Consider the following 110,188-nt stretch of genomic DNA (forward strand, 5'->3'; position numbering starts at 1 on the left):
CGCTGCTTCATCCCGCCCGAAAGCTGCTTCGGATAATGCTGCGCGAATTGCGACAGCCCCACTTCGTTGAGGTAGTAGGCGACCGTCTCCTGCCGCTCACGCACCGGAATCTTGCGGCGCTTGAGTCCGAATTCGACATTCTCGGCGACCGTGAGCCAGGGGAACAGCGTATAGGCCTGGAAGACCATGCCGCGGTCCCGGCCCGGGCCCGTCACCTCGTCCCCCGCCACCACGATCTCGCCGCCCGTGCTGTCCAGCAGCCCGGCCGCGAGATACAGCAGGCTCGACTTGCCGCAGCCCGAGGGCCCGACGATGACGGCGAACTCCTTCTCCCGCACGTCGAGCGAGACATGGTCGAGGGCGAGGACGGAATTGCCGCCGCTGCTGTAGCGCAGCTCGACCGAGCGGGCTTCGAGAAGGGTGTCCCCCATGATCGACGCGCTCATGCCGCCCACCCTGCGAAACGCGCGCGGATGAAGCGGAAGCAGCTGTCGGTGATGAGGCCGAGGATGCCGATGATGCCGATTGCCATGAAGATCTTGTCCACCTGGAAGCCGCGCATCGCCTGCATGCTGATGTAGCCGAGGCCGCTGTCGGCGGCGACGAGTTCGGCGACGACGAGATAGGTCCAGGCCCAGCCCATGGTGATGCGCAGAGTGTCGATGATGCCGGGCTTGGCGGCGGGCAGGATGACGTGGGTCAGCACGTCCCGCCGCGAGGCGCCGAGGGTGTAGGAGGCGTTGAGCATATCCTCCGGCACGCCGCGCACCACATCCATGATCATCACCAGCTGCTGGAAGAAGGTGCCGAAGATGATGATGGAGACGCGCTGCGACAGGCCGAGGCCGATCCACAGGATGAAGAGCGGCACGAAGGCGGTGACGGGCAGGTAGCGGATGAAATTCACCAGCGGCTCCAGCGCCGCCTGCACGATGCGGAAGGTGCCCATGAGCAGGCCGAGCGGCACGGCGACGACGGAGGAGATGATGAAGCCGAGCAGGATGACCTGGATGGAGGCCCACATATTGGGCCACAGCGTGCCGTCCCCGATCATGCTGACGGTGCGGGCGATCACCGCGGATGGCGAGGGCAGGAAGATGTCCGGCATCACGCCGCCATAGGTGAGACCCGACCAGACGGCGAGGACGACGATCCAGACGCTGATGCCGGCCGTGATGCTCGCCCGGCGCGAGATGGCCGCACGCGGCGTCAAGGCGCGCTCCCAGAAGCCGCGTGGCTTGCGGGCGGGGCGCAGCTTCGGAGGGGCCTCCACCTTGGTCATGGGAAGGGCGCCTGCCGCGCCATCGCTTGGGGAAAATGTCTGATTGGGTCGCATGGCGAAGTCTCACGCAAAAAACGTTCCAACCTGAGCATGCGCTCCCGACATGGCGCGCGAAAGGGTCTTTCTGCCCTTGGCCTGCCGCCGCGCCATGGTAAAGCGCCCGCATGAGCAGCACCCTCGATACCTTGGACCGCCTCGTCTCTTTCCCCACCCTCGCGGGGGCGCCCAATCTCGATCTCATGGATTGGCTGCGGCAGAGGCTCACGGGTCTCGGCGCGCGGGTCCGCGTGATGCCCGGAACGGATGCGCAGCGGGTCAACCTTTGGGCAGTTCTGGGGCCGGAGGGGCCGGATGGGGTGGTGCTCTCGGCGCATGCGGATGTCGTGCCCGTCGCGGGCCAGGCCTGGACCAGCGATCCCTTCCACCTCACCGAGCGGGACGGCCGGCTCCACGGACGCGGCGCGGTGGACATGAAGGGCTTCCTCGCCACCATGGTGACGGCCGCGGAGCATGCGAGCCGGCAGCCCCTCACCCGCCCGCTGCATCTCCTCGTCTCGCATGACGAGGAGATCGGCTGCGTCGGCGTGCGGCCGATGCTGGACGCTTTGAAGCGGGAGAGTTTCCGGGCCGCTGCCTGCATCGTCGGCGAGCCGACCGGTCTCGTCATCGCGACCGGCCACAAGGGCAAGCTCGCGGCCCGCGTCACGCTCGCCGGGCGGGCGGCGCATTCGGCCAATCCGGGCCTCGGGGTGAACGCCATCGGCATGGCGGCCGCCATGGTCGCCGAGGTCGATGCGCTCGCCGCCTGGCTCACGGCGCACGGGCTGCGGGACGAAGCCTATGCCGTGCCCCACGCCACCGCCCAGGTCGGCACCATCCAGGGCGGCACCGCGCTCAACATCGTACCGGCTGCGGCGGAGTTCGCTTTCGAAATCCGCTTTCCCGCCGGGGAGGATCATGCGGCGCTGCTGGACCGGCTGCGCGCGCGGGCGCAGGCCATTGCGGAGCAGCGTGGCGGCGCCATCACGATTGCCGTCACCAACCTCTATCCGGGTCTCGCCGAACCCGAAACCTCACCGGCCGTCGCCCTCGCCGCCCAGGCGGGCGCCGCCCCCACCTTCCCGAAGCTCGATTTCGGCACCGAAGCCGGGCTGTTCCGCGAGATCCTCGGCCTGCCTTCGGTGGTCTGCGGCCCCGGCTCGATCACCCGCGCCCATAAGCCGGACGAGTTCATCACGCGCGACGAACTCGCCGCCGGAGACGCCTTCCTCGCGCGTGTGGTGGAGAGCTTGGTTTAGGAAGACGTTTCGGTTGCGGGTGGGGTGGATTAGGGAGCTGTCGCTGAGAACTGCAACTAAGATCACTTCTCAAAAGCGGACACATAATTGAAGAGAGCCATTCGGATTTGTGAGCGAAGGTGGCGACGACTAGCGATAGCTCGCCTTTGTGCACGCGCGTGTCCGGAGCGTCAGACGTCACCCGACACGTCGATAGCAACCACGCTCAATCGCTTGCGCATGTCCTCGGGCAGAAGCGATTGCAGCATAGCTTCCATCTCGGCAGGTTTCGTCGGTCTATGCATTCCATTCGGTGGCGCAGGTATCTGTTTTGCACGTTGTGTCCCGAACCAAAACACAACATACACGCCAAATCCTTTGGCTTCGGGATCGTGCGCGTAGAAACGCTCGAGCTGTCCCTCAATCGCCGTCCATACTTCAGCGTGATAGGCACGTTTTAATTCGCAAAGGATCTTACGGTTTGGCATCGCGACCGAAATATCGGCGCGCTTATCGGCTACCATGTGCCCTTCCGGTTCTATAGTCAGTCCCAGCGGGCTCAAAACCGGCCTCAATAAAGTGATCAGGTCATCCCGGCACGTTTCCTCCGGCCGTGGGTCCGTCGGCCTCGCGTGAGAATCGACATTCCAAAATCGTTTGAAAATGTCTGTATTGGCTCTGGCAATGCGATGAGATTGATCACGCAAATGATCGACGAGCAACGCATGGAGATCGGCCACTGTTGCCGGCGCACGGTTGGCGAGGGTAGAGATAGTTTGCTGCCAGTTGGGCCGATAGTAGTCGACCTCTCTACGGCGCTGGAGCTGATTAGCGAGCGCATAAAGCAAATGAGGTTTATAGGAAGCAAGGCGCGGGTCTGATTTGAGCCGCTGGAGGGCGTCGGTGGCCGCAGAACTGGACATAGCCGAGATCATGTTGACCAGCGCACGAAAATACTCCGATGCGTCCCAAGGATTGGTGTCGCCCCAGGCGCCCCCGTTTGGAAAGGGCGCATCGGGAAACAGCCTCCCCGTCAGCCGCGCCATAAATTCGAGCATCGGCAGGGGTAGGCCATGCGCGGACTGACCCCGGCGCGCGAACCCAGTTGCATTGCGCAGATCAAAGACAAGGGGCGGATGTGCAGTCGCTCGCTGCTCCACATTTTGTTCAAATTGCCAAGGCGCGGCCACATAGGCAGTCACCAGCCAAAGGTCACGCTGCCGCTGATCGATTGGCACTTCGCCAGATATGACTGGGCCGGCCAATTGCAGAAAACTACGATGCGCCTCAGGCATCGCGACAACCGCATTCAATAGATCGGCAAGCCTCGGCGGAACTGCATTCGGGAATTGCTGAAGCAGATCGACGACGATCGCCTGCCGATAAGGCTCGAAAGCGGCTTCATTCAGAATCTCACGCAAGCCGTCGACGAAGTGTCCGTTGTGCGATAAGCGTAATTGAGCAACCGCCAGATAGGCGTCCCGAACGAGTTCGGGACGTCGTTCCATCAATGCCTCACGCCACGGATGAATCATCAGGCGCTCTGTATTTCCCTCCGATACAAAGATCGGATTGGTGATATCGAAGACCAGAATCCCTTTGAAAAAGTCGTCCAACAAAATAGGCAGCCCTTGACCTGCAGCCCAGCGTTCGTTTAAGGCCGCCACGAGTGCATACCACCAATCAAAATGCTTGCTCTCAGCTGTAAGCCTCATGACGCCTTCGAAGCTTGGCAGATCGTTGCGCGCTAGCGCTGCGACTAGCGCTTCCACAGCGTCGTTAACGCGGTGCTCACCTAGCCAAGCCGAAAGCCGGTCGCGCGGAGACACACGGTGATCCGTATCAGGGTAAAGCCCGAAGTAGATTCCGGCTAAATGTGCGAGCCAGCCGAGATGGCGACCACGGCGGATTAGATCAATGTCCTGGTCGAACTCCTCACGCTGCCGCGCGCGGCCACCACCTCGTTCCTCAACTCGCGGCGAACGATGTGAAAAAAAGTTGGGCGGGAGTATCGCAACCGTAGTCGCATCCCGCACCGCACCCAGCCCGAGCTCGTCTTCGGCGCGCTGGTAGAGATCGTCGAAGAGCAGATCACCTTGCGGAGACGACATTTGGTAGGACAACGACATTGCCACTTCATAGAGAAACAGCCGCCGATCGCTTCCTTTGTCCGCAGCCTCAAACGCTTGCATCGCTACTTCGGCCAATGCCCCGGCCTTCAGCGCAAACAAAGTCGCTTCGCGAAACCTATGAAAGGCATACCTGTGATCGCGATCTATCGGGACAGAGCAAAAAAACTCGAGTGCAACGGCGCGCAAGAGGTCTGGATTTGCGTCCATCGCCGCTCGCAAATTACCGTCCTGACTTCCACGATATCCACGTTGGAATGCGAGACGCTTGTGTAACCACGCTAGAACGCGCGAGGCGTTGACCGCTCCCAGATTTGTCCAAGCGCGCTCAAGTATACGTGCATAAAACGGTGCGGCATGCCAACGACCATTACCGGCCTTCTCTTCTATATCGATCACTTCGATGCCATCAAGGATCGTGGGAAGATCCTCCTCCGGAAGCACTTCCGCCAAAACATGAAGAGACGCGTGAAGGTGCGTAGCTTCGATGTCATTCGAAGATGCGACGAGCTTGATTACATCGTCCGATCCATAGGGGTCGCCGTACAACGTTCGAATGATTGTCGTCCGAAGCCTGAGAGCGTCGACAGAATCGCCGAGTTGAGCCGCGAAGACGCGCTGGATGGCAGCCTTCCCGTCGGCGCCGAGACCGAACAGCGCGCTCAGGGCACCTGTCCGTTCGGCAAACGGCGAGGCCTCTCGCGCGAGGATTGTTTCGAGATCGGGCAGCATCGCCGGCAACGCCGGACCAAGCGCGAGCGCGTCAACAACGACTGACCGTACTCCGAAGCCTGAATTGGGATTGCTGAGGATGGCCCTGAATTCACTGACCATGTCAGCTCGGGCGAGCGCCCCAATTGGTAGCGCTTGCCAATTGCCTGCCCGAAACCAAGGGTTCTCTCGTGACAACCGATCCAGCGCCCGGACAAGAACACGGCAGGACGAAGCCGAAAGCGAGGCAGCGTCGCCGTAGGTCACAACACCATAAGGATCGGCTTCGATGAGCTCGTCGGCGTGCTCAGGCAAATGCACCGCGAGCCATGCGTGAAGTCCCCTCAATTCCGGTGCGGGGTGGCCATCCACCCCCATTAAAGCCGATATGCGACCAAGCGGCAGGCCCTCGCGCACACGCGACGCAAGAAACTCGGCCGCCAAAAACTCCGCTGTCATGCGATGCGCATAATCAACAGTTTCCGCTTCGGAGGCGGCATCGAAGATGCGGCGGCCCAGAACGGCTTGAACCTTTTCCGCCGGAAATAAATCGAGGGAGCGATAGGTCGGAAGGTCAAGTGTGTTATCCTGATCAGTCAGCTTGATTGCCTCAACGTCGCTTATCAGCCTGGCCGCACAGACCGCACCTGCAACGCGTCGCAATTCCGCGGCCCGAAAAACCCCGCAACCGGAACGCGCCCGTTCCTCGTTGGTCTCCTGGAGCATCAGCTCCGTCGCGCGGCTGAATAAGTCCCTACGGGTCGCTGGCCATGAGCCTGCCTGCACCGCACGCCGCAGCATGATGAGGTTTTGCGGGTTGCCCAGAAAATCGCCGAGGCCGCGTTCCGCTGCTTCGTCGAGAAAGCGTTCAGCCTCATCCTGGCCACCCCCCTGTCCCGCCAACACGGCGACCTGTTCGGCGCGAGACAGATTCTCAAGATACAAAACGCAAACACTGCCCTGCTGGTCAAAGAATGGCGCGAACGCCGCAAGATCGCTCTCCCCCAACCAGTCCGCGGCCCTGCACGAGATTCGGACCTTTGGCGGCGCGACATCGAATAATTTCACGACCAGCGCGTCTACGGTGTCCCGGTCGCCCCGCCCAGCACGCCTTTCGTCCAGCCCGTCGATAAAGAGCGCTTGCCCTTGCAGCTGATCGGCAGGCCTATTCAAAAAGGCACGTGCTTTAACGTACAAAGCTTTTTGGGCGGCAGCCGTCTCCTGGAAGAGATGCGTCTTCCCCGCGCCCGGATCGCCCAATAGGACGATGTTCGCACGGTCAGCATACTCCGAGAACAGCCGCGGCGAGGTGTCCTCGGGCTGCTGGGGCGTGATCTGCTGCTGGCGGACAATTCGCGTCATTATGTTCGATCAGAAGCCTTAAAAGGAACTTTGCCAAGGTCTCCTGGCACCTTTGCGCAGTGAGGCTCCTCCGATCGCAGCCCTGCACCCAAGCTCAGGATGCCAGGACGCGCCGGTCGGCTGTATTGGGTCAAACCATGGGGACGCCTAAGCGGTTACGAAGATCCACTCCTACTCCGTCACCGAGCAAAGCCGACGGTCTGCAGGCGGCCCATGGAAGTCTTAAACAACACATCCAAGCGCCCCCCCCCCCCGCCTAGCACAGCCACCCCCGGCCACCACCCGGGCATGGGGCAACCCATGGTCGGCACAGCCCCCCTCACCCGCTCTGCCGTCTCCGGCCGCGCGGTGCTGGCAGTGACGGTCGGCCGGGCCGCTATCGACCGGGGGCTACGGCTGGTCGATATCGGCGGGGTCACACCGCCACTGGCGCCTGTCGCGGCCTCTGCTTACGCCTTCAGAACGTAGCGGCGGATGGCATCCGCCCAGCCGCTTTCGTCATTCGTGCCGGTCACGTAGCGGGCGGCGGCCTTAACGCTCTCCGCCGCATTGCCCATGGCGATGGAGACGCCGGCCACCTTCAGCATCGGCACGTCGACGTTCATGTCCCCGAGGCAGGCCATCTCCTCGGGCGTCACACCCACGATCTTGGCGAGGGCGAGCGCCGCATGGCCCTTGTTCGCGTCCACATGGGTGACGTCGCAATAATAGTTGGAGGAGCGGTTGACCGAGGCGCGGTCTCCGAGGGAGTGCTGCAGTTCCCCCTCCACCCTGCCGACGAGATCGAAATCCTTCGAGGAGGACATGATTTTGATCGTGGTGGCGAGATAGGGCGCGAAGTCCTCGACCACGGTATAGGTATTCCGCGTCACCTCGGCCTCATGCGCCACATAGGGGCCGATCGGCGCCTTCACATACCATCCCGACTCCGCAAAGACCCACACGTCGAGGCCGGCCTCCGTCATATGCGCCACCGCCGCGCGCGCCGCAGCCTCCGGGATGAACAGCTCCTCCAGGACGGTCGCATTGTCCCCGGCCACGATCTGCCCGCCATTGAAGCCGGCATGCGGGGCGGTCACGCCCAGCGGCTCCAGGAACATCTCGACGCCGCGGGGCGGCCGGCTGGACACGAGGCACAGGGTGACGCCCGCGGCCTTCAGCTCCTGCGCCGCCTTGATCGTCTCGGGATGCAGGCTCTTGTCATGGCGCACCAGCGTGCCGTCCACGTCTGTCACCACCAATCGAATGGGCTTGGACCCGCTGCTGCCGCTCATGCTGACCTTCCTCTGCAATGCGGCAGAAGAAGAGGGTGCTTGCGCGACGGCGGTCAAGGCGACAGGTATGACATATGACCTTCTCCATCGCCGCGCGCTGCGCATCCACCGGCCGCTTCGGCCTCGCCGTCGCCTCCTCCTCCCCCGCCGTCGCGGCGCGCTGTGCCCATGGGCGCGCCGGCATCGGCGCCGTCACGAGCCAGAACGTGACCGACCCGCGGCTCGGGCCGCAGGCGCTCGATCTGCTGGCGCGCGGCGCGAGCGCGCCCCAGGCGCGGGACATCATCGCCGCCACCGCCCCGCATGCGGCGCATCGCCAGCTGACGGTGATCGACGCGCAAGGGCGCACCGCCGCCTACTCCGGCGCCCATACGCTGGGCGTGCACGCCGAGGCCGAGGGGCGGAACGTCGTCTCCGCCGGCAATCTGCTCGCCAATACCGCCGTGCCGGGCGCGATCGTCGCGGCCTTCCAGGCGACCGAGGGTCAGCCGCTCGGCCCCCGCATCCTCGCCGCCATGGCGGCGGGGCTCGCGGCGGGCGGCGAAGCCGGGCCCATCCGCTCCGCCGGCCTGCTGCTCTTCGGCGACGTGCCCTGGGCCATCGCCGATCTGCGGGTGGATTGGCACGACGCACCGATCGCGGAACTCGGCCGCCTGTGGGAGGTCTGGGCGCCACAGATGGAGGCCTATGTCACCCGCGCGCTGAACCCAGGCGAAGCCCCCTCCTACGGCGTGCCGGGGGACGAATAGCAGCAGGGCGCCAGCCCCGCGCGGCCGGCGCTTCCCTTCCGCGCAATCTTCCCCAGATTGGATCGGCCCGCAGCGAGGAGAGAGCCGCCTTGTCCGACACAGATGCCAGCCCGGCCCGCCAGCCCTGGATCGAGGAATACGGCCTGATCGGTGACTGCCGCACCGCCGCCCTCGTCAGCCGGGATGGCGCGATCGACTGGCTGTGCCTGCCGCGCTTCGACAGCCCCGCCTGCCTCGCCGCCCTTCTGGGCAGCACAGAGAACGGGCGCTGGCGCCTCGGCGCCGCCGAGCCGGAGACCGCCCGCATCAGCCGTTCCTATCGGGACGGCAGCGTCACCATCGATACCCTCATCGAAACCGAGACGGGCCGGGCACGCATCACCGATTTCATGCCGATCGGCGCGGTCAACAGCACCATCATCCGCCTGGCCGAAGGGCTGGAAGGCCAGGTCGATCTCACGCTCGATCTCACGCTGCGGTTCGACTACGGCAGCGCCATCCCCTGGGTGATCGGCCTCGAGAACCAGAGCGGCCTGCAGGCCATCTGCGGGCCGGACCGGGTGACGCTCTTCTCCTCCATCCCGCTGGTCAGCGAGCATATGGCGACCGAGGCGCGCTTCACGCTCCGCGCCGGCGAGCGGCAGAGCTTCATCCTGGTCCACAACCCCTCGCATTTCGACCTGCCGGACCGGCCGGACCCCGACCTCGCGCTGAAGGAAACCCTGGCCTTCTGGGAAGATTGGGCAAAGACCTCCACCTATGTCGGCGCCTGGACCGAACAGGTGCGCCGCTCCCTCATCACGCTCAAGGCGCTGACCTACGTGCCCACGGGCGGCATCGTCGCCGCCGCCACCACCTCGCTGCCCGAAGAACTCGGCTCCAGCCGCAACTGGGACTATCGCTATTGCTGGCTGCGCGATGCCTCCCTCACCCTCGGCGCCCTGCTGCGCGCCGGCTATCTCGGGGAGGCGAAGGACTGGCGGGACTGGCTGATGCGGGCGGCCGCCGGCATGCCGGACCAGATCCAGATCATGTACGGCCTCGCCGGCGAACGGCGCCTGGACGAGTGGGAAGTGCCCTGGCTTCCAGGTTATGAGGCCTCCGCCCCGGTCCGCGTCGGCAATGCGGCGGCCGGGCAGTTGCAGCTCGACATCTATGGCGAGGTCATGATGGTGCTGTCGGAAGGGCGCCGCCTCGGTCTCGCCGACCAGCCGAACGGCTGGGGGCTGCAGCGGGCCTTGACCGATCATCTCTGCGCCATCTGGCGGGAGAATGACGACGGCATCTGGGAAGTGCGCAGCGGCCGCCAGCCTTTCGTCTTTTCCAAGATCGGCTGCTGGGCGGCGCTGGATCGCTCCATCCGCGATGCGGAGGAGCATGGCTTCGCCGCCCCCGTGGCCGTATGGCGGGAAAACCGGGAGGCGCTGCGGGCCGAAATCCTGGCGCGCGGCTTCAACCCCGCGCTCGGCGCCTTCACCCAGGTCTATGACGGGGACGAGCTGGATGCGAGCCTGCTGCTCATTCCCCGTACCGGCTTCATCGCCGCCGACGACCCGCGCATGAAGGGCACCGTCGCCGCCATCGAGAAGACGCTGATGCGCGATGGCCTGGTGCAGCGCTACGACACGCGGCGCAGCGCCGATGGGCTGCCGCCGGGCGAAGGCGTGTTCCTGGCCTGCAGCTTCTGGCTGGCCGACAACTACGCCTATCAGGGCCGCATCGAGGAGGCCTCAGCGCTGTTCGAGCGGCTGCTGGGGCTGGCCAATGATCTCGGGCTGCTGGCCGAGGAATATGCGCCGGACCTCCACCGCCAGCTCGGCAATTTCCCGCAGGCCTTCACCCACGTGGCCGTGGTCAACACCGCCTTCGCCATCGCCGCCGGCCGCGCGGGCGCGGCGAATGCGCCGAAGGCCGACTGTTAGCGACGGAGGCGGGCGCCGAGCGCGATGACGATAAGGCCGCCGAGCAGCGCCGCCAGGGCCGCGACCAGGAAGATCGCCGGGTAGCCGGACGCGGCGGAGAGCCAGCCCGCGACAGGCCCCGTGAGCCCCAAAGCCACGTCGAGGAAGACGGTGAACACGCCGAGGGCGGCGCCCCGGCTGTGCGCCGGCACGCGCGCGAAGGCTTCGACCCCGAGGGCCGGGAAGACCAGCGCGAAGCCGAAGCCGGTCAGCGCCGCCCCCGCCCCGGCGATCAGGGGCGTCGGCGCCAAGGCTAAGATCAAGAGGCCGAGCGTCTCGACGGCGAAGGAGGCGCAGGCGACCCGCAAGCCCCCTTCCCGCGCGATGCTGTTCACGAAGATCAGTCGCGCCAGAATGAAGAAGAGGCCGAAGGCGCTGACGGCGAGCGCGGCGCCGCCCCAGGCGCGGCTCGCGAAGAAGAGGGTGACGAAGGAGGCGATGGTGCCGAAGCCCAGCGAGCCGAGGGCGAGCGCGACGCCATGCGGCAGCACCCGGCGGAACACGCGCCGCATGGGCATGGGCTCCGTGCGGGCCCGGTAGACCGATGGGCCGCGGCGGGCGATGGGCAGAGCGGCGAGAGCAGCCAGCGCCATCATCGCCCCGATGCCCCAGAAACCCGTCTGGGACTCGATGAAGATCCCGAGCGGCGCGCCGAGCGCGAGGCCGCCATAGGTCGCGATGCCGTTCCAGGAGATGACCCGCGCGCTCTGGTTCGGCGCCGTGCGGCCGATGGCCCAGGCGATGGCGCCGGTGGAGACGCCGCTTTCCCCGGCGCCGAGGCACAGTCGGCCGACCAGCAGCAGCGTCAAAGCCAGCGCCGGATGCGCCGCGCCCACGAGACCGCCCGCGATGGTGAAGAGGCCGCTCGCGATGCAGGCGCCGAGACCGAAGAGGACGATCTGCTTGGGGCCTGCCGTATCCGTCAGCCGGCCGACCGGTGCCCGCGTGAGAAAGGTCGCGAGATACTGGACGCTGACGGAGAGGCCGGCGAGCGCCGCGTTGAAGCCGAGCGCGCCATGCACGAAGGGCGGCAGGGCGGCGAGCGGCAGGCCGACGATGAGATAGGCGACCAGGGTGAAGACGACGGTGCCGAGGATCGGCCGCAGCCCTCCGCGCGGCGGCGGCCGGTCACCGGCGGCAGCGGTCGTCATGGTCGGCGGCGCAGGAGAAGTTGATACATCATTCCGTCACCCGGAGGGCGGCCGCGAAAAAGGGGAAGCGTCGCCGCTTCCCCTTGATCCGTCACCAAGGCTGCGGCAGGCCTCAGGGCTGCTGCTGCAGGCTCGGCATCTGCTGCATCTCCGGCATCATGCGCTCGGTCATGTTGTGGATGATCCACAGCGAACCGACGATGACGATGAAGACCACGAGAACCGCGAAGGCGAAGGCCGTCACGTTCCAGCGCTGCTCCGAAGAGAAGTTGAGGTGCAGGAAGCAGACGAGGTGAACCCCGATCTGCACCACCGCCAGGATGAAGATGGTGGTGACGGTCGCGGAGGGCGACATCACGTGATCCATCACCACCCAGAAGGCCGCCGCCGTCAGGATGACGGAGAGGACGAAGCCCACGGCATAGGAGCCGAAGCTGCCGTGCGAAGCGCCGGCCGCATCGACATGGGCCTGACCCGCATGAATATTGGCCATCAGGTCATGCTCCCCAGCAGATAGACCACGGTGAAGACGCCGATCCAGACGATGTCCAGGAAGTGCCAGAACAGGCTGAGCATGGTCAGCCGGCCCATATAGACCGTGTTCAGCGGCTTCTTCATCACGCCGAGCTGGAACATCAGCGTGCTCATCCACAGCAGACCCGCGGTGACGTGGCAGCCGTGGGTCGCGACGAGGAGGAAGAAGGAGGACAGGAAGGCGCTGCGCTCCGGCCCGTTCCCCTCGGCCACGAGATGGACGAACTCCTTCACCTCGAGCCCAATGAACCCGAGGCCGAAGAGCGCGGTGATCGCAAGCCAGGTCAGCAGGCCCGACTTGTTGTGCTTGTGCGCCGCCAGCATGGCGAAGCCGTAGGTCACCGAGCTGATGAGAAGGCAGGCGGTTTCGAGAATGACGCCGTTCAGCTCGAAGACGTCCTTGCCCGTCGGGCCGCCAGCATAGGAGTGCCCGTTCACCGCGACGCCCGCGAAGGCGGTGGCGAAGAGCACGCAGTCCGTCATCAGGTAGAGCCAGAAGCCGAAGACCTTATTGTCCATCTGCTCCTGGGCGTGGTCGTGGTGATGGTCGTGGCCGCCGTGGGCGACCGCGGCGTCAGTCGGCATGCTGCTTCTCCGTCTCGAGGGAGGCGACCTTCAGGAAATGCGCCTTCTCGATGCGCTTCACTTCTTCGCCAGGCACGTAATAGTCGATGTCATCGTTGCAGGTGCGGATGATCAGCGTCACCACGATGCCGACGGCGCTCAGGATCGCGAGCCACCAGATGTACCAGATCATCGCGAAGCCGAAGACGCCGGCGAACATGGCGATGATGAAGCCGGCGCCGGTGTTCTTGGGCATGTGGATGTCTTCGTAGTGGTCGCGCGCCTGGCGTTCGATCAGGCCGCGCTGCTTCGCATCCCACAGCGGCTCGGCATGGTTGACGACCGGCGTGGTGGCGAAGTTGTAGAAGGGCGGCGGAGACGCGATCGCCCATTCCAGCGTGCGCCCACCCCAGACGTCGCCCGTCACATCCACCAGCTGCTTGCGGTCACGGATGGAGACCACGATCTGCAGAATATTGCAGATGATGCCGCAGAGGATGAGGCAGGCGCCGAAGAAGGCGACCCACATGTAGGGCACCCATTCGGGGTTGTTGTAGTGCTCCATGCGGCGGGTCGCGCCCATGAAGCCCAGGCAGTAGAGCGGCACGAAGGCGAAGTAGAAGCCGACGATCCAGAACCAGAAGGCGCGCGTGCCCCACTTCGCTTCGAGGCGGAAGCCGAACATCTTCGGGAACCAGTAGTTCAGGCCGGCGAAGCAGCCGAAGACCACGCCGCCGATGATCACGTTGTGGAAGTGCGCGATCAGGAACAGGCTGTTGTGGACCACGAAGTCGATGCCCGGCACGGCCATCATCACGCCGGTCATACCGCCGATGGTGAAGGTGACCATGAAGCCGATGGTCCACAGCATGGCGGGCTCATAGCGCACCCGGCCGCCATACATGGTGAAGAGCCAGTTGAAGATCTTCACGCCCGTCGGAATGGCGATGATCATGGTCGAGATGCCGAAGAAGGCATTCACGTCCGCACCCGACCCCATGGTGAAGAAGTGGTGCAGCCAGACGACGAAGGACAGGAAGGTGATCGCGACCGTCGCCCAGACCATCGAGGTATAAGCGAAGAGGCGCTTGCCGCTATAGGTCGAGACGACTTCGGAGAAGACGCCAAAGACCGGCAAGACGAGGATGTAAACCTCCGGATGCCCCCAGGCCCAGATGAGGTTCACATACATCATCTGGTTGCCGCCACCGTCATTGGTGAAGAAGTGGAAGCCGAGGTAGCGGTCCAGCGTCAGCATGCCGATGGTGGCCGTCAGCACCGGGAAGGCGGCCATGATGAGGATGGCGGTGCAGAGGATGGTCCAGACGAAGACCGGCATGCGCATGAAGGTCATGCCCGGCGCCCGCATCTTCACGATGGTGACGAAGAAGTTCACGCCGGTCAGCAGCGTGCCGATACCGGAAATCTGGAGCGACCAGATCCAGTAATCGATGCCGGAGCCCGGGCTATAGGCCAGTTCCGACAGCGGCGGATAGGCGAGCCAGCCGGCCTTGCCGAACTCACCGATCGCGAGCGACAGGTTCACCAGCGCCATGCCGACGAAGGTCAGCCAGAAGCTGATCGAGTTCAGGAACGGGAAGGCCACGTCGCGGGCGCCGATCTGCAGCGGCACGGCCACGTTCATGAAGCCGATGACGAAGGGCATCGCCACGAAGAAGATCATGATGACGCCGTGCGCGGAGAAGATCTGGTCGTAGTGCTCCGGCGGCAGGTAGCCATGGCTCGCGCCGTGGCTGAAGGCGAGCTGCGAGCGCATCATGATGGCGTCGACGAAGCCGCGCAGCAGCATCACCAGCGCCATCAGGATGTACATGATCCCGATCTTCTTGTGGTCGATCGTGGTGATCCACTCTTTCCAGAGGTACATCCACAGGTTGTACCGAGCCACGAAACCGAGCACGATGAGCACGACGATGCCCATGAAGCCCACGGCGCCGAGTTCGATCGGATTGTCGAACGGGATCGCCGCCCAGGTTAGTTTACCGAGCATTTGACTGCACCTTCATGTCTGGCCCTCACATTCCGCTCATGCCGCTGGCGGGACTGGCGGAGGCCTGCTCACCGCCCATCTTCATGCCCTTCATCGGCTTGTCACCGACGAAGGAGGCGATCTGGTCGGCGAAGATATTGCCGTTCACCGAGCCGTAGAACGTCGGAGGCACGTTTTCCGACGGCTTGGAAAGTTGCGCGTAGCTCTGCTTGTCCAGCGTCTGGTTCGACTGGCGGACCTTGGACACCCAGCTGTCGAAACCGGCCTTGTCCAGCGCGATCGCGTTGAAGGTCATGCCGGAGAAGCCGTCGCCGCTGAAGTTAGCAGAAAGTCCGCGGTACGTACCCGGCTGATCTGCCGCCAGATGCACTTCCGTCTGCATGCCACCCATCGCGTAGATCTGCGTCCCGAGGCGCGGGATGAAGAAGGCATTCATCACCGTCCCGGAGGTGATGCGGAAGTCGACCGGCGTGCCCACCGGCATCGCCATCTCATTCACGCTCGCGATGTGCAGATCCGGGTAGATGAAGAGCCACTTCCAGTCGAGCGCGATGACGTCGACCTTGACCGGCTTCTCGTTGTTCTGGGCGACCAGCGGCTTGTAGGGATCGAGCGCATGGGTCGTTTTCCAGGTGAGGATGCCGAGCGCCAGAATGATCAGGCAGGGCACCACCCAGACGATGATTTCGATCGTCGTCGAATGATGGAAATCAGGCCGGTAGATCGCCTTCTTGTTGCCGGCGCGGAAGTGCCAGGCGAAGACGAGCGTCAGCACGATCACCGGCACGACGACCAGCAGCATGAGAAGCACCGCGGTGATGATCAGGCTCTTCTCCGCCTGACCCACCGGGCCCTGAGGGTCCATCAGCGCCCATTTGCAGCCCGATAGAAGGAACAGGGGCAGGAGGAGCAGCGGCTTCGCCCGCGCCGCCCGCCTGAAGAACTCTTTCATCGCGTATCTCTTGCCATTTCAATCATTTTTGAAATCTAGGAACGTATTTCAAAAGCGCGCTCAGGCCGGAAGGTCAAGCAGAGAGCGGGGTGCATCCGCCTGCACACGGCATAGGTGGAATGCATCCAGAGCCCTCATCCGCCGCCCCGCCTCAGGGGCCTGGCGGACATCCCGCATGAACAAAGCTCAATCTCTCGGATAACCCGACGCTAGGTGTCCGTTTGCGCCAAGCCTGTCAACAATCATGATCGCAGCGCGGGCCGCTGCACGGGCGGGCCGTCGCGCCAGCCCCTGCCCTCCGTCGATCCCGCCCGACTCCGGCCGATGCCGGTCTCCTACGCGGGCGCGAGGCAGCAGCCGCGGCCGCCTGCCTGCTCCGCGCCATGCGCTCGCATTCGCGCGAAGTTCGGGTTGTTTTCCTCGCGGTCCCGCCGCTTTTTCCTCCGCCTCGTCCTTCCGGCATGGTACCATTCCCCGCAGCGCGCGCCGGGCGGAAAGGCGAAGGACCATGCAGATACAAACCTATCTTTTCTTCGAAGGCCGCTGCGAGGACGCGCTGGACTTCTACCGCAGGACGCTCGGTGCCACGATCGGCCCCATCACCCGCTTCCGTGACAATCCGGATGACCCGGAGGGTCGCAACTTCCCGCCGGGCGCGGCCGAGATGGTCATGCACGCCTCCTTCACGCTGGGAGAGACGACGATCCTCGCCTCCGACGGGCGCTGCAGCGGCCAGGCGGCCGGGTTCGGCGGCATGTCCCTCACCCTCCATGCGCCGGATGAGGCCGAGGCCGAACGCCTGTTCCGGGCGCTGGCCGCCGAGGGCCAGATCCGGATGCCCTTGCAGAAGACCTTCTTCTCGCCCGCCTTCGGCATGGTGACGGACCCCTTCGGCGTTGGCTGGATGATCCTGGTTCCGGCCTGACGGCGAGACCAGAGCGCCTATGAGCCACCGACTGCCGCAGCCCCCGAAACGGCCGCGCTTCCTGTTGCCAGGCTGGGGCATGCGCCTGCTCGCCTCGCCTCTGCGCAACCTCGTCGTCGGGGGCGCCTTCGTGCTCACCGTCTGCGTGCTCGCGACCTGCGGCTATCTCGCCGCGGGCTGGCACCTGAGCGACGCGCTCTACATGGTGGTGCTGACCATCTACACCGTGGGCTATGACGAGGTGCGGGCGATCAATTCGCCCTTCCTGCGCGCCAATACGATGATGCTGATCATCCTGGGCTGCACGGGCATGATCTTTCTCACCGGCGCCCTCGTCCAGTTCATCACCATCACCCAGTTCCAGCAGCTCTTCGGCACGAGGCGCATGAAGCACGACATCGAAAGCTTGACCGGCCACGTCATCGTCTGCGGCTTCGGCCGCATCGGCTCCATGCTGGCGCAGGAGCTCGCCGCCGGGCAGAGCCCCTTCGTCGTCCTGGAACGCAGCGAGCGGCGCTTTGCCGAGGCGCGCGACGCGGGCTACCTCGCGATCCAGGCGGATGCGACGGAGGAGACGACGCTGCAGCATGCCGGGGTCACCCGCGCCCGGGTCTTGGCGACGGTCCTGCCCGACGATGCCGCCAACGTCTTCATCACGCTCAGCGCCCGCAGCCTCAATCCGCAGCTCGACATCATCGCCCGTGGCGAGGTCGCCTCGACCGAGCGCAAGCTCATCCAGGCCGGGGCCAGCCGCGTGGTGATGCCGACGCATATCGGCGCCGAGCGCATCGCTCAGATGATCCTGTTTCCGGAGCGGGACCGCCTGTTGGAGGATAGCGAGCGCATGCGCGGCTTCCAGCGCCAGTTGCAGACCCTCGGGCTCAAGATCTTCACCCATCCCGTGGCGCCGGACAGCCCGAGCATCGGCCGCAGCATCGGCGCGATCGAGGCGGAGGCGCCCGGCAGCTTCTTCATCGTGGGGCTGGAGCGGAGTGGCGAAAGCCTGACGCACCCGCCGGCAGAGACGGTGCTCGCCGCCCGCGACGGCGTCGTGCTGCTGGTGCGCGACGGCCACTCCCAGTTGGTCGCGCGCCTCTTCGGCGGCGCCTTCAGCACGATCTGAGCCGCGGCGGGCTCAGTCGGCGGCGGTGGCCCGAGTTTGGTCGCCGCGGCGATAGGCCGTCACCGCCTCCGCGAAGGAAAGGAAGATTCGGCGGGAGACCGGATCGGTCTCCATGTCGTATTCCGGATGCCACTGCACCGCCACCGCGAAGCCCGGCGCCTGCGCCACGCGGAAGGCCTCGATCGTGCCATCGGGCGCAAAGCCCTCGGCGATCAGCCCGGGGGCTAGGTGGTCCACGCCCTGGTTGTGCAGGGAGTTAACGGCGATCTCCCGCGCCTGGGCCACGCGATGCAGCCAGCTGCCCGGCACCACGCGCAGGCTATGCGCCTTGCCATGGCGGATGCCGCACAGCGCCTGCATCGGCGTCGAATGGTCGAGCCGCCCCGGCAAGTCCTGCAGCCGCTGATGCAGCGTGCCGCCCAGCGCCACGTTCATCTCCTGAAAGCCGCGGCAAATCCCGAGCAGCGGGATGCCCTGCTGCACCGCCCGTTGGATGAGAGGAATGGTCACCCCATCCCGGCAGCGATCCTCGGGAGTCTCCTCGGGATGCGGCGGTCCTCCATAGCGGGCCGGCTCCACGTTGGAGGGGCTTCCGGTCAGCAGGACCCCGTCCAGCCGCTCCAACAGGCATTCCAGATCGGCGCAGGGCCCATTGGCGGGAATGAGAACCGGCACGGCACCCATGATCTCGCCGACCGCGCGGACATAGGTGTCGGACACCGCGTGGTTCAGCATCGAGAAGCGGCCGAAGGTCTTTTGGCAGCAGGAGATACCGATCAGGGATTTCATTTGCAGCAGAATGAGACAGCCGTGCAGTCTATGGAAGCGATTCTCGCGAATAGCGGCTCAGAAATACAGCCATGGCGTGCAGCCATGCCATAAATCAAGGCGTGCCTCCCCTTCCCCTGCTTGACTGATTGAAGCCCGAGGCGGGCTCTCCATCTGCACATGAGAGCATGGCGGGCAAGGGTTTCGGGCCGGCCCGTTCCAGGATGGAGACAAGAATGAGCAACCCCCTCAAATTCGACCCGGAGCGCGACGAGCGCATCCGCGTCCGCGCCTATCATCTCTGGGAGAATGAGGGGCGACCCCATGGTCGGGCGGCGGAGTTCTGGGAGCGCGCCTCGGAACTGGTCCTGATGGAAGAGAGCGGCAATCCAGGCCAGCTCCCCAACCCCATCGCCGAAGGGCGGGACCCGCGCGCCCCGGAAGGGGTGGAAGAAGCCTTCCTCCAGGAGAATCTCGGGGAATTCCCGGGCCAGATGACCGACCAGGGCGAGGATCAGCAGGTGCCGATGACGCGCCGTCCCGAGGCGGGCGCAGCGCCAGAAGCGCCACCCGCCGCGCCGAAGGGCGGCAAAGCCGCAGCCAAGGCGGCTGCCAAGCCGGCCGCGAAAACCGAGGCGAAGCCGGTCAAAGCCGCGGCGCAGGCGGCGAAAGCCGACGAGAAGGCACCTAAGGCGAAGCCCGCGCCCAAGACCGCCGGGAAAGTCAGCACCAAGCCGTCCAAAGGCTGAGGGGCCGGAGCCCCGCGCGCTCCATCAGGAGGCGCGCCAGCCGAAGCGGTGCAGCAGCGTCGCGCGCAGCGCGGCGATGCCTGCGTTCGTGTCGACCTGCCGCATCAGGGCCGCCGCACAATCACCCGTCTGCAGCCGCACATCCTGCTGCGTCGCGACCGCTGCGAGCGATAGGCTATCGGCGGCAAGCTGCGCGCCCCTCCGCCAGGCGGCGACCGTTTCCGGCCGGACGAGATCCGGCAGGACGGCCGCGAAGCAGGTCGAGGCCGCGACCGTCGCCGCCTCATAGGCATCGCGCCGCGCATCCTCCGGCAGCGGCCGCTGCAGCGCCTCGGCCGCTTCGAGGAAGGTCGGAACGTCCGGTAACAGTGCATCCCGCGTCATCGGCTCACCGCAAGCGGCGGCAGAGGACAGGATGAACAGTGGCGAAGCCCCAGCCGCGGCCACTGCGGCGAGCTGCTCGCGAATCTTGGGTCCTGAGAGCAAGGCGACGTCCATCCGGCCGTGCCGCAGCCCATCCACCAGGCTCTTCGTATCGCCCTGGCCGAAGACCGGAGCCACCGGCACGCCCAGGATGTCGAGCGCGAGCATGGCCGAAAGCTCAGGACCGAACGGATTCATCGCGCCCAGGCGAAGCGCGCGTTTGCGGCTGAGGCTTTCCGCCAGCGGCCGGGTGCCCACCAGCACCAGGCGCGTCGTGCCGACCAGCGCCGGGATCCAATGGCCGGGATCGTATTTGACCCGGCTGTCCCCTTCGAGCCAGGCCAGGAAGGCGGCGCCGGGCGCCACCATCAGCGTGCTGCCGTCGGGGTCCATCCGCGCGCCAAAGGCATTGCACACGGTGACGCCGTCCGGCCCGCCCATGGCGTCGAATTCGGCCGTTACGTCCTTCGGCAGGCCATCCAGGAAATGCGGCGTGAGCAGCTTGGCCCAGCCGGCGATATAGCCATAGGCGGGTCCGCTGCTGAGCACCGTCACGCCATTGGCGAAGACCGCTTCCGCCGCTTGGGCTCGGGACACGCCGCCGATGCCCCATCCTGGCGCAGCCAGGGCAGATCCGGAACGGATCAGAAAGGCGCGGCGGGAAGATCGGGTTGTCGACATGCGGCCGCTCCGCGCGGCCTAGCTCTCGTATTGCAGCAGCGACTGGAACGGCACGTCCAGCAGCTTGCGGCCATCGAGGAAGGTGAGTTCGATCAGCGTCACGGCGGCCGGCACCTCGGCCTTGAGCTCGCGCAGCAACCGGATACCGGCCGACAGCGTGCCCCCGGTCGCGAGAAGATCGTCCACCACCACCACGCGGGCGCCGGGCGGCACCGCATCGGCCTGAACCTCGATCCGGTCGGAGCGGTATTCCAGCGTATAATCGAGACCCACGACCTCGCCGGGCAGCTTCCCGGGCTTGCGCAGCATCAGGAAGCCGCAGCCGAGCTTGAGGGCGAGCGGCGCGGCGAAGAGGAAGCCGCGGCTCTCGAGCCCCGCCAGGTAATCCGGCTTATACTCGGCGATGAGATCGGCCATCCGCGTCATCGCCACCTGCCAGGCTTCGGCATGCCGCAGAAGGGTGGAGATGTCGTAGAAGAGGATGCCCGGCTTGGGGAAATCCGGGATGGAGCGGATGTGATCTTTGAGGTTCATGCGCGCTGTATAGCCGAGCCTTCCCAAGGGGCAAAGCGTCGGCTGCGCAATGCCGCGCCCGCCCATGCACGGGCGGACGCGGCAGGACCGCTCATCCGGGGAAATTCATGTCGAAGGTATAGCCCGCGGCATGGGTCGTGGCGTTGTTGACGGCCGGCATGTAGGGAAGATTGGCCAGCCGCTGCGCGGTTGCCTGCGGGCCGAGCGTGAAGAAGGGCTGGGATAAGATGCTTTGCACCTGCGCCTGGTTCTGCGCGCGATAGGCGGCGGCAAGGCCGACCATGGCGTCCACCACCTGCTGGGAGGGTACGTCCTCGCCGATACCGAGCTGGGCACGAACTTCGTTGCGGGCGGAGAGCATGTTCATGCGGAAGATCGCCGGCATCTGCACCCAGCGCGGCGAGGTGTTCAGCTGGCCGCCCATATAGTCGAGGGCCGCAATGGTCTCGGCCGCAAGGGCGGGGTTGCCCACCATTTCCCGCCAGTGGGAGAAGCCATAGGCCGCGACGTTCAGCGCGCGTACGTCGACGTCGCCATTGGTCTGCAGCGCAGACGGTTGCAGCACGGCGGTGCTGGGCAGCCGGTACGCGCTCTGAGCACAGGCGCCGAGCGCCAGGGCCGCAGTGAAGCTGGTCATCAGAATGAAGCGGTTCACGGGATCACGCCTTCTGTTCGAGTGACAACAGCGTTACGCGCAGATCCTGGCTCCGGATGCATGCGAAACCAATTTCTTCAACCGCGATGCCGCGCCGAGAGCTCGATATAGTGCGCAGTTGTCGCAGAAAAACGTCCCTGCTCTTCGTCCCCGATCACACGGACGAAACGCGCGGGCGACCCGGCCCAGAGTTCCCGGCGGCCGAGCCGCTTGCCCGGGGTGAGCAAGGCGCCAGCCGCCAGCACGCCGCCCTCCTCCACCACCGCACCATCCAGGATCGTTGCGCCCATGCCGATGAAGGCGCCGTTCTCTACCGTGCAGGCGTGGATGATGGCGCCGTGCCCCACCGTCACGTCGTCCCCCAGGATGCAGGGAAAGGTCTCGCGATTGACATGCAGAATCGACCCGTCCTGCACGTTGGTACGCGCGCCGATGCGAATGAAGTTGGTATCGCCGCGCAGCACGCAGTGAAACCAGACGGAGGACTGCGCACCGATGGTGACGTCGCCGATAATGGCGGCGGTCGGCGCGATCCAGGCCGAGGAGTCGATTACGGGGCGCTTGCCCTCGAAATCGAGGATCGTCGGCCCCGCTCCGCTCATGCTGGCAAGCCGAGCATGAGCTTGAGGTTCTGCACCGCAGCCCCGGAGGCGCCTTTGCCGAGATTGTCGAGCCGAGCGACGAGCAGGGCCTGGCCGTGCTCCTCCTGCCCGAAGACGTGCAGGGACATGGCATTGGTGCCGTTCAGCCCCTCCGGTTCCAGCCGGGCCAGCGGCTCGGCGGAGACGGTGATCTCTGCGGCATCGGCATAATGCGCGGTCAGCGCCGCCGTCAGGTCGCGGAGCGTGGGCCGGCCCGGAAGGCGCGCGAGGTGCAGCGGCAGCGAAACCAGCATGCCGCGGGCGAAATGACCGACGGAGGGCACGAAGAGCGGCCGGCAGGTCAGACCCGACTGCGTCTGGATTTCCGGCACATGCTTGTGCTCCAGCCCCAGGGCATAGAGTTCGAAGGGCGGGCCGCCAGCGGCTTCATGCGCCTCGATCATCTGGCGGCCGCCGCCGGAATAGCCGCTGACTGCATTGATGGTGAGCGGGAAATCGGCCGGGATCAGCCCGGCATCGACCAGCGGGCGAAGCAGTGCGATGGCGCCGGTGGCATAGCAGCCGGGATTGGAGACGCGCGGCGCACGGCGAATCGCGTCCGCTCGGCCGGGCGCGAGTTCAGGAAAGCCGTAGGTCCAGCCCGGCGCCGTCCGAAAGGCGCTGCTGGCGTCGAGCAGTCGGGGCGCGGCATCGCCAAGCTCGGCGGCGAGCGCCGCCGCCTCGCGCGACGCGGCATCGGGCAGGCAGAGGATGACGAGATCGGCGTCCCGCATCAGCGCTTGGCGGGCAGCCGGATCCTTCCGGTCGTCGGGCGCGATGCTGAGCAGCGAGACGCCCGCGAAATCCGCGAGCCGCTCGCGAATGAGGAGGCCGGTGGTGCCGGCCTCCCCATCGATGAAGATCGTCGGCACCGTTCCCCCCTTGATGGTGACCATCTCGGCGAGGGTGGATGCCGACATGGTCGTCAACGCTTGCTGAACTGGAAGCTGCGGCGGGCCTTGGCCTTGCCGTACTTCTTACGTTCAACCGTGCGGCTGTCACGGGTCAAGAAGCCCGCGACCTTCAGGATGCCACGCAGTTCCGGCTCGTAATAGGTCAGCGCGCGGCTGATGCCGTGGCGCACCGCGCCCGCCTGGCCAGACAGGCCGCCGCCCGTCACGGTGCAGACGACGTCGAACTGGTTGTAGCGATCGGCCACCAGGAAGGGCTGGGTGATCAGCATGCGCAGCACCGGGCGCGCAAAATACTGGGCCGCCTTCTTGCCGTTGATCGAAATCTCGCCCTTGCCGGGCTTGATCCACACGCGGGCGACCGCGTCCTTACGACGGCCGGTCGCATAGGAACGGCCGAAGGCATCGCGCTTCGGCTCGGCGCGAACCGGGGCCGCATCGGCGCTGGTCGCGATCGGCGCCGTCGCGAGATCGGCGAGGGTGCGGGTCTGGGTCTCGGACATGATCAGGCCCTCCGATTCTTGGCGTTGAGCGCGCCGACATCAAGCACCGTCGGCTGCTGGCCGTCATGCGGATGGGTCTCATCGGCGTACACGTAGAGGTGGCGCATCTGCTGGCGCTGCAGCGGGCCGCGCGTGATCATGCGCTCGACCGCCTTCTGGATCACCCGCTCCGGGTGATTGGAAGCGAGGCGCTGGCCGACGGTGCGGCCCTTGATGCCACCCGGATAGCCGGTGTGGTAGTAGAAGACCGACTGTTCGGCCTTCTTGCCCGTCACCCGCACCTTGCGAGCGTTGACGACGATGACGTTGTCACCACAGTCGACATGCGGGGTGAACTGGGGCTTGTGCTTGCCGCGCAGACGGTTGGCGATCACGACCGCAAGGCGGCCCAACACCAGCCCTTCCGCGTCGATGAGCACCCAGTTCTTCTGAGCCTCGGCGGGCTTCAGCGAGAGGGTTGTCTTCATCCTGGTCACTCAGTTCCTTTCAGAGTGCGCGGCTTATGAAGGCTCGGCCTGTCACGGTCAAGCTTTGGGGTATGTGGTAAGGGGATACCACATGCGCGAAAGGGCCCAAGAGCCTTGGCTCCGTCGCCTCCGTGCTGCCGCAAAACTGCCCGTTTGCGGTGGCCTGCTCGGCCCCAAGGAGAGGCATCTTCGCGCCCCTCCCCTTGTTCAGACGGCTCCTCTTGCGCATGTGCGAGGTATCATGACCCTGCAGTCTTCGACGCCCGATCCTCTTGCCATCAGCGACGAGACCATCCGGTCCGTCCTCACCGGCTATCGGCGCATCGCCCTCGTCGGCGCCTCCGCCAAGCCGGAACGCCCCTCGCACGGCGTCATGGGCTTCCTGCTCCGCCACGGCTTCGCGGTGACGCCGATCAATCCCGGCTTGGCCGGGCAGACGATCCACGGCCAGATTGTGGTGGGCTCGCTCGCCGAAGCCGGGCCGCTCGAGATCGTCGACATCTTCCGCGCCTCCGATCAGGTCGGGCCGGTGGTGGATGACGCGATCGCCCTCGGCGCCCAGGTCATCTGGATGCAGCTCGGCGTCGTCAACCGCGAGGCTGCGGCGCGGGCGAAGGCCGCGGGGCTGACGGTGATCATGGACCGCTGCCCGGCGATCGAATGGCCCCGCCTCGGGCTCACGCGTGCCTGAACGGCAGGGGCCGCCTACGTGGTTAACCCCCACCTCTCTTTTCGGTAAGGTGACGAGCGCGCGATAGACAAGGGCGCCCGCCAGCGCCAGATCTTTAGGCCAGTCTCATCCCGAACAGGACATAGTCATGAGCCCCGAGGAACGCGACATCATCTCCCGCTTCGTGCAGAGGGTCGCCGGAGGGCCCGCTACGGGCTCGGTGCCCGCGACCACGGCCCAGCCGCTGCCTCCCGTGGACTACGAGGCGGACCAGCATCTGAGCACGCTGTTCCAGCAGTATCCTGAGGCGCGCTACCGCATGACGCAGTTCGCCTTCGGCCAGGAGCAGGCACTGCAAGGCGCCGCCCAGCAGATCCAGGCGCTGCAGCAGGAGAACGCGGCGCTGCGCGAGCAGCTTCAGGCCGGCGCCCAGGGTCAGCCGGGCCAGGGCCAGCAAGGCGGGTTCTTCAGCCGGCTCTTCGGCGGCAACCAGCAAAATCAGGGTGGTTACGGCCGCCCGCCCTACGGCCAGGCGCCCTATGGCCAGTCCCCCTATGCGCAGCCCTATGGCCAGCCGGGCTATGCCCAGCAGCAGCCCGGCTTCGGTGCGGCCCCTCCCGGCTATGCCCCGGGTTACGGCTATGGGCCGCAGGGCATGGCGATGCGCGGCGGCAGCGGTTTCCTCGGCTCCGCGCTCACCACGGCGGCCGGCGTCGCCGGTGGCATGCTCGCCTTCAATGCGATCGAGGGGCTGTTCAGCAACCGCGGCGCCGAACAGATCGCGGCCGGCAGCTATGGCGCGGACCAGATGGCCGGCGGCTTCGACCAGAGCGGGTGGGCGACGGTGCCGGATGCCGGCGCTGGTGATGCCTCCGGCTGGGGCGCCGGCGCTGCCGACAACAGCGGCTGGCAGACCATGCCCGACCAGAGCACGGATAGCGGCTGGCAGGATGACGGCGGCATGGATACCGGCGGCGGCTGGGACAGCGGCGGCGGCAACGACGACTGGGTCTGACCGACCGGCCAGGGGCGGCACCGCAGGGTGCCGCCCTTTCTCGTTCAGAGGCTGAGGGACGAGGCGGGCAGCAGGGTGATGAGGGAGACCAGGGCGCCAAATCCCACATCCGCCGCCACCACCATCGCGGCGGCCACCGGGGTCACCTGCAGCGTCAGGCGCGCGACCGTCCATTCCAGCCAGAGCGCCCAGCAATAGCCGACCAGAACCACCACCTGCCCCAGCATCAGCGGAACGTGCAGCACCAGCGGCAGCGAGGTCGCGAGCAACAGCAGGTATTGTGCGAGGTTGCACCAGTTCCAGGCCATGATGAAGCGCAGCCAGCGGGTCTCCGCCCCCAGGCTGCGCAGCAGCGGCACGGCGAGCAGCGCGAAGCCGGCCCAGGAAATGGGGAAGGTCAGGCAGTCCAGCGCCAGGGCATGTGCGCCCTCCCGCGGCGCAGTGCCGGAGAGCCAGTCGAGATAGTGAAAGACGAGGAAGAGCGGAAAGGCGAAGAGGGCGGCAACGAAGCTGCGCCGGGTCGCATCGCGCTCGCCGGTGAAGGCGCGGGCGCCGTCCTCGTAGCCGAAGGCGAGAAGCGCGATGCCCCGCGCACTGCCGAGAATTTCGCGGCCGAAACTCCTGCAGGCGGAGGCGAATCCGCCGCTCATCCCGCCGTCGCCGTGGTGGTGGAAGGGTGCGTGAGCATTTGCGCGACCTGCGGGCCGCCGACCAGTGCCAGGGTCCCGAGATTGACGAGCAGGATGAAGAGGAGCGCTCGCCCGCGCCCGAAGCCCAAGGCATGGCGCGCCAGGAACCAGTGCAGCCAGAAGGCATAGGCCAGCAGAACGCTGCCCAGCAGGATGATCGCGGCCTTCAGCGGCAGCCCGGCCTGCACCAGCGCCCCCGCCACCAGCACAAGGATGGCGCCCAGCACCGGCAGCACCCACTGGCACCAGTTGAAGGCGGTGGCGAAGCGGTACCAGCCGGCGACGTGGCCATAGCGGGTCGCAAGCGCGTGGGACAGGACCGGCGGCGCGAGGATCGCGACGAGAGAGGCGAGGAAGTCCGTCGCCCCATCCACCAGACGCCCTTGGGATGCCATCAGCCCGCAGCCGACCAAAGGAAAGGCGACCATCGGCGCCAGGCTCGACAGGAAGGCATCCGGACCGCTGCCGATCTCTGCGAGACCCGCCGCCTTGCCCCGGCACAGCAGCAGGACACCGCGCAGGATATTGGTGCGGCCGGGCCGCGCATTCATGGCAGGCCTCATCATCCGGGAAACTCGGCAAGAATGGCGGCATAGGCGGCGGCGAGTTGCCGCAGGTCGGCGACCGTCGTGTGCTCGTCCACCTTGTGCATGCTCTGCCCCACCAGCCCGAATTCGGCAACCGGGCAAAGATGGGTAATGAAGCGCGCGTCGGAGGTGCCGCCCCCGGTCTCGAGCTTGGGCTCGGTGCGGAAGATGCGGGCAATGGCGGCCTGAAGGCCTTGGACGCGGGGTCCGAGCTCGGTCAGGAAGCTATCGCCCGAGGCCTGGAAGCTGATCTTGGCACCCGGCGCGTGGCGCGCCGCCTCCGCCTCGATCCAGTCTTGCAGACTGCCGGCGGTGTGACCGTCATTGTAGCGAATGTTGAGCTTCGCGGTCGCACGCGGCGGAATGACGTTGGTCGCCGGGTTGCCGACGTCGACGCTCGTCACCTGCAGCGAGGAGGGCTCGAACCAGCGGTTCCCCTCGTCCAGCCGGTGCAAAACCAGGGCGTTCAGCAAAGCGATCAGCTTGTGCACCGGATTGTCGGCGAGATGCGGATAGGCGGCATGGCCTTGCACGCCCGGCACGCTGATGAAGGCGGAGAGGCTCCCGCGCCGGCCGATCTTGATCGTCTCGCCGAGGACGCGCGGGTTGGTCGGCTCGCCCACCAGGCAGAAATCCGGCACCTCGCCATGGTCGCGCATCCAGTCGACGACGCGCACCGTGCCATCCGTTGCCGCCCCCTCCTCGTCCCCGGTGATGAGGAGCGAGACGGAACCAGGCAGCCGGCCCGCCTCCTTGCCCTGGGCGACGGCCGCGACGAAGGCCGCGATCGCCGCTTTCATGTCGCAGGCCCCGCGTCCGTAGAGGATACCATCCTCCACCACGCCGCCGAAGGGATCGTGCCGCCAGCCGTCCCCCGGGGGCACGACGTCGGTATGCCCCGCGAAGCAGAAATGCGGGCTGCCGGTGCCGAGACGGGCGTAGAGGTTCGGCGTATCGCCGAAGGTCAGGCGATGAAGGGTGAAACCGAGCGACTCCAGGGCTTCGCCCAGCACGTCCATGGCCCCGCCATCCGCCGGCGTCACGCTGGCGCAGCGCAACAGCGCCTGGGCCAGCGGCAGCGGATCGGTCAGGGCGGCTGCGGTGCTCACGCGCGCAGCAATTCGTTGACGGAGGTCTTCTCCCGCGTGCGCTGGTCCACGCGCTTGACGATGACGGCGCAGGCGAGCGAGGGGCCCGGCGTGCCGTCAGGCAGCGGCTTGCCCGGCAGCGTGCCCGGCACAACGACGGAATAGGCCGGCACGCGGCCCTGGAAGATCTCGCCGGTCGCGCGGTCGATCACCTTGGTGGAGGCACCGAGGAAGACGCCCATGGAGACGACGGAGCCGCGCTCCACCACGAAGCCTTCGGCGACTTCCGACCGCGCGCCGATGAAGCAATCATCCTCGATGATCACCGGGCCGGCCTGCAGCGGCTCCAGCACGCCGCCCAGGCCCACGCCGCCGGAGATGTGGCAGTTCTTTCCCACCTGGGCGCAGGAGCCGACGGTGGACCAGGTGTCGATCATCGTGCCCTCGCCGACATAGGCGCCGACGTTCACGAAAGAGGGCATCAGCACGACGTTGCGGGCGATGAAGGCGGAGCGACGGACGACCGCGCCCGGCACGGCGCGGAAGCCGGCCTCGGCGAAGCGGTTCTCGCCCCAGCCCTCGAACTTCATCGGCACCTTGTCATAGACGGGCGCGCCGCCCGCACCCGGCATGGGCACGCTGTCCTGCAGACGGAAGGACAGCAGCACCGCCTTCTTCAGCCACTGATTGACCTGCCAGCCACTCTCCTTCGACTCGGCGACGCGTGCCTCCCCCGATTCGAGCAGAGCGAGCGCGGCCTCGACGGCATCCCGCTCGGCGCCCATGGTTTTGGAGGAGATCTCGGTGCGGCGCTCCCACAGGGCATCGATCGTCTGGGCCAAGTCGGCGGCGGCGGCACGCGTCATGTCAGTCTCCCTACGGCAAGCCGGGGACGTTTAAGCCGCCCGCCGCGTCTGTCAACGCGGCGCCTGAGGAAGCGCCGGGGCGGGATGGCGGCAAGGCCGTCCCGTTTCGCTAACCCATTGTTTGCGAGGGGGAAGGAGCCCTCGTGTCATGGACAGGCGGGGCCGCCCTCGGTCATAGAGCATCCTCCGTGATCGTCAGGCCGCCATGCGCATCCCTCCGCACTCCGCCGCTTTCGTCATCCTGCTCGGCGCCATGTCCGCGATGCCGCCGCTCGCGACCGACATGGCCTTGCCGGCGCTCGGGCACATGGCCGAAACCCTGCGGACGACGCCGGGTATGAGCGGGCTGACGGTCAGCCTCTTCATGGCCGGCTTCGCGGTGACGCCGCTGCTCTACGGCCCCCTCTCCGACCGCTACGGCCGCAAGCCGGTGCTCGTCGTCGGCCTCGCGCTCTTCTGCCTCGCCTCCCTCCTCTGCGCCGTCTCGCCCACCATCGGCGTGCTTCTGCTGGGCCGCCTGCTGGAAGGCGCAGGCGCGGGCGCAGGCATCACCATCGCGCTCGCCATCGTGCGCGATCTGTTTTCCGGCGCGGCCGCGCGCACCCGCCTTTCCCTGGTGACGATGGTGCTCAACATGGCCCCGGTCATCGCGCCGACCCTCGGTGCCCTCATCCTGGCGGTCACGGGCTGGCGCATGATCTTCACTGCTCTGGCAGTGATCGCCTTCCTTGTCGTGCTCACCAGCGTCTTCGGCTACGCCGAATCACGGCGGAGCGACGCCCCCATGCCGAAGGGCGGGGTCCTCGCCGGCTACCGGCGGCTGCTGCGCAACCGCGGCTCGGTCGGCCATTGCCTGATCTTCGGCTTCGGCTTCGGCAGTGCCTTCGCCTATATCTCGGGCTCCTCGCTGGTCTTGATCGGCCTCTACCATCTCAGCCCAACCGCCTACGGCCTGCTCTTTGCCGGCACCGCGCTCGGCATCGTCGGCGGCGCCGCAATCAACGGCTGGGTGAGTGCCCGCGGCGCGCATCACCTGCCGCTGATGCCGGCCAGCCTCATCTGCATGATCGCGGCAGCCGTCCTCCTCACCCTCCTCACCGTCTCCGGCCCGGTGCCGCTGCCGCTGCCGCTGCTCATGGGGCTCTTCTTCCTGGTGACCTTCTGCTTCGGCATCGTCGCCCCCAATGCGAGCCACGGTGCGCTCGACCCTGTGCCCGAGATCGCGGGTGTCGCCGGCGGCGTGCTCGCCTCCTTCCAGATGGTCTGCGCGACGATCTCGAGCGCGCTGGTTTCGCTGCTTTTTTCTGCCTGGGGGCTGGCGGCGGTCGCGGCCGTCATGCTGCTCTTCGCCCTCGCGGCCGGCGCGGCCTTCCTGATCCTGCCAGGCCGCAGCCGCTTGCAGCGCGCCTCGGCCTCAGCCTGACGCGGCGCCGTAGGTCGTCAGACCCACGCCGGCCGCCTGCAGGGCGGCACGCACCTCCGGGCTGACGAGGGCCGCAAGCTCCGCCTCGTGCTCATAATCGGGCATGAAGCGGTCGAGCAGCGCATCCCGGCCGGCGGCCGGATGGAAATAGATTTCCGACAGACCCGCCGGCAGGCGGGGAATAAGGCGCCGCAGCTTCTCTTCCGTCATCTGGCCGCTCCAGGCGAGGCCGAAGGCATGATCGTTGGCGAGGAGCCCGGCACGGCGCGCCCGGAGGCGGAGCTGCCGGGTCCAGGCGAGGAGGGCGCGCGCGCCCAGCCCCTGCGGCACGCCAAGCGCGGTCATGACGCCGGCGGGTTCGGCCGGAATGCGCATCGCCTGCAGGCCATGCACCCTGCCCTCCGCCACCATGCGGGCCGCAACGAAGGGATGCATGTGCATATGTTTATGTGCGTTCGCATGGTCGAGGGGCAGACCCGTCGCCGCGAAGGCCCGGAACTGCGCCGCGATCTCACGGGTGAGCGCGGCCCGGGTGCGGCGGCTGAAGGCATAGCGGAGGCCGAGGCCCAGCGGGTCCGATGGGATGCGGCCTTCGCCGTCCAGCAGCGCCGCGATCTCGGCGGGCGGCAGCATCGCCGGCCCTTCGATCGCGACGAGATGCAGCCCGACCTTCAGATCGGGCATCCCTCGTGCACGGCGCACCGCATCCTCGGCCGCGTCTCCCGCCACCATCAGGCTGGCGGTGGAGAGCAGCCCCTCGCGGTGGGCTCGTTCGATCCCTTCGTTGACGGCGAGCGAGAGGCCGAAATCATCGGCGGAAATGATGGCGCGGCGGTTCATGCTCGTCACCCGCGGGCTTGTCCCGCGGGTCTACCCGGCAGGGCGCCCAAGCGGGTGAATCCCCGGCACAAGGCCGGGGATGACGGTGGTTCGACTCAAGCCGCGATCTTGTGGCGCTCGCGCAGGAACTGGAAGAATTCCACGCCTTCGCGCAGGCGGCGCACCAGCATCTGCCGGCTGCCCAGCATCTCCCAGACGATCGAGCCGATCTTCGAGCGGCGGAAGTAGAAGCGCTTGTAGAAGACCTCGACGTTGTCGAAGATTTCCTGGTGCGTCAGATGTTCGTAGCTCAGCGGCGCGATCTGGATGCCGCTTTCGTCGATCAGCTCGGCATGCTTCGCGTCCAGCCAGCCATTCTCCAGCGCCTGCTTGTAGAGCGCGGTGCCGGGATAGGGCGCCGCCAGCGAGACCTGGATGGTGTGCGGATTGATCCGGGTCGCGAACTGGATCGTCTCCTCGATCGTCTCCTTCGTCTCGCCCGGCAGGCCGAGGATGAAGGTGCCGTGGATCTTGATACCTAGCTCGTGGCAGTCCTTCGTGAACTGCTCGGCCACCTCGACCCGCATGCCCTTCTTGATGTTGTGCAGGATCTGCTGGTTGCCGCTCTCGTAGCCGACCAGCAGGAGGCGCAGGCCATTGGCCTTCAGCACTTCGAGCGTCTTGCGCGGCACGTTCGCCTTGGCGTTGCAGGACCAGGTGACGCCGAGCTTGCCGAGTTCGCGCGCGATTTCCTCGGCGCGCGGCAGGTTGTCGGTGAAGGTGTCGTCGTCGAAGAAGAATTCCTTGACCTGCGGGAAGTCCTTCATCGCCTGCTTGATTTCGGCGGCGACATGTTCCGGGCTGCGCACGCGGTAGCGGTGGCCGCCGACCGTCTGCGGCCACAGGCAGAAGGTGCAGCGGGACTTACAGCCGCGGCCCGTATAGATCGAGATATACGGGTGCATCAGATAGCCGATGAAATAGTCCTCGATCTTCAGGTCGCGCTTATAGACGTCGGTGACGAAGGGCAGCTGATCCATGTCCTCCAGGATCGCGCGGTCCTTGTTATGGACGATCTGGCCCGAAGCATCGCGGTAGGAGATGCCGTCCACCTCCGCCCAATCACGACCCTCGGCGATTTCCTTGATCGTGAAGTCGAACTCGTTGCGGGCGACGAAATCGACCGCGGTGGACGCGGCCAGGCTCTCCGCTGGCTGCACCGCCACCTTGGCGCCGACGAAGCCGATCTTCACCGCCGGGTTGGCGGCCTTCAGCTGCTCGGCCACCTTCACGTCGTTCTGGAAGGAGGGCGTCGAGGTGTGGATGATGACGAGGTCGCGGTTTTTCACGTCCTCCAGGATCGGCGCCATGCCCATGCGCGCAGGCGGCGCGTCGATCAGGCGGCTGCCGGGAACCAGGGCGGCGGGCTGGGCGAGCCAGGTGGGGTACCAGAAGGATTTGATTTCCCGGCGGGCCTGATAGCGAGATCCGGCTCCCCCGTCGAAACCGTCGAAGGAGGGGGGCTGCAGGAAAAGTGTCTTCATCATAACTGATTGATACCCCGAGTGAGCCGGCTTGACTTGCCGAACCGTAACTTGCCGAAGCTGAGCTTGCCAGAGCCGGCTTTCAACCGCCGCCGGTCTGCGGTGGCGGCCATGCTGCTGCCGCGCCAGACGACCCGATTGCCGAAATAACTGGTGCACAGCACCGCGAGAGAGAAGACCTCGCGGGCCGGCAGCAGCCAACCCGAGAATCCGCCGCGCCCGAGCTGCCCGGCAACGGCGCGGATGGTCCAGGCCCGCAGGCCCCAGACCACCGCGACCAAGGCGATCGGCCAGAGGGCGAAGCCCGAAAGCGGCCAGCTGAGCAGCGCCCAGAGCACCGGAAACTGCAAGACCGTCGTCGCATAGGTCACCGGCTCCAGCGCGCGGATGGTGCGTGCCCAGCGCAATTCGTGATGGAACAGAGCGCCCATCGTGTCTTCGGACACGGTGGTGACGACAAGGCCGGAGGCAAGGGCCACGCGCAGGCCGAGGCCGCGCACCAGCCGTCCGAGCACCGCATCATCGGCGAGATGCGGCAGCAGGGCCGGCAGGCCGCCGATGCGCATGAGCGTGCTGCGCCGGAGCGCGACCGCCGCGCCGAGACAATCCTGCCGCCCCAGCATGCGGCCGATGAGCACGCCGCCGAGGAAGAAGTGGTTGATCTGTGCGGCACCGAAGGCGCTGGCCGCCGTGAGACCCGTGGGCACGCCGGCATAGAGCGTCGTCGCCACGCCGACGCCCGGCGTCTCGACCGCCGCCACCATCCGTTCGAGGAAGTGGGGCCGCACATGGACGTCCGAATCGGCCATGACGATGATATCGTGCTTGGCCGCGGGCCACATGTTGATCAGGTTGGCGATCTTGCGGTTGCCGCCATGCTGCGTCTCGTCCACCACCAGCGTGATGTCGCGTTCGGGGAAGAGCCGGCGCACCCGCTCCACCACGGCGATCGCAGGATCCGCGCGGTCCTGCACGCCGAAGACGATCTGATAGGTCGGGTAGGACTGCGTGCAGAAGGAGACGAGCGCCGCCTCGAGCAGCGGCTCGTCCCCCTTCAGGGGCTTGAGGATGCTCACCGGCAAACGCTGCTCGGAGTCCGGCCGCGGCTGACGGCTGAAGCGCTTGAGCGCAGCCACCCCCGCCCCCGCCTGGACGAGCCCGGCGGCAGCCAGAACTGCGGTTGCGTCGGCGATCAGGGTCAAAACGGCGAAAGCTCCCGGAACGGCGTGGCGGACGGCGCGACCACTCGCGCCCAGGCGGTTACGAACTGATGGCCCCGGAAGACAAGGTCGAGACCTTCTGCTGCAGGCTGGCGATGAGCCGGCTCGCATTGCCGTCGGAGAGAAGCGATGCGAAGTCGGATCTTTGCACAGCTACTCTGCTTATCGTGCCATCGAGAAGGATGTCTTGTATTTTCCACGCACCACCGGCCTGACCCATGACGTAATCGATGCGCAGATTGTCGCCGGAGGGTTTGGCGAGCGCACTGGTGACGACCTGCTGCGCCCCCACTGCCCGCGTCGTCGGGGAAACGGAAGATACTTCGCCGTTATAGGAGTGAAAATTCGCGACGTAGGTCGCGACGATGAAGCTGCGGAAGACCTGCAGCAGCTTCTGCTGCTGCTCCGGCGGCAAGGTGCTCCAATAGGCGCCCACCGAGATGCGCAGGATTCGCGGCAGGTCGAAGACACGGTCCACGATCGGGGCCAGCGTCTGGAACCGCTGGAGGAAGGAGGCCTGATCGCCGGCCTTCATCACCGCGATCAAACCCTGGTTGAGCGCTTCCACCGGCGCGGTTACGGCGGTGGAGCCGGTATCGGCCCAGCCGACAGCCGGGGAAAGCGCCGTTGCACCGAACGCCGCCAGAAACACGCGCCTTGACGCCACCATCGCTTATCCTTGCGGCGCGGCCGCCGCCTCCAGAGTTAATGTGTCCGTCCCAGGCGGGCCATCCGCCCGCCCCCGATTTCGGGGCTCAGTCCCCGATTGTCATCGGCAGCTGCGGCAAATTTGCAGCACGGATCGCATCTCCGCCCGGGTTGTAAACAAGGGTCGTCCGAAAACAAGCCTCTCCGCCGCGGCACAGCTGCGTGAGGCTTGCCCTGCATCGCAGCAAAACCTTGCCGCCGTCCGATGAATTGCTTATCCCGTGAGGTGAATGGCTTGCGAGCCGAAGATTGCGGCGCCCCGCCCCGAAACGGGATGCGGCGCCGACCATTGGAGAAGACCTGACATCATGCGTGTCCTCCTGGCCCAGCCGCGTGGATTTTGCGCCGGCGTCGTCCGCGCGATCGACATCGTGGAGCGGGCACTGAAGAAATACGGCCCACCGATCTACGTCCGCCACGAAATCGTCCACAACCGCCACGTCGTCGAGGATCTGCGCCAGCGCGGCGCGGTCTTCGTGGACGAGCTGGACGAGGTGCCCGAGGGCGCGATCACCGTCTTCTCGGCCCATGGCGTCGCCAAGAAGGTGCAGGACGAGGCGGTGAGCCTCGGCCTACCCGTGATCGACGCCACCTGCCCGCTCGTCGCCAAGGTGCATGCCGAAGGCCGGCGCTACGCCGCCCAGGAGCGGGAGATCGTCCTCATCGGCCATGCCGGCCATGCTGAGGTCGAGGGTACGATCGGCCAGATTCCGGCGAAGGTCCATCTCGTCCAGACGGTCGATGACGTCGCGACCCTCGCGGTGAAGGACGAGGACAAGCTCGCCTACGTCACCCAGACCACGCTCTCGGTGGACGACACGCGCGGCATCATCCAGGCGCTGCAAGAGCGCTTTCCGACCATCATGGGCCCGGACGTCCGTGATATCTGTTATGCGACGCAGAACAGACAGCAGGCCGTCCGCGATCTCGCTACACAAGTCGACGTCATCCTCGTGGTGGGTTCGCGCAACAGCTCGAACTCCAACCGGCTGCGGGAACTGGGCGAGGAGCTCGGCTGCCCGTCTTACCTCATCGATGATGAAAACGGCCTGAAGGCCGAGTGGTTCGAGGGCGTCAGCCGCGTCGGCGTCACCGCCGGCGCCTCGGCGCCCGAAGTTCTCGTCCAGAACGTGCTCGACGGACTGCGCCGCTTCGGCGACGTCGAGGTCGGTCTGCTTGACGGCGTGCCCGAGGACGTGCGTTTCCGCCTGCCGCCTGAAGTCGCCGACGTCGCGTAACAACTAGGGGCTGACCACTTATGGGTGTTCCACTCAATCAAGCGATCCGCGTTGGCGCCTATGTCGTCAAGCAGCATCTCATCGGGCGCAAACGCTACCCGCTGGTGCTGATGCTGGAGCCGCTCTTCCGCTGCAACCTTGCCTGCAACGGCTGCGGCAAGATCGACTATCCGGCGCCGATCCTCAATCAGCGTCTCTCCTTCGAGGAGTGCATGGAGGCCGCCGATGAATGCGGCGCCCCGGTGGTCGCCATCGCCGGCGGCGAGCCGCTGCTGCACAAGGAAATGCCGCAGATCGTCGAAGGCCTGCTGAAGCGCGGCAAGTTCGTTTATCTCTGCACGAACGCCCTGCTGCTCGAGAAGAAGATCGACCTCTACAAGCCACACAAGAACTTCGCCTGGGACATCCATCTCGACGGCGACCGCGAGATGCACGACCACGCGGTGAGCCAGGAAGGCACCTTCGACGTCGCCGTTCGCGCCATCCAGGACGCGAAGAAGCGCGGCTTCCGCCTGTGCATCAACACGACGCTCTTCGACGGCGCACAGCCCGAGCGGGTCGGCAAGTTCATCGACCAGGCGATGGAACTGGGGATCGACGGGGTGATGATCTCTCCCGGCTATGCCTATGAGCGCGCGCCCGACAAGGAGCACTTCCTCAACCGCCAGAAGACCAAGGAACTGTTCCGCGGCATCTTCCGCTACGGGAAGGGTCGCAAGTGGAAGTTCAACCAGTCTGCCCTCTTCCTGGACTTCCTGGCCGGCAATCAGAGCTTCCACTGCACGCCCTGGGGCAAGCCGACGCGCAACGTCTTCGGCTGGCAGCGCCCCTGCTACCTGCTGGGCGAAGGCTATGCGAAGAGCTTCACCGAGCTGATGGCGACGACGGACTGGGATCAGTACGGCACCGGCAATTACGAGAAGTGCGCCGACTGCATGGTCCATTCCGGCTATGAGGCGACCGCCGTGATGGAAGCGATCAAGCATCCCATCCGTATGGCTGCCGCGGCCATCCGCGGGCCCAAGACCGAAGGCGCCATGGCGAAGGAGATCCCGCTCGATCGCCAGCGTCCCGCCGACTACACGGTCTTCAGCCGCCATGTGGAAGAGAAGATGAAGGAGCTAGAGGCGAAGGCTCCGCCCAAGGTCCGCGTGACGCGCAGCAAATCGTCCGAGGCCTTCGGCGCCGCGGATTAACGCCCGGCGCGCCCGGGCGGCATCTCGCCCGAGCGCGATCAGGCCGAGAATGTCGATGGGATGGCGGGCCAGCATGCCCGCCATTTTCATGGGCCGCACCCGTCCGGTTTCGTCCAGCGCTTCCACGGCCGCGGGTGGCAAGTTGCGGGTGGCCGGGTCACAGACCGCGCGCATCACGGCGAAGGGCACGCCACGCTCGGCCGCCACTTCCGCCACCACGCCGCTTTCGAGGTCGATCGCCGCCGCCCGGTAGCGCTGCCAGAGGCGCGCCTTTTCCTCGGCGCGCGCAACGACGGCCGTGCCGGCCAACAGCGAGTCGCAGGCATCCGCTTCCCCCTGCATCTGCTGGCGAAGTGTCTCATCGCAGGCGTAGCTGCGGTCCTCGCTGATGACGAGACGGGGTGCAAGCAGAACTCCGGCCTCGAGCGCAGGGTCGAGCCCACCGGCGAGACCGAAGCTGATCAGCGCCGTGGCGCCGTCCGCCACCAGGCGCTCCGCCATCCGCCGCGCGCCCAAGGGCAGGCCGCCGCCGATCGCGACGGCGCAGCCGCTGCGCTGGGCGATGCGGGCCTCGGACAGCATGCCGACGATGATTCCGATCTTTGTCATGAGGAAAGTTTTCGGTGCCTCATCGTCGAGCAGGTTAAAAGTTTCATATTTGAAACGGTTCATGATTGACGATATCAACCGACCATTCAAGGACTTCCTTGGTCAATATAGAAAAAAGGGGGAAACGCAAGGCGCCGTGGAGCCCGCACTTCGAATGTCCTGAAACGTCCGGAGGTTCTAGATGGCTCGGTTTTTTTTATGCATGAGCCACAGGCCCGCGCTCGCGGCGGCAAGGCCGGCCGCCGCCCCCACCAGCAGGGCGGCTCTTGGGCCCGCCGCATCCGCAATCCAGCCGGTCAGCGGCGCACCCAGTGGCGCGCCACCCAGCGCCACGGCGACGCGCAGGGCCATCATCCGCCCCCGCATGTCAGGCGCCGCCTCCAGTTGCATGAGGCTGTTGGTGCCGGTCGTGAAGATCAGCGCCGCGCAGCCGATCAGGGCCAGGCACACGGCGAAGACGGAGAAGCGCGGGATCAGCGCTGCCGGCAGGAAGCCGAGGCCGAACAGCGCCGCGGCAAGCACCAGGAGCCGCAGGCTCGGCTTCGGGCGAGTCGCGGCGAAGAACGCACCCGCGATGGTGCCGAGCGCCATCAGGGCGTTGAGCAACCCGTAGCCGGCAGGCCCCTGATGCAGCACCCGCGTCGCCATGGTGGCGACGAAGATCGGAAAATTCAGCCCGAAGGTGCCGATGAGGGCGAGCATGATCAGGCAACCCCGCAGCCGTGGCGCAGCCCAGGCGTAGCGCAGCCCCTCCAGGAAGCCTCCTCTGCCGCGCGCGGCCCGGGGTGCCGCGCGTAGCGCCGAACGGCGCAGCCGTAACAGGGCCAGGATCACGGCGAGGAAAGAGAGGCCGTTGATGAGAAAGGCGAGGCCGGCGCCGAAGCGCGCGATGACGAAGCCCGCAACCGCCGGACCCAGCATCCGCCCGGCATTGAAGGACATGGCGTTGAGTGCCACGGCATTGGGCAGATCCGCCCCGCCCACCAGCTCCGATACGAAGCTCTGCCGCGCCGGCGCATCGAAGGCGGCGGCGCATCCGCTGAGAAAGGCGAAGCCGTAGGCCTGCCACAACCGCACGGCGCCGCTCAGGATCAGAAGACCAAAGACAAAGGAGAGCAGCCCCATCGCCGCCTGGGTCAGGATCAGCAGGTGGCGCCGGTCGAAGCGGTCGGCGGCACTGCCGATCCAGGGCAGAAGCAGCAGCTGCGGCGCGAACTGCAGCGCGGTAACGAGGCCGAGCGCGGCCGCGCTGTGGTGCGTCAGCATCGTCAGCACCAGCCAGTCCTGGGCGATGCGCTGCATCCACGTGCCGATGTTGGAGACGAGGGCACCGGCCGACCAGAGCCGGAAGTTCCGATGCCGCAGCGCCCGGACCGCGGCCCGCATGGCCCCAGTCCCCGCTGGCAGCCCCGGCTCAGCCCATCGGCGGCAGCAGCGCCAGCACCTCCTCGGCCGTCCCGCGTTCACCGAGACGCGGGAAGATCCGCGCGATGCTGTTCTCATGCGCCTCGGGCCGGAGATCGGCCATGGCGTCGGTCACCAGGGTGATGTTGTAGCCGAGCTCCTGCGCGAAGCGGGCCGTGGATTCGACGCCGATCGACGTCGCAACGCCGAGCAGCACGATCTGGGTCACGCCCTTCGCCTGCAGGAAATCGTGCAGGTCCGTGCCGGTGAAGGCGCCCCAGGTCTTCTTCGTCACGCGGTGGTCGCCGGGTTGCGCGCCGAGGGCCGGCACCAGCTCGGCCCAGTCGGCCGGCAGGTCCGCCGTGCTGGTCGGCTGCTCGTTCCGGCCCGGCGCGCCGCCCGTGACGTTGACCCAGACGACCGGCAGGCCGCGGGCGCGGAAGGCATCGGCGAGCCGGCGTGCCTTCTCGATGATCGGCTCCACGGCCTGGGAGACCGGCAGGGCGACGATGCCCTTCTGCAAATCGATGACGACGAGTGCACTACGCGGATCGAGGGTGGTGACGGGCATCGGAAACTCCTCAGATTGTCATTCGACGAGCCGAGCCAGGAGGGGAAGGGCGGCGCCGAGCTGTCTCTGCTCCTCGGGGCTCAACCGTGCGGCGATGGCCCCGGCCAGCATGTCCTGCCGGGCGATCCGCCCCGCCTGCATCCAGGCGACGCAGCGCTCGGTCAAAGACAGCAGCGTGCGTCTGCCGTCGGCCGGGTCCGGCCGCCCCTGAACATGCCCCGCCGCTTCCAGGGCCGCGATGATCGCCCCCATGGATTGCGGCCGCATGCCCTCGGCGCGCGCCAAGTCCGAGACCGTCGCCTGCCCCTCGCTTTCGAGGCGCAGCAGCACGACGATCTGCGAAACCGGCATGTCCCCGACACCCGAGATCTCCCGCAGCCGGCGCTTCAGCCGGCCTGCGATGCGGCGGATCTCGGTGGCCAGCGCCTGAGCCGTGGCGTCCCCCCTCTCCTCCCGTTCGGTCATCCCTACCCTCTATCCGATAAAAAGCTAAACTACAAAGGTAACCTTCGTAATTGGACCCATGTCTGGAGCGTAGAAGCGACGATCCCCGCGGCCGAAGCGCGCGGGGATCGAAGGCACGGCCGGGTGCTCGGCGCAGCGCTCAGCTTTTGACGGCCTTGGGCGGCAGCACGATCTGCAGCGACAATTCGCGCAGCCGTGCCGGCTCCACCTCGGCGGGCGCGCCCATCATCAGGTCTTCGCCGCCCTGGCTCAGCGGGAAGAGAATGACCTCGCGGATATTGGGCTCATCGGCCAGCAGCATGACCATCCGGTCGATGCCGGGGGCCGAGCCACCATGCGGCGGGGCGCCATAGCGGAAGGCCTGCAGCATGCCGCCGAACCGCGCTTCCACCTCCTCCGCGCCGTAGCCCGCGATCTCGAAGGCGCGCAGCATGATGTCCGGCCGATGGTTGCGGATGGCGCCGGAGGACAGCTCGATGCCGTTGCAGACGATGTCGTACTGGAAGGCCTTGATGGTCAGCGGGTCCTGGCTGTTCAGCGCCTCCAGCCCGCCCTGCGGCATGGAGAAGGGGTTGTGGCTGAAATCGATCTGCCCCGTCTCCTCGTTCAGCTCGTACATCGGGAAATCGGTGATCCAGCAGAAGCGGAAGGCGTTCTGCTCGATCAGCCCGAGATCGGTGCCGAGCTTGGTGCGCACCGCGCCCGCGAACTTCGGCGTGACGTCCGGCTTGCCGGCGGCGAAGAAGACGGCATCGCCCGGGCCGACGCCGCAGGCCGCCGCGATGGCCGCCGCCCGGTCGGCTTCCAGGTTCTTGGCGATCGGACCCTTCGGCCCTTCGGCATCGAAGGTGATGTAGCCGAGGCCGCCCGCGCCCTCGGCGCGCGCCCACTCGTTGAGCTTGTCGAAGAACGAGCGCGGGTTGCCGCCTGCGCCCGGCGCCGGAATGGCGCGCACGATGCCGCCCGAGGCCGCGATCTTGGCGAAGAGGCCGAAGCCCGAGCCTGCGAAATGCTCGGTCACGTCGGTGATCTTCAGCGGGTTGCGCAGGTCGGGCTTGTCCGAGCCATAGGTGAGCATCGCTTCGGCATAGGGAATGCGGGGGAAGGCCCCCTCGGTCACCGCGCGGCCCTGGCCGAACTCCTGGAAGACCCCGGCCATCACCGGCTCCAGCGTCGAGAAGACGTCTTCCTGGGTCACGAAGCTCATCTCGAAATCGAGCTGGTAGAACTCACCCGGGGAGCGGTCGGCACGCGCTGCCTCGTCCCGGAAGCAGGGGGCGATCTGGAAATAGCGGTCGAAGCCCGCGACCATGGCGAGCTGCTTGAACTGCTGCGGCGCCTGCGGCAGCGCGTAGAACTTGCCGGGATGGTTGCGCGCCGGCACCAGGAAGTCGCGCGCGCCCTCGGGCGAGGAGGCGGTCAGGATCGGCGTCTGGAACTCGACGAAGCCCTGCTCCACCATGCGCCTGCGCAGCGAGGCGATGACCTGGGCGCGCAGCATGATGTTGCGATGGACCCGCTCACGGCGGAGGTCGATGAACCGGTATTTCAGCCGCAGCTCGTCCGGATAGGTCTGGTCGCCCGCCACCTGCAGCGGCAGCACGTCGGCGGTGGACTGCACCTCGAGCGTCTTGACGCGAATTTCGATGCCGCCGGTCGGCAGCTTCGGGTTGACGGTGGCAGGCTCGCGCAGCACCACCTCGCCCGTGACCGTGATCACGCTTTCGACGCGCAGGCCGTCGGCGATCGCGAAGCTCTCCGAGCCACTCGGCAGGACGATCTGGGTCAATCCGAAATGGTCGCGCAGGTCGATGAAGAGCAGGCCGCCATGATCGCGCTTGCTGTGAATCCAGCCGGAAAGCCGGACGGTGGCACCGGCATCGGTGGTGCGGAGCGCACCGCAGGTGTGAGTGCGGTAGGAATGCATGGGCGAAGGTCCTGGTGATCGACGGAAGGCGCGGGCGGCAACAAGGCGCGCAGGGGCAGGACTGTCAAGACATAGAGGCTTTCCCTCGCTCAAGAGAAAGCCATTTGGTTTGTTCCAAAAAATGGAACATGGTAAACATCACTCAATGCAGGTGATCGCGCTCCGTATGTTTCGTGATTTCTGGGAGAAGCATCCGGGGGCGGAATCGCCGCTACGGGCCTGGCATGCGCTAGTGTCCAAGGCAGACTGGTCCGGTCCCGCCGACATCCGGCGAATGTTCGGCACCGCCGATTTCGGCGGCGACAACCGCGTGATCTTCGACATCGGCGGCAACAACTATCGCCTCGTCGTGCACGTCGCCTATCGGCACCACCGCGTGCTGGTCAAATTTGTCGGCCTGCACAAGGATTATGATCGCATCGACCCGGAGACCGTGTGATGGACGTTCGACCGATCCGCACCGAAGCCGACTATGAGTGGGCCCTCCAAGAGATCAGCCCTTATTTCGACACCGAACCGCAGCCTGGCACGCCCGAGGCGGATCGGTTTGACGTGCTTGCGGCCCTGATCGAAGGCTATGAGCGTCAGCACCATGCCATTTCCGCGCCGGAACCGGTCGCCGTCGTCCGCTTCTACATGGAGCAGAACGGTTTGGGGCAAGCCGATCTGGCCGCGGTCCTCGGCTCCCGGTCACGCGCCAGCGAATTTCTCTCAGGGCGGCGCGGCCTCAGTCTTACCATGATCGGTGCCATCCGCGCGGCCTGGGGAATTCCGGCGGATTTCCTGATTGCTCCGATGGAGGAACTGGCCTGAACGGTGTGGCTGCCACGCTCATTGCGACCTTTCTGCGCCGCGCACCGCCGCTTATCCTCACGCGGTCGAGACGAGAGAGACACCATGGACAACGACTCCGGCTGGGCTGCCACGGAAATCACGCTTGTGACGCATGACCATCCAGGCGGCGACGAGCACCTGAGCCTGCCCTGCCGCTGGGTCGAACTCGTCCAGGCCTGGGATGGCGTGTCGGACGCCTATTTCCTCGTCTCCGGCATTCCGGATGCCGATCTGCCGCCGCATCCTTGGGCCTACCTCACCTTCCAGGACGTGAAGCGCAAGCAGCACCGCTTTCCCATCGGGCCCGTCACGCGGCAGGGCCATGCGCTGCGTCTCATGCGCAAGCCGCACGCGAAAGCCTGATCACCCTCTTTCGTTGCAGAACGCCTCCGCCGCCCCATCTCGCTGACATACAGCACAATCGATGGAGGATTGGGGATGGCTCTCTTCGGCAGCACCATACGGGAGGGCCTGCCCTATCCGCTGGGTGCCACCTGGACCGGCCTCGGCGTCAATTTCGCGATCTTCTCCGCGAACGCGACGAAGGTCGAACTCTGCCTGTTCGACGACACGGGCGAGACCGAACTCGAACGCATTCCGCTTCCGGAATACACGAACGAGATCTATCACGGCTTCATCCCGGATCTGCGGCCCGGCACCTTCTACGCCTATCGCGTGCACGGCCCCTACGCGCCGGAAGCCGGCCACCGCTTCAACCCCAATAAGCTCGTGCTCGACCCCTATGCCAAGGCGGTGGTCGGCGAGCTGACCTGGGACCACGCCCTCTTCGGCTATACGATCGGCCATCCTGACGCCGACCTCTCCTTCGACGAGCGGGACAGCGCCCCCTTCATGCCCCGCTGCCGGGTGATCGACCCCGCCTTTACCTGGGGGCAGGATCGTCCGCCCGCCATCCCGTGGGAGCGGACGGTGGTGTACGAGGCGCATGTCCGGGGTCTCACCAAACTGCATCCGGAGGTGGCGCCCGAAAGCCGCGGCACCTTCCGGGGCCTCGCCTCCCCGCCCATGCTGCGCCACTTCAAGCGCATCGGCGTCACCGCCGTCGAAATCCTGCCCGTCCATCGTTTCGTGGACGATTCCTATCTCGTGGACAAGGGCCTCACCAACTACTGGGGCTACAACACGCTGAGCTTCTTCGCCCCGGCCCGCCGCTACGCCCAGGTCGCGGAGACCGCCTATTCCGAATTCAAGGAAATGGTAGCCCGCCTGCATGATTCAGGCATCGAGCTGATCATGGACGTGGTCTACAACCACACCGCGGAAGGCAACGAACTCGGGCCTACCTTGTCCTTCAAGGGCATCGACAACGCGAGCTACTACCGCCTGCTGCCGGACCAGCCGCGCTACTACATCAACGACACCGGCACGGGGAACACCTTCAACCTCAGCCATCCGGCGGCCATCCGCATGGTGACGGACAGCCTGCGCTACTGGGTGACGGAGATGCATGTCGATGGCTTCCGCTTCGACCTCGGCACCATCCTGGCGCGCGAGCCGCACGGCTTCGACGAGCAGTCGGGCTTTCTCAAGGCGGTGCAGCAGGATCCCGTGCTCGGCGCCGTCAAGCTCATCGCCGAACCCTGGGATTGCGGCCCGGGCGGCTATCAGGTGGGTGGCTTCCCGCCCGGCTGGGCGGAATGGAACGACAAGTTCCGCGATACGGTCCGCGCCTATTGGAAGGGCGACGACGGCCAGATGGCGGAACTCGCCTCCCGCATGATGGGCTCGGCTGATCTCTTCGACCGCCGTGGCCGCAAGCCCTGGGCGTCGGTCAACTTCCTGGCTGCCCATGATGGCTTCACCCTCGCCGATCTCGTCAGCTACAACGACAAGCACAACGAGGCGAATGGCGAGGACAATCGGGACGGCCATTCCCACAATCTGAGCTGGAACTGCGGCGCCGAAGGCCCCACGGACGATCCGGAGATTCTCGGCCTCCGCGATCGCCAGATGCGCAACATGCTGGCGACGCTCTTCCTCTCCAAGGGAACGCCCATGCTGCTCGCGGGTGACGAGATGGGCCGCAGCCAGCAGGGCAACAACAACGCCTATTGCCAGGACAACGAGATCAGCTGGGTGTCGTGGGACAATGGGCCGCGCGGCGAAGCCCTCGCCCGCTTCACCTCCCGCCTGGCCGCACTCCGTCGCCGCTTTCCGATCCTCACCCGCGGCCGGTTCGTCAGCGGCCAGTGGGACGAGACGCTCGGCCTCAAAGACGTCACCTGGCTCGCGCCGGACGCGACCGAGATGGCGGACGATCAGTGGACCGATCCTATCGCGCGCTGCATGGGCGTGCTGCTCGATGGGCGTGCGCAGGAAACCGGCATCTATCAGCGTGGCCGCGACGCGACCCTGCTCCTCGTCGTCAACTCCTACCACGATCTGGTCGAATTCCAGCTGCCGGAGGTGGTCGGTGGACGGGAGTGGCGCCTGCTGATCGACACCAACCTGCAGGACGAGGCAGCCGAGCAGGAGCCGCTCTTCCCCTTCGAGCACGCCTATGGCGTGACCGGGCGGTCTCTGCTGCTGTTCGAACTGGTGCTGGATCCGAGCTACGAGAGCGCGCGGACGAAACGCCGTGCCGTGCATGTCCGGCCGGGCGCACCTGCCTCGCCGGCAGGAGCGGCGGAAGAGGCGCCGGTGTCCGACGCGGCCGCGTCGGAGGCGCCCGCGGAAGCGGAACCGGAACCGATGGAAACGGCGGAACCCACCGCCGGGTGACGAAAAAGCCGGCCGGAGGAACCTCCGGCCGGCTCTTCTTATCGGCATCCGGTCCGGGCGAAGACTGTCGGGGCCGAAACCCCGCCGCCCGTCGGATGGCTCAGTTGGCTTCGGTGAAGCCCGCGGTGTCGGCTTCCATCTTGCAGGCGTAGAAGCCGTGGCCCGCCTTCATGCTGCCTGGCTGCACCACCTTGTAGGTCTTGTGCACGCCGTCCGACCACACGATGGTATCACCCGGGCAATGATCCTGCGCCGCGGCGACGCTGGAGAAACGGTGATGCGCGCCGAGTCCGGTCGTCGCACCGTTGACCAGGCTTTGCTGGGAGGCGGATTGGGCGAAAGCGGCGCCGGAGACAGCAAGGCCGCCCATCAGGGTGGCCGCCGACAGCAGATGGCCGAAGCGCATCGTCTTCATCATGGTGTCTTCTCTCTGTTCTGGCCGCGGCCGGGCTGGCCGCTCACCGTGCGGACTTGGCATGAATCGGCCTTTTTGCAAGACCGCGCGGTGCCGGCCCGTCAGCCCGCGGCGAGAGCGGCCGCCAGGGTCTCGGCCAGCGGCGTGGTTGGCTGGCCGATGAGGCGGGACAACGTACCCGAGGCGTCGAACAAGGTGCCTCCCGCCGCCGCCGCGCTGCTATCGGCGACCAAGGCGGCGAAGGGCGCGGGCAGGCCCGCGCCCGCCAGCGCGGCCTCATACTCCGCCTGCGGCAGGTCCTTGTAGACCACCGGCTTGCCAGAGAGACGCGCGAGCGTCGCCGCAAATTCCGCCATGGTGAAGGCGCCGTCGCCCGCCAGTTCGAAGGCGCCGCTGGCGCCTTCCGCCATCACGGCGGCGGCGGCCGCCGCATAATCCGCGCGCGGTGCCGCCGAAATCCGCCCCTCCCCGGAGCTGCCGAGCACCACGCCATGGGCAAGCGCGGGTGCGATCGCACCGAGGTAGTTCTCGGTGTACCAGCCGTTGCGCAGAAAGGCATGCGGCACGCCGCTTTCGGCAAGCGCCGCTTCGGTATCGCGATGGTCGGCCGCGAGGCCGAGCGGCGAGGTCGGTGCATGCAGCACGCTGGTATAGGCGATGAAGGAAACGCTGGCCGCGACCGCCGCCGCGATGACCGCGCGATGCTGAGCCCGGCGGTGGGCGAGGTCGTTCGAGGAGATCAGCAGGACCCGGTCGATCCCCTGGACGGCGGCGGCGAGGCTGTCCGGCCGCTCGTAATCCCCGAGCCTGACCTCGACGCCCTGGGCGGCGAAAGCCGCTCCCTTGTCCGCGTCGCGTACCAGGGCGACGACCCGCGCGGCACCGACGCGGGCCACCACGCGCTCCACCACCAGGCGGCCGAGCTGGCCGCTCGCGCCCGTTACCAGAAGGCGCGGATGATTGTCAGACATGGAAACGATCCTTTATGGTCTCAGAATGAGACCGACCCTAGCCGAAGCCCGGATGGCCCGGAAGAAGGCAGCTTCCGGTACTCTGGTTACCTGGAAGGAACCGATGATCCGCGATCGTTTCAGCACCTGGAAAGCGCACGGCTTCGACGCCGGCAACTGCCCGGTCCGCCAAGTTCTCGACCGGATGGGCGACAAATGGAGCAGCCTCATCCTCTTCGCCCTGTCCGAAGAACCGCAGCGCTTCGGCATGCTCTACCGGATGCTGCCGGACATCTCGAAACGCATGTTGACGCAGACGCTCCGCAGCCTGGAGCGGGACGGGCTGGTGACGCGCCACGTCTTCCCGACCACGCCACCCGCCGTCGAATACCGCCTGTCGCCGCTCGGCCGCTCCTGCCTCGCGCCCCTCTCCGCCCTCGTCTCCTGGGCGGATGCGCACATGCCTGAGATCCAGGCGGCGCGCGCGCGGTTCGACGCGACGACGGCCGCCGCTGCCTGACCCCGGCTTTGACAGGCCCGGCGCTCCGGATAGAAAGGGATCATGCCGCGTCAGTCCCGTATCGAATTTCCCGCCCCGGTCTTCATCACCGACAGTCAGGTTCTGGCCGATCTCTGCGCCCGCCTGGCTGCCGAGCCTTTCATCACCATCGACACGGAATTCATTCGCGAGCGCACCTACTGGCCGGAACTCTGCGTCGTGCAGCTCGGCGGCGCGGCCGATGTCGCGGTGATCGACGCGCAGGCCGAAGGGCTGGATCTCGCGCCTCTCGGCGCCTTGCTCGCCAACGAGCAGGTCACCAAGGTCTTCCACGCGGCACGGCAGGACGTGGAAATCTTCCTGCTGATGTTCGGACAGACGCCCCGCCCGCTCTTTGATACGCAGATCGCGGCCATGGTGGCCGGTTTCGGCGATCAGGTCGGCTATGACTCGCTCGTCTCGGCCCTCACCGGCGCGCAGATCGACAAGAGCCACCGCTTCAGCGACTGGTCGGCACGGCCGCTCTCGGCGTCTCAGCTCGCCTATGCCGCGGCAGATGTGACGCATCTGCGGCTGGTCTACCAGAAGCTGCTGGCACGGCTTGAGCGCGAAGGCCGCGCCGACTGGGTGCAAGAGGAAATGGCCGCACTGACCGAGCCAAGCCTCTACCGCGCCGATCCCGAGACGATGTGGCAGAAGCTCAAGCTGCGTCCCAGCAACCGCCGGCAGGCCGGGCTGTTGCGCGCCATCGCCGCCTGGCGCGAGCGGGAGGCGCAGCGCGTCAACATCCCGCGCGGCCGCCTGTTGAAGGACGAGGCCATTCCCGAAATCGCCGCCCTCTCCCCGGATTCGCCGGAGGCGCTGCTGCGGGCGCGGGGCATCACCCGTGGCTTCGCCGAAGGCAAGAGCGGCGCCTCGCTTCTCGCCGCCATCGCGGACGCGCGGGCGCTGCCGGACGAGGCGCTGCCCACGCTCCCTGGGCGCGGAGAGCGCGAAGGTTCCCGCGCCTCCCCAGCCCTGGTGGCGCTGCTGCGCGTGCTCCTCGCCGCGAAGAGCGAGGAACATGGCGTAGCGCCAAAGCTGCTGGCCTCATCTGAGGATCTGGACCGGCTGGCGACCGAGACCGAGCCGGCCATTCCGGCAACCCATGGTTGGCGCCGTCGGATTTTCGGGGAGGACGCCGTGGCCCTGAAGGACGGCCGGATCGCCCTCGCGACCCGGGGAAAGCGGATCAGGCTCGTGCCGCTGCCGGGGCCGGACGAAGACGCGGCGCCGCCCACGGCCTGACGGCCGCGCACGCCCTCAGGCGTTGACCGGATCCGCCGTGCGCGACAGGACCTCGTCCACGTCGTGCTCGCTATGGTCAGCATTCGCACCACCCCGCTTGCGCGCAGGTGCGGCGCCCGTGCCGCGCGCGGCACGGCGCTCGAGGGTCTCGAGCTGCATGGTGAGCGCATCGACCTTCTCGGCGGCCTCGACATAGGCCAGGCGCAGGTCCTTGTTCTTCATCCGCAACGTCGAGTTGGCGCGCTCCAGCTTTTCGATTCGCGCGCGCAAGTCTTCCTTGCTCGCCACGGGGGTCGGCTTCACCGCGGCCCGGCGCGGCGCGCTCGCCTTCGCACTCCCCGCCTTGGCAGCGCCGCGGGGCGCGGAAGCAGCGGGCGCCGGCTTCGCACGCGCCGTCTTAGCAGCCTGGGAGCGGGCCAAGGACTTGGCCCTGGGGGTCGTTACGCGAGCCATATTTTCCCTCCATGATCGCGGACTCTGCACGCCTTACGCGTCGGCGGCATATGTGGATGCCTTCCCGCGGGGTCGAGGGTCTCTGTCTCAGATTTTATCGAAATGCGGTTGACCGAGGGCCGCGGCCCTCGGTGGGTCAAACGCCGCGATGCGCCTTGAGGGACGGGAGGAACATTGCGAGCAGCCCGATCGCCGGCAGGAACGAGCATATCTCGTATGTCGAAACGATACCGTAATGATCAGCGACCACGCCGATGGCGGCCGCACCAAGGCCGCCCATGCCGAAAGCCAAGCCGAAGAACAGGCCGGAGATGAGGCCGACGCGCCCCGGCACCAGTTCCTGAGCATAGACGATCATCGCCGGCATGGCCGAGGACAGGACGAAGCCGATGATGAAGGAGAGCACCACCGTCCATCCCAGGCCGACATAGGGCAGCACCAGGGTGAAGGGCAGGATGCCGAGGATGGAGACCCAGATCACCAGCTTGCGGCCGATCCGGTCGCCGATCGGGCCGCCAAAGACGGTTCCGAGGGCGGCCGCGCCGAGGAAGACGAAGAGCAGCAACTGCGCCGTCTGCACCGACACGTGGAACTGATGGATCAGATAGAAGGTGTAATAGCTGGAGATGCTCGCCAAGTAGAAAAACTTGGAAAAGACGAGGGCGATGAGGATGGCGAGGGTGACGACCACCCGTATCCGCGGCAGTGCCTCGTGCGGATGCAGCCCGACCTTGGGGCGCCGGCGGTTCATCGCCATGCGCTGCTGATACCAGCGCCCGACACCCCCGAGCACCACCATGCCGAGCAGCGCAATCCCCGAAAACCAGATGATGCTGCGCTGGCCGTGCGGCACCACGATGAAAGCGGCCAGCACCGGGCCGAGCGCCGTGCCGGCATTGCCGCCCACTTGGAAGACGGATTGCGCGAGCCCATGCCGGCCGCCCGAGGACAGGCGCGCGACGCGCGAGGATTCAGGATGGAAGATGGAAGAGCCGATGCCGATCATGGCGGCGGCCAGCAGCAGCATCTCGAACCGCCCGGCTTCCGACAGCATCACGAGCCCGGCCATGGTGAAGCCCATGCCGATCGACAGCGAATAGGGCTGCGGCTTCTTGTCCGTCACCATGCCGACGATCGGCTGGAGGAGCGAGGCCGTCACCTGAAAGACGAAGGTGAGCAGGCCGATCTGCACGAAATTCAGGTGGAAGGCGGCTTTCAGATTGGGATAGATCGCCGGCAGCAGGGACTGCATGGTGTCATTGAGGAAGTGCGAGAAGCTGATGGCCAGCAGCACGGCCAGCACCACGCTCTCCTGTCCGAAAGCGGGGGGCGCGGCGTTTCCGGCCTTGGCGCTGCTGCTCATCTGACACCTCTTTCCTGGACCCCGAGCGGAACCCTGCCCGTCTGACGCTGAGCACGCATTCCGGATACCCCCTTACCCGTACGTAACCTTAGGCAGTATTGCCCCCGACGCATGGAAACCCCGCTCGTCGTCATCGCCGGACGTCCCAACGTCGGCAAAAGCAGCCTCTTCAACCGCCTCATCGGGCGGCGTCAGGCGCTGGTCGCAGATCAGCCCGGCCTGACCCGCGACCGCTTGGAGGCCGTCACCCGCGTTGGCGGACGCACGATTCGCCTGACGGATACGGCAGGCCTGGAAGAGGCGCCGCCGGAGAGCCTCGCGGGACGCATGCGGGCCGGCGCCGCCTCGGTGCTGGAACAGGCGGACCTCATCCTCTTCGTCGTGGATGCCCGCAGCGGCATTCTGCCGCCCGATCAACATTTCGGCACCTGGCTGCGCCGGCTCGGCCGGCCGGTGCTTCTGGTCGCCAACAAGACGGAAGGCCGCGCCGGCTACAACAACGCGCTGGATGCCTATTCCCTGGGCCTCGGTGAGCCGCTGCTGGTTTCGGCCGAACATGGCGAGGGGCTCAGCGCCCTGATGTCGGCCATCGCCGAAGCCCTGCCGCCGCTGCCGGAGGGTGTGCGTGACCAAGGCGAACCCGAGGAGGATGAGAGGGAAGACGCGGAGGGCGATGCCCCCGACAAGCCGCTCCGCCTCGTCATCCTCGGACGCCCGAATGCCGGCAAATCGACGCTCGTCAACCGGCTGCTGGGCGAGGAGCGCATGCTGACGGGCCCCGAGCCCGGCATCACGCGCGACGCGATCGCCCTGCCCTTCACCGATCGGGACGGCCAGCAGTATCAGCTCGTCGACACGGCCGGCCTCCGCCGCCGCGCGCGGGTGCAGGACGAGATCGAGAAGATGTCGACCGGCGCCAGCATCGGCGCGATGCGCTTCGCCGAGGTCGTGGTACTGGTGGTCGACGCGGTCGACGGCTTGCACGACCAGGATCTGCAACTCGCGCGGCTGGTCGAGCGGGAAGGCCGGGCGATGGTCGTCGTGCTCAACAAGTGGGACGCGGTGGAAGATCGGGATGCCACGCGCAAGGCGGTGTCAGACCGGCTGGAGCGCAGCCTGGCCCAGCTCCAGGGCGTTCCGGTCGTCACCATGAGCGCCATGACGGGTGCGGCCGTCCACAAGCTCTTCCCCGCCGTGCGCCAGGTCTACGCAACCTGGAACAAGCGCATCGGCACGGCAGCCCTCAACCGCTGGTTCGAGGATGCGGTCAGCCGCCACCCGCCGCCGGCGGTGCAGGGCCGCCGACTCAAGCTGCGCTACGTGACTCAGGCACGCACCCGGCCGCCCACTTTCGTGGTCTTCGGCACGCGCGCGGAGGCGACGCCCGAAGATTACCGCCGCTATCTGGTCAACGGCCTGCGCGAGGTCTTCGACCTGCCGGGCGCGCCGATCCGGCTCGAGTTCCGCGGCACGGTGAACCCCTATGAGGATCGCGACTGAACCCTTGGCAGGGTCGCGTCATAAGTGCTTGGCGTTTTTACGCTTCCGCGCCGTTCACCATGCTTGACGCGGCGCGGAGCGACCTCCTAGAAGTGCCTCAAGTTTCTGCTTTGTTCGCCTTCTGCGGCTGATTTGTTCGCGAGGCACGGATCTGTTCCGTTCCGCGACGGGCGGCCTCGGGGGGCGGCGATGCCTTGAACGGCAGGGGGTTCCGCATGTTGACGCGCAAGCAGCACGAATTGCTGATGTTTATCGACCGTCATCTCAAGACCTCGGGCTACTCCCCGAGCTTCGACGAGATGAAGGAGGCGCTGAACCTGCGATCCAAGTCGGGCATTCACCGGCTGATCTCGGCCCTGGAGGAGCGCGGCTTTCTCAGTCGCCGTCATCATCAGGCCCGCGCGCTCGAAGTGCTGAGGCTGCCGGGCGATGGCCAGCCGGCCGTGACCCTGGCTGCGCGCAACGACGAGGCGGGAGCCGAGAGCGTCCGCCGGCCGGAAAGCGCGCCTGGCTTCGCGCCCACCGTCATCCAGGGTGATTTCTCCCAGCGCCTGCCCGGGCTGCGCACGCCATCGGACGCCAGCTCCGTGCAGCTGCCGCTCTATGGGCGCATCGCCGCTGGCCTGCCGATCGAGGCGATGCGCGATACCTCCACCTTCTTCGAAGTTCCCGCCGCCATGCTCGGCGCGGGCGAGCACTACGCCCTCGAAGTGGCGGGGGATTCGATGATCGACGCCGGCATCTGGGACGGTGACACGGTGATCATCCGCCGCGCCGAGACCGCCGAGAACGGCCAGATCGTCGTGGCCCTGGTGGACGATGCCGAGGTGACGCTGAAGCGGCTGCGCCGCCGCGGCAATTCGGTCGCGCTCGAACCCGCCAATCCGCGCCACGAAAGCCGTATCTTTCCGGCCGAACGGGTGCGCGTGCAGGGCCGTCTCGTCGCCCTCATGCGGCAGTATTGAGCGGGGTCACCAGATCGTCTGGACATGCGGATAGGCGTGGATGAGCCGATCCGCCGTCACCAGCGGGACGCCATACATGCGCGCTGTCGCTACGATGATCCGGTCCGCGGGGTCCTTGTGGAAGGTGCCGGGCAGTTGAACGGATTGGATGGCGATGTCGCTGTTCACGGGCACGAACCGGATACTTGGGATGCTTTCCACGGTTGCGAGCCAGTTGGTTATGTCCATTTTGAGCGTCAAACGTCCGCGGTCGACTAGCTGCGCGATTTCCAAGGCGGTTATTGACGAGACGATGATCGACGGATCGGCTGTCTCGGCCGGAGATGGAGGTTGAGAAAGATAGAGGACCGAACGGGCGTCCGCCGAAAGCTTGTCCACCTCATCCGCCAGCCACCAGAGGAGGACATGGGTATCGAGCATGATCACTTCAGCATATCCCAGTCATCTTCGCCCACAGGCTCGAAGGGATCGTCGTAGCGTAGAACCGACCCCCGCAGGACTTCAAAAGGATCGCGCACGGGCTGCTGATAGCGCCGGATCTCCAGTGTCGGCCGCCCGTTGTCGGTGATGACGATCGGCTCGCCGTCGGCCTCCACCTGCCGGAAGAACTCCAATGCCTTTGCCTTGAACTGGGATTTCGATACAGTCACTGTCATTTTATGACCCTGGTCACTGCCTATAGTCACACAGATATTCTGTTCCCCCCCCCACGAGCAAGCGCGCTTGACGCCGCCCCCTGGCTTGGCGGAGAGACCAGCGCAATCGTCACAATCCCCCGCCTTCCGGAGCCTTCACCATGGCCGGCCATAGTCAGTTCAAGAACATCATGCACCGCAAGGGCGCGCAGGACGCCCGGCGCGGCCGCCAGTTCGCCAAGCTCATCCGCGAAATCACCGTCTCGGCCAAGCAGGGCCTGCCCGACCCCGCTGCCAATCCGCGGCTGCGCGCCGCCATCCAGGCCGCGCGCAAGGAAAACATGCCGAAGGATACGGTCGACCGCGCCATCAAGAAGGCCTCCCAAGGCGGCGGCGGTGGCGAGGACTATGTGGAAGTCCGTTACGAGGGCTATGGCCCGAATGGCGTCGCCGTCATCGTCGAGGCGCTGACCGACAACCGCAACCGCACCGCCTCCGAAGTGCGGGCGGCCTTCAACAAATATGGCGGCGCGCTGGGGGAGACCAATTCCGTCAGCTTCATGTTCGACCGCCTCTCCGTCATCCGCTATCCGGCCGCGGCGGCCTCGGCCGACGATATGCTCGACGCCGCGATCGAAGCGGGGGCCGACAACGTGGAAAGCACCGAGGAATGGCACGAGATCACCGGCGCGCCGGAAAGCCTCGCCGCCATGCAGGACGCGCTCGAAGGGCGCTTCGGCGCCTCAGACACCGCGAAGTTCGACTGGCGGCCGCGCACCAGCGTACCGCTGGATGAAGAAGCGGCAACCTCGGTGCTCAAGCTGCTCGACGTGCTGGACGAACTGGACGATGTGCAGAATGTCTATGCCAACTTCGATCTACCCGAATCGGTGCTGCAGAAGCTTTCCGCCTGACCTCTCGCCGCGAAGGACCTCACCCTGGCCTTGATCCGCATCCTTGGCATCGACCCGGGCCTTCGCTTCACCGGCTGGGGCGTGGTGGAGGCGGAGGGCAACCGCCTGCGCCATGTGGCTGACGGCGTGGTGCAGACCGACAGTGCCGAGAGCGTGCCGGAGCGCCTGCGTGTCCTGCATGACGCCTTGCTCGCCCTGATCGAGGCGCATGCGCCCCAGGAAGCGGCGGTCGAGGAGACCTACGTCAACACCAATGCGACGGCGACGCTCAAGCTCGGCTATGCCAGGGGCGTCGCCCTTCTGGCGCCTGCAGTGGCCGGGCTGACGGTCGCCGAATACGGTGCCAAGACGGTGAAGCTCTCGGTGGTCGGCACCGGCGGCGCCGACAAGAACCAAGTCGGGCTCATGGTGCGGCGCCTGCTGCCCGGCGCCACCCTCCGCCGGGCCGATGCGGCGGACGCCCTGGCCGTCGCCATCTGCCACGCCCATCACCGTGCCAGCCGCAACGCCTGGAGCAAAGCCGCGATCCTCGCGAGGCCCGCATGATCGGCAGCCTGCGCGGCACGGTCGAGTCTCAGGACGAGGGCCATTGCGTCATCGAGACCGCCGGCGGCGTCGGCTATCTCGTGCAGGCCTCATCGCGGACGCTCGCCAGCCTGCCGCCTTCCCCCGCCGTGGTGCGCATTCTGGTCGAGACCTTCGTGCGCGAGGACGCGATCACTCTCTATGGCTTCGCCACAGGGGCCGAACGCGCCTGGTTCCGGCTGCTCACCACCGTGCAGGGCGTGGGGCCGAAGGTGGCGCTCGCCATCCTCTCGGCCCTCTCGGCGGATGAACTCTCCTTCGCCATCGCGAGCGGAGACCGGTCGGCGCTCGGCCGCGCTTCCGGCGTCGGGCCGAAGCTTGCGGCGCGCCTCGCCCTCGAACTCAAGGAGAAGGCCGGCACGCTGGCCTTGCCGGTGAGCCTCGCCGAGGGGATCGCCGCACCCGTGGCCGGCGGTCCGGCGGGCCCCTTGGACGACGCGCTCTCGGCCCTGATGAACCTCGGCTACCGGCGCCCCGAGGCCCAGGCCGCCCTGAATCGCGCGGCGGCGCGGCTGGGGGATGAGACGGACGTCGCCGTCCTCATTCCCGCGGCGCTCAGGGAACTCGCCCGATGAGCCAGCGACCGCGCAAGAGCCGCGCCGAAGCCGCCTCCGAAGAGCTGGACGACCGGCCGGTCTCGCCGGTGCGCGCCATGGAAGATGCCGGTGAAGCCAGCCTTCGCCCGCAGACGCTCGGCGATTTCATCGGCCAGGAAGGCAGCCGCCAGAACCTCGCGGTGTTCATCGAAGCGGCGCGGGCGCGCGGCGAAGCGTTGGACCACGTGCTGCTGCACGGGCCGCCCGGCCTCGGCAAGACGACGCTGGCCCAGATCGTGGCGCGGGAACTCGGCGTCGGATTCCGCGCGACCTCGGGTCCGGTGATCCAGAAGGCCGGCGACCTCGCGGCGATTCTGACCAACCTACAGCCGCGCGACGTGCTCTTCATCGACGAGATCCATCGCCTGCAGCCGGCGATCGAGGAAGTGCTGTATCCGGCGATGGAGGATTTCCAGCTCGATCTGGTCATCGGCGAAGGGCCGGCCGCACGCAGCTTGCGGATCGACCTGCCGCCCTTCACCCTGGTCGGCGCCACGACGCGCTCCGGCCTGCTCGCCACCCCTTTGCGGGATCGGTTCGGCATTCCCCTCCGGCTCGTGCTCTACACCCCCGCCGAACTCACCGTCATCGTGGCGCGCGGCGCGCGGTTGCTCGGCTTCGATCTGACGACCGAAGGGGCGGAAGAGATCGCCCGGCGCAGCCGCGGCACGCCGCGCATCGCCGGCCGCCTGCTGCGCCGCGTGCGGGATTTCGCGGCCGTCGAGGGCCGCCCGCAGGTCGACCGCGCGATCGCGGACGCGGCGCTGACGCGGCTCGAAGTCGATCATCGCGGGCTCGACGCAATGGACCGGCGCTATCTACGCCGCATCGCCGAGCATCACGCAGGCGGCCCGGTGGGCGTCGAAACCCTCGCCGCCGCCCTCGCCGAGGCGCGGGATACCTTGGAAGACGTGATCGAGCCCTATCTCATCCAGGAAGGGCTGATCCTGCGCACCAGCCGCGGCCGCATGCTGGGCGAGCCCGGATGGCGGCATCTCGATCTCGCGCCGCCGCCGATGTCACCCGAACAGAAAGCCCTGCTCATGCCCGACCTGTTCACCGGAAGCCCGCGCAGCGAGGGATGATGACCGCAGCCGCGCCGCTCTCCGGCGGCATCCACCGCTACCCCGTCCGCGTCTATTTCGAAGACACGGACGCAGGGGGCATCGTCTACCACGCGAACTACCTGCGCTTCGCCGAGCGGGCGCGTACCGAAGCCCTGCGTGCCATGGGCCTGCCCCATTCCGAGATGATGTTGCGACACGGCATGATCTTCGTGGTGCGACGCGTGGAGTTGGACTATCAGCGCCCTGCCCGGCTCGACGACTCGCTCGAGATCGAGACGAGCACGCTTTCGGTGGGAGGCGCTTCCGCCCGGCTGCAGCAGCGTGTGGTGCGGGGCGGCGAGACGCTCGTGATCGTGGATGTGACGCTCGTCAGCGTCAGGCAGGAGACGGGACGCGCCGAGCGCATCCCGGCGGCTTGGCGCGATGCGCTGACGGCAATGGCTCAAGCCCGGGACGATGCCCGGGTGCAGGACGTTAATTAGAGGGGTTCGGTATTTTGGATCAGGCAGTCAATGCCACGCAGCTGGCGGCGCCCGGGAGCAGCCTGTCGCTCTGGGGTCTGTTTTTGCAAGCGGATATCGTCGTCAAGCTGGTGATCCTGTGCCTGCTGGCCGCCAGCATCTGGGTCTGGGCGATCATTTTCGAGAAGTCGACAAGCCTGCGGCGCGCCAATCGCGAGGCCAATGCCTTCGAGGATCGCTTCTGGTCCGGCGGCAGCCTGGATGAGCTGTACGAGCATGAAGGCCAGAAGCCCGGCAATCCCATGGCCGCCGTCTTCGGCGCGGCAATGGGCGAGTGGCGCCGCACCGCGCGGGTCGCGGGCGCCGATCTCGGCCATACCGCCGTGCGGGAGCGTGTCGACCGCGCCATGAACGTCACCATCCAGCGCGAGATGGAGCGGATGGAGCGCTGGATGATCTTCCTCGCCTCCGTCGGCGCGACGGCCCCCTTCATCGGCCTCTTCGGCACGGTCTGGGGCATCATGCACAGCTTCTCGGCCATCGCCGCCATGCACAACACCAACCTCGCCGTGGTGGCGCCGGGCATCGCCGAAGCGCTCTTCGCGACCGCGATCGGCCTCGTCGCCGCCATCCCCTCCGTGCTCGCCTACAACGCCATCAGCACGGATCTCGCGCGCTTCGCCGCGCGGCTCGAAGGTTTCGGCACCGAGTTCAGCGCCATCCTGTCGCGCCAGACGGAAGAGAGGGCCTAAGCCATGGCCATGGGCACTGTCGGCGGCGGCCGGAACGGCCGCGGACGCTATCGGCCGCTCGCCGAGATCAACGTCACCCCTCTGGTCGACGTCATGCTGGTGCTGCTCATCATCTTCATGGTGACGGCGCCCCTCATGACTTCGGGCGTCACCGTCGACCTGCCCAAGACCAGCGCCCAGCCGGTCAACACCGACAGCACGCCCATCACCATTTCGATCAATGCCGAGGGCAAGGTCTTCGTGCAGAACGACCAGACGGAGATCGGTGATCTTGTCGCCAAGCTGCAGGACGTGACCAAAGGGCAGACCGACCGGCGCATCTTCGTGCGTGGCGACCAGTCCATCTCCTACGGCCAGATCATGCAGGTGATGGGCACGATCGTCGCCGGCGGCTTCTCGAAGGTCGCGCTGCTCGCGCAGCAGCCGAATGGCGGGCCGACCCCGGCCGCGGGCGCCACCACCGGCACCACACCGGCCGGCGGCGCGACGACCGGCTCCTCCTCTTCCGGCTCCAGCGGCCAATAGGCCGCCGGCGCGGGCGCCTTCGGCACATCATGGATCACGCCTTGTCTCCTCTCCTCCCGCTTTACTCCCGGCTTCGGGGGCCCGGTCGATGAACCCGCCGATGCGCCGCGCGGCGACGGTTTCGGCCGCCCTGCATCTGCTGCTGCTGGCCGCACTGATCCTGTCTTTGCCGACGCAACCGCCGAAGGAGGCGCCTGATCTCGCCGCCGTTTCTGTGGATTTCGTGGGCCCGACCGATCAGGTCCGCCAATCCGACCTGACGGGCAAGACGGCGGCACCCGACAAGACGGCAACGACCGTGGATGCGCCGAAGGCAACGCAGCAGCCGACGCCGCAGCCGCTGAGCGACGCGCCGCCGCCCCCGCCGCCGCCCCCGCCGCCGCCGTCCGAAACCCCGACGACGCAGCCGCCGGTGCCGACCCCGCCGCCGCCGGCCCCGGCACCGCCTGCACCGCCGACGCCCGAGACGCCGACGCCTGCGCCCGCGCGGACCCCCACGACTCCGTCCCCGCCGCCGCCTGAACCGCAGACGGCGCCCTCGCCGGATGCGGAACCGCTGCCCCCGCCCCCGCCGCCGCAGCCGACGCCGCCGAAGGAGCAGACGCCGCCGAAGCCGGAGACCAAGCCGACGCCGGCCAAGCCCACGCCGCCCAAGGCGCAGCCGACGCCGCAGACCCAGGCGACGCCGACGCCGCCGAGCAAGACGCAGACCGAGGTGAAGCCCGCACCGCAGACCCAGGCGGACGCGACCCCGGCGCTGCCCATGCCGCCACCCCCGGCCCCGCCTGCGCCGCCCGCGCCGGTGAGCCCGACGACGCAGCCGCATCCGACGCAGAACCCGACGGCGATGAGCCAGACCGTGCTCAACACCTTGGACAAGCTGCGCTCGATGAACCTGAACCAGAAGTCGCCGACGTCACGCTACAACCCGCAGCAAGGCGGCGCGCCGGACGCCGGTGGCCAGCGGACGGGCGATGCCACGTCCAGGCTGACAGCCGCCCAGCGCGGTGCAATCGGGCAGAAGATCGAGGGGTGCTGGTTCATCGACGGTGGCGCACCCAACGTGCAGCAGCTCTCCGTCCTCCTCCAGGTGAAGACAAGACCAGGCGGTGAAGTCTATGACGCGCAGGTCGCGCCCCAGGACCTCGGGCGGGTGAACAGTGATCCGGTGCTAGAGGCCTTCGCTCTGCGCGCCCGCAACGCAGCCATGGATGCCAAGTGCAACCCCTTGCCCTTGCCGCCTTCGCTCCAAAATGCGCCTCAAACTTTCACCATCCGGTTCAAGCCGTGACAGGCAAGCAGGAACACGCATGACTGAGATTTTCCGCCTTCCTGGTGACAATGACGATGCGGCGCCGAGCGTCCCCGGCCTGATCCGCAAGATCAGCCGCCGCGGCATGATCGGCACGACGCTCGCGACGGCTCTCGCCGCCCCAGCCTTCGCCCAGAGCGCCCAGGCCCCGGCATCGGGCGGCAGTGATGCGGGTTCGGCCGTCATCGACGTGAGCCATGCGCGCACGGCGCCGATCCCCATTGCTATCCCGCCCTTCGCCGGCGGCACCAGTGCGGGCGACCTGGTCAGCGTGATCTCGAACGACCTCAACAATTGCGGCCTGTTCCGCATCGTCGACGGCTCGGGCGTCGCGGCGACGCCGCCGGGTGGCGCACCCGATTTCGGCGCCTGGAAGGGCACCGGCGCGCAGGCACTCGTCACCGGCAGCGTGCAGCAGAGCGGCGACCAGCTCCGCGTCGAATTCCGTCTGTGGGACGTGCTGCCCGGCACCCAGCTGCAAGGCACCGCTTACACCACCTCGGCCTCCAACTGGCGCCGCATCGCCCATATCATCGCCGACGTCGTCTATCAGCGCCTGCTCGGCGAGAAGGGCTATTTCGATACCCGCATCGCCTACATCTCGGACACGGGGCCGGCCAGCAACCCGACCCGGCGTCTCGCCATCATGGATCAGGATGGCGCCAACAACCGCTATCTGACCGACGGCAGCTGGACCGCCCTCGGACCTCGCTTCAGCCCGACGCGCGATCAGCTCGCCTTCATCAGCTACGTGAACAAGATCGTCCGGGTCTATCTCTTCGACCTCGGCAGCGGGCAGCGGTCGCTCGTCGGCAATTTCCGCACCATGACCCTGTCGCCGCGCTTCTCGCCCGACGGCAACAGCATCATCATGTCGCAGTATCAGAATGGCGGGGCGAACATCATCACCTGCTCTCTGACGGGCGGTAATGTGCGGACACTGACCAATTCCGGCTCAATCGACGTCAACCCCTGCTACAGCCCGGACGGCAGCCAGATCGTCTTCGAATCCGACCGCGGTGGCGACCAGCAGCTCTATGTCATGAACGCCGACGGCTCGAACGTGCGGCGCATCAGCTTCGGCCAGGGGCGCTACGCCGATCCCGTGTGGTCGCCGCGCGGCGACCTCATCGCCTTCACCCGCCTCGGCGGCCAGTTCGCCGTCGGTGTCATGGCGCCGGATGGATCGGGCGAACGCATCCTGTCCGAAAGTTTCGATGTCGAAAGCCCGACCTTCTGCCCGAATGGCCGCGTCATCATGTTCCAGCGCGGCAGCAACACTTCGGCCCGTCTCGTGACGATCGACATCACCGGCTTCAACGAGCAGGCGATTCAGACGCCGACCAGCGCCTCCGACCCGGCTTGGTCGCCCTTGCTGTCCTGAGTCTCTATGGGCGGAACGGGGTCCGAGAAGGCCCTCTTCCGCCCATTGCGCCTGCGCAAGGTGGCGCGCCACACGCGGCGGCGGCCGGCAAATAGAAGCGCCGCCGTTTCTATGCCGACTGCAAATCACGCTCCAATGCGCTGATTCAGAAAGATTTTTTTACTAGAGACCCGCTAGAGGGCACATGGTCCGCTACGCATTGCCCTCTGACAAAGCGTGGCATTTTTTTCACGAGGGGCTGCAATTCTCCGAATGACCCTCACATTGCTTGACCAGTAACCATGGCAAGCGCTAAGCGCCGTTTCGCCTGGTGATTCCTAGTACAACAGGTTGAATTTTCCGGTTGGCTACTTTTTTTCGACGCATCCATCTCTTCCACCACGAACCCCTGTAGGGACACGATCGAAATGAACATCAAGATGCTCGGCGCCTTCGCCGCCGTTGCTTTGCTGGCTGCCTGCGCCAAGCCCGCCGCAACCGGCATGTCGACCGGTGCAGGCGCGACCGTCACCTCCGGCCCGGCTCCGGGCAGCGAAGAGGATCTGGTTGCGAACGTGGGTGACCGCGTCTTCTTTGGTTTCAACAAGTCCAACCTGAGCCCGGACGCGACCGCGACCCTCGGCAAGCAGGCCGGCTGGCTCCAGAAGTATCCGGAAGTCGCCGTTCTCGTCGCCGGCAACTGCGACCCGCGTGGCACGGAAGAGTACAACCTGGCTCTCGGCCAGCGCCGCGCCGACGCCGCCCGCGACTACCTGGTCGCCCAGGGCGTGAGCGGCTCCCGCATCCAGACGATCAGCTACGGCAAGGATCGTCCGATCGCGCAGGGCAACGACGAGTCCGCCTGGTCGCAGGATCGTAACGCCATCACCTCCGTGCAGGGCCACAACCCGCAGGAAGGCATGGGCGCTTCGTCCTAATCGCCTTCGCCTGATACCGGAGGCTGCGGCTTCCGGTCCGGACAATGGCGGGCAGGCAACTGCCCGCCATTTTTCGTGGTGCATCCGCATCGGCGTCCTGCGCGATGACAATGTTTTGGTAAGCCTGTCATCATGACGTGTGGCAGCGCGGATGCTAGAAGCGCCCGTTGACCTGCCCCCTGGAGATTCGTCCTTTCATGAAGAAGTCCCTGCTGGCTGGGCTCTCGGCAAGCGCCCTCTGCCTCCTCCTCCTCGCCAGCCCCGCCCGGGCGCAGGATGCGTCGGTGACCAGCCGCGAGGGCATCGCGCTGCAGAACCAGATCCTGTCCCTGCAGAATCAGGTGCAGCAGCTGCAGGCGAGCGTGCAGCAGGTTCAGGCCAGCGGCGGTGGCGGCGGCGGCAATAGCCAGGCGCCCGTGGACAATGGCGCGAACGGCGGCCTCACGGCCCAGCTCCTGCAGCGCGTCAGCACGCTCGAACAGCAGGTGCGCGATCTGACCGGCCAGCTCCAGCAGTTGCAGAATCAGGTCAACACGCAGAACGCGCAGCTCAACAAGCAGATCGGCGATCTCAGCTTCCAGATGCAGGGGGGCGCCGGTGCCGCCGCCGGCCAGGCCGCGGGCGCCGCTGCCGGCAGTGCCGCCGCGGCCGCGCCCAGCCCCGACTCCCCGCAGGCGGTCGCCGCGCCCACGCCGGAAGCGCTCATGCAGAAGGGCGTGCTCGCCCTGCATCAGGGCGACTTCAAGACCTCCGAGGGTGTCGCCCGCGAAATCCTGGTGAAGTTCCACAAGTCGCCGCGCGCTTATGACGCGCAGTTCCTCCTCGCCCAGTCCCTGCAGGGGCAGAAGCGCTATCAGGAAGCGGCACTCGCCTTCGACGACACCTATAATATGAACCACAAGGGCAGTAAGGCGCCGAGCGCCCTGCTCGGTCTCGCGACGACGCTCGGCGCCATCAACCAGAAGGCTGCCGCCTGCGACACGCTGAAGACGCTGAACGCGCAGTTCCCGAAGCCGCCGGGCTACCTCGTGCAGCCGATCGCCACCCAGCATAAGAGGCTGGGCTGCTGACGGCAGCGCAGCCCGTCTCGGCCGCGGAATTCGCGGCCGCCCTTGCGGCGCCGGCCCTGTTCGGCGCCCCTCCCCGTCTCGGCCTCGCGGTCTCCGGCGGTGCCGACAGCCTCTGCCTCGCATTGCTCGCCCGGGATTGGGTGGCGGCGCGCGGGGGAGAGGCCATCGCCTTCATCGTCGATCACGGATTGCGGGCAGACTCGGCCGCGGAAGCGGCGATGACCGCAAACCGCCTGGCCACCCTCGGCCTCCCGGCCCGCATCCTGCGCCTCAGCGGTCTCGGATCGAGACCAGGTCTCTCCGAACGCGCGAGGAAGGCGCGCTATGCGGCGCTGGAGGCGGCCTGCCATGCCGCCGGTCTCATCGATCTTCTCCTCGGCCATCATGCGGCGGACCAGGCGGAGACACTGATCATGCGGCGCTTGCGCGGCAGCGGGCCGGACGGCCTGGCCGGCATGGCCCCGCTCACCGAGACCGCAGGCTTGCGCCTGTGGCGGCCGTTGCTCGGCTTTGCACCCGGCCGGCTGCGGGCGACGCTCCGCGTCGCGGGTCTTTCCTGGGCGGAGGACCCGACCAATCGGGACCTTCGCTACACGCGGGCCCGTATCCGCGCCTTGCGGGCCGACGCCGAGGGCCAAGGCCCGGCGACCCAGGCCTTGGTCGAGGCCGCCAGCCTCTATGGCCGGCGCCGTACGGACCGCGAGGCGGAGGTCGCAGCCTGGCTTGCCCGGCACGTCGTCATCCGCCCCGAAGGCTTCGCACTCTTGCCGGACGATGAGGCCTGGCCGCCGGAGGCGCTCCGCCGCCTGATCCGGATGATCGCCGGCCAGGCACACCTGCCCGATGCCGAGACGGTGGCGCCCCTCGCCACCAACCCCGCATCCGTGATCGGCGCAGGTGTTTCGCTGCACGGCACGCTGCTGCGCCCGGCGGGGCGGCTCGGCCCCGGCTTCCTGCTCTGTCGCGAAGCCGCCGCCTGCGCGCCCCCCGTCCCAGCTTTGGCGGCCACGGCGTGGGACGGGCGCTTTCGACGGCCGGCGGGCACGGCGGACCTGCCGGGGCAGTGGATCGGCGCGCTCGGCCCCCCGCCCTCCGCGCTTCGCGCCCGCTCCGTTCTGCCGGCGCGTGTGCTGGCGACTCTGCCGGCCTTCCGCGCCGCGGACGGCCGCCTTCTGGCCGTGCCGGCCCTCGATTGGCCCGAGCCCGCACTGCCGCAGCATCGGCTGATTTTTGGCCCTACGCGGCCAGCGACGATCGGTTTCGCCGCTTCCGGCATGACCGCAGCGTCATTCCGGCATGAGGGAAGGGATGTGCTGGGCGAAAAGACGTCCTATCTTTAAGGTCCCGAGGTAGACTAGCATCCTCATCAGGTCTTGCCTTCGCGGGGAGACCCCTGGATGCTCTCACCGCTTCGCTCAGCTTGATGAGGGAGCAAAGGCGGGTGTTTGGTGCCTGTATGCCGGTTAGGAACTGGATGACGTAATGAGCAATTTCGGTCGCAACCTCGCCTTGTGGGTGATCATCGCACTGCTGCTGGTCGTGCTGTTCAGCCTGTTCCAGCCCGGCGGTCTGCGGGGCACCAACGGCTCCTCCAACGTCACCCAGATGGCCTATTCCGAATTCCTCGGCCAGGTGAACCAGGGCAACGTCAAGGACGTCGTCATTCAGGACCGCAATATCAGCGGCGATCTGAAGGATGGCCGCGCCTTCGAGACCTATACCCCGAACGACCCGTCGCTGGTGCAGACCCTGACCAGCAAGAACGTCGAGATCGTCGCGAAGCCGGCGGATAGCGACAGCAACCCGCTGCTCCACTACCTGCTCTCCTGGTTCCCGATGCTGCTCTTCGTCGGCGTCTGGATTTTCTTCCTGCGCCAGATGCAATCCGGCGGCGGACGCGCCATGGGCTTCGGCAAGTCCCGCGCCCGTCTGCTGACCGAGAAGCAGGGCCGCGTGACCTTCGAAGACGTCGCGGGCATCGAGGAAGCCAAGGTCGAGCTCAGCGAGGTCGTGGAGTTCCTGAAGGACCCGCAGAAGTTCCAGCGTCTCGGCGGCAAGATCCCCAAGGGCGTGCTGCTGGTCGGTCCCCCGGGCACCGGTAAGACGCTGCTCGCCCGCGCCATCGCCGGCGAAGCGAACGTGCCCTTCTTCACCATCTCCGGTTCCGACTTCGTCGAGATGTTCGTGGGTGTGGGCGCGAGCCGTGTGCGCGACATGTTCGAACAGGGCAAGAAGAACGCGCCCTGCATCATCTTCATTGACGAAATCGACGCCGTCGGCCGGCATCGCGGTGCGGGTCTCGGCGGCGGCAATGACGAGCGCGAGCAGACCCTGAACCAGCTCCTGGTGGAGATGGACGGCTTCGAAAGCAATGAGGGCGTCATCCTCATCGCCGCCACCAACCGGCCGGACGTCCTGGACGCGGCGCTGCTGCGACCGGGCCGCTTCGACCGCCAGGTAGTGGTGCCCAATCCGGACGTGAACGGCCGCGAGCGTATCCTGCGTGTCCACATGCGCAAGGTGCCGCTGGCCGCCGACGTCGACCCGAAGACCATCGCCCGCGGCACTCCCGGCTTCTCCGGCGCCGACCTCGCCAATCTGGTCAACGAGGGCGCGCTGCTCGCCGCCCGCCGCGGCAAGCGCGTCGTCTCCATGCTCGAATTCGAGGATGCGAAGGACAAGGTGATGATGGGCGCCGAGCGGCGCTCCCTCGTGATGAGCGAGGACGAGAAGAAGATGACCGCCTATCACGAGGCGGGGCATGCCCTCTGCGCCATGCTCGAGCCGGAATGCGACCCGGTCCACAAGGCCACCATCATTCCGCGCGGCCGGGCGCTCGGCCTCGTCATGAGCCTGCCGGAAGGCGACCGCTACTCGAAGAGCAAGTCCAAGCTGCTGTCTGAACTGACCATGGCGATGGGCGGCCGTGCCGCCGAAGAGATCATCTTCGGCGCGGACAAGGTCTCCAACGGCGCGGCCGGCGACATCAAGATGGCAACCGACCAGTCCCGCCGGATGATCACGGAATGGGGCATGAGCGATAAGCTCGGCATGATTGCCTATGGCGACAACGGCCAGGAGCTGTTCCTCGGCCATTCCGTGACGCAGCACAAGAACGTCTCGGAAGCGACGGCGCGCGAGATCGACACCGAAATCAAGTCGATCATCGATGCGGCCTATGCCAAGGCGAAGCGGCTGCTGACCGAGAATATCGGCGCCCTTCACGCCATCGCCCGCGCCCTGCTCGAATTCGAGACGCTGTCAGGTGACGAAGTACGCGGCGTGTTGCGCGGCGAACCCGTGGTGCGCAAGCCGGTGGACGACGTGCCGCCGCCGGAAAGCCGCCGGGCCTCGGTGCCGACGGCCGGGCGGCCCGCGCCCCTGCCGGGCGGCATTGGCCCCTCCCCCAACCCCGCTTGAGCGCGAGCGCGGGACCAAACCAAAAAACCCCCGGAGGTCCGCCTCCGGGGGTTTTTCTTTGCCGCAGACGGCAGCGGTAGAGTGGGCGGGCCTAGCCGGAGACCCGCTCACACATGCTGGCCGCCATTGATGTGGATTTCCGAACCGTTCACGTAGGAGGAGGCGTCGGTGCAGAGAAAATAGATGGTCTCTGCCACTTCCGTGGTCGTGCCCAGGCGGCGCATGGGCACTTCCGCCGCCACCAGCTCGTCCGTCCCTTCTGACAGGATGGAGGTGCCGATCTCGCCCGGCGCGATCGCATTGGCGCGGACGCCGCGGCCGCCGAATTCATGTGCCATCTCGCGGGTAAGCGCGGCGAGCGCCGCCTTGGACGCGGCATAGGCGACGCCGGCGAAGGGATGCACGCGCGACCCCGCGATGGAGGTGACGTTCACGATGGAGCCGCGCGCCCGCTCCAGCTCCGGCATCAGGGCGCGGGCGAGCAGCGCGGTGGAGACGAGGTTGACGTTGAGAACCTTGGCCCAGAGGGCGGCATCCGTCTCCAGCACGCCGAGGCGCCGGCCCTCCGCCCCCTTGGGCGAGATGCCGGCATTGTTGACCAGCGCATGCAACCGGCCATCGGCCAGGCGGCCGCGTACCTCGGCCGCCAGATCCTCGATCCCCGCCAGGTCTTCGAGGTCCGCCTGGATGTGGCTTTCCTTGGCGCCGGGCCAGCCGCACAGCTCCGAGGAATGGCGGGAGACGGTGAGCAGTCGCCACCCGCGCTCCTGGAACAGCTTGACCGTCGCATGGCCGATCCCCCGGCTCGCTCCGGTCAGCAGCAGCACGGGCTTCACGTCAGACATTCGCCTCTCCCACCCCCGCCTTCAGTCCCGGCGCCGCAGTGGCGCGTGGCAGAGGTCTCTTCCCATGATATCCGGTGGCACGCCGTGCGCCATGTCCGTTTCATCACGGTTGCGAATGCCTGGAGAGCCTGCATGTCCCCGCTCCCTCCCCCGCGCCTCTGGGCCGGCCTCAGCCTCGACCGTCCGCGCGTGATGGGCATCCTCAACGTGACGCCGGACAGCTTCAGTGACGGCGGCCGTCATGCGGCGGCGGAAGCGGCCATCGGCGCGGGGCGCGCGATGCTGGAGGCGGGCGCCGACATCATCGACATCGGCGGCGAAAGCACCCGGCCGGGAGCAACCGCCGTCGATCCGGCGGAGGAGCAGGCGCGCATCCTGCCCGTCATCCGCACGCTCGCCGGACAAGGCGCGGTGATGTCGGTCGATAGCCGCAACGCGGCCACCATGGGGGCCGCGCTCGACGCCGGGGCCCGCATCGTCAATGACGTAACGGCCCTGACGCATGATCCCGCCGCCCGCGCGCTCGTCGCCCGGCGCGGCGCCCCGGTCGTGCTCATGCACATGCGCGGCACGCCCGAGACGATGAACGGACTCAACCAGTATGAGGACATCGGCCGGGACGTGGCGCGCGAACTCGCAGAACAGATCGCGGCGGCACGGGTGGCCGGGATTGCGCCGGACGCAATCGTGACCGATCCAGGCTTCGGCTTCGCCAAGATCGGTCCGCAGAACGTCGCGCTCCTGCGCGATCTCGCTCCGCTCGCAGCGCTCGGCTACCCCATGCTCATCGGCCTGTCGCGCAAGGGCTTCATCGGCCAGCTCTCGGGCGAGGCCGTGGCGGCCAGGCGGCTGGGCGGCTCCCTCGCCGCCGCTCTCTTTGCCCTCACGCAGGGTGCGGCGATCCTCCGCGTCCATGACGTGCCGGAAACGGTGCAGGCGGTGCAGGTGTGGCAGAGGCTCGCGAAACAAGCGGAAGCGTGCTGCGATCTATGATAAAGTCTTCTGCTCTAGGAGAAGCCGTCATGGATGCCATCACGGAACACGACGCTGTTGCAAATATCCAGGCTCTGATCGCGCGTGTGGAACATGGTGAGGAAGTCATCATCACGCGTGACGGCAAGCCTGTTGCTAAAATTGTCGGGGTTGAGAACGGCGATCCGCTGCTCGACCCGGCGCGGCGGGCACGACAAAAGGCCGCTGTGGAGGGGATTCGTAAGCTCGGCGCCCGTGTGCGCCTTGATGGATTGAGCATCAGGCAATTGATCGAAGAGGGGCGCCGGTAAACCGCTCCATGGCATTTGTCATCGACAATTCGGTGGCAATCGCTTGGTGTTTCGCTGACGAACGCACGGCCTCGGTGATGGCGCTTCTCGAGCGGGTCATGACGGAGCGGGTCATGGCTCCGCCTATTTGGCCTCTCGAAGCAACGAATGTGCTCTTCATTGCCGAGAGGCGGAGACGCATCACGCGGACGCAACGGATCGAATTCCTGGTTTTTCTCCATGATCTTCCAATCCAGATCGAAGTGGGGCGCGATATTTGGGGAGAACTCAGCACCTGGGGAGCCGAACCCCAGCTCTGTGAACGATACGAGCTTACAGCTTATGATGCGTCCTACCTGGCCTTGGCGTTGAAGCATCGCATTCCGCTCGCGACCCGGGATAAGGCGCTGATCACTGCCGCGAAGGCAGAAGGAGTGACTCTCCTCGAAACCCTCTGATACCAGCCCTGAATTGCCTGGCCGCCTGGGCCTCGCTACACCAAGCGACTTCAAGACGGATTGCACGAGGCGGACAGGATCATGAGCACAGGCACCAAGGGCCAGACGGCCGCCCCCGCCCGGTCGCTCTTCGGCACGGATGGCATCCGCGGCCGCGCCAATACCCATCCCATGACGGTGGAGACCGCCTTGCGCCTCGGCCAGGCGGCCGGCCTCATGTTCACCCGCGGCAGCCACCGCCATCAGGTGCTGATCGGCAAGGATACCCGCCTCTCCGGCTATATGATCGAGCAGGCGCTGACCGCAGGCTTCCTCTCTGCCGGGATGGACGTGGTGCTCGCCGGCCCCCTGCCTACCCCCGCCATCGCCATGCTCACCCGCAGCCTGCGCGCCGATCTCGGGGTCATGATCTCGGCCTCGCACAATCCCTTCGAAGACAACGGCATCAAGCTCTTCGGCCCCGACGGTGTGAAGCTGTCGGACGAACACGAGGCCCGCATCGAAGCCGAAATGGCCGCCGACCTCGAACCGCAGCTCGCCGCCCCCGATGCGCTTGGCCGTGCGCGACGCCTGAACGACGCCGCGGGCCGCTACATCGAAGGCGTGAAGGCGACCTTCCCCAAGGGCCTGCGGCTCGACGGGCTCAAGATCGTGCTCGATTGCGCCAATGGCGCCGCCTATCGCGTGGCGCCGACGGCGCTGTGGGAACTCGGCGCCCATGTCATCCCGCTCGGCGTAACCCCCGATGGCTTCAACATCAATCGCGGCTGCGGCTCGACGGTTCCCGATCAGCTCTGCGCCGCCGTCGTCGAGCACAGCGCGGATATCGGCATCGCGCTCGACGGCGATGCGGACCGGCTTATCATGTCCGACGAGCATGGCGAGATCATCGACGGCGATCAGATCCTCGCCCTCATCGCGCAATCCTGGGCCAAGAGCGATCGGCTGACCGGCAGCGGCATCGTCGCCACCGTCATGTCCAACCTCGGCCTGCAGAGATTCCTGCGTGACCTCGGGCTCGACCTGCACCGCACGAAGGTCGGGGACCGCTACGTCGCCGAGCGCATGCGGGCACTCGGCATCAATCTCGGCGGCGAACAATCGGGCCACGTCATCCTCTCCGATTTCGCGACGACGGGAGACGGGCTGGTGGCGGCCATGCAGGTCCTCGCGGTGCTCGTGCGCCAGGGCCGCCCGGCTTCGGAAGTGTGCCGCGTCTTCCGCCCCTCGCCACAGCTCCTGCGCAACGTGCGTTTCGGCGGTCCGTCCCCTCTCGGCGATGCCCGCGTTCAGGCAGCCATCACCGAAGCCGAGGCCGCGCTCGGCCCCGAAGGCCGGCTGCTCATTCGCCCCTCGGGCACGGAACCGCTGATCCGCGTCATGGCGGAGGCCGAGGACGAGGCGCTGATCGCCCGCATCGTCGGCGAACTCTGCGAGGTCATCGCCGCCGTCGCCCGCGCGCCCGAAACCGCCGCCTGATGGCCTACGCTGCGGGTCGTGTCCTCGTCATCGCCGGCTCCGATAGCGGCGGCGGCGCCGGCATCCAGGCCGACATCAAATCCGTCATGGCGATGGGTGGCTTCGCGACGACGGCGCTCGCGGCACTGACGGCGCAGAACACGCGCGGGGTCAGCGGCGTGATGCCCGTGCCGCCCGCCTTTCTCCGCGCCCAGATCGATGCGGTAATGGCCGATATCGGCGCAGATGCGGTGAAGACCGGCATGCTGCCCGACACCGCGAGCATCGAGACGGTGGCGGATTTTCTGGAAAGCCAGCCTGCCGACCTGCCCTTCGTGATGGACCCGGTGATGGTCGCGACCAGCGGTGACCGCCTGCAATCGTCAGAAGCGCTGGCGGCGCTGCGCACGCGCCTCCTACCGCGCGCCACCGTCATTACCCCCAATATCCCCGAAGCCGAGTTGCTGCTCGGCCATCGCATCAACGATGCGGAGGCCCAGGTTGCCGCCGCGCGCGCGCTGCTCGCCACGGGCGCGCAGGCCGTGCTCGTCAAAGGCGGCCACCTGCCGGGCGAGGTGGTGACGGATCTGCTGGCGAACGCCGATGGCATCGTCGCCATCAGCGGGCCCCGCATTGATTCCACCAGCACCCACGGCACGGGCTGCACCCTCGCTTCGGCCATCGCCGCGGGGCTCGCCCAGGGGATGGCGCTCGAAGCCGCCATTCGCCGTGCTCGCGCCTACGTCGCCGCCGCCATCGCGGATGCGCCGGGCCTTGGGCAGGGTCATGGGCCGCTCAACCACGGGGTGACGCTGGACCCGGCGCGCATCGCCGCACTCGGCGCCACTTGAGCCAGGCTGCCGCCGCGCCGCTGCGGCACCAGAACCGTGCGCTGACCGCGCTCCGAGGCATCGCCGCCCTCTGGGTGGTCGGGCTGCACCTGCAATTCGGTCTCGGCCTGCTCGGCTATCCGGCCGGTGCCGCGGTCTTCAAGCCCGGCTACCTCGCGGTCGACGTCTTCTTCGTCCTCTCGGGCTTCGTCATCACCGCCGTCCACCGCGACCTGGCGGGCTGGGCCGAGGCACGCGCCTTCCTCCTCAAGCGGGTCTTTCGCATCTATCCGCTGCACCTCTTCGTACTGGCCCTTCTCCTCGCCCTCTGGCTCCGTGAGGTCGCGCTGACCGGCAGCCAAGATCCGAGCCAGCGCCTCGGCGACCTGCCGATCGTGGCGCTGCTGCTGCAGCCCTATCTGATCCATGGCCTGACCTGGAACACGGTGAGCTGGTCGATCGGCGTCGAGATGCTGTGCTACCTGCTCTTCCCCATCGCCCTGCGGCTGCTGCGCCCACGGCCGCTGGCCGGCACCTTGATCCTGCTGGTCCTCGCCTGCCTGTGGGAGCGGCACGCGCATTCCGAACTGGTCTGGGGCTGGCCCGCCATCCAGCGCGGCCTGGCGGGCTTCACCCTCGGCATGGTGCTGCAACAGGCGAGCGTGCTGCTGCCCCGACCTTCGGCCCGGATCGCCGATCTGCTCGGAATTTTCGCCTGCGCCGGCATGGTGCTGGCGCTTGCCACGCGCGCGCCGCAGGATCTGCCGCTCTGGGCCGCGCTGCTGATCCTCGCCCTGGCGAGCGAGCGCGGGCGTTTCTCCGCCGCACTCGGATGCGCGCCGCTCTTCTGGCTCGGACAGATTTCTTTCTCGATCTATCTCCTGCATCCGACGATCGCGAGCCTCGCCTTCGTCTTCCTGCCGCCGGCCTCCCTTCATCTCGCGCCGGTCACAACGTCGCTGGTCTGGAGCGGCGTCGTGCTCGCCGTGATTCTGGTGCTGGCGACGCTCACCTGGCGTCTGGTCGAGGAGCCGGCGCGGCGCTTCGGCGGCCGTCTTGCCAGGGGGCGTCTGGCCCAGACCAGGTAACCGCCAGACCCGACGCCGCGAAAAGCGGACAGAACAGCCGCAACGGTGTCGACCATGGGATGGATGCGCAGTCTTCTGGCAGGAGCGACGGTGCTCGCCGGCCTCTCCCTGCCTTATGCCATGGCGACCGCGGCCTCTCTCGGCGAGCCGATCGTGGTGGAGCTTTTCACCTCCCAAGGCTGCTCCTCCTGTCCCCCGGCCGATGCCTATGCCGCCGAACTCGCCCGCACGCGGCCCGATCTCCTCGTCCTCGATTTTCATGTGGATTACTGGAACGCCCTCGGCTGGCACGATCCTTTCTCGCTGGCCGCCGCCACCGCACGCCAGGTCGCCTATGACCGGCTTCTGCACACGGAAACCTATACGCCGCAGATCGTCGTGGGCGGTGTCGCCCAAGCGATCGGCTCGGATCGCGACGGCGTCAGGCAGGCGATCGTGGCAGCCGAAAGCGGCGCCCGGGCGCGCGCGCCCATCATGCTGAGCCTGACGGCCGAGGGTGGCCACCTCCGCATCGCGGCGGGCGGGGGCCCGGGTGACGGGACGCTGTGGCTCGTCGGCTATGACCGCAGCCACCGCACTCCGATCGGCCATGGCGAGAATGCCGGGCTGACGGAGACCGAGGCGGACATCGTGCGGTCGGTAATCAAGGTTGCGGATTGGTCTGGCGCCCCCGCCACGTGGACAGCGGCTCGGCCGGAAGGCGAGGCCTTCGCGCTGCTGCTGCAGAGGCCGGACGGCACGATCCTCGCGGCCGCCCGGGCGACGTCAGCCGAGTCGTAAAAAGAGGGACGCGATCACCAGATCCTTGCGTGGCCCGGTGATGCGCCAGGACAGCCACCAGCGGTCGGCGGTCTCGACACGGTAGCGGCCCCGATAGAGGTCGGGCGCGCAGTCGTGGGAGACGTGGGCCCGTCCGTGCTCCGGCCGCAGGTCATGGAAGAAGCGGCCGTCGGCGAAGAAGACGCGATAGCCTGTCGGGGTCTCTTGGTAGCGGTAGCTTTGCCGCGCCTCCGTCTGCATCGCCCCCAGCGTCAGCAGCCCATCTTCCGCATAGGTCAGACTCCCAGGGGAGGCAGACGTGACGCGCGCGATGCCGGACAGCCGGCCCATCGGGCCGCCGCTCACGTCCCGGATGCGGCGCAGCAGACGCCATTCGCCTGCGAGGATGTCGCTCAGCCCGGCCAGAAGTCGGGGTCCATGATCTGCGCGAAGGTCCAGGGGCAGGTGCCAGGGAATGCGCTGGAAGCAAGCCTGGTTTCAGCCGCTGCTTCGATGACTGCGTTTTCGTAGGCCCGGGCAATGGCCTGGCTCAGCATCGCCTTCAGACTGGGATTATCCTCAAGATGATCGGACAGCAGATTGCGCTGAACCTTGATGGTCGCTTCCCAACTCGCACCACGAAGTGCGGGTTGATACTGCCATTTCAGCAGATGCAGCAGCAGCACGCTCAGCCGGTTGATAAGCTCGCGCTTTTCGCTCCGCCCCATGCTTTCGATTTCCTCGGCAATGTGGGCGATGTCGGCCTCAGCCAGCTTGCCCGCGCGCAGCAGGGCCGCCTGCTCATTGGCCCAGGCGTAGAAGTCGCGGTCATAGGTATCGCTCATGGCCCCCCTTCCCCCAGGCGTCCATCCGCGATCTTACCGGAACAGCCAGCGGGCGCACAGGCGATTGAGGCCGATGACGATCGCGACCGAGGCCACATGCGCCACGAGATCGGAGAGCGAGCCGTCATAGGCGTGGAAGAAATTGAGCAGGGTTGCCGCGGCGGCAGACGCCGCGAGTCCCGCGAGGGTCGCGGTCAGCCTCGGACGCAAGGGGTAGGTCCGGCGCAGCAGAAGCGCCAGCAAGGCGGAGAGGGGCAGCGAGACCAGAAGGATGAAGCCGAAGCTGTATTCCGCCCCCACCATGCTCGCGTCCTGCAAGACCGGCAGGCGCCAGATATGGGCGAAGCCCATGCCGCCCTCGCAGAGCCACCAGATGAGCGCCGGCACGGGCAGCAGCGACCAGCGCGGGCTGCGCCCCGGCATTCCGGTCATGAAGGCGGCGATCACGGCGAGAAGCGCCGTCACGGCTGAGCTGAGCGCGGCCTGCCACATGTACGGCTGTAACATCAGCCGCGCCATCATGGCGTGCAGATCGGCCCGCACGGCAAAGAGATCGGCCGTCAGCACCACGGCGAAGAGCCAGAGCAGGACCAGCCGCGTCGGCCGCACCCGCTTCACCGGCTTGAGGTCCCGCGAGAGGTCGGCGATCAGCCGGTCGTGCGGCAGAGGCTCAGACATCGTCGGTCTCCCCATCCCGCGGGGGCACGCCCATGCGGGCGCGCAGCGCCTTGACCGCCCGATGCAGATTGACCTTCAACGCCGTCTTCGATCGGCCGGTTTCCGCAGCCGCCTCCTCTAATGTCTGACCCGACAGTCCCAGCCGCTCGGCCGCCTGCCGCTGGCCGGCAGGCAGGCTTTCGATCTCGGCCCGTAAGGCCGCCACGCGCTCCTCGCGGTCGAGCCCGGCGTCCGCCGTCTCCTCTCCATCCGGGTGGTTCTCATAGGCTAGCGGGTCGAAAATCTCGCGCCCTGCCTGGCGGCCGCGACGCCGCAGCGCATCGATCGCCCGGCGCTCGGCGATCGCTCGCAGCCACGGCAGGAAGGGCCGTGTCGGGTCGTAGGTCGCGCGTGCCCGGTGAATGGCGATCAGCACCTCCTGCACCACGTCGTCCACCTGATCCGGCGGCATGCCCTGCCGCCGCGCGACGGCGGCGACGAGGGGCAGGCATTCCTTCAGCAGTCGCTGGTAGCTGGCGGCGTCGCCCCCTTGTGCAGCGGCCATCAGGCCGGCGAGCTGCCGTTCCCCCTCGGCGGTCATCGCGGCGTCACCTCGGGCGGTGGCGAGAGCAGGTCATGCGCGCACCCTAGCCCGCGGCTGGCCGAGCCGATAGCCCGTCCGTCTCGTGATATTTCATTCGGCGCAGCCCTGCCCTCGGTTACGGCGATTGCGGAGCGTCCTCCCTTCCTCTAAAGGCGACGGTGGGTCACACCCCCCCACCGGGGTGCTTCTCTTCTGAAAGGGAGAGCCAAAACATGGCGCTCGTCACCAAGCCGGACATCCGTCCGCAGAATCCCAATTTCTCCTCCGGCCCCTGTGCCAAACGTCCGGGCTTCACGCTCGCGGCGCTCGAAGGCGCGCTGCTCGGCCGCAGCCATCGCGCGAAAGAGCCGAAGGCGCGAATCGCCGAGGTCATTACCCGCTCGAAAGCGATCCTCGGCATGCCGGCGGATTGGAAGCTAGGGATCGTTCCCGCCTCCGACACCGGCGCCGTCGAAATGGCGCTCTGGTCCCTGCTCGGCGCCCGCCCGGTCGACGTGCTGGCCCATGAGAGCTTCTCCGAAGGCTGGGCGACCGATGTGCTGAAGCAGCTCAAGCTTGCCGATGCGCGGGTGCTGACGGCGGCCTATGGCGCACTTCCCGATCTTGCCGCGGTCGATCCCGCGCATGACGTCGTGCTCGCCTGGAACGGGACGACCTCGGGCGTGCGCTATGCGAACGGCGATTTCATTGCGGCCGACCGCGAAGGGCTGGTGATCTGCGACGCTACCTCGGCCGCCTTCGCAATGGAACTGCCCTGGGACAAGCTCGATGTCGTCACCTGGTCCTGGCAGAAGGTGCTGGGCGGCGAAGCGGCGCACGGCATGCTGGCCCTCTCGCCCCGCGCCGTCGCGCGGCTCGAAAGCTTCAAGCCCGATCGCCCGCTGCCCAAGATCTTCCGCATGACCAAGGGCGGCAAGCTGATCGACGGCATCTTCCTCGGCGAAACCATCAATACCCCCTCCATGCTCTGCGTCGAGGACGCGCTGGACGGGCTGCGCTGGGCCGAGCAGGCCGGCGGCCTGAAGGGACTGATTGCGCGCACCGAAGCCAATCTCGCAGCGATCGCCGCATGGGTGGAGGGCAGCGACTGGGCGCGCTTCCTCGCGGCCGACGCCGCCATCCGTTCCTCGACCTCCATCTGCCTCGTCATCGACGCGCCCTGGTTCAAGACGCTTGATGCCGCAACCCAGGCGAAGGCCGCCAAGAAACTCGCCGGTCTTCTGGAAGCCGAAGGCGTCGCCTACGATATCGCCTCCTACCGCGATGCGCCAGCGGGCCTGCGCATCTGGGGCGGTGCGACCGTAGAGACCGCCGACATCAAGGCGCTCCTCCCCTGGCTCGACTGGGCACATGCCCAGGTCGCCACCGAATTTTCTGCCTCCAAGGCTGCGGAGTAAGACGCATGGCTCCCAAGGTTCTCATCGCCGACAAGCTTTCCCCTGCCGCCATCGAGATCTTCCGCACGCGCGGCATCGAGACGGACGTCAAGACCGGGCTCACCCCGCCGGAACTCCGCGCCATCATCGGCCAGTATGACGGGCTTGCCATCCGCTCGGCCACGAAGGTGACGAAGGAGCTGCTGGAAGAAGCAGACAACCTCAAGGTCGTCGGCCGCGCCGGTATCGGCGTCGACAACGTCGACATCAAGGCGGCGACGGCGCGCGGCGTCGTCGTCATGAACACGCCCTTCGGCAATGCCATCACCACGGCCGAGCACGCCATCGCCATGATGTTCGCGCTCGCCCGCCAGTTGCCGGAGGCGACCGCCTCCACACGGGCCGGCAAGTGGGAGAAGAACCGCTTCATGGGCGTGGAACTAACGGCGAAGACGCTCGGCATCATCGGCTGCGGCAACATCGGCTCCATCGTTGCCGATCGCGCGGTCGGCCTGAAGATGAAGGTCATCGCCTTCGATCCCTTCCTGTCCGAGAAGCGCGCCGTCGAACTCGGGGTCGAGAAGGTCGAACTTGGCGAGATCTTCACCCGCTCTGACTTCATCACCCTGCACACGCCGCTGGTGGAGGGCACGCGCTACATCATCAACGCCGCCGCCATCGCCGCCATGAAGCCCGGCGTGCGCATCATCAACTGCGCCCGCGGCGGCCTGGTTGACGAAGCAGCGCTGCTCGAAGGTCTCCAGTCCGGCAAGGTCGCCGGTGCCGCACTCGACGTCTTCGAGGTCGAGCCTGCCAAGGAGAATCCGCTCTTCGCGCTCGATCAGGTCGTGTGCACCCCGCATCTCGGTGCCTCCACCGCGGAAGCTCAGGAGAACGTGGCGCTGCAGGTCGCCGAGCAGATGAGCGACTATCTGCTGACGGGGGCGGTCGCGAACGCCATCAACGTGCCGGCGATCTCGGCCGAGGATGCGCCGCGCGTGCGCCCCTACATGGAACTCGCCCGCCGTCTCGGCGAATTCGCGGGCCAGCTCACCCAGGCAAAGGATGGCGTGATCACCCAGGTTACCATCGAATACGAGGGGGCTGTCAGCCACATCAACCAGAAGCCGCTGACGGCGGCGGCGCTGGCCGGCCTTATGGCGCCGATGATCACCGGCGCCAACATGGTGAACGCCCCGGTCCTCGCCCGCGAGCGCGGCATCGAGGTGACCGAGACGGTGCATGACCGGGCCAGCGAATATCAGACGCTGATCCGCCTGACCGTGGCCACCCCCACCATGACGCGTTCCGTCGCCGGCACGCTCTTCGCCGGCTCGAAGCCGCGCCTGGTGGAGATCAAGGGCATCCCGGTGGAGGCGGATTTCGCGCGCCACATGCTCTACGTCACCAACCAGGACAAGCCGGGCTTTATCGGCCGCTTCGGCGTGGCGCTGGCCGATGCCGGCATCAACATCGCGACCTTCCACCTCGGCCGCGCCGCCGAAGGGGGAGACGCGATCTGCCTCGTCTCTCTCGACGAGCCGATGCCGGAAGCGGTGCTTGAAAAGGTGCAGCACCTGCCGCTTGTCATGCAGGCGACCGCCCTATCTTTCTAAGGCGGCAAGGGGGCTATGGATGGGCGAGAACGGCAATCTCTTCGCGGTCATCGTGCTGGCGATCGTCGCCCTCGTCCTCCTCGGCGGCTGGTTCGCCTTCCCGGCCATCACCCACTTCATGCAGCGCCAGGATTGCGTCGCGACCGGCAACATGAACTGCGGCTGACGCGCTAAACGGAGGCACCCTCCCGAAAGCGTGAAGGCCCTCTCCCCTTCCCAAAGCGGGAGACTGCGTGATTAGATGACCACCGAAAGGAGCAAGGCCCGCAGGCTTGGCTCCTTTCGTCTTTCTGTTCTCCCAAATCCAAGGACGTCCCCATGCTGGAATGTGTCGGCTTCGGCGCGACCTCGGCCACGACGCCGGTCGCCCCTTTCTCGTTCACGCGCCGTGATCCCGGCCCCGACGACGTCGTGATCAAGATCGCCTATTGCGGCGTTTGCCACTCGGACCTCCACCAGGTCCGCAACGAATGGCGCAACACCACCTACCCCTGCGTCCCGGGCCATGAGATCGTCGGCCACGTCACGGCGGTAGGCGCCAACGTCACCCGCTTCAAGGAAGGCGACACCGCCGGCGTCGGCTGCATGGTCGGCTCCTGCCGCACCTGTTCCGCCTGCCGCGAGGGGCTGGAGCAGTATTGCGAGGTGGGCTTCAACGGCACCTATAACGGTGTCGATCCGGTCATCGGCGGCCCGACCTTCGGCGGCTATTCCGACCGCATCGTGGTGGACCAGCATTTCGTGCTGAACATCCCGAAGGGGCTGGACCTCGCCGCGACCGCGCCGCTGCTCTGCGCGGGCATCACCACCTACTCGCCGCTGCGCCACTGGAAGGCGGGGCCGGGCAAGAAGGTCGGCATCGTCGGGCTCGGCGGCCTCGGCCACATGGGCCTCAAGATCGCCCATGCCATGGGCGCCCACACCGTGCTGTTCACCACCTCGGCGGGCAAGACGGAAGACGCGAAGCGCCTGGGCGCGGACGAGGTGATCATCTCCAAGAACGCCGAGGAGATGGCCAAGCACGCCGACAGCTTCGACTTCATCCTCGACACGGTCGCGGCCGATCACCCGATCGATGCCTATCTCAACCTGCTCAAGCGGGACGGCACGCTGACCCAGGTGGGTGCGCCGGAGAATCCGCTCTCCGTCGCCGCCTTCTCGGTGATCTGGCGGCGCCGGAACTTCGCCGGCTCGCTGATTGGCGGCATCCCGGAAACCCAGGAGATGCTGGACTTCTGCGCCGAGCATGGGCTGACCGCCGATATCGAGCTGATCAACATGGCCGATATCGAGAACGCCTACGCGCGGATGCTGAAGAGCGACGTGAAGTACCGCTTCGTCATCGACATGGCGACGCTGCCCAAGGCCGCCTGACCCCGGTCGGCGCCTGATCCCGCCCCGGGCCGCACTGCGGCCCGGGGCACACGGGGTCGTGAAAAGAGGATCCTCATCAACCGCCGTCCTTCAGCCGTATTGCGGATTACGGCGGGACATTCTGTGTTAGTTGGGCTACGGGTGTACGCCGAAGGCACAGGGAGATGAGGTCGTTGGGGCAGTTTCTTTACCCCTCCGTGGAGACGGATACCGGGCGACGCCGCGCGGAACGGTCCGGCCCCGTAGCAAGTGCGGGCACAACCGCGGAGCCCGCAGGCCGATGAGGCTGTCTCGCCGGGCCCTTCTCGCCACGCCCCTGCTGTCGGCTTCCATGGGCGCGCTTCCCGCCCGCGCCGCCCCCGCCGCCTTTGCCCCCGACGATCCGGACTGGCTGTCCTTCAGAAGCCGGTTCATCGCGCCCGAGGGCCGCATCGTCGATACCGGCAACAACGGCATCTCCCATTCCGAAGGCCAGAGCTACGGCCTCCTCTTCGCGCTGGCCTTCGGAGACCGCGCCACCTTCGAGCGCGTCAACCAGTGGACCGCTGCCAATCTGCGGCGGCCGGGCGACGCGCTGCACATCTGGCGCTGGCTGCCCAATCAGAAGGACCACACGCCCGATCTGAACAACGCGACGGATGGGGACCTCGTCATCGCCATGGCACTGTCGCGCGCCGCCATGGCCTGGACCATTCCGGCCTATCGCGACGATGCCGCCGCCATCGCCGCCGACATCCGCAACAAACTCATCGTCAACGCGGGCAGCCGCCTCGCCCTGCTGCCGGGCGTGAACGGCTTCGCCGGCAAAACCGCCCTCACCGTCAACCCGTCCTATTACAATTTCGTTGCGTTCCGTGAACTCGGCCTTCTCGACACCTCGCCGCTCTGGCAGGTGCTGGGTCTCGACGGCCTTGCGATGATCGATGCCGCGCACTTCGGCCGCTGGCAGCTACCGCCGGACTGGCTGTCCGTGCCGAAGAGCGGCGGCAGCCTCGGCATCGCGTCGGGCTGGCCGCCGCTCTGTTCCTATGACGCGATTCGCGTGCCCCTCAACCTCGTCTGGGCTCAAGCCTTGTCACCCGGGGTCTCCAGCGCTTTTGCGAGCTTCTGGACGACGGCCGCCAGCTACCAGCCGGCCTGGGCCAATCTGCACACCAATGCGGTGTCGTCCTACGCGGCCGCCGGCGGCCTCGTCGCCGTCCGCGCCATCACCACTGCTGCCGCATCACCCCAATTAGGGCTTCCGACTTTACCCACTGTAGCGGAATGTGCGGATTATTATTCCTCGGCACTAACCCTTCTGGCGCGCATAGCCTGGTTCGAAAGTCATGGCGGCTAAACATAAAGGATTACGGCCATGACGAAGTCACAGGCCGACGTCGACAAGGTCATGGCCGCTTTCGGGGCGGCGCCGATCAAATACCGCGCGAGCCAGGAGCGGACCGGCGCCGCACCCGCGCCGGGTGCCATGGTGACCGATCTCTCGCCCCGGCTGGTGGCGGGGGAGAGGCTGGGCGCGCCGCAGGATCGCGTCGATCCGAGCGCCGGCGGCCCCGTGCGCGATATCTTCCCGCTCATCGCCCGCGCGGTGCCGCAGGCGGCGGATCTTTCCGTCAATGCCGCGCATCGTCCGGGCGATAAGCTGCCCGAGCAGTTGAAGGCGCAGGAGACGGCGGCCGCCGAGCAGGCGGCTGACGAGGCCTTCGCCGCCCGCCTGCGGGGTGAAGCGGCCCAGGCCGCGCAGGCAGCCGCCGCAGCGGCACCCACGGCGCCGTCCGCGCTGCCGCCTCAAGTGCCGAGCCAGGTGGCGATAGCGTCGGACCGGGCGCTCTCATCGGTCGAGGCAGCGGCGCAGCCCGCCATCACCGTGCCGGAGCCGCCGGAGCCGGCGCCGTCCGCCGGGTCCGCACCCCTGCGCAGCCATGCTGATCTGATCCGCAGACTGGGTGGGGACCGCAGCGAAGCGCCGGACGTCCCGGCCGCTGCCATGCCTGCGGCGACCGTCGCGTCCGCCGCCCCGATTCCGGTGCCGCCCCTGCCGCCGCAGCCGGTGCCACAGCCGCCCCCGGCCATAGCCTTCCCGGCCGCACCCATGCAGCCCGCACCGATGCAGGCCGCACCCATCGCGCCGGCACCGATGCCGATGCCGCCCGCGCCGCCCGGCGCCTACCCGGTACCGCCTGCCTATGCACCGCCGCCGGTGCCCGCGCCTTACGGCTATCCGGCCATGGGATGGCCGCCCCCGCCGGGCTACCCGCCTCCGATGCCGCCCGGCTACGGCTATCCGCCCGCCTTCCCGCCCTACGGCATGCCGCCGCAGGCGCCAGGCTACGGCTATGCGCCGCCCTATGGCGGCTATCCGGGCGCGCTGCCTCCGGGCTATCCGCCCCCTGCCTATCCCTATCCGGCACCCGAGGCGCCGGCCTATCCTCCGGCGCCGCCCCAGGGCGCCGCGCCACCGCCGGCACCGGCGCCCTCCGCCCCCTCCAGCCTGTCGGACATCTTCGCCGCGATGCAGGGCGACCGGGAGAAGAAAGGCGGCCGGTCATGAGCGCCTCTGCACACCTGCCCGCGGGCCGAGCCCAGGGATATTGCCGATGCCGCTGATCGCCTTCGTCTCCCCCAAGGGCGGCGTCGGCAAGACGACGCTCGCCGCCAATACCGCGCATGAATTCGCTCGCCGCGGCCACAGGGTCGTGGCGATGGACCTGGACCCGCAGAATGGGCTCGGCATGCATTTCGGCGCCGATCCCTATGAGCGCGCGGGCTTCGTCACCTCGCTGAAGGCCGCGCCGGATCCGCGCCGCGCCTGGCAGACCACCCTGCAGCAATCTCCGGCGGGAATTGCCCTGCTGCCGCACGGCCATGCGACCTTCGCGCAGAGTTTCGCGATCAACGCCGATCTCGCCGAGAAGCCCGGCCTGCTGCTGGCCCCCTTGCGGGACATCCTGCAAGACCCGGAGATCGTCATGATCGTCGATACGCCGCCGGGCCCGGGCGTCGCCGCCTCCATCCTCACCAGCCTGATCGACTACATGGTAGTGGTGCTGCTGGCCGACGCGGCCTCCGTGGTCCAGCTGCCGAAGATCGACGGCCGCGGCATGTACCGCACCGCCTCGGGCACGCCTTTCCCGGCCGACCGAACCGGTTTCATCGTCAATCAGATCGACATGCGCAGCCGTCTCTCGCGGGCCGCTGCCGATGCGGCGGAGCGCCATCTCGGCGAACGGCTGCTCGGCCGCGTCTATCGCGACGAGCACGTGCCCGAAGCGCTGGCCCGGCAGACCTCCGTCATGGGCTATGCCCCGGGCAGCAAGGCGGCGCAGGACATGGACGCGATCGTCGACAAGATCATTCAGGCGACGACCGGTGCGGCGGCGAAGGCCCAGGCCCCGGCGCCCGCCGAAACCGCGGCCGCGGCAGATGCGCCGACGGCCGCCCCCGAGACATCCCCCGCCGGCTCTGCTCCGGCCAACAGTCAATGAACAGAAAGCGGCAGTAGAAGCATGCGGGAGGCTTTCAACAACCAGATCAGCGGCATCATCTGCCTCATCGTAGGCGTCGCGATGCTCGCCTCCATCGCAACCGTGCCGCTGACGGTTGGGCAGCAGGCCGCCGTCGGCATTTCCACGGCCGTCTTGTTCATGGTCGCTAACCGTTTCGACGACCGCCGCGTCACCATCTTCCTCGGCATCCTGTCGCTCGCCATGTCCGCCCGCTACATCTACTGGCGCGCGACCGAGACACTGACCTTCACGACGACGACGCAGCTCATCCTCGGCTCGCTGCTCGTCATGGCCGAGTTCTATGCCGTCGTTGTGCTGGTGCTGGGCTACGTGCAGACGGCTTGGCCGCTCAACCGCAAGCCCGTGCCCCTGCCGGACAACCCGGACGAATGGCCGACGGTGGACGTCTATATCCCGACCTATAACGAATCCATGTCGGTGGTGCGGGCCACCGTGCTCGCCTGTCGCGCGCTCGACTATCCGGCCGACAAGTTCCGCGTCTACATCCTCGACGACGGCAAGCGTGAGGAGTTCCGCCGCTTCGCCGCCGAAGCGGGTGTCGGCTACATCATCCGCAACAACAACAAGCACGCGAAGGCGGGCAACCTGAACCACGCGATGACCGTCACCAAGGGTGAGTTCATCGCGATCTTCGATTGCGACCACATTCCCGTCCGCGCCTTCCTGCAGGTCACCATGGGCTGGCTCGCCCGCGAGAAGAAGCTCGCCATGGTGCAGACGCCGCACCACTTCTATTCGCCCGATCCCTTCCAGCGGAACCTCGCGGCCGGCATGCGCGTGCCGCCCGAAGGCAACCTCTTCTACGGCCTGCTGCAGGACGGCAACGATTATTGGGACGGCACCTTCTTCTGCGGCTCCTGCGCGGTCATCCGGCGCGAGGCGCTGATGTCGATCGGCGGCTTCGCCACCGAAACGGTGACGGAAGACGCGCACACCATGCTCAAGCTGCATCGCCGCGGCTGGAGCTCCGCCTATCTGCGCGTGCCGCTGGCCGCCGGCCTCGCCACCGAGCGCCTCATCCTGCACATCGGCCAGCGCATCCGCTGGGCCCGCGGCATGATGCAGATTTCGCGCATCGACTTTCCGCTCCTCGGGCCCGGCCTCGCGATCGGCCAGCGGCTCTGCTACCTCAACGCCGCGCTGCACTTCTACTTCGCCATTCCGCGCGTCATCTTCCTCACCTCGCCGCTGGCCTATCTGCTGCTGGGCCAGAACATGATCGCCGCCTCGCCGCTCGCGATTCTGGCCTATGCCATGCCGCACATCTTCCATTCGGTGGCGACGGCCTCGCGCAATCAGCGCAGCTGGCGCCACTCCTTCTGGAGCGAGATCTACGAGACCACGCTCGCGCTCTTCCTGGTGCGCGTGACGATCGCGACGATGATCAATCCCCGCGCCGGCAAGTTCAACGTGACCGACAAGGGCGGCACGCTGGCCCGCGGCTTCTTCGACCTGCGCGCGGTCTATCCGAACATCATCTGCGCCGCCGTCGTCGGCGTCGGCATCCTGCGCGGCCTCTACGGCATGGTCTTCGAGACGACGACGACCCTCGTCTTCCAGGCGCTGCTGCTCAACACCATCTGGGCCACCATCAGCCTGCTCATCCTGCTCGCAGCCCTCGCCGTCGGGCGGGAGCGGCAGCAGCTGCGCGCCCGCGCCCGCGTGCGGGTTGATCTGCCCGCCGTCGTCCACCTGGCCGATGGCCGCGTGCTCACCGGCCGCGTGCAGAACCTGTCGCAGAGCGGCGCCCGCACCATGATCGACCGCCCCGAAGACATGCCCGACGATTCCGAGGTCCTGCTCGAGATTCCGCTGCCCAGCGGCTCCGCGCTGATTCCCTCGCGCTATCTCCGCTGGAACGAGAAAGAGATGCTGCTGAACTTCGAGCCCAAGACCCTGGATGACGAAGCCGCCATCATCCAGAGCGTCTTCGGGCGCGCCGACGCCTGGGTGGATTGGACGGATTTCCCGAAAGATCGCCCGCTCGTCAGCCTGTGGCACGTGCTGCAGTCGATCGGCGGCCTGTTCCGGCGGCCGAGCAACATGCCGGTGCCGAACCCGGCCGAGCAGGCGCAGATTCAGGAGACGATCCGCACCTCGCTCGCCCGCACCAATATGGAGCTGAACCAGAACGCCTCGGGCAGCCGCGCCGCCGTCCTCGCCTTCCTGCTGGTGCTGGTGACGCCCTTCCTCGCCCATGCCCAGAGCACCACCGTGCGACCCATGCCGCAGGCGGCGGGTGCGGCCTCCGTGCCGCTGCCCAACATCCAGGTGCCGGCCCCCACGCCAGCGGCGCCGACCGCGTCCCCAGGTGCGGTTTCAGCCGCGCCGGCCCTGCCCGCGGCCAGCCCCACCGCCACCGACGCAGCCCCTGCGGCGCCGGCCGCGACGCTGCAGACCGTCACCCTCTCGCTCAAGGATCTCGGCGCCACCAACCAGCTCGCGCTCCGCGGCACCAGTGCGCTGCAAGGCGTGCATTTTGGCGTGCGTTCGGACGAGGTGGTGACGGGTGCCACCCTCAATCTCAAGGGTGCGATCTCGCCCGCCCTGCTGCCCAATGTCAGCGACATCACGGTGACGCTGAACGACCAGTATGTCGGCACCATTCCGGTGGTCGCCCACCAGCCGAACTTCACCCTGTCGCTGCCGGTCAATCCCGTCTTCTTTCAGAATGCGAATGCGCTGAATTTCCGCCTGACGGGCCAGTACACGACCCAGTGCAACGACCCGCTGAGCGGGCTCATCTGGGGCACGGTCTACAACAGCTCGACCATCACCATGACGGTGCAGCGCCTGCCGCCGCAGCGCGACCTGGCGCAGCTGCCGCTGCCTTTCTTCGACGAGCACGACAACCGCGCCCTGCTGCTGCCCTTCGTCCTGCCCGCCCAGGCCGACAACGATACGCTGCATGCCGCCGGCATCGTCGCCTCCTGGTTCGGCCAGCTCGCGAGCTTCCGCGGGGCGACCTTCCCGGTCTCTTCCACGCCGCCGAGCGGCGATGCGGTGATGGTCGTCGTCGGCAGCAACACCAGCCTGCCCGGCCTGCCGCCGGTCAACGGCCCCGGTGTCGCGCTGATCCCGAACCCGACCGATCCACTCGGCACGCTGCTCGTCATCTACGGGCGCGATGGGCAGGAGGCGGCACAGGCCGCGACCAGCCTGGCGCTCGGCTATCGCACCATGGGCGGCACCAACGTGCAGGTGACGCCGCCGGACCTCGCCGCGCGCAAACCCTATGACGCGCCGGCCTGGATTTCGACGACGCATCCCGTGCGCCTCGGCGCACTGACCGACGTGCGCAACCTCGACGGCAGCGGCTATGACACGCTGGTGCAGGTCGCCTTCCGCGCGCCGCCCGATCTCTTCACCTGGCGCGACCGCGGCTTCCCGCTGCACGTCGCCTTCCGCGCGCCGCCGGGCCCGATCGAAAACCTCGCCGTCTCCCGCCTCGACATCGGCATCAACGGCATCTACCTGCAGTCCATTCCGCTCGCCAATGCCGAGAAGAACGCCTGGTGGCGCAACTGGATTCCGGTCTTCGGCGCGACCGGACCGTTCCATACCGCCTATATCCCGCCGTACAATGTCTTTGGCGCGAACGCCCTGCAGTTCTTCTTCGACACGCGCCCGCTCAACCGCGGCGCCTGCGTGGCGACACCCTCCGACCCCACCCTCGGCATCGATCCGAATTCCACGATCAGCCTCGGCCGTGCCTATCACTTTGCGGAAATGCCCAACCTCGCCTTCTTCGTGAGCGCGGGCTTTCCCTTCAGCCGCATGGCCGATCTCTCCGACACCGCGCTCGTGCTGCCGGATACGCCGGGCAGCGGCGAAATCAGCGCCTATCTGCGCCTGATGGGCCGCTTCGGCTATTGGACCGGCTATCCGGTCCTCAACCTCGCCGTCACCCGGCCGGAAGACGAGCCGACGATCAAGCAGCACAACATCCTCGTGCTCGGCACCGTCGCGCATCTCGGCAGCCTGAGCGACATCATGCAGGACATGCCGATCTCGCTCGACGGCGGGCAGATGAACGTGAAGGTGGGCGACGACGTCCTCGGCAACGTCTACCAGATCTTCGGCAACGGCCGGCGGGCGGACCAGCGCCGCGCCGCCGCCGTGCTTTCGGGCGCGGTCAACGCCAATACCGCCGTCATTGCCAGCGGCGCCTCGCCCTGGGGCAACCAGCATACCGTGGTGACGCTGCTCGCTGGGACGCCGCAGGGGCTGGACGCGATCATGACGGCGGTCGCCGATCCCACCATGAACCCGCTGCTGCAGGGCGACCTCAGCATCGTCTCGGGCGGGCAGATCACCTCCTTCCGCGTCGGACCGACCTATACCGTGGGCTCCATCCCCTTCTGGATGTGGCCGAGCTACTGGCTGCGCGACCAGCCCTTCTCCATCGTCATCGTCATGATCATCGGCTGCGTGCTGCTGACCTTCGTTGTGCACGCCATTCTGAAACGCCGGGCTGAAGCGCGCATCCGCGCGCTGGGAGGCAAGTGATGATGAGACATCACCTCCTGGCCGGCGCCTCCCTCGCGGTCATGGGCGCGCTGCTGCCCGGCCTCGCGGAGGCGCAGCAAGCGGCACCGCAGCAGACGGCCGCGCCGCAGGTGGGGGCGCCGACGCCCCTGACCGCGCCCGCCGCTGGCACCGCGACCACACCCGGCGCCGCTACCCCGCCTGCGGCCGCCGCCGTGACACCGGGACCGGCCGAGGCCGCCCAGGCCGCCGCAGCCCAGGCGGCGACCGCGCCCGCCCCGCCGCCGGCCGCCCCCACGGGGGACGAGAACGCGCTCGACGTGCTGCTGCGCCAGGCCCGCTACTGGCGGGAGCAGAACGACCCGACCCGGGCGATGACCGCAGCCACCCGCGCGCTGAAGCTCTCGCCCAACAACCCGCAGGCGCTCGCCGTCATCGCCGAGATCCAGGCGAGCAGCGGCAAGACACAGGAAGCGCAGCAGACCCTCTCCCTGCTGCAGAGCACCAACCCGAACGCCCCCGAAATCCAGAAGGTGCAGCAGGCGATCAAGGTGGGCGCCATCAGCCCGGATGCGCTGGCGAATGCCCGCCAGCTCGCCCAGCAGGGCGAGGCGCAGCAGGCGGTGGACGCCTATCGCGCGGCCTTCGGCGGCAGCAGCCCGCCGGACAGCCTCGCCACCGAATACTACCAGACGCTGGGCGCGACCCCCGGCGGCTATGCCACCTCGCTGCAAGGCCTCGCCCAGGAAGCGCGGCAGAATCCGAACAACCTGCGCGCCCAGCTCGCCTATGCTCAGGCGCTGACCTACCGGCAGGATACGCGCCTGCAGGGGATCGACCGCCTCGCCGCGCTCAGCAGCATCCCTTCGATCGGCCCGGCGGCACAGCAGAGCTGGCGGCAGGCGCTGGGCTGGCTGCCCGCGGACCAGAGCGCGATTGCCGCCATCAAAGCCTATCAGGCGCGCTATCCGAACGATCCGGCCGCCCAGACCTTGATGGCCAATGCGCTCAATCCGCCCAATCAGGCGCCCGGCAGCCAGGACGTGCGCGAAGCCTACGATGCTTTTCATCGCGGCGATCTCACCCAGGCGCAGACGCTGTTCCAGAAGGCGCTGGCCGCCAATCCCAAGGACGCGGCGGCGACCGGCGGCCTCGGCCTCGTGCTGCTCAAGCAGGGGCGCACGGCGGAGGCGACCACCATGATCAACCGCGCCATCGCGCTGGACCCGACGCAGGGCCCCGGGCTGCGCCAGGCCCTGGCCGGCGCCCAGGTGGGCGATGCCTTCGCGGCCGCCCAGTCCGCGAGCCGCCGGGGCGATCTCTCCCAGGCGGAATCCCTCTACCGCAAGCTGCTGCAGAGCCAGCCCAACAATGCCGGCATCAAGCTGGCGCTCGCCGGCGTCCTGTCCCGCGAAGGCAACCAGCAGGAGGCGAACCAGCTGCTCTCCGAGGTGCAGGCGAGCGGCGGCGCACTCTCCGACCAGGCGAAGGCGCAGCTCCTCGCGCAGCAGGCCAAGGCCATGCCGGATGCCGCCGGCCGCATCGCCCTCTACCAGTCCGCGGTGGACGCGACGCCGAACGACCCCTGGCTGCGGCTCGACCTCGCCCGCGCCCTGGTCGCCAACGGCCAGCCCTCCGAAGCCCAGTCCGTGATGGCGGCGGTGACCGACGTGCCGCGGCCGAGTGCGGCCGCGCTGCAAGCCGGCATCATCTTCGCGCAGGAGACGAACAACACCGCCGAAGCGATGCAGCTCATCCAGCAGGTGCCGCGCCGCAAGCGGACGCCCGAGATGCAGGCGCTGCTCGACCAGGCAGAGATTCAGGGCCAGGTTTCGGCCGCCGTCGCCCTCGCTCCCAGCAACCCAATGGCGGCGCGCCAGCAGCTCATGATGCTCGCGAGCCAGCGCGACCCGACCGGCGCGCGCGGCCTCGCCGTCGCGAAAGCCTTCGCCAGCCTCAACGATCCGGTGGATGCGCAGGCGGCCGTCAATGCCGCCGCGGCGATGACGCCGAGCGCCGGCGCCGCCGCCCGCCTCAACTGGGCGCAGGGGCTGCTCGCCGCCGGCAACACGGCGAGTGCGGGGGTGATGCTGGCGGCGATCCCGCCCGGATCGCTGACGCCCGAGCAGCGGGACAGTCTGGAAGGCCTGCAGAACGGCATCGCCATCCGCAGCTCGGACGCGCTGAACACCGCCGGCCGCACCGCGGATGCCTATGATCAGCTGGCCCCGGCGCTGGCCCGCAGCCCGAACGACCCGGCGCTGAACACCGCCCTCGCCCGCCTCTATCAGACGGCGGACCAGCCGAAGCAGGCGCTCGCCATCAACCAGCGCATCCTGGCCAACGACCCGAACAATGCGGGCGCCCGCCAGGGCGCCGTCGCCGCGGCCATCCAGCTCGGCGATTACGGCCTTGCCTCGCGGCTCGTCACCGATAACATGACGCAGAACCCGAACGATCCGCAGAACTGGATCCTGGCCGCCGACATCGCCCAGGCGCGCGGCCTGCAGGCCGATGCGCTGCACGATCTGCGCCAGGCCCGCGCGCTGCGCGAGCAGCAGCTGGGCTATGCGGCGATCCCGGGCGGCATGGCGCCGGGGGTGCAGATTGCGACCAACGGCGCCGGCCCCGTCGTCGCCCCCGGTCCGGTCAATCCCTTCCGCAACGCCCCTTCGAGCGGCGACCAGACGACGATGGTGGCGGCCAGCGGCCCGCTCGCGGGCTCCGGCCTCGTCACCGACACCTCCCTCGCCGGCAGCACCCTCGGCGGCGCGCCGGTCGACGCGACCGCGGGCGACCCGATGATCGCCGATCTCAATACCCGGATCGAGACCATCAAGACCGCGATCGCGCCGTACGTCGCGGCCTCCACGGCGATGGAATTCCGCTCGGGCAGCGCCGGCACCAGCCAGCTCGCCAATATCGGCGTGCCGATCGAGGCGAGCTTCTCCCCGGCCGGCGTCGGCCGCATCACGCTGACCGCGACGCCGACCTATCTCGATGCCAGCACCGTCGGCACCGGCATCTATGACCAGGAGCAGTTCGGCAGCGCCGTCTTCAACCAGGTGGTCAAGACCTTCGGCGGCCTCACCATCCCCGACCCTGGCACGCAGACGGCGACGGGCGTGGGCCTCGGCCTCGCCTTCAAGGACAAATGGCTGAGCGCGGATGTCGGCTCCACGCCGCTCGGCTTCGCCATCACCAACGTCGTCGGCGGCGTCGAGATCGCGCCGCAGCTCACCGACCAGCTCACCTTCCGCCTGACGGGCGAGCGCCGCGCGGTGACGGACAGCCTGCTCGCCTATGCCGGCACGACCGACCCCGGCACCGGCACCACCTGGGGCGGTGTCACGCGCACGCGCGTCCACGGCCAGCTCGAGTTCAATCCCGGCCTCGCCAATTTCTACGCAGGCGGCGGCTACGACTGGCTGCAGGGCCAGAACGTGATGAGCAATACCGAGCTCGAACTCGGCGCCGGCGGCAGCTACCCGGTCTACAAGACCCCGGCGGACGAGGTGCGCGTCGGCCTCAACCTCATCTATTTCGGCTACGGCAAGAACGAGGATCACTTCACCCTCGGCTATGGCGGCTATTTCAGCCCGCAGACCTATGTGGCGGCGACCATTCCGGTGACCTGGACGGCGACGCGCGGCAAGCTGTCCTACACGCTCGGCGGCTCGGTGGGCGTGCAGAGCTTCAACGCCGATGGCGGGCAGGTCTTCCCCACCAACCCGACGCTGCAGAGCGCCCTCGGCGTCATCTCCGACTATTACGCGACGCAGAACATCAACGTTCAGACGAGCTATGCGAGCCAGACCGAATCCGGCATCGTCGGCGGGCTGAGCGGCAGCTTCGAATACCACCTGTCGCCGATGCTGGCGGTCGGCGGCTCGGCCGGCTACCAGAAATCGGCCGACTGGAACCAGGCGGACGTGATGGCCTTCGCCCGCTACACCTTTACCGATTCGGAATGAGGAGACCTGCCGTGACCGCCCTCGCCCGTGCTCCCCTCTTCCCGTCGCGGCGCACCGGATGAGCGCGCTGCCCGAGACCCAGGCGGCATGGGAGGGGCCGGCCGAGACGCGCCCCGCGGCGCAGCCGAGCCGCATGGGGGCGGATTGGCGGCCGCTGCTGCGGGCGCTGGCGGAGGAGCTGGACTCGATCGGCGGCGCCGAGGGCCGGGACCTGCTGCTGCAGGGCGTGGGGCGGCAGCTCGCCGCCCAGCACCCCATCACGCCACAGCAATCGACGGTCGGGCTCGCGCTCGAGATGAACGAGGTGCTGGGCCATTTCGGCTGGGGCCGCGTGCGGATGCATTTCTCCGCGGCCGATGCCTGCCTCTACCTGACGCATGAGGACCTGCCGCGCATCGGCGGGCGGGGTGACCCGCCGGGCACCTGGCTCGCCGCCGTGATGGCGGGGCTCTACGAGGGCTGGCTGGCCCGCCAGCCGGGCGCCGATCCGGGCTTCACCGCCCGGCGCGTGCCGGCCGTGGAGGACGGCACGGTGCTCATCCGGTATGGGCGGGGGTGAGGGCGGCAATCGCCTCCCGCACGTCTTGCCTGAAGCGCTCGCTCTCGGCTTCTCCGCATTCGACGCGGATATCCTCGTAGAGTTCATTGCGATCGAAGAGGTCGCGGATGAACTGGGCGGGACCGCCGTGATTGCGGATATGCTCGAACCGACCGCGTACCTTCCTGAGAAATTCCGCACCGTGTTCGACAGGATGGTAGATCTTCCCATCGGGCGACGACGCATTCAGACGTTTTGCCGAGATCAAATGGGCGAAGCTGAAGCTTGCCGCGTCATAGAACACTCGCCCGTCACTGTTGAAATCTCTGCATGCCAAGCCCGCCGTGGCCAGCGTTGTCGCGGTGAAAATTTCGTCGTTGGGCCAAGCCTCAGGACTCCTTGAAGTTCCATCTTGAAGACGATCGTCGAGAAAGCGTTTGGATAGTTTCTGACGCTGATCGTGAAGTACGTCGACTGCGCGTGCCGAAATGCGGAGAAGCGGATACATGCAGGTCACTGGAGCGTCCGCAAAAGGGATCATGCTACGCTTCCACGCGTGGTGATCCTGAGCAGGCTGCAAACCGCTTATTAGAAGATCGACATCCTGCGCCGTATCAAACGCATGGAGAAATTGTCCCCAGTCTTCAAAATGAAGATGCAAATCGGGCTCTATTAGCCAGAAGAACGTAGCATCGGGATATCGTCTACGGGCCGCGTAGAATGAATAGTCGCCGCATCTCCAACATGCGTCTGCCACGGGCAGAACCCGGAGTTCATTGAAGAGATCTCGATCGAGGCGAATGGCAGGCTCGCCCTCTTCCAACGCAGGTTCGCCACGCGTGCAGTCAACCACGAGGGTAACTCGCCAACCCGTCTCCCGTCGCAAGCGATCAGCCATTGCGCGGATCGACTTATCCACAAAATGAGTTCGCAAAAGAATAACAGGCGAAGAGGCATCCCCTCCCGCAGTGGGCTCGGGCTGACTGGGCATCTGGGACGGGACAGCGACCAGACTCCGTTGTGGCGCGCCCAAACATCTAAGCCCGAGACGGAAATCCTCCTCCGCCACCTCAAATTCGTAGTCGATGGCTTGCGCTTCGGACGGGCCGAAGACATAGCCCAAGCGCTGGCCGAAAGCATTCGCCAGGGACGACTGCACGAACCCCGGGGCAATGGATGTGCCACGCAACACCATCGCCGCTTGCGTCTCTGGACCGAAGACGGTTCCGTGAAGCCCTGACCCATATTCGCCGATGACATGGGAGGCTTCACGGAAAAGTGCCATCTGCTCACGGATCGGCAAAGTTTCCGGCCGGACGATCTCAAAACCTTCCGCCAGAGCAATCCCTTCAAGGGTTCCCCGGTTCCGCAGCACACGGCTGGAGTTGACGCCCGCGCGCGAGATGAAAATCCGGCGGGAGGGTGCGACGGACGATGGGAGGACACCTGCCTTCTCGACCCAGAAGTCGGACGCTTTCCGAAACAGTGGGTGGAGGCGGCTTGCGGTTCGGAGAACCGTCGGCACCACCAGTTCGTCGAAGATAAGCTGTTCTCGATCATGATCATGGAACAGAAGATTGGCCGGAGGAACACCGGCCATCTGCAGGAAGTCTAAGGCAAATTGAGGCAACTCCCGAGGCACAACGAAGCGGATCTGCGCGAGATCGTGACCCGTTTCCGCGAGGACATAAAGGCGCGGTAGGAAATCCACCAGCCAGTGCCCATAGACGCCATAGCCAGGACCATGAACTACGGCGGCACGGCCGGGGACATAGCGCACCGGGAGCGCCCCTCTATTCCATCCGGAGGGCTCGAGAACCATGCGCACGTGATAGTCGGGATGGTTCAGAGACCGCGACCACAGAGCTGTCTGACGGTGCAGCAAGACACCATCGGACGTCACCCGACCCTGACGGATCGTGTATGTGCCAACAGCATCGACATCGAGTTCGGAAAAAAGACTAGGCGCTAGATATCCGGGAAACCCACCGAAGATAAATGACGGGCCAGGCTGTGGGCAACGGTCCTTACGGGAGAGTTGTGACCACAGAACCGACTGTGCGTTTCTTTCCTGATAATGATCCAGGAACTCTATACCGGCCAACTGAACTGCAACTGCCACTCTGCACCACGCTGGATCGTTCGTATCTCAGGGTCATAAAGACATCTGCCCGCTACATCTTCTGGCGCATATTATTCAGGCCGTCGATGGTAAAACAGGATGGACGAAAGCCGGCTCCGTGACATTCATCAGTTGATCTTCGCGGAGCTGAGGATCCCAGCCATAATAGGTTGTAGAGCCTAGCGACCGAAGTGAAAGTATCTTGTATCCCTTAAGCGATAGATTAGTTGGCACAGAAGCTTCACTAAAGGGGATAGAAGCGATGTCCCCCTCACTGAATCTTTTTGCCTCGTTTTGGCGGCACTGAAGCAAAAGCTCCACCGCAGGTTTTGATAGTATCGAGAAATTCAGATAATAACCCTTGACCTCCTCTCGATTAAAAGTCCCGTCGCAAGTGGAACTCCAAATCCATCTTTCCATGGGTTCAGCAACAGAAAGCCCTACAAAATCAGCCTGCTCCTGCGCGACCCGCCTGACAACTTCGTCGATGTCAACTTTCGCCACCACATCGAATTCAAACATGATATAGTATTGATAGGTGGGATTTTTTTCGAAAAACAAATACAACGGATAGTCTTTACTGTACCACCACGTGCTGTGATACCCCCCATTCACGAGGCCTATGCGTTCAAGGTCGGCACCGACGTAATGTTCAAAGGGCACGACCCCGTCGTACTGATCGGATCTGCATTCTTCGCCAGTGAAGACGATTACTATGTCCCCTCCGCCCACTCGCTCACGAAGACGCTCAAACTGCACACGGACAAATTCGTTCCATTGATGTGCTTTGAACAGAACAACATATTTGGGCGTTTCAGTGAAACTCGCTTCAGCCAATGCCGAGGGCCGTTTAAGCTCTTGGCCCAGTCTCGAAGCGATATCAGGGTACAGTCTTACTAAGTATTGTTCTGCATTTTGTTCAGAAGCCACATAATGGCCTTTGTTAGAGTCAGCCGAAAATCCGTTACCGGAGGGGCTGAAAGGTGCGTGCTCAAGCCCCTCGAACCAGTGACCGAAGCGCGCACCACGAAGAACCATCTGCCGAAACCAGTGAGTGCCCACGTCATTGGTCATAACACCAAAGGGCGGGATGTCTCCAACAGGCATTGTTTGAGATCGTGCCTGTTTCATATCGATAAGGCAGGCGAATTCATTAAGTCGGCATTCCGGAAAAGGCATCGGATGCTCTCGGTCGATTATGCCTTCCTCGGTCCGCGGGGAGGGGTATTTTCTTACAACTTCTAAAGCCTCTTCATAGCTGGGCCTGTACTGGTCGTATTTTTCTCCTCCGCACTTCTGCGCTCGATGAGCCGGACAATTCCAACACTGACCGATCATGCCAACGCCTGCGAAATTATTTTTCCTTTGAAGGTCCAGCATATCACCAACCACATCTCTGTGAAAAATGCAGTCGTTGTGAGAAATGAACAAGAACTCCGCGTCGCTCGTCTCCCATCCATATTGGTAACGAATGGATCGACGATAGTCTGTGTCTGACAAGTCTGAATCACGGGATGGTTCAAGGCCGACGTAAATTTTGGGATGAAGATGGATAAATTTTGCACCCGCAAATGTCTGCAACAACCCATCCATGTTCACATCATGAGGCTGCCGCACCTCAACCTGAAGGAATATTTTCCTGATATGATGACCACTTTTTTCTAGAAGAGTGGCGATCGTTGCAGCTGTTTGCCACGGCTTCCCATATACGTTTATAACAACATCGACTATCTCATCGCTTAAAGACGATCCGCCGACAGCACTTTCAGCGGTGAGCGTTGCCGAGTCTACGACCCTCTGTCGATCTTTACCGAACAGTTTGGTGACTATATCCGTCCAAACGTTCTTTAGCATCAGGAGACCAACCTCTTGCTAGCTAAGAACCACGGAATCAACACCCAAAGCCTCCATCCGCGCGCGCGTCGCGGGGGTCAGGCGCAGCGGCGTGTCGTCGAAGACCTCGTTGCGGTCATGATGCACCCAATCCTGCTCCGAGCGCCAGAAGACGGCGCGCAGGCGCGACAGGCGCATCTTCTCCTCCCACCGGCCGCGCCAGCGGCAGAAATAATGGTTGATCCGCCATTCATCGAGGCAGGGCGCCGTCTCCGTATAGGCGAAGGGGGGCACCGGGCCGCCATGCTCCTGCGTCCGCCACACGATCTCCGCGCCGGCCGCATTCACATACGGCGCTTCCAGTGAAAAGCCGTGCACGTGGTGCACGCCCATGGTGAAGCGCGGCCGCACGATCGACTTGATGTGGCGATGCACCGAGAAATCATCCGGCGCACGGTGCAGGAAATTGTCCTGGATGAGGCCGGGCGGCCGCGTCTGATGGCCCGAGCTGCCGTAGATCGCCCAGTTCATGCCGATGGCGCAATGGCTCTCGTGGCGGGCGAGGAAATCCGCGAAGCGCTCGGCGGCCCCCGCCGGGTCCCGCCGCCCGTTGCCGATGAACTCGTCCGCATCCATGAAGGCGCACCACTCGACGTCGTTCTCGGCGCGCATCAGTTCCAGGCCGGCGGCGAAGGCCGCCTGCTGCGGCTCGCCCGAGGGCGGCGCCCAGGACTGTACGGTGACGCCGGGCTCCTGCCGGGCGATCGCCTCGACCCGCGCCCGCGTGCCGTCCTCACTGCCATTGTCGAAGACGTGGATGCGTTCGATGCCGAGGGCGAGGTGATGGGCCAGCCATTCCTCGATGATGTCGGCCTCGTCCCGAATGCAGGTGACGGCGGCAATGGTCATCTCGTCACGCTCCCCGGACCACGGCCCGCCGCCGCAGCGGCGTTAACCCTTCCATGAAGCCGCCCCGTCGAGCAAGACCCGCCCCGCACGACCGGGGGCGGTGCCGCTCAGGCCAGGCCCTCGCGGCCCATGGCGAGGAACTTCTCGCGCCGGCGCGCCTTCAGCGCCTCCGGCGTCTGGGTCAGCAGCGGCGCCAGCGCGTGGCTGATCGCCTCGCCCGTCGCGCGGATGGTCTCCTCCGGCGCGCGGTGGGCACCACCCAGCGGCTCCGGGATCACGGCGTCGATCAGGTCGAAGCGGCGCAGGTCGTCCGCCGTCAGCTTCAGCGCTTCCGCGGCCATGGGAGCGGCCGCCGCATCGCGCCACAGGATGGAAGCGCAGCCCTCGGGGGAGATCACCGAATAGATCGCATGTTCCAGCATCAGCACGCGGTCGGCGGCGCCGAGGGCGATGGCCCCGCCCGAGCCGCCCTCGCCGATCACCGTCGCGATGAAGGGCACGGGGGCGGCAAGCCCCGCCTCGATCGCGCGGGCGATCGCTTCCGCCTGGCCGCGCGCCTCCGCGTCCACGCCCGGATAGGCGCCGGAAGTGTCGATGAAGCTCAGGATCGGCAGCTTGAAGTGGCCGGCCATCTCCACCAGGCGGCGCACCTTGCGGTAGCCTTCGGGGCGGGCGCTGCCGAAATTGTGCTTGATGCGGCTTTCCGTATCCGTGCCCTTCTCGGTGCCCAGCACCATCACGGCATGGCCTTCGAAGCGGCCGATGCCGCCGACGATGGCGGCATCCTCGGCGAAGGCACGGTCCCCGCCGAGGGGGGTGTAGTCGGAGATCAGCGCCGCGATGTAGGAGAGCGCGCGGGGCCGCTCGGGGTGGCGCGCCACCAGCGTCTTCTGCCAGGGGGTGAGCTTGGCGTAGAGCGTCCGGAGCTGGCGATCCGCCTTCTCCGACAGGCGCGCAACCTCATCGGCAATGCTCAAGCCCTCGGGGCCCGGCATCCGCCGCAACTCCTCGATCTTGTTCTCGAGTTCGGCGAGAGGTTTCTCGAAATCCAGAAAGTGGCGCATGGGCTGTGCTTAGCGGAATTTTCTCGGGGGGCAAGAGCCGGGGGGCGAAAAGCCGGGCGCCCCGGCGGGGCGCCTTCGGCTCAGCTGAGCGCGGCTTCGGGGAAAAGGGGCACGGCGGGTGCCGGGCCCGCGAAGGCCTCCATCACCTCGGCCGTCGGGCCATCGGCCCGCACGCGGCCATCCTCCAGCCAGATGACGCGGGTGCACCAGGAGCGGACGATGTCGTTCAGATGGGTGGAGAGCACCAGGATGTCGGCGCCGCGCACCATCGTCTCCAGCCGCTCGCGCGCTTTCTCGCGGAAGGCGGCGTCGCCGGCCAGGAACCACTCGTCCATCAGCAGCACCTGCGGGCGGATGGCGGTCGCCATGGCGAAGGCGAGGCGGATGATCATGCCCGAGCTGTAGATGCGCACCGGAAGGTCGAAGAAATCCCCGAGTTCGGCGAAGGCGCGCACGTCTTCCTGCAGGGCTTCGACGCCAGGGCGGTCGAGATTGTGGTAGCGGCCGCGCAAGGCCACGTTCTCGCGGCCCGTCAGCTCGGGGTTCATGCCCTGGTTGGGGTCGAGCAGCGCGTTGAGCGAGCCCTGGATGCGCACGCTGCCGCCCACCGGCTCGTAAACGCCGGCCAGGGCGCGCAGCAGCGTCGTCTTGCCGGCGCCGTTATGGCCGACGAGGCCGAGGCGCTCACCCGGTTCGAGGGTGAAGCTGAGATCGCGCAGGGCCTGCACCACCAGCCGGTGCTGGGCATTCTCCTGCAGGCGTCGCCGGCCCTTGGCGCGGGCCAGCAGGCTCTTCTTCAGGCTGCGGGACTGGCCGTGATAGAGCGGAAAGTCGATGCGGAGGTCGTGAACCTCGATACGCGCTGCCATGGTCCTTACACCCAGAAAGCGATGCGGTGGCGCACCCGCATGAAGAGCAGCCAGCCGACGAGGCAGAGGGCGGCGGAGAAGCCGAGAGCACTGATATAGGTGTCCCGGCTCGGCAGGGCGCCCAGCAGCGGCGCGCGCAGCACTTCCAGGATGCTGTAGAAGGGATCGTAGAGCAGGAAGCGGCTGCGGTGGCCCAGCATGTCCGGCTTGAACATCACGCCCGAGACGTAGAAGGCGATCTGCATCACGCTGCTGACGATGGGCGGGATGTCGCGGAAGCGGGCGCAGAGGGCGCCGAGCATGAGGGCGACGGCCGCGCCATCCAGCATCCACAGCAGCAGAGCGGGGATGGCGGCGAGGCCCGCCCAGCTCACCGGCGTCTGGAAGGCGATGAAGACGACGACGATGACGATGACGTTGTGGCCGAAGATCAGCAGGTTCCGCGCCAGCAGCTGGTAGATGTAGAGCGAGAAGGGCACCCGCATCGAGCGGATCATGCCTTCCGCCTGGGTGAAGACGGTGGAGCCGTCCGTCACGATCGCGGAGAGGAAGTTCCACAGCGTGAGCGACAGCGCGAGGAAGGGCAGGTAGTCGCGGATCGGCGTCTTGAAGAGATAGGCGTAGACGAAGCCGAGGGCGCCGACCATGACGGCGGTCGAGAGCGTCAGCCAGAAGGGCCCGAGGACCGAGCCGCGATAGCGCAGGCGGATGTCGAGCCAGCTGAGCATGAGGGCGAGCCGCAGCAGACCGACGCCGCGCACCACGTCCTGCACGGCCATGGCGTTGCGGTCCCAGAAGCTGAGGCCATGGCGCAGATCGATCGCAAAGCCTTTGTCGGCTTCGGCAGCGGTCAAGGTATGGGCACCCGAAATGGCGTTCATGTGCGGCGCCGATAGCCGATCCGCCCGCTGGCGGCAACCGCGCTCTCACCCGCCCTGCCGCGCGGCCGCCGCGGCCCGGCCTCGGCGGAGTGCGGGCGGGTCAGCTCGCCGGGGCGGTCAGGCCGGGTCGGCCGAGGCGCAAGGGGGCGCCCGGCAGGACGACGACGCGGGCGCCGGGGGCGACCTCTTCGGCCGCAGGCACGAGCACGGAAAGCACCTGCCCGTCATCGGTGCGGACCAGCACCTCCGACTGCGCCGGGGCCGACACGGTCTGGGCTTGGCCGAGGGCCGCGAGCAATTGCCCCTCCGTCCCGGCGGCCGCCGTCGGCACCGGGCGCACCGCCGCGACGGTGCCGCCCATGCCCGCTCCGGTGCTCGCGAGCGGCGCCACCGCCTGCGGCGCCGGAGTCCCGGCGCAACCGCCGAGCAGCCCGGCCAGCAGGCCGAGGGCGGCGACCCCGGGCAGCGCCCGATAGCGCGAAGATGTGAACATGCGGCGAAACCTCACCAAAGCCGGAGCATTCTGCATTCTATGCAATCTTTTGGATAGGGACGATCCCCAAAGCAGCGGGTTCGTGTTGCACCAAACTTCGTCTTGCATTAGTGCGTTAGTGGTCATTCCTGACCAGCAGGATTAAGCAATCTTTGGAAACGGCGGCCGCTGGCCGTCGTGACTCAACGGCCCTATGGCCGCGCCACGACGGAGGCTGCCGTGACCCCGCCCGACGCTCCCGCAGATGTGACCGGCAGCTCCCGGCCCGAAGGCGCGAGCATCGCCCACCGCCTCATGGTGAAAGCCCGGCTCGTCGGGGGTCTCGCCGTGCTCGGGCTGCTCGCCGCCTGCGCCAGCCACAACACGCATCTCTCGGCCAGCCAGCAGGCGAGCGAATACAAATACAATGCGCGGGGTGACTATGCGCCGCCCGGCCCGCCCTCCGACCCCTGGGGCCCCTACATCGTCGAGGCCTCGCGCCGCTTCGACGTGCCGCAGAGCTGGATTCGCAACGTCATGCACGTCGAATCCGGCGGCAACCTCTACATCAACGGCCAGCTCGTCACCTCGCCCGTCGGCGCCATGGGGCTGATGCAGCTCATGCCGCAGACCTATCAGGAGCTGGAAGCGCAGTACGGCCTGGGGGACGATCCCTTCAATCCGCGCGACAACATCATGGCCGGCACGGCCTATCTGCGCGAGATGTACGACCTCTTCGGCTCGCCGGGCTTCCTCGCCGCCTATAATGCGGGGCCGCAGCGCCTCAACCAGTATCTGACGGACGGGCGGCCCCTGCCCTCCGAGACCACCCACTATCTCGCGATGATCGAGCCGCACATCCAGGGCGACATGCCGACCGGGCGTTCGCCGGCCGACCAGTTCGCGATGAACAGCATGACGGCGCCGAGCGCCGCACCCTATAATGGCGGCGCCGTCAGCACCGGCCCGACCCTCGCCGAGACCGGCGGCGGCCTGGTGACGGCCGGCTCCGCCACCGGCACCCTCGGCCCGGCGCGCCAGGGCGGCGCCCCCGCCATGGTGGCGATGAACGAAGACTCCGATTCCTCGGCGACGGACGCGCTCAACGCCCAGCAGGTCGCCCAGCACGGGCAAACCCTCGTCGCCAATGGCGGCGGTGCCGTCCCCGCCGATCTGATGGTCGCGCATGACGAGCCGGCGCCCGTCGCCGTTCCGGCCGCACCCGTGCAGATGGCCGCCGTCACCACCGCGCCCCTGCCCTCGCCGCAGGCCCAGGCGCAGCTCGCCTATCAGCCGGCCGTGGTGGAAGCGAGCCCGGTCGCGAGCGCGCCGGCGCCCCTGCCCGCCCGCCAGCCCGTCTTCCAGGTGGCGCCCGCTTATCAATCGCCCCAGGCGCCCGCCGCGGCCGTGCCGGCCGGCACGCGCCTGGCCCAGAACACCGAGGCACCTGCGCCGCGCCCGGCCTATGTGCCGGCGGCGACCTACCAGCCGAAGATCATCGGCCCCGGCGGCACGCAGGATCTGGCGGCCGAGATGGGCCAGCCGACGACCGCGGCCTACCAGCCCCGGCCGAACCGCGGCCTGCATCTGATTGCGCCGGCCGAAGCCGATACCCTGCCCGCCACCATGGGCGGCAGCAGCAGCGGCGGCTGGGGCATCCAGGTCGGCGCCTATGGGTCGCCCGGCGACGCGCGCCACGCGATCGACACCGCGCGCCATGCCGAGCGGGTGCAACTGGCGTCAGCCCATACCATCGTCATGCCGGTGCAGGTCTCGCAGCGCACGCTGTATCGGGCCCGCCTCGCCGGCCTGTCGCAGAACGCCGCCGTCAGCGCCTGCCAGGCCATCCATGGCCGCACCCCCTGCATGGTGCTGTCGCCAGATGCGCTGACCGACTGATCGGCGGCTTTCCCTCTGTCTCCCCAAAGGCCCGGCCGCAGCAGCGTCCGGGCCTTTTTTATGGCCGCCCTGCAAGCCGGCGCGCGGCAGGCTCTGCGCCGCGTGCATGCGGCCGCTGCAAAAATGAGAATAATTCTCATTTACTTCAATCGCCGCGATCCGCTATGAGGCTGCAAGTCACTCGCAATTGCAGCCTACGGAGCGCCGCCTCGTGTATGTCTGTCTGTGCAACGCCTTGACCGACCGCCAGGTGAAAGCCGCAGCCGAAGCCGCCGGGGCGACCCGGCCGAGCGAGGTCTATGCCGCCTGCGGCTGCCGCGCCCAATGCGGCAACTGCATCAAGCGCATGCTGCATCTCATCCGGGGTGACGAGGCTGCGGCCGGCAGCCTTCAGGGTGCCTGAAACGGCCCTGCCTGCTTGATCGCCCTCCTCCATCCAGGCGATAAGCACGGGACACGGCCATTCCGGCCGGGCTTCATCACACAGAAGAGGGAACGGACCGGATGCTGCGCGATCCCAAGGTCGTCGAACATCTCAACACCCAGCTCACCAACGAGCTGACGGCGATCAACCAGTATTTCCTGCACGCCCGCACCCTGCAGCATTGGGGCGTGACCAAGCTCGGCAAGCACGAATACGCCGAGTCGATCGAGGAGATGAAGCACGCGGATGAGCTGATCAAGCGCATCCTCTTCCTCAACGGCCTGCCCAACGTGCAGCGCCTCAACGCCATCCAGGTGGGGGAGACGGTGGAGCAGATTCTGCAGGCCGATCTCAACATCGAGCTGAAGGCGACGCAGGACCTGCGCGAAGGCATCGCCTATTGCGAGAGCGTGCGGGATTTCGTCTCGCGCGATCTGCTCGCCTCCATCCTCGAGAACGAGGAAGAGCATCTCGATTTCCTGGAGCGGCAGTTCGACCTGATCAAGCTCATCGGTCTCGAGAACTATATCCAGCTCAACTCCGCGCCGGCGCCCGAGCAGGAATAAGCCGAGGCCACGCGACGCGCCTCAAATGAGGGGCGGCACCGCAAGGTGCCGCCCCTTTTCGTCTTACTTGCGGATGAAGGCCAGCAGGTCCTTATTGATGACATCGGCCTGGGTCGTCGCCATGCCGTGCGGGAAGCCCGGATAGGTCTTCAACTCACCTTTCTGCAGCAGCTTGATCGCGAGCAGCGCGGAATCGGCGATCGGCACGATCTGGTCGTCCTCACCATGCATGACGAAGGTCGGCACGGTGATCGCCTTCAGATCCTCGGTGAAATCCGTCTCCGAGAAGGCCTTGATGCAATCGTAATGGGCCTTGGTGCCGCCCATCATGCCCTGTCGCCACCAGTTGCGGATGGCGCCTTCCGAGACCTGCGCACCTGGCCGGTTGAAGCCATAGAAGGGGCCGCTCGCGACATCGAGGAAGAACTGCGCGCGGTTGGCGGCCTGGGCGCTGCGGAAGCCATCGAAGACCTCGAGCGGCAAGCCGCCCGGATTGGCCTCGGTCTTGAGCATGATCGGCGGCACGGCGCCGATCAACACGGCCTTCGCCACCTTGTTCTTGACGCCATACTGCGCGACGTAGCGCGCGACTTCACCGCCGCCGGTGGAGTGGCCGACATGCACCGCGCCTTCGAGGCCCAGATGCGTCGACAGGGCGTCGACATCGGCGGCGTAGGTGTTCATCTCGTTGCCGGTGTCGGTTTGGGTGGAGCGGCCATGGCCGCGCCGGTCATGCGCGATGACACGAAAGCCTTCGTTGAGGAAGAAAATCATCTGCGCGTCCCAGTCATCGGCGCTGAGCGGCCAGCCGTGATGGAAGACGATCGGCTGCGCCGACGTCGATCCCCAATCCTTGTAGAAGATCTGCGTGCCGTCGGAGGTTGTGACAAAACCGCTGCTCATGGGACTGGCTCCTGTGATGACGCAATTCATGCTGCCGAGCGGTCGTTCTTCCCGCCCCGCGGGGGGCGGCTAGAAGAGCGCAGAAGCTCCATTGCAGGAAAGACATAATTCTTACAACGGATAACTGCCGCGACAGTCATTATCGCGATATCGATATCCCTATCGCCGCGCAGATCTGCCGTCAAGCAAATTGTTATCGCGATAAGGTTATCCGTAGTAGAGTCTCCAAACTGTCACCCCGAGGCCGACGATGCCCCTGCCCCTCACCGACCAGCTCTGCTTCACCCTCTATGCCACCAGCCTGGAGGTGAACCGCAGCTACAAGCCCATGCTGGACGCCATGGGCCTGACCTATCCGCAATATCTCGTGCTCACCGCCCTTGGAGAGGAGGACGGACTCACGGTCGGCGCCATCGCGCAGCGTCTCGGCCTGGAATCGAGCACCGTGACGCCGCCGATCAAGCGCATGGAGCAGGCGGGCCTCGTCGAGCGCCGGCGCAGCCAGGCGGACGAACGCATGGTGCAGGTCTTTCTCACCCCGGCAGGGCGCTACACCCTGAAGGAGAGCGACTGTCTCAATCAGACGCTGCTCGCCCAGTCCGGCATGACGGTGCCGGAGATCCAGGCGCTCAATCGCCAGCTCCAGGCGCTGCACGCGGCGCTGCAGGCGGCGCAGCCCCGTGCGCAGACTACCCCGGAATCTCGGGAATGAGCGCCGCCACCTGATCCAGCACCGCCGCCTGCCACGGCTGCAATTCCTGCCCGCCCATGGTGTGGAAATGCACGAAGGGATCGGGCGTCGCCGGCAGGCCAGCCAGCGTCTCCATCACCGCAAGCCCGCACCAGGGCGCATAAGCCGGCGAATAGCCGCCCTCGTGGCTGAACATCAGCCGGCCACCACACAGCTCGTCCGCGGCCTGCATCAGCCGCTTCGTCATCTCGCGATAGGTGTCTGTCACCAGCATCTGGCGACCGAGCGGGTCCATCGCGCAGCCATCGAAGCCGGAGGGCACGATGATCATGTCCGGCTTGTAGCGGGCAAGCGCCGGCAGCACTACGCGGTCGAAGGCCGCGAGATAGGCGCCGTGGCCCGAGCCCGGCGGCAGCGGAATGTTCAGCGTGGTGCCGAACCCCTCCCCCGCGCCGCGTTCTTCGATGCCGCCGGACTCGCGCGGATAGTTGCGATCCTGATGCAGCGAGATCGCGAGGACGCCGGGATCGTCATAGAAGATCCACTGCGTGCCGTTGCCGTGGTGCACGTCCCAATCGACGGTCGCGATGCGTTTTGCCCCGTAGCTGTGGCGCAGATGCTCGATGGCGATGGGCACATTGGCGAGCAGGCAAAAGCCGCGCCCCCGGTCGCGCTCCGCATGATGGCCCGGCGGGCGCACCAGCGCATAGGCTTGGTCGAGTTCGCGCGTCCACACCCGATCGGCGGCTTCGATGCAGCCGCCCGCGGAAAGAAGTGCGATCTCCCAGGAATCCTTGCCAATGGGGGCCAGCTCCCCGCCATCGCCGAAGCCCAGCGCACTCATCTCCTTGACACGGGCAATATAGGGTTCGGTGTGAATGCGCAGCACCTCCGTCTCCGTCGCCGGGCGCGGCTTGATGCTGGTGAGATGATCGAGCACCCCGGTGACGTCCAACAGGTTGCGCATGCGACGCTTGGCCGCCGGGTTTTCGATGTGGATGTCGGGCTCCAGAAAGCCACCCGCTGGCATGGAGCCGGCGGCCATGCCGGTGTTGTGCCACATATAGCGTTCGTGCCAGACGAAGCCGATTTTCCGAGCCATTACGCCGCTGCCTTTTCCTGTGCGGGCGCGCCTGCGCCCATGAAGACCGCCGCGCGTTCTGCCACCATGATGGTGGGCGCATTGGTATTGCCGGAAATCATAGTGGGAAAGACGCTGGCATCGGCGATGCGCAGCCCTTCGATGCCGTGGACGCGAAGCGCCGTGTCCACCACTGCGCCCGCATCCGTGCCCATGCGGCAGGTGCTGGTGGGGTGATAGAGCGTGGTGCAATGGCCACGGATGAATTCGGCGATCGCTTCGTCCGTCACCGCCTCCGCGCTCGGCGTGATCTCGTGACTCAGAACCTCCCGCAGGGGCGATTGCGCCGCGATGCGCCGATTAAGCTTCACGCCCGCCGTCATGATCGCCAGATCATAGCCGCTGGGATCAGAGGCGAAATAGGCCGGATCGAGCATCGGGTGTTCCAGCGGATCGGCGGAGCGCAGCCGCAGGGTGCCGCTGCTCTTCGGGCGTTGCAGCGTCGCATGCAGGGTGACGCCGGCGCCGGCGCCGAGATAGCGGGCATGGTCGCGATGCCCCGAAATCGCGCCGTAGAGCTGGATGTCGGGCTCCGTCACCTCGGGGCTGGAACAGGCGAAGCCGCCGGCAGCGGCCCAGCAGGTGGTGAGCGGGCCGCTGCGGCTTTCCAGCCATTCCGCGGTTGCCGCATCAAGTTCCGCGCCCGTCATGCCGCCGATGCCGATGCGCGCGCGGGCCGCGAAGGTGATGGGAATGTTGATGTGGTCGCGCAGCGTGCGTCCGACGCCCGGCAGATCGTGCACGGGCGTCACGCCAACGGCGGCGAGTTCATCCGCAGGGCCGATGCCTGACAGCAGCATGAGCTGCGCCGAGCCGATGCTGCCGGCGCAGAGCACCACCTCATCGGCGCGGATCTCCTCCGCGACGCCTCGGTCGAGAATGGCGACGCCGCGCGCCCTGCCCCGCTCGATGAGAAGGCGGGTGGTGACGACGCCACTGCGTAGCGTGAGATTGGGTCGCTCCAGCGCCGGGCGCAGGAAGGCCTTGGCGGTGCCGAAGCGCTCGCCATTCTTCACGGTGAGCTGAAACCAGCCGACACCGAGCTGGCTTTCGCCGTTGAAATCCCGAGTGTCCGGCAGCCCCGCGGCCTGCGCCGCCTGATGCCAGAGACGCTCATTCGGGTCGATATAGGCCGGGTCGGTCACGATGAGTTCGCCATCGGCCGAATGCAGCGGCCCGTTGCCGAGACGCTGATTGCCTTCGGATCTGAGGAAGGCGGGCAGCACGTCCCGCCAGCCCCAGCCGGTACAGCCGGCAGCTTCCCAGCCGTCGTAATCCGACGGCAGACCGCGGATGTAGATCATGGCGTTGAGCGCACCGGAGCCGCCGACCATGCGGCCGCGCGGCCAGAAGAGACGGCGGCCGCGGCAGCCCGCCTGCGGCTCGGTGTAATAGCCCCAGTCGACATGGGTATTGAACATCGCCGGCCAGTTCGCGGGGATGTCGGAATCGCGTGGCGCGGCGCGGCCTGCTTCCAGCAGCAGCACGCGTCGCGCCGGATCGGCCGAGAGCCGGTTGGCGAGCACGCAACCTGCCGATCCCGCCCCCACGATGATGGTCGTGAAACTCATGGAACGCCGGCCCCAAAGGCGCCGCGCTTCTCATCGTCGACATAAGCCGCGATCAGGCTGCCGCAGATGAAGGCGGTGAGCAGCACGAAATAGACGATGGAACAAGGAATGCCCGCGATGAGCGGCGTGGGAGCACCCGCCAGCCAATAGACCGGCGGGAAGAGCGCCAGCACCGCATCGAGCACGAACCAGATGGTGACGAAGCTGGAGCGGGGAGCAAGGACAGCCATGTTGCGTCTCCTTCTGTTTGCGATCAGGCGCGGCGAGGCTTCAGCGCGAGCGCGCCGATCGCTTCCGCAGTCGGGGTCTTGCTCGCCGTCAGCGCGAAGAGGCCATCGACGCGCGTCTGCTCTCCGGCGCTCGCCGGCAGCAGATAGGCGCAGGCGACATAGACCGCGAAGTTGAGGATGAGGGCGATAACGCCGGAGGTGAGCCCCCAGGCCCAGCCGATGCTGGTGGGATAGATCGACTGCAGGATCACGGCCGCGGCGAAGCCGATGACGACGCCACCGATCGCCCCTGCCTTGTTGCCGCGCTTCCAGAAGACGCCGAGATACTGCGGCACGGCGAGCTGGATGATGCCCTGATAGGAGAGGATCGCCAGCATGAAGAGATGCGGAATGGTGATGGTGGAAAGCCAGGCCGCGATGATGGTGATGATCGCCATGCCGATCTTGGCGGCGATGATCGACTGCTTGTGGTCGAGCGGCTTGTAGACGCCGATGATGTCGTTCGCGATCTGCGCGCCGCTCGCCTGGATATTGGCGTCGACGTTGCCCATGGTCGCGGCCAGAACCACGACGCCCCCCAAGCCCAGCAGGACCGGGCCACCCGCCATTTGGCAGACGGTGAACCACATCGCATCGGGCGCCTTCGCGACCTCGGGCAGGAAGCTCGCGAGCAGGCCTAGGATGACGAGGCCTCCGGCGAAGAAGAAGGAGAGCGGCGCGCCGAAGGCGCCCGCGCGCTGCACGCTGCGCACGCTGTTCGCGGTGTAGAGGCGGATGAAGACGGAGGGCCAGCACCAGCCGCCGAGGGCGCCGGAGAAGATGATGGCGAAGACGTAGAGCGGGCCGACGGCGGAGCCGAGACCGGGCAGCGTCGCCTGCGCCGGATGCAGGTTCGCGAGGCTGAAGCCATGGCCGAAGGCGAGCCATAGGATGAGGCCGATGATGATCACCGTGCCGCCGATATAGGCGACGATCCCTTGCAGCATGTCGGAGATGACGACGCCGCGCATGCCCATGCGGATGGTCCAGAACTGGCGGATGACCATGAGCAGCACGCCGGCAATGACGGCGGCGGTCGCCCCCATCTTGCCGAAGGACAGCGCCTGGAACAGATCGCCCAATCCCTTGAAGCCGAGGATCAGCCAAGGGACTCCCGAAATGATACCGACGATGGCGCCGATGACGGAAAGCCCGTGCGAGTTGTACCGCAGCGCAAAGAGATCCGGCTGGGTTTTCAGGTCAAACAGCTTGCCCCAGGTCCAGACCCGGTCGGCCATGACATACATCAGCACCACGGTGAGCAGGCTGTAGACCAGGAAATAAAAGGAGATGACACCGCCACTCGCGGCGAGACCCGTGATGGCGAGGAAGATGCCGCCCGGCCACCAGGTATTGAGGAAGGACATCGCCTGATAGAAAGGCCCGAAGGACCGGTTGGCGACCGCGTAATCGGTGAAGGACTTGTCCGAAATATGGGCCATCTGCAAAACGACGATGACCGCAACACAAAACAGCGCAACCAAGCCAAAGGTAATGATCATGGTGCTACCAGTGCTGAGAGGGGAGCAGCAGAAACGTTTCTCAGCTTAGACACGAAGTCTTTGACGCTGCAAGTGGAAGACAATGCTGCTCTGCATCAAAGCAGCAGAGGGCTCCGCCTGCGGCGTCGTCACATCATCCCGACGAATTCTTCCATCATCTGGCGATCCTGCGCGACATGCGGCGGGACTTCACGGGTGATGAGGCCCTTCTGCAGAATGAGGACGCGCTGCGAGAGGGAGGTGATGAAGTTGAGATTCTGTTCGACGAGCAGAATGGTCAGACCTTTCTCGCGCCCGATCTTCTGCAGCGTCTCGATCATCTCTTCGATGATCGAGGGCTGGATGCCTTCG

Annotated in this window: 108 protein-coding genes (2 of these 108 cut by a window edge); 54 read left to right on the top strand and 54 right to left on the bottom strand. The window is 66.8% G+C overall.

The annotated features are described in order from the left end of the window. Together ACYQ6W_RS02115 and ACYQ6W_RS02120 are read right to left on the bottom strand one after the other, a co-directional pair. Positions 1 to 446: the 5' portion of an ABC transporter ATP-binding protein gene (locus ACYQ6W_RS02115; protein ID WP_459673279.1), read on the bottom strand. Its footprint begins 346 nt before the window's first position; 446 of the gene's 792 nt are visible here — the first part of the coding sequence; its start codon is at positions 444 to 446; its stop codon lies beyond the left edge, outside the window. Beyond that, a complete protein-coding gene (locus ACYQ6W_RS02120) occupies positions 443 to 1,282 on the bottom strand; it encodes an ABC transporter permease (protein ID WP_459673280.1) in 840 nt (279 codons plus the stop codon). The genes ACYQ6W_RS02115 and ACYQ6W_RS02120 overlap by 4 nt, the downstream gene beginning before the upstream one ends. A gap of 164 nt (positions 1,283 to 1,446) precedes the next feature. Between ACYQ6W_RS02120 and argE the strand changes: the two genes are divergently transcribed. Further along, entirely contained in the window at positions 1,447 to 2,580 is a 1,134-nt protein-coding gene (gene argE, locus ACYQ6W_RS02125; protein WP_459673281.1) for an acetylornithine deacetylase, read from the top strand. A 170-nt stretch (positions 2,581 to 2,750) separates the two neighbouring features. Here the strand turns inward: argE and ACYQ6W_RS02130 are convergent, their stop codons facing one another. Continuing rightward, positions 2,751 to 6,761, bottom strand: coding sequence for an NACHT domain-containing protein (locus tag ACYQ6W_RS02130; protein ID WP_459673282.1), 4,011 nt, complete (start codon positions 6,759 to 6,761; stop codon positions 2,751 to 2,753). Between the two features lie 300 nt (positions 6,762 to 7,061). On the opposite strand from ACYQ6W_RS02130, the gene ACYQ6W_RS02135 reads away from it, so the two are divergent. Then, positions 7,062 to 7,229 carry a hypothetical protein gene (locus ACYQ6W_RS02135; RefSeq protein WP_459673283.1) on the top strand — a complete coding sequence of 56 codons (168 nt, stop codon included), beginning with the start codon at positions 7,062 to 7,064 and terminating at the stop codon, positions 7,227 to 7,229. On the opposite strand, the gene ACYQ6W_RS02140 is transcribed toward ACYQ6W_RS02135, so the two are convergent. Further along, the gene (locus ACYQ6W_RS02140) at positions 7,211 to 8,035 is read right to left on the bottom strand and encodes a Cof-type HAD-IIB family hydrolase (protein ID WP_459673284.1); all 825 of its coding nucleotides are present in this window, start codon (positions 8,033 to 8,035) and stop codon (positions 7,211 to 7,213) included. The two genes, ACYQ6W_RS02135 and ACYQ6W_RS02140, sit on opposite strands and share 19 nt — an antisense overlap. A 74-nt stretch (positions 8,036 to 8,109) precedes the next feature. Here ACYQ6W_RS02140 and ACYQ6W_RS02145 point away from each other — a divergent pair, with 74 nt between their 5' ends. Beyond that, positions 8,110 to 8,784 carry a DUF1028 domain-containing protein gene (locus ACYQ6W_RS02145; protein ID WP_459673285.1) on the top strand — a complete coding sequence of 225 codons (675 nt, stop codon included), beginning with the start codon at positions 8,110 to 8,112 and terminating at the stop codon, positions 8,782 to 8,784. A gap of 89 nt (positions 8,785 to 8,873) precedes the next feature. Further along, positions 8,874 to 10,706, top strand: coding sequence for a glycoside hydrolase family 15 protein (locus ACYQ6W_RS02150; RefSeq protein ID WP_459673286.1), 1,833 nt, complete (start codon positions 8,874 to 8,876; stop codon positions 10,704 to 10,706). Here ACYQ6W_RS02150 and ACYQ6W_RS02155 read toward each other — a convergent pair. From ACYQ6W_RS02155 to cyoA, 5 genes are all read right to left on the bottom strand, one after another. Then, complete coding sequence (locus ACYQ6W_RS02155) at positions 10,703 to 11,896, bottom strand: MFS transporter (RefSeq protein ID WP_459673287.1); 1,194 nt, start codon at positions 11,894 to 11,896, stop codon at positions 10,703 to 10,705. The genes ACYQ6W_RS02150 and ACYQ6W_RS02155 overlap by 4 nt on opposite strands. Before the next feature lie 112 nt (positions 11,897 to 12,008). Further along, positions 12,009 to 12,389 carry a cytochrome o ubiquinol oxidase subunit IV gene (cyoD, locus tag ACYQ6W_RS02160; protein WP_459673288.1) on the bottom strand — a complete coding sequence of 127 codons (381 nt, stop codon included), beginning with the start codon at positions 12,387 to 12,389 and terminating at the stop codon, positions 12,009 to 12,011. Beyond that, positions 12,389 to 13,015, bottom strand: a complete 627-nt coding sequence (cyoC, locus tag ACYQ6W_RS02165) for a cytochrome o ubiquinol oxidase subunit III (RefSeq protein WP_459673289.1) — start codon at positions 13,013 to 13,015, stop codon at positions 12,389 to 12,391. The genes cyoD and cyoC overlap by 1 nt, the downstream gene beginning before the upstream one ends. Further along, on the bottom strand, positions 13,005 to 15,005 hold the full coding sequence (gene cyoB, locus ACYQ6W_RS02170; protein ID WP_459673290.1) for a cytochrome o ubiquinol oxidase subunit I: 2,001 nt from the start codon (positions 15,003 to 15,005) through the stop codon (positions 13,005 to 13,007). Before cyoB ends, cyoC begins: the two co-directional genes overlap by 11 nt. A 25-nt stretch (positions 15,006 to 15,030) precedes the next feature. Continuing rightward, positions 15,031 to 15,957: a ubiquinol oxidase subunit II gene (gene cyoA, locus ACYQ6W_RS02175; RefSeq protein ID WP_459673291.1), complete on the bottom strand. Its 927-nt coding sequence runs from the start codon at positions 15,955 to 15,957 to the stop codon at positions 15,031 to 15,033. A gap of 508 nt (positions 15,958 to 16,465) precedes the next feature. Here cyoA and ACYQ6W_RS02180 point away from each other — a divergent pair. Further along, entirely contained in the window at positions 16,466 to 16,882 is a 417-nt protein-coding gene (locus ACYQ6W_RS02180; RefSeq protein ID WP_459673292.1) for a VOC family protein, read from the top strand. Between the two features lie 19 nt (positions 16,883 to 16,901). After that, a complete protein-coding gene (locus tag ACYQ6W_RS02185) occupies positions 16,902 to 18,005 on the top strand; it encodes a potassium channel family protein (protein ID WP_459673294.1) in 1,104 nt (367 codons plus the stop codon). A gap of 12 nt (positions 18,006 to 18,017) precedes the next feature. On the opposite strand, the gene ACYQ6W_RS02190 is transcribed toward ACYQ6W_RS02185, so the two are convergent. Beyond that, on the bottom strand, positions 18,018 to 18,794 hold the full coding sequence (locus ACYQ6W_RS02190; protein WP_459673295.1) for a gamma-glutamyl-gamma-aminobutyrate hydrolase family protein: 777 nt from the start codon (positions 18,792 to 18,794) through the stop codon (positions 18,018 to 18,020). A gap of 215 nt (positions 18,795 to 19,009) precedes the next feature. Here ACYQ6W_RS02190 and ACYQ6W_RS02195 point away from each other — a divergent pair, with 215 nt between their 5' ends. Then, a complete protein-coding gene (locus ACYQ6W_RS02195; protein ID WP_459673296.1) occupies positions 19,010 to 19,522 on the top strand; it encodes a DUF2934 domain-containing protein in 513 nt (170 codons plus the stop codon). Positions 19,523 to 19,546: 24 nt separating this feature from the next. Here ACYQ6W_RS02195 and ACYQ6W_RS02200 read toward each other — a convergent pair whose 3' ends face one another. The 7 genes from ACYQ6W_RS02200 to rplM all read right to left on the bottom strand — a co-directional run bounded on the left by ACYQ6W_RS02200 (position 19,547) and on the right by rplM (position 24,337). Further along, a complete protein-coding gene (locus tag ACYQ6W_RS02200) occupies positions 19,547 to 20,626 on the bottom strand; it encodes a hypothetical protein (RefSeq protein ID WP_459673297.1) in 1,080 nt (359 codons plus the stop codon). An 18-nt stretch (positions 20,627 to 20,644) separates the two neighbouring features. After that, the gene (locus ACYQ6W_RS02205; protein ID WP_459673298.1) at positions 20,645 to 21,160 is read right to left on the bottom strand and encodes an adenine phosphoribosyltransferase; all 516 of its coding nucleotides are present in this window, start codon (positions 21,158 to 21,160) and stop codon (positions 20,645 to 20,647) included. Between the two features lie 91 nt (positions 21,161 to 21,251). Further along, a complete protein-coding gene (locus tag ACYQ6W_RS02210; RefSeq protein WP_459673299.1) occupies positions 21,252 to 21,815 on the bottom strand; it encodes a hypothetical protein in 564 nt (187 codons plus the stop codon). 77 nt (positions 21,816 to 21,892) lie between these two features. After that, positions 21,893 to 22,417, bottom strand: a complete 525-nt coding sequence (locus ACYQ6W_RS02215; RefSeq protein ID WP_459673300.1) for a gamma carbonic anhydrase family protein — start codon at positions 22,415 to 22,417, stop codon at positions 21,893 to 21,895. After that, positions 22,414 to 23,376 (bottom strand): N-acetyl-gamma-glutamyl-phosphate reductase, encoded by a 963-nt coding sequence (argC, locus tag ACYQ6W_RS02220; protein ID WP_459673301.1) that lies wholly within the window; start codon positions 23,374 to 23,376, stop codon positions 22,414 to 22,416. Before argC ends, ACYQ6W_RS02215 begins: the two co-directional genes overlap by 4 nt. 5 nt (positions 23,377 to 23,381) lie before the next feature. Continuing rightward, complete coding sequence (rpsI, locus tag ACYQ6W_RS02225) at positions 23,382 to 23,870, bottom strand: 30S ribosomal protein S9 (protein WP_459673302.1); 489 nt, start codon at positions 23,868 to 23,870, stop codon at positions 23,382 to 23,384. Positions 23,871 to 23,872: 2 nt separating this feature from the next. Then, on the bottom strand, positions 23,873 to 24,337 hold the full coding sequence (gene rplM / locus ACYQ6W_RS02230; RefSeq protein ID WP_459673303.1) for a 50S ribosomal protein L13: 465 nt from the start codon (positions 24,335 to 24,337) through the stop codon (positions 23,873 to 23,875). A 241-nt stretch (positions 24,338 to 24,578) separates the two neighbouring features. Here rplM and ACYQ6W_RS02235 point away from each other — a divergent pair, with 241 nt between their 5' ends. Both ACYQ6W_RS02235 and ACYQ6W_RS02240 read left to right on the top strand, forming a co-directional pair. After that, complete coding sequence (locus tag ACYQ6W_RS02235) at positions 24,579 to 25,028, top strand: CoA-binding protein (RefSeq protein WP_459673305.1); 450 nt, start codon at positions 24,579 to 24,581, stop codon at positions 25,026 to 25,028. Positions 25,029 to 25,155: 127 nt separating this feature from the next. Continuing rightward, positions 25,156 to 26,022, top strand: coding sequence for a DUF2076 domain-containing protein (locus tag ACYQ6W_RS02240; RefSeq protein ID WP_459673306.1), 867 nt, complete (start codon positions 25,156 to 25,158; stop codon positions 26,020 to 26,022). 44 nt (positions 26,023 to 26,066) lie between these two features. Here ACYQ6W_RS02240 and ACYQ6W_RS02245 read toward each other — a convergent pair whose 3' ends face one another. Genes ACYQ6W_RS02245 through dapD form a run of 4 tightly spaced genes read right to left on the bottom strand, consistent with a single transcriptional unit; the run spans position 26,067 to position 29,252 of the window. After that, complete coding sequence (locus ACYQ6W_RS02245; protein WP_459673308.1) at positions 26,067 to 26,672, bottom strand: hypothetical protein; 606 nt, start codon at positions 26,670 to 26,672, stop codon at positions 26,067 to 26,069. Continuing rightward, the gene (locus ACYQ6W_RS02250; protein ID WP_459673309.1) at positions 26,669 to 27,262 is read right to left on the bottom strand and encodes a hypothetical protein; all 594 of its coding nucleotides are present in this window, start codon (positions 27,260 to 27,262) and stop codon (positions 26,669 to 26,671) included. Before ACYQ6W_RS02250 ends, ACYQ6W_RS02245 begins: the two co-directional genes overlap by 4 nt. Before the next feature lie 11 nt (positions 27,263 to 27,273). Next, a complete protein-coding gene (gene dapE / locus ACYQ6W_RS02255; protein WP_459673310.1) occupies positions 27,274 to 28,407 on the bottom strand; it encodes a succinyl-diaminopimelate desuccinylase in 1,134 nt (377 codons plus the stop codon). Continuing rightward, positions 28,404 to 29,252, bottom strand: coding sequence for a 2,3,4,5-tetrahydropyridine-2,6-dicarboxylate N-succinyltransferase (gene dapD, locus ACYQ6W_RS02260; RefSeq protein WP_459673312.1), 849 nt, complete (start codon positions 29,250 to 29,252; stop codon positions 28,404 to 28,406). The genes dapE and dapD overlap by 4 nt, the downstream gene beginning before the upstream one ends. A gap of 205 nt (positions 29,253 to 29,457) precedes the next feature. Between dapD and ACYQ6W_RS02265 the strand changes: the two genes are divergently transcribed. Further along, on the top strand, positions 29,458 to 30,675 hold the full coding sequence (locus tag ACYQ6W_RS02265; RefSeq protein WP_459673313.1) for a multidrug effflux MFS transporter: 1,218 nt from the start codon (positions 29,458 to 29,460) through the stop codon (positions 30,673 to 30,675). On the opposite strand, the gene hpnK is transcribed toward ACYQ6W_RS02265, so the two are convergent. From hpnK to ACYQ6W_RS02285, 4 genes are all read right to left on the bottom strand, one after another. Further along, positions 30,667 to 31,515: a hopanoid biosynthesis-associated protein HpnK gene (gene hpnK / locus ACYQ6W_RS02270; protein ID WP_459673315.1), complete on the bottom strand. Its 849-nt coding sequence runs from the start codon at positions 31,513 to 31,515 to the stop codon at positions 30,667 to 30,669. The two genes, ACYQ6W_RS02265 and hpnK, sit on opposite strands and share 9 nt — an antisense overlap. Positions 31,516 to 31,610: 95 nt before the next feature. Continuing rightward, positions 31,611 to 33,041: a hopanoid biosynthesis associated radical SAM protein HpnJ gene (gene hpnJ / locus ACYQ6W_RS02275; RefSeq protein ID WP_459673317.1), complete on the bottom strand. Its 1,431-nt coding sequence runs from the start codon at positions 33,039 to 33,041 to the stop codon at positions 31,611 to 31,613. Then, the gene (gene hpnI, locus ACYQ6W_RS02280; RefSeq protein ID WP_459673318.1) at positions 33,038 to 34,240 is read right to left on the bottom strand and encodes a bacteriohopanetetrol glucosamine biosynthesis glycosyltransferase HpnI; all 1,203 of its coding nucleotides are present in this window, start codon (positions 34,238 to 34,240) and stop codon (positions 33,038 to 33,040) included. The genes hpnJ and hpnI overlap by 4 nt, the downstream gene beginning before the upstream one ends. A gap of 58 nt (positions 34,241 to 34,298) precedes the next feature. Continuing rightward, positions 34,299 to 34,928, bottom strand: coding sequence for an ABC transporter substrate-binding protein (locus ACYQ6W_RS02285; protein ID WP_459673319.1), 630 nt, complete (start codon positions 34,926 to 34,928; stop codon positions 34,299 to 34,301). A gap of 346 nt (positions 34,929 to 35,274) precedes the next feature. Here ACYQ6W_RS02285 and ispH point away from each other — a divergent pair, with 346 nt between their 5' ends. Next, a complete protein-coding gene (ispH, locus tag ACYQ6W_RS02290) occupies positions 35,275 to 36,204 on the top strand; it encodes a 4-hydroxy-3-methylbut-2-enyl diphosphate reductase (protein ID WP_459673320.1) in 930 nt (309 codons plus the stop codon). A 20-nt stretch (positions 36,205 to 36,224) separates the two neighbouring features. Then, entirely contained in the window at positions 36,225 to 37,400 is a 1,176-nt protein-coding gene (hpnH, locus tag ACYQ6W_RS02295) for an adenosyl-hopene transferase HpnH (protein WP_459673322.1), read from the top strand. Here hpnH and ACYQ6W_RS02300 read toward each other — a convergent pair. The 5 genes from ACYQ6W_RS02300 to aspS all read right to left on the bottom strand — a co-directional run bounded on the left by ACYQ6W_RS02300 (position 37,326) and on the right by aspS (position 42,376). Further along, complete coding sequence (locus tag ACYQ6W_RS02300) at positions 37,326 to 38,009, bottom strand: phosphorylase family protein (protein ID WP_459673323.1); 684 nt, start codon at positions 38,007 to 38,009, stop codon at positions 37,326 to 37,328. The two genes, hpnH and ACYQ6W_RS02300, sit on opposite strands and share 75 nt — an antisense overlap. Positions 38,010 to 38,186: 177 nt before the next feature. Beyond that, positions 38,187 to 39,395 (bottom strand): MFS transporter, encoded by a 1,209-nt coding sequence (locus ACYQ6W_RS02305; protein WP_459673324.1) that lies wholly within the window; start codon positions 39,393 to 39,395, stop codon positions 38,187 to 38,189. Positions 39,396 to 39,423: 28 nt separating this feature from the next. Next, positions 39,424 to 39,984 carry a cysteine hydrolase family protein gene (locus ACYQ6W_RS02310; protein ID WP_459673325.1) on the bottom strand — a complete coding sequence of 187 codons (561 nt, stop codon included), beginning with the start codon at positions 39,982 to 39,984 and terminating at the stop codon, positions 39,424 to 39,426. An 18-nt stretch (positions 39,985 to 40,002) separates the two neighbouring features. Beyond that, positions 40,003 to 40,449, bottom strand: coding sequence for a MarR family winged helix-turn-helix transcriptional regulator (locus ACYQ6W_RS02315; protein WP_459673326.1), 447 nt, complete (start codon positions 40,447 to 40,449; stop codon positions 40,003 to 40,005). Positions 40,450 to 40,588: 139 nt separating this feature from the next. Beyond that, the gene (aspS, locus tag ACYQ6W_RS02320) at positions 40,589 to 42,376 is read right to left on the bottom strand and encodes an aspartate--tRNA ligase (protein ID WP_459673327.1); all 1,788 of its coding nucleotides are present in this window, start codon (positions 42,374 to 42,376) and stop codon (positions 40,589 to 40,591) included. Positions 42,377 to 42,521: 145 nt separating this feature from the next. Here aspS and ACYQ6W_RS02325 point away from each other — a divergent pair, with 145 nt between their 5' ends. The 4 genes from ACYQ6W_RS02325 (at position 42,522) to glgX (ending at position 45,952) form a co-directional block, all read left to right on the top strand. Continuing rightward, on the top strand, positions 42,522 to 42,815 hold the full coding sequence (locus ACYQ6W_RS02325; protein WP_459673328.1) for a type II toxin-antitoxin system HigB family toxin: 294 nt from the start codon (positions 42,522 to 42,524) through the stop codon (positions 42,813 to 42,815). After that, positions 42,815 to 43,189, top strand: a complete 375-nt coding sequence (locus ACYQ6W_RS02330; protein ID WP_459673329.1) for a helix-turn-helix domain-containing protein — start codon at positions 42,815 to 42,817, stop codon at positions 43,187 to 43,189. The genes ACYQ6W_RS02325 and ACYQ6W_RS02330 overlap by 1 nt, the downstream gene beginning before the upstream one ends. A gap of 84 nt (positions 43,190 to 43,273) precedes the next feature. After that, positions 43,274 to 43,573 (top strand): hypothetical protein, encoded by a 300-nt coding sequence (locus ACYQ6W_RS02335; protein ID WP_459673330.1) that lies wholly within the window; start codon positions 43,274 to 43,276, stop codon positions 43,571 to 43,573. A gap of 75 nt (positions 43,574 to 43,648) precedes the next feature. Continuing rightward, positions 43,649 to 45,952 (top strand): glycogen debranching protein GlgX, encoded by a 2,304-nt coding sequence (glgX, locus tag ACYQ6W_RS02340; protein WP_459673331.1) that lies wholly within the window; start codon positions 43,649 to 43,651, stop codon positions 45,950 to 45,952. A 100-nt stretch (positions 45,953 to 46,052) separates the two neighbouring features. Here glgX and ACYQ6W_RS02345 read toward each other — a convergent pair whose 3' ends face one another. Both ACYQ6W_RS02345 and ACYQ6W_RS02350 read right to left on the bottom strand, forming a co-directional pair. Then, a complete protein-coding gene (locus tag ACYQ6W_RS02345) occupies positions 46,053 to 46,370 on the bottom strand; it encodes a hypothetical protein (RefSeq protein ID WP_459673332.1) in 318 nt (105 codons plus the stop codon). Between the two features lie 98 nt (positions 46,371 to 46,468). Further along, the gene (locus ACYQ6W_RS02350; RefSeq protein ID WP_459673333.1) at positions 46,469 to 47,338 is read right to left on the bottom strand and encodes an NAD(P)H-binding protein; all 870 of its coding nucleotides are present in this window, start codon (positions 47,336 to 47,338) and stop codon (positions 46,469 to 46,471) included. 103 nt (positions 47,339 to 47,441) lie between these two features. Between ACYQ6W_RS02350 and ACYQ6W_RS02355 the strand changes: the two genes are divergently transcribed. Beyond that, positions 47,442 to 47,837, top strand: a complete 396-nt coding sequence (locus ACYQ6W_RS02355; protein WP_459673334.1) for a winged helix-turn-helix transcriptional regulator — start codon at positions 47,442 to 47,444, stop codon at positions 47,835 to 47,837. Between the two features lie 42 nt (positions 47,838 to 47,879). Further along, a complete protein-coding gene (gene rnd / locus ACYQ6W_RS02360; protein WP_459673335.1) occupies positions 47,880 to 49,103 on the top strand; it encodes a ribonuclease D in 1,224 nt (407 codons plus the stop codon). A gap of 15 nt (positions 49,104 to 49,118) precedes the next feature. Here rnd and ACYQ6W_RS02365 read toward each other — a convergent pair whose 3' ends face one another. Both ACYQ6W_RS02365 and ACYQ6W_RS02370 read right to left on the bottom strand, forming a co-directional pair. Continuing rightward, positions 49,119 to 49,556 carry a hypothetical protein gene (locus ACYQ6W_RS02365; RefSeq protein WP_459673336.1) on the bottom strand — a complete coding sequence of 146 codons (438 nt, stop codon included), beginning with the start codon at positions 49,554 to 49,556 and terminating at the stop codon, positions 49,119 to 49,121. Positions 49,557 to 49,692: 136 nt separating this feature from the next. After that, complete coding sequence (locus ACYQ6W_RS02370; protein WP_459673337.1) at positions 49,693 to 50,919, bottom strand: MFS transporter; 1,227 nt, start codon at positions 50,917 to 50,919, stop codon at positions 49,693 to 49,695. A 111-nt stretch (positions 50,920 to 51,030) separates the two neighbouring features. On the opposite strand from ACYQ6W_RS02370, the gene der reads away from it, so the two are divergent. Further along, complete coding sequence (gene der / locus ACYQ6W_RS02375; protein WP_459673338.1) at positions 51,031 to 52,419, top strand: ribosome biogenesis GTPase Der; 1,389 nt, start codon at positions 51,031 to 51,033, stop codon at positions 52,417 to 52,419. Between the two features lie 215 nt (positions 52,420 to 52,634). Next, positions 52,635 to 53,384, top strand: a complete 750-nt coding sequence (gene lexA, locus ACYQ6W_RS02380) for a transcriptional repressor LexA (protein WP_459673339.1) — start codon at positions 52,635 to 52,637, stop codon at positions 53,382 to 53,384. A 6-nt stretch (positions 53,385 to 53,390) separates the two neighbouring features. Here the strand turns inward: lexA and ACYQ6W_RS02385 are convergent, their stop codons facing one another. Beyond that, entirely contained in the window at positions 53,391 to 53,804 is a 414-nt protein-coding gene (locus ACYQ6W_RS02385) for a type II toxin-antitoxin system VapC family toxin (RefSeq protein ID WP_459673340.1), read from the bottom strand. Positions 53,805 to 53,806: 2 nt separating this feature from the next. Continuing rightward, a complete protein-coding gene (locus ACYQ6W_RS02390) occupies positions 53,807 to 54,040 on the bottom strand; it encodes a type II toxin-antitoxin system Phd/YefM family antitoxin (RefSeq protein WP_459673341.1) in 234 nt (77 codons plus the stop codon). 140 nt (positions 54,041 to 54,180) lie between these two features. On the opposite strand from ACYQ6W_RS02390, the gene ACYQ6W_RS02395 reads away from it, so the two are divergent. From ACYQ6W_RS02395 to ftsH, 13 genes are all read left to right on the top strand, one after another. Continuing rightward, complete coding sequence (locus ACYQ6W_RS02395) at positions 54,181 to 54,933, top strand: YebC/PmpR family DNA-binding transcriptional regulator (RefSeq protein WP_459673343.1); 753 nt, start codon at positions 54,181 to 54,183, stop codon at positions 54,931 to 54,933. 30 nt (positions 54,934 to 54,963) lie between these two features. Beyond that, complete coding sequence (gene ruvC / locus ACYQ6W_RS02400; RefSeq protein WP_459673344.1) at positions 54,964 to 55,479, top strand: crossover junction endodeoxyribonuclease RuvC; 516 nt, start codon at positions 54,964 to 54,966, stop codon at positions 55,477 to 55,479. After that, positions 55,476 to 56,093, top strand: a complete 618-nt coding sequence (gene ruvA, locus ACYQ6W_RS02405) for a Holliday junction branch migration protein RuvA (RefSeq protein WP_459673345.1) — start codon at positions 55,476 to 55,478, stop codon at positions 56,091 to 56,093. The genes ruvC and ruvA overlap by 4 nt, the downstream gene beginning before the upstream one ends. A gap of 77 nt (positions 56,094 to 56,170) precedes the next feature. Continuing rightward, positions 56,171 to 57,199 carry a Holliday junction branch migration DNA helicase RuvB gene (gene ruvB / locus ACYQ6W_RS02410; protein ID WP_459673437.1) on the top strand — a complete coding sequence of 343 codons (1,029 nt, stop codon included), beginning with the start codon at positions 56,171 to 56,173 and terminating at the stop codon, positions 57,197 to 57,199. Further along, positions 57,199 to 57,663: a tol-pal system-associated acyl-CoA thioesterase gene (ybgC, locus tag ACYQ6W_RS02415; protein ID WP_459673346.1), complete on the top strand. Its 465-nt coding sequence runs from the start codon at positions 57,199 to 57,201 to the stop codon at positions 57,661 to 57,663. Before ruvB ends, ybgC begins: the two co-directional genes overlap by 1 nt. Before the next feature lie 14 nt (positions 57,664 to 57,677). Further along, complete coding sequence (gene tolQ, locus ACYQ6W_RS02420; RefSeq protein WP_459673347.1) at positions 57,678 to 58,394, top strand: protein TolQ; 717 nt, start codon at positions 57,678 to 57,680, stop codon at positions 58,392 to 58,394. A gap of 9 nt (positions 58,395 to 58,403) precedes the next feature. Then, positions 58,404 to 58,919, top strand: coding sequence for a protein TolR (tolR, locus tag ACYQ6W_RS02425; protein WP_459673438.1), 516 nt, complete (start codon positions 58,404 to 58,406; stop codon positions 58,917 to 58,919). A gap of 88 nt (positions 58,920 to 59,007) precedes the next feature. Continuing rightward, positions 59,008 to 60,210: a hypothetical protein gene (locus ACYQ6W_RS02430; protein ID WP_459673348.1), complete on the top strand. Its 1,203-nt coding sequence runs from the start codon at positions 59,008 to 59,010 to the stop codon at positions 60,208 to 60,210. 19 nt (positions 60,211 to 60,229) lie between these two features. Beyond that, positions 60,230 to 61,615 (top strand): Tol-Pal system beta propeller repeat protein TolB, encoded by a 1,386-nt coding sequence (tolB, locus tag ACYQ6W_RS02435; RefSeq protein ID WP_459673349.1) that lies wholly within the window; start codon positions 60,230 to 60,232, stop codon positions 61,613 to 61,615. 407 nt (positions 61,616 to 62,022) lie between these two features. Further along, the gene (gene pal, locus ACYQ6W_RS02440) at positions 62,023 to 62,532 is read left to right on the top strand and encodes a peptidoglycan-associated lipoprotein Pal (protein WP_459673350.1); all 510 of its coding nucleotides are present in this window, start codon (positions 62,023 to 62,025) and stop codon (positions 62,530 to 62,532) included. Between the two features lie 197 nt (positions 62,533 to 62,729). After that, a complete protein-coding gene (locus tag ACYQ6W_RS02445; protein WP_459673351.1) occupies positions 62,730 to 63,602 on the top strand; it encodes a tetratricopeptide repeat protein in 873 nt (290 codons plus the stop codon). 56 nt (positions 63,603 to 63,658) lie between these two features. Then, positions 63,659 to 64,942, top strand: a complete 1,284-nt coding sequence (gene tilS, locus ACYQ6W_RS02450) for a tRNA lysidine(34) synthetase TilS (RefSeq protein WP_459673439.1) — start codon at positions 63,659 to 63,661, stop codon at positions 64,940 to 64,942. 142 nt (positions 64,943 to 65,084) lie between these two features. Next, a complete protein-coding gene (gene ftsH, locus ACYQ6W_RS02455) occupies positions 65,085 to 67,022 on the top strand; it encodes an ATP-dependent zinc metalloprotease FtsH (RefSeq protein WP_459673352.1) in 1,938 nt (645 codons plus the stop codon). 107 nt (positions 67,023 to 67,129) lie between these two features. Here ftsH and ACYQ6W_RS02460 read toward each other — a convergent pair whose 3' ends face one another. Continuing rightward, the gene (locus tag ACYQ6W_RS02460; protein WP_459673353.1) at positions 67,130 to 67,867 is read right to left on the bottom strand and encodes an SDR family NAD(P)-dependent oxidoreductase; all 738 of its coding nucleotides are present in this window, start codon (positions 67,865 to 67,867) and stop codon (positions 67,130 to 67,132) included. 132 nt (positions 67,868 to 67,999) lie between these two features. Here ACYQ6W_RS02460 and folP point away from each other — a divergent pair, with 132 nt between their 5' ends. From folP to ACYQ6W_RS02495, 7 genes are all read left to right on the top strand, one after another. Next, entirely contained in the window at positions 68,000 to 68,860 is an 861-nt protein-coding gene (gene folP / locus ACYQ6W_RS02465; protein ID WP_459673354.1) for a dihydropteroate synthase, read from the top strand. 29 nt (positions 68,861 to 68,889) lie between these two features. Continuing rightward, positions 68,890 to 69,150, top strand: coding sequence for a type II toxin-antitoxin system Phd/YefM family antitoxin (locus ACYQ6W_RS02470; RefSeq protein ID WP_459673355.1), 261 nt, complete (start codon positions 68,890 to 68,892; stop codon positions 69,148 to 69,150). A gap of 8 nt (positions 69,151 to 69,158) precedes the next feature. Continuing rightward, on the top strand, positions 69,159 to 69,587 hold the full coding sequence (locus tag ACYQ6W_RS02475; RefSeq protein WP_459673356.1) for a type II toxin-antitoxin system VapC family toxin: 429 nt from the start codon (positions 69,159 to 69,161) through the stop codon (positions 69,585 to 69,587). Between the two features lie 81 nt (positions 69,588 to 69,668). Further along, positions 69,669 to 71,066 (top strand): phosphoglucosamine mutase, encoded by a 1,398-nt coding sequence (glmM, locus tag ACYQ6W_RS02480; RefSeq protein WP_459673357.1) that lies wholly within the window; start codon positions 69,669 to 69,671, stop codon positions 71,064 to 71,066. Then, positions 71,066 to 71,896, top strand: coding sequence for a bifunctional hydroxymethylpyrimidine kinase/phosphomethylpyrimidine kinase (gene thiD / locus ACYQ6W_RS02485; protein ID WP_459673359.1), 831 nt, complete (start codon positions 71,066 to 71,068; stop codon positions 71,894 to 71,896). Before glmM ends, thiD begins: the two co-directional genes overlap by 1 nt. Then, positions 71,893 to 72,963, top strand: a complete 1,071-nt coding sequence (locus ACYQ6W_RS02490) for an acyltransferase family protein (RefSeq protein ID WP_459673360.1) — start codon at positions 71,893 to 71,895, stop codon at positions 72,961 to 72,963. The genes thiD and ACYQ6W_RS02490 overlap by 4 nt, the downstream gene beginning before the upstream one ends. A 63-nt stretch (positions 72,964 to 73,026) precedes the next feature. After that, complete coding sequence (locus ACYQ6W_RS02495; RefSeq protein WP_459673361.1) at positions 73,027 to 73,743, top strand: DUF1223 domain-containing protein; 717 nt, start codon at positions 73,027 to 73,029, stop codon at positions 73,741 to 73,743. Here the strand turns inward: ACYQ6W_RS02495 and ACYQ6W_RS02500 are convergent. Genes ACYQ6W_RS02500 through ACYQ6W_RS02515 form a run of 4 tightly spaced genes read right to left on the bottom strand, consistent with a single transcriptional unit; the run spans position 73,729 to position 75,825 of the window. Continuing rightward, the gene (locus ACYQ6W_RS02500) at positions 73,729 to 74,088 is read right to left on the bottom strand and encodes a DUF6314 family protein (protein WP_459673362.1); all 360 of its coding nucleotides are present in this window, start codon (positions 74,086 to 74,088) and stop codon (positions 73,729 to 73,731) included. The two genes, ACYQ6W_RS02495 and ACYQ6W_RS02500, sit on opposite strands and share 15 nt — an antisense overlap. A gap of 47 nt (positions 74,089 to 74,135) precedes the next feature. Beyond that, complete coding sequence (locus tag ACYQ6W_RS02505) at positions 74,136 to 74,567, bottom strand: DUF29 domain-containing protein (RefSeq protein WP_459673363.1); 432 nt, start codon at positions 74,565 to 74,567, stop codon at positions 74,136 to 74,138. 33 nt (positions 74,568 to 74,600) lie between these two features. Continuing rightward, positions 74,601 to 75,245 carry an NrsF family protein gene (locus ACYQ6W_RS02510; RefSeq protein WP_459673365.1) on the bottom strand — a complete coding sequence of 215 codons (645 nt, stop codon included), beginning with the start codon at positions 75,243 to 75,245 and terminating at the stop codon, positions 74,601 to 74,603. Then, positions 75,238 to 75,825, bottom strand: a complete 588-nt coding sequence (locus ACYQ6W_RS02515) for a sigma-70 family RNA polymerase sigma factor (protein ID WP_459673366.1) — start codon at positions 75,823 to 75,825, stop codon at positions 75,238 to 75,240. The genes ACYQ6W_RS02510 and ACYQ6W_RS02515 overlap by 8 nt, the downstream gene beginning before the upstream one ends. Before the next feature lie 215 nt (positions 75,826 to 76,040). On the opposite strand from ACYQ6W_RS02515, the gene ACYQ6W_RS02520 reads away from it, so the two are divergent. The 10 genes from ACYQ6W_RS02520 to bcsD all read left to right on the top strand — a co-directional run bounded on the left by ACYQ6W_RS02520 (position 76,041) and on the right by bcsD (position 92,742). Beyond that, a complete protein-coding gene (locus ACYQ6W_RS02520) occupies positions 76,041 to 77,225 on the top strand; it encodes a phosphoserine transaminase (RefSeq protein WP_459673367.1) in 1,185 nt (394 codons plus the stop codon). Between the two features lie 5 nt (positions 77,226 to 77,230). After that, positions 77,231 to 78,820 (top strand): phosphoglycerate dehydrogenase, encoded by a 1,590-nt coding sequence (gene serA / locus ACYQ6W_RS02525; RefSeq protein ID WP_459673368.1) that lies wholly within the window; start codon positions 77,231 to 77,233, stop codon positions 78,818 to 78,820. A gap of 19 nt (positions 78,821 to 78,839) precedes the next feature. Continuing rightward, positions 78,840 to 78,986, top strand: coding sequence for a hypothetical protein (locus tag ACYQ6W_RS02530; RefSeq protein ID WP_459673370.1), 147 nt, complete (start codon positions 78,840 to 78,842; stop codon positions 78,984 to 78,986). A gap of 152 nt (positions 78,987 to 79,138) precedes the next feature. Continuing rightward, positions 79,139 to 80,194 (top strand): NAD(P)-dependent alcohol dehydrogenase, encoded by a 1,056-nt coding sequence (locus ACYQ6W_RS02535; RefSeq protein ID WP_459673371.1) that lies wholly within the window; start codon positions 79,139 to 79,141, stop codon positions 80,192 to 80,194. A gap of 280 nt (positions 80,195 to 80,474) precedes the next feature. Then, the gene (locus ACYQ6W_RS02540; protein ID WP_459673372.1) at positions 80,475 to 81,533 is read left to right on the top strand and encodes a glycosyl hydrolase family 8; all 1,059 of its coding nucleotides are present in this window, start codon (positions 80,475 to 80,477) and stop codon (positions 81,531 to 81,533) included. Positions 81,534 to 81,551: 18 nt separating this feature from the next. Then, on the top strand, positions 81,552 to 82,745 hold the full coding sequence (locus ACYQ6W_RS02545) for a hypothetical protein (protein WP_459673373.1): 1,194 nt from the start codon (positions 81,552 to 81,554) through the stop codon (positions 82,743 to 82,745). 46 nt (positions 82,746 to 82,791) lie between these two features. Then, a complete protein-coding gene (locus ACYQ6W_RS02550) occupies positions 82,792 to 83,679 on the top strand; it encodes a cellulose synthase operon protein YhjQ/BcsQ (protein ID WP_459673374.1) in 888 nt (295 codons plus the stop codon). A gap of 21 nt (positions 83,680 to 83,700) precedes the next feature. Beyond that, entirely contained in the window at positions 83,701 to 88,230 is a 4,530-nt protein-coding gene (gene bcsA / locus ACYQ6W_RS02555; RefSeq protein ID WP_459673376.1) for a UDP-forming cellulose synthase catalytic subunit, read from the top strand. Then, positions 88,230 to 92,183 carry a cellulose biosynthesis protein BcsC gene (locus ACYQ6W_RS02560; protein WP_459673377.1) on the top strand — a complete coding sequence of 1,318 codons (3,954 nt, stop codon included), beginning with the start codon at positions 88,230 to 88,232 and terminating at the stop codon, positions 92,181 to 92,183. The genes bcsA and ACYQ6W_RS02560 overlap by 1 nt, the downstream gene beginning before the upstream one ends. Positions 92,184 to 92,241: 58 nt before the next feature. After that, a complete protein-coding gene (gene bcsD / locus ACYQ6W_RS02565) occupies positions 92,242 to 92,742 on the top strand; it encodes a cellulose biosynthesis protein BcsD (RefSeq protein ID WP_459673379.1) in 501 nt (166 codons plus the stop codon). On the opposite strand, the gene ACYQ6W_RS02570 is transcribed toward bcsD, so the two are convergent. The 7 genes from ACYQ6W_RS02570 to ACYQ6W_RS02600 all read right to left on the bottom strand — a co-directional run bounded on the left by ACYQ6W_RS02570 (position 92,720) and on the right by ACYQ6W_RS02600 (position 100,892). After that, a complete protein-coding gene (locus ACYQ6W_RS02570; protein WP_459673380.1) occupies positions 92,720 to 94,501 on the bottom strand; it encodes a glycosyltransferase family 61 protein in 1,782 nt (593 codons plus the stop codon). The two genes, bcsD and ACYQ6W_RS02570, sit on opposite strands and share 23 nt — an antisense overlap. Before the next feature lie 417 nt (positions 94,502 to 94,918). Next, entirely contained in the window at positions 94,919 to 96,697 is a 1,779-nt protein-coding gene (locus ACYQ6W_RS02575) for a hypothetical protein (protein ID WP_459673381.1), read from the bottom strand. A gap of 18 nt (positions 96,698 to 96,715) precedes the next feature. Further along, on the bottom strand, positions 96,716 to 97,585 hold the full coding sequence (locus tag ACYQ6W_RS02580) for a glycosyltransferase family 2 protein (protein WP_459673382.1): 870 nt from the start codon (positions 97,583 to 97,585) through the stop codon (positions 96,716 to 96,718). Positions 97,586 to 97,692: 107 nt separating this feature from the next. Continuing rightward, entirely contained in the window at positions 97,693 to 98,649 is a 957-nt protein-coding gene (locus ACYQ6W_RS02585) for an acetyl-CoA carboxylase carboxyltransferase subunit alpha (protein ID WP_459673383.1), read from the bottom strand. Positions 98,650 to 98,729: 80 nt separating this feature from the next. Beyond that, positions 98,730 to 99,518 carry an ABC transporter ATP-binding protein gene (locus tag ACYQ6W_RS02590; protein ID WP_459673385.1) on the bottom strand — a complete coding sequence of 263 codons (789 nt, stop codon included), beginning with the start codon at positions 99,516 to 99,518 and terminating at the stop codon, positions 98,730 to 98,732. A gap of 5 nt (positions 99,519 to 99,523) precedes the next feature. Then, positions 99,524 to 100,399: an ABC transporter permease gene (locus tag ACYQ6W_RS02595; protein ID WP_459673386.1), complete on the bottom strand. Its 876-nt coding sequence runs from the start codon at positions 100,397 to 100,399 to the stop codon at positions 99,524 to 99,526. 100 nt (positions 100,400 to 100,499) lie between these two features. Then, complete coding sequence (locus tag ACYQ6W_RS02600) at positions 100,500 to 100,892, bottom strand: hypothetical protein (protein WP_459673387.1); 393 nt, start codon at positions 100,890 to 100,892, stop codon at positions 100,500 to 100,502. 294 nt (positions 100,893 to 101,186) lie between these two features. On the opposite strand from ACYQ6W_RS02600, the gene ACYQ6W_RS02605 reads away from it, so the two are divergent. The 3 genes from ACYQ6W_RS02605 (at position 101,187) to bfr (ending at position 103,760) form a co-directional block, all read left to right on the top strand. Continuing rightward, positions 101,187 to 102,770, top strand: a complete 1,584-nt coding sequence (locus tag ACYQ6W_RS02605; RefSeq protein ID WP_459673441.1) for a lytic transglycosylase domain-containing protein — start codon at positions 101,187 to 101,189, stop codon at positions 102,768 to 102,770. Between the two features lie 211 nt (positions 102,771 to 102,981). Next, entirely contained in the window at positions 102,982 to 103,173 is a 192-nt protein-coding gene (locus ACYQ6W_RS02610) for a (2Fe-2S)-binding protein (protein ID WP_459673388.1), read from the top strand. A gap of 101 nt (positions 103,174 to 103,274) precedes the next feature. Continuing rightward, on the top strand, positions 103,275 to 103,760 hold the full coding sequence (gene bfr / locus ACYQ6W_RS02615) for a bacterioferritin (protein WP_459673389.1): 486 nt from the start codon (positions 103,275 to 103,277) through the stop codon (positions 103,758 to 103,760). A 63-nt stretch (positions 103,761 to 103,823) separates the two neighbouring features. Here the strand turns inward: bfr and ACYQ6W_RS02620 are convergent, their stop codons facing one another. After that, on the bottom strand, positions 103,824 to 104,663 hold the full coding sequence (locus tag ACYQ6W_RS02620) for an alpha/beta fold hydrolase (RefSeq protein ID WP_459673390.1): 840 nt from the start codon (positions 104,661 to 104,663) through the stop codon (positions 103,824 to 103,826). Positions 104,664 to 104,913: 250 nt separating this feature from the next. On the opposite strand from ACYQ6W_RS02620, the gene ACYQ6W_RS02625 reads away from it, so the two are divergent. Next, positions 104,914 to 105,375, top strand: a complete 462-nt coding sequence (locus ACYQ6W_RS02625; protein ID WP_459673391.1) for a MarR family winged helix-turn-helix transcriptional regulator — start codon at positions 104,914 to 104,916, stop codon at positions 105,373 to 105,375. Here the strand turns inward: ACYQ6W_RS02625 and ACYQ6W_RS02630 are convergent. From ACYQ6W_RS02630 to ACYQ6W_RS02650, 5 genes are all read right to left on the bottom strand, one after another. Then, positions 105,353 to 106,456 (bottom strand): class II histone deacetylase, encoded by a 1,104-nt coding sequence (locus ACYQ6W_RS02630; RefSeq protein WP_459673392.1) that lies wholly within the window; start codon positions 106,454 to 106,456, stop codon positions 105,353 to 105,355. The two genes, ACYQ6W_RS02625 and ACYQ6W_RS02630, sit on opposite strands and share 23 nt — an antisense overlap. Further along, on the bottom strand, positions 106,456 to 108,066 hold the full coding sequence (locus ACYQ6W_RS02635; RefSeq protein WP_459673393.1) for a GMC family oxidoreductase: 1,611 nt from the start codon (positions 108,064 to 108,066) through the stop codon (positions 106,456 to 106,458). The genes ACYQ6W_RS02630 and ACYQ6W_RS02635 overlap by 1 nt, the downstream gene beginning before the upstream one ends. Then, on the bottom strand, positions 108,063 to 108,296 hold the full coding sequence (locus ACYQ6W_RS02640) for a hypothetical protein (RefSeq protein WP_459673395.1): 234 nt from the start codon (positions 108,294 to 108,296) through the stop codon (positions 108,063 to 108,065). The genes ACYQ6W_RS02635 and ACYQ6W_RS02640 overlap by 4 nt, the downstream gene beginning before the upstream one ends. Positions 108,297 to 108,319: 23 nt before the next feature. Next, positions 108,320 to 109,837 (bottom strand): sodium:solute symporter family protein, encoded by a 1,518-nt coding sequence (locus tag ACYQ6W_RS02645; RefSeq protein ID WP_459673396.1) that lies wholly within the window; start codon positions 109,835 to 109,837, stop codon positions 108,320 to 108,322. Positions 109,838 to 109,965: 128 nt separating this feature from the next. Continuing rightward, positions 109,966 to 110,188 carry the end of an ABC transporter ATP-binding protein gene (locus ACYQ6W_RS02650; protein ID WP_459673397.1) on the bottom strand. The gene runs 479 nt beyond the window's last position, so only the last 223 of its 702 coding nucleotides appear in the window; its start codon lies beyond the right edge, outside the window; the stop codon is at positions 109,966 to 109,968.

The sequence above is a fragment of the Acidisoma sp. 7E03 genome (assembly GCF_054665075.1).

Excerpts from the sequence above, each read along its gene's own strand:
- ACYQ6W_RS02640 (WP_459673395.1), bottom strand. The coding sequence starts at position 108,296 with ATGGCTGTCCTTGCTCCCCGCTCCAGCTTCGTCACCATCTGGTTCGTG.
- ACYQ6W_RS02470 (WP_459673355.1), top strand. The coding sequence starts at position 68,890 with ATGGATGCCATCACGGAACACGACGCTGTTGCAAATATCCAGGCTCTG.
- ACYQ6W_RS02180 (WP_459673292.1), top strand. The coding sequence starts at position 16,466 with ATGCAGATACAAACCTATCTTTTCTTCGAAGGCCGCTGCGAGGACGCG.
- ACYQ6W_RS02475 (WP_459673356.1), top strand. The coding sequence starts at position 69,159 with ATGGCATTTGTCATCGACAATTCGGTGGCAATCGCTTGGTGTTTCGCT.
- ACYQ6W_RS02505 (WP_459673363.1), bottom strand. The coding sequence starts at position 74,567 with ATGAGCGATACCTATGACCGCGACTTCTACGCCTGGGCCAATGAGCAG.
- ACYQ6W_RS02265 (WP_459673313.1), top strand. The coding sequence starts at position 29,458 with ATGCGCATCCCTCCGCACTCCGCCGCTTTCGTCATCCTGCTCGGCGCC.
- serA (WP_459673368.1), top strand. The coding sequence starts at position 77,231 with ATGGCTCCCAAGGTTCTCATCGCCGACAAGCTTTCCCCTGCCGCCATC.
- ACYQ6W_RS02510 (WP_459673365.1), bottom strand. The coding sequence starts at position 75,245 with ATGTCTGAGCCTCTGCCGCACGACCGGCTGATCGCCGACCTCTCGCGG.
- cyoC (WP_459673289.1), bottom strand. The coding sequence starts at position 13,015 with ATGCCGACTGACGCCGCGGTCGCCCACGGCGGCCACGACCATCACCAC.
- hpnH (WP_459673322.1), top strand. The coding sequence starts at position 36,225 with ATGGGTGTTCCACTCAATCAAGCGATCCGCGTTGGCGCCTATGTCGTC.
- ACYQ6W_RS02300 (WP_459673323.1), bottom strand. The coding sequence starts at position 38,009 with ATGACAAAGATCGGAATCATCGTCGGCATGCTGTCCGAGGCCCGCATC.
- ACYQ6W_RS02245 (WP_459673308.1), bottom strand. The coding sequence starts at position 26,672 with ATGAGCGGCGGATTCGCCTCCGCCTGCAGGAGTTTCGGCCGCGAAATT.
- rpsI (WP_459673302.1), bottom strand. The coding sequence starts at position 23,870 with ATGTCCGAGACCCAGACCCGCACCCTCGCCGATCTCGCGACGGCGCCG.
- tolB (WP_459673349.1), top strand. The coding sequence starts at position 60,230 with ATGACTGAGATTTTCCGCCTTCCTGGTGACAATGACGATGCGGCGCCG.
- glgX (WP_459673331.1), top strand. The coding sequence starts at position 43,649 with ATGGCTCTCTTCGGCAGCACCATACGGGAGGGCCTGCCCTATCCGCTG.
- bcsA (WP_459673376.1), top strand. The coding sequence starts at position 83,701 with ATGCGGGAGGCTTTCAACAACCAGATCAGCGGCATCATCTGCCTCATC.
- ACYQ6W_RS02520 (WP_459673367.1), top strand. The coding sequence starts at position 76,041 with ATGGCGCTCGTCACCAAGCCGGACATCCGTCCGCAGAATCCCAATTTC.
- ACYQ6W_RS02315 (WP_459673326.1), bottom strand. The coding sequence starts at position 40,449 with ATGACCGAACGGGAGGAGAGGGGGGACGCCACGGCTCAGGCGCTGGCC.
- ACYQ6W_RS02515 (WP_459673366.1), bottom strand. The coding sequence starts at position 75,825 with ATGACCGCCGAGGGGGAACGGCAGCTCGCCGGCCTGATGGCCGCTGCA.
- ACYQ6W_RS02560 (WP_459673377.1), top strand. The coding sequence starts at position 88,230 with ATGATGAGACATCACCTCCTGGCCGGCGCCTCCCTCGCGGTCATGGGC.
- thiD (WP_459673359.1), top strand. The coding sequence starts at position 71,066 with ATGGCCTACGCTGCGGGTCGTGTCCTCGTCATCGCCGGCTCCGATAGC.
- ACYQ6W_RS02545 (WP_459673373.1), top strand. The coding sequence starts at position 81,552 with ATGACGAAGTCACAGGCCGACGTCGACAAGGTCATGGCCGCTTTCGGG.
- ACYQ6W_RS02135 (WP_459673283.1), top strand. The coding sequence starts at position 7,062 with ATGGTCGGCACAGCCCCCCTCACCCGCTCTGCCGTCTCCGGCCGCGCG.
- ACYQ6W_RS02605 (WP_459673441.1), top strand. The coding sequence starts at position 101,187 with ATGGTGAAAGCCCGGCTCGTCGGGGGTCTCGCCGTGCTCGGGCTGCTC.
- ACYQ6W_RS02390 (WP_459673341.1), bottom strand. The coding sequence starts at position 54,040 with ATGACAGTGACTGTATCGAAATCCCAGTTCAAGGCAAAGGCATTGGAG.
- ACYQ6W_RS02195 (WP_459673296.1), top strand. The coding sequence starts at position 19,010 with ATGAGCAACCCCCTCAAATTCGACCCGGAGCGCGACGAGCGCATCCGC.
- rnd (WP_459673335.1), top strand. The coding sequence starts at position 47,880 with ATGCCGCGTCAGTCCCGTATCGAATTTCCCGCCCCGGTCTTCATCACC.
- ACYQ6W_RS02495 (WP_459673361.1), top strand. The coding sequence starts at position 73,027 with ATGCGCAGTCTTCTGGCAGGAGCGACGGTGCTCGCCGGCCTCTCCCTG.
- ACYQ6W_RS02620 (WP_459673390.1), bottom strand. The coding sequence starts at position 104,663 with ATGAGCAGCGGTTTTGTCACAACCTCCGACGGCACGCAGATCTTCTAC.
- ACYQ6W_RS02550 (WP_459673374.1), top strand. The coding sequence starts at position 82,792 with ATGCCGCTGATCGCCTTCGTCTCCCCCAAGGGCGGCGTCGGCAAGACG.
- glmM (WP_459673357.1), top strand. The coding sequence starts at position 69,669 with ATGAGCACAGGCACCAAGGGCCAGACGGCCGCCCCCGCCCGGTCGCTC.
- ACYQ6W_RS02120 (WP_459673280.1), bottom strand. The coding sequence starts at position 1,282 with ATGACCAAGGTGGAGGCCCCTCCGAAGCTGCGCCCCGCCCGCAAGCCA.
- ftsH (WP_459673352.1), top strand. The coding sequence starts at position 65,085 with ATGAGCAATTTCGGTCGCAACCTCGCCTTGTGGGTGATCATCGCACTG.
- ACYQ6W_RS02285 (WP_459673319.1), bottom strand. The coding sequence starts at position 34,928 with ATGGTGGCGTCAAGGCGCGTGTTTCTGGCGGCGTTCGGTGCAACGGCG.
- ACYQ6W_RS02205 (WP_459673298.1), bottom strand. The coding sequence starts at position 21,160 with ATGAACCTCAAAGATCACATCCGCTCCATCCCGGATTTCCCCAAGCCG.
- ACYQ6W_RS02385 (WP_459673340.1), bottom strand. The coding sequence starts at position 53,804 with ATGCTCGATACCCATGTCCTCCTCTGGTGGCTGGCGGATGAGGTGGAC.
- ybgC (WP_459673346.1), top strand. The coding sequence starts at position 57,199 with ATGACCGCAGCCGCGCCGCTCTCCGGCGGCATCCACCGCTACCCCGTC.
- ACYQ6W_RS02580 (WP_459673382.1), bottom strand. The coding sequence starts at position 97,585 with ATGACCATTGCCGCCGTCACCTGCATTCGGGACGAGGCCGACATCATC.
- ACYQ6W_RS02395 (WP_459673343.1), top strand. The coding sequence starts at position 54,181 with ATGGCCGGCCATAGTCAGTTCAAGAACATCATGCACCGCAAGGGCGCG.
- folP (WP_459673354.1), top strand. The coding sequence starts at position 68,000 with ATGTCCCCGCTCCCTCCCCCGCGCCTCTGGGCCGGCCTCAGCCTCGAC.
- ACYQ6W_RS02460 (WP_459673353.1), bottom strand. The coding sequence starts at position 67,867 with ATGTCTGACGTGAAGCCCGTGCTGCTGCTGACCGGAGCGAGCCGGGGG.
- ACYQ6W_RS02590 (WP_459673385.1), bottom strand. The coding sequence starts at position 99,518 with ATGGCAGCGCGTATCGAGGTTCACGACCTCCGCATCGACTTTCCGCTC.
- bfr (WP_459673389.1), top strand. The coding sequence starts at position 103,275 with ATGCTGCGCGATCCCAAGGTCGTCGAACATCTCAACACCCAGCTCACC.
- cyoD (WP_459673288.1), bottom strand. The coding sequence starts at position 12,389 with ATGGCCAATATTCATGCGGGTCAGGCCCATGTCGATGCGGCCGGCGCT.
- ACYQ6W_RS02370 (WP_459673337.1), bottom strand. The coding sequence starts at position 50,919 with ATGAGCAGCAGCGCCAAGGCCGGAAACGCCGCGCCCCCCGCTTTCGGA.
- ACYQ6W_RS02345 (WP_459673332.1), bottom strand. The coding sequence starts at position 46,370 with ATGATGAAGACGATGCGCTTCGGCCATCTGCTGTCGGCGGCCACCCTG.
- ACYQ6W_RS02585 (WP_459673383.1), bottom strand. The coding sequence starts at position 98,649 with ATGCGCCACTTTCTGGATTTCGAGAAACCTCTCGCCGAACTCGAGAAC.
- ACYQ6W_RS02215 (WP_459673300.1), bottom strand. The coding sequence starts at position 22,417 with ATGAGCGGAGCGGGGCCGACGATCCTCGATTTCGAGGGCAAGCGCCCC.
- ACYQ6W_RS02350 (WP_459673333.1), bottom strand. The coding sequence starts at position 47,338 with ATGTCTGACAATCATCCGCGCCTTCTGGTAACGGGCGCGAGCGGCCAG.
- ACYQ6W_RS02445 (WP_459673351.1), top strand. The coding sequence starts at position 62,730 with ATGAAGAAGTCCCTGCTGGCTGGGCTCTCGGCAAGCGCCCTCTGCCTC.
- cyoA (WP_459673291.1), bottom strand. The coding sequence starts at position 15,957 with ATGAAAGAGTTCTTCAGGCGGGCGGCGCGGGCGAAGCCGCTGCTCCTC.
- ispH (WP_459673320.1), top strand. The coding sequence starts at position 35,275 with ATGCGTGTCCTCCTGGCCCAGCCGCGTGGATTTTGCGCCGGCGTCGTC.
- bcsD (WP_459673379.1), top strand. The coding sequence starts at position 92,242 with ATGAGCGCGCTGCCCGAGACCCAGGCGGCATGGGAGGGGCCGGCCGAG.
- ACYQ6W_RS02365 (WP_459673336.1), bottom strand. The coding sequence starts at position 49,556 with ATGGCTCGCGTAACGACCCCCAGGGCCAAGTCCTTGGCCCGCTCCCAG.
- ACYQ6W_RS02190 (WP_459673295.1), bottom strand. The coding sequence starts at position 18,794 with ATGAAATCCCTGATCGGTATCTCCTGCTGCCAAAAGACCTTCGGCCGC.
- hpnK (WP_459673315.1), bottom strand. The coding sequence starts at position 31,515 with ATGAACCGCCGCGCCATCATTTCCGCCGATGATTTCGGCCTCTCGCTC.
- ACYQ6W_RS02310 (WP_459673325.1), bottom strand. The coding sequence starts at position 39,984 with ATGCCCGTCACCACCCTCGATCCGCGTAGTGCACTCGTCGTCATCGAT.
- ACYQ6W_RS02155 (WP_459673287.1), bottom strand. The coding sequence starts at position 11,896 with ATGACGACCGCTGCCGCCGGTGACCGGCCGCCGCCGCGCGGAGGGCTG.
- ACYQ6W_RS02355 (WP_459673334.1), top strand. The coding sequence starts at position 47,442 with ATGATCCGCGATCGTTTCAGCACCTGGAAAGCGCACGGCTTCGACGCC.
- ACYQ6W_RS02325 (WP_459673328.1), top strand. The coding sequence starts at position 42,522 with ATGCAGGTGATCGCGCTCCGTATGTTTCGTGATTTCTGGGAGAAGCAT.
- ACYQ6W_RS02540 (WP_459673372.1), top strand. The coding sequence starts at position 80,475 with ATGAGGCTGTCTCGCCGGGCCCTTCTCGCCACGCCCCTGCTGTCGGCT.
- ACYQ6W_RS02535 (WP_459673371.1), top strand. The coding sequence starts at position 79,139 with ATGCTGGAATGTGTCGGCTTCGGCGCGACCTCGGCCACGACGCCGGTC.
- ACYQ6W_RS02635 (WP_459673393.1), bottom strand. The coding sequence starts at position 108,066 with ATGAGTTTCACGACCATCATCGTGGGGGCGGGATCGGCAGGTTGCGTG.
- ACYQ6W_RS02630 (WP_459673392.1), bottom strand. The coding sequence starts at position 106,456 with ATGGCTCGGAAAATCGGCTTCGTCTGGCACGAACGCTATATGTGGCAC.
- ACYQ6W_RS02625 (WP_459673391.1), top strand. The coding sequence starts at position 104,914 with ATGCCCCTGCCCCTCACCGACCAGCTCTGCTTCACCCTCTATGCCACC.
- ACYQ6W_RS02250 (WP_459673309.1), bottom strand. The coding sequence starts at position 27,262 with ATGAATGCGCGGCCCGGCCGCACCAATATCCTGCGCGGTGTCCTGCTG.
- ACYQ6W_RS02130 (WP_459673282.1), bottom strand. The coding sequence starts at position 6,761 with ATGACGCGAATTGTCCGCCAGCAGCAGATCACGCCCCAGCAGCCCGAG.
- dapD (WP_459673312.1), bottom strand. The coding sequence starts at position 29,252 with ATGACGCGTGCCGCCGCCGCCGACTTGGCCCAGACGATCGATGCCCTG.
- ACYQ6W_RS02330 (WP_459673329.1), top strand. The coding sequence starts at position 42,815 with ATGGACGTTCGACCGATCCGCACCGAAGCCGACTATGAGTGGGCCCTC.
- rplM (WP_459673303.1), bottom strand. The coding sequence starts at position 24,337 with ATGAAGACAACCCTCTCGCTGAAGCCCGCCGAGGCTCAGAAGAACTGG.
- ACYQ6W_RS02305 (WP_459673324.1), bottom strand. The coding sequence starts at position 39,395 with ATGCGGGCCGCGGTCCGGGCGCTGCGGCATCGGAACTTCCGGCTCTGG.
- ACYQ6W_RS02235 (WP_459673305.1), top strand. The coding sequence starts at position 24,579 with ATGACCCTGCAGTCTTCGACGCCCGATCCTCTTGCCATCAGCGACGAG.
- ruvA (WP_459673345.1), top strand. The coding sequence starts at position 55,476 with ATGATCGGCAGCCTGCGCGGCACGGTCGAGTCTCAGGACGAGGGCCAT.
- der (WP_459673338.1), top strand. The coding sequence starts at position 51,031 with ATGGAAACCCCGCTCGTCGTCATCGCCGGACGTCCCAACGTCGGCAAA.
- tolR (WP_459673438.1), top strand. The coding sequence starts at position 58,404 with ATGGGCACTGTCGGCGGCGGCCGGAACGGCCGCGGACGCTATCGGCCG.
- ACYQ6W_RS02185 (WP_459673294.1), top strand. The coding sequence starts at position 16,902 with ATGAGCCACCGACTGCCGCAGCCCCCGAAACGGCCGCGCTTCCTGTTG.
- ACYQ6W_RS02145 (WP_459673285.1), top strand. The coding sequence starts at position 8,110 with ATGACCTTCTCCATCGCCGCGCGCTGCGCATCCACCGGCCGCTTCGGC.
- argE (WP_459673281.1), top strand. The coding sequence starts at position 1,447 with ATGAGCAGCACCCTCGATACCTTGGACCGCCTCGTCTCTTTCCCCACC.
- pal (WP_459673350.1), top strand. The coding sequence starts at position 62,023 with ATGAACATCAAGATGCTCGGCGCCTTCGCCGCCGTTGCTTTGCTGGCT.
- ACYQ6W_RS02240 (WP_459673306.1), top strand. The coding sequence starts at position 25,156 with ATGAGCCCCGAGGAACGCGACATCATCTCCCGCTTCGTGCAGAGGGTC.
- ruvB (WP_459673437.1), top strand. The coding sequence starts at position 56,171 with ATGGAAGATGCCGGTGAAGCCAGCCTTCGCCCGCAGACGCTCGGCGAT.
- ACYQ6W_RS02530 (WP_459673370.1), top strand. The coding sequence starts at position 78,840 with ATGGGCGAGAACGGCAATCTCTTCGCGGTCATCGTGCTGGCGATCGTC.
- lexA (WP_459673339.1), top strand. The coding sequence starts at position 52,635 with ATGTTGACGCGCAAGCAGCACGAATTGCTGATGTTTATCGACCGTCAT.
- ACYQ6W_RS02600 (WP_459673387.1), bottom strand. The coding sequence starts at position 100,892 with ATGTTCACATCTTCGCGCTATCGGGCGCTGCCCGGGGTCGCCGCCCTC.
- aspS (WP_459673327.1), bottom strand. The coding sequence starts at position 42,376 with ATGCATTCCTACCGCACTCACACCTGCGGTGCGCTCCGCACCACCGAT.
- ACYQ6W_RS02575 (WP_459673381.1), bottom strand. The coding sequence starts at position 96,697 with ATGCTAAAGAACGTTTGGACGGATATAGTCACCAAACTGTTCGGTAAA.
- ACYQ6W_RS02335 (WP_459673330.1), top strand. The coding sequence starts at position 43,274 with ATGGACAACGACTCCGGCTGGGCTGCCACGGAAATCACGCTTGTGACG.
- hpnJ (WP_459673317.1), bottom strand. The coding sequence starts at position 33,041 with ATGATGAAGACACTTTTCCTGCAGCCCCCCTCCTTCGACGGTTTCGAC.
- ACYQ6W_RS02645 (WP_459673396.1), bottom strand. The coding sequence starts at position 109,837 with ATGATCATTACCTTTGGCTTGGTTGCGCTGTTTTGTGTTGCGGTCATC.
- ACYQ6W_RS02140 (WP_459673284.1), bottom strand. The coding sequence starts at position 8,035 with ATGAGCGGCAGCAGCGGGTCCAAGCCCATTCGATTGGTGGTGACAGAC.
- ACYQ6W_RS02430 (WP_459673348.1), top strand. The coding sequence starts at position 59,008 with ATGAACCCGCCGATGCGCCGCGCGGCGACGGTTTCGGCCGCCCTGCAT.
- ACYQ6W_RS02595 (WP_459673386.1), bottom strand. The coding sequence starts at position 100,399 with ATGAACGCCATTTCGGGTGCCCATACCTTGACCGCTGCCGAAGCCGAC.
- argC (WP_459673301.1), bottom strand. The coding sequence starts at position 23,376 with ATGTCGGCATCCACCCTCGCCGAGATGGTCACCATCAAGGGGGGAACG.
- ACYQ6W_RS02200 (WP_459673297.1), bottom strand. The coding sequence starts at position 20,626 with ATGTCGACAACCCGATCTTCCCGCCGCGCCTTTCTGATCCGTTCCGGA.
- cyoB (WP_459673290.1), bottom strand. The coding sequence starts at position 15,005 with ATGCTCGGTAAACTAACCTGGGCGGCGATCCCGTTCGACAATCCGATC.